At 61.2% G+C, this 115,343-nt stretch carries 97 protein-coding genes (2 of these 97 cut by a window edge); 44 read left to right on the top strand and 53 right to left on the bottom strand.

What is annotated here, in order from left to right; all coding sequences use genetic code 11:
* Positions 1-1,777: the beginning of an MG2 domain-containing protein gene (locus KUA23_RS30035; RefSeq protein ID WP_252993263.1), read on the bottom strand. 4,028 nt of this gene lie to the left of the window's left edge; the window shows 1,777 of its 5,805 coding nt (coding positions 1-1,777); its start codon is at positions 1,775-1,777; the stop codon falls past the left edge of the window.
* 77 nt (positions 1,778-1,854) lie between these two features.
* Positions 1,855-2,484, bottom strand: coding sequence for a LysE family translocator (locus KUA23_RS30030; protein ID WP_252993262.1), 630 nt, complete (start codon positions 2,482-2,484; stop codon positions 1,855-1,857).
* Positions 2,485-2,610: 126 nt separating this feature from the next.
* On the opposite strand from KUA23_RS30030, the gene KUA23_RS30025 reads away from it, so the two are divergent.
* Positions 2,611-3,093, top strand: coding sequence for an Lrp/AsnC family transcriptional regulator (locus tag KUA23_RS30025; RefSeq protein ID WP_016978705.1), 483 nt, complete (start codon positions 2,611-2,613; stop codon positions 3,091-3,093).
* A 95-nt stretch (positions 3,094-3,188) separates the two neighbouring features.
* Here KUA23_RS30025 and KUA23_RS30020 read toward each other — a convergent pair whose 3' ends face one another.
* From KUA23_RS30020 to KUA23_RS29995, 6 genes are read right to left on the bottom strand one after another with little or no spacing between them, the layout of a single operon-like run.
* Entirely contained in the window at positions 3,189-4,121 is a 933-nt protein-coding gene (locus KUA23_RS30020; protein WP_078050827.1) for a phosphatidate cytidylyltransferase, read from the bottom strand.
* Between the two features lies 1 nt (position 4,122).
* Positions 4,123-4,743 (bottom strand): lysophospholipid acyltransferase family protein, encoded by a 621-nt coding sequence (locus KUA23_RS30015; RefSeq protein WP_100491842.1) that lies wholly within the window; start codon positions 4,741-4,743, stop codon positions 4,123-4,125.
* A 9-nt stretch (positions 4,744-4,752) separates the two neighbouring features.
* The gene (locus tag KUA23_RS30010; protein WP_078050825.1) at positions 4,753-5,196 is read right to left on the bottom strand and encodes a hypothetical protein; all 444 of its coding nucleotides are present in this window, start codon (positions 5,194-5,196) and stop codon (positions 4,753-4,755) included.
* The gene (locus KUA23_RS30005; protein ID WP_252993261.1) at positions 5,186-6,484 is read right to left on the bottom strand and encodes a phosphatase PAP2/dual specificity phosphatase family protein; all 1,299 of its coding nucleotides are present in this window, start codon (positions 6,482-6,484) and stop codon (positions 5,186-5,188) included. Before KUA23_RS30005 ends, KUA23_RS30010 begins: the two co-directional genes overlap by 11 nt.
* A 2-nt stretch (positions 6,485-6,486) precedes the next feature.
* Positions 6,487-8,241, bottom strand: coding sequence for a bifunctional alpha/beta hydrolase/class I SAM-dependent methyltransferase (locus KUA23_RS30000; RefSeq protein WP_252993260.1), 1,755 nt, complete (start codon positions 8,239-8,241; stop codon positions 6,487-6,489).
* Positions 8,242-8,252: 11 nt separating this feature from the next.
* Positions 8,253-8,876 carry a CDP-alcohol phosphatidyltransferase family protein gene (locus KUA23_RS29995; RefSeq protein ID WP_252993259.1) on the bottom strand — a complete coding sequence of 208 codons (624 nt, stop codon included), beginning with the start codon at positions 8,874-8,876 and terminating at the stop codon, positions 8,253-8,255.
* A gap of 333 nt (positions 8,877-9,209) precedes the next feature.
* Here KUA23_RS29995 and hflK (KUA23_RS29990) point away from each other — a divergent pair, with 333 nt between their 5' ends.
* From hflK (KUA23_RS29990) to cfaB, 8 genes are all read left to right on the top strand, one after another.
* A complete protein-coding gene (hflK, locus tag KUA23_RS29990; RefSeq protein WP_252993258.1) occupies positions 9,210-11,114 on the top strand; it encodes a protease modulator HflK in 1,905 nt (634 codons plus the stop codon).
* Positions 11,115-11,123: 9 nt separating this feature from the next.
* On the top strand, positions 11,124-12,110 hold the full coding sequence (hflC, locus tag KUA23_RS29985; protein ID WP_177409534.1) for a protease modulator HflC: 987 nt from the start codon (positions 11,124-11,126) through the stop codon (positions 12,108-12,110).
* Positions 12,107-13,141: a protease modulator HflK gene (hflK, locus tag KUA23_RS29980; protein ID WP_100491848.1), complete on the top strand. Its 1,035-nt coding sequence runs from the start codon at positions 12,107-12,109 to the stop codon at positions 13,139-13,141. Before hflC ends, hflK (KUA23_RS29980) begins: the two co-directional genes overlap by 4 nt.
* Positions 13,138-15,024 (top strand): cation-translocating P-type ATPase, encoded by a 1,887-nt coding sequence (locus tag KUA23_RS29975; protein WP_252993257.1) that lies wholly within the window; start codon positions 13,138-13,140, stop codon positions 15,022-15,024. The genes hflK (KUA23_RS29980) and KUA23_RS29975 overlap by 4 nt, the downstream gene beginning before the upstream one ends.
* Before the next feature lie 117 nt (positions 15,025-15,141).
* Positions 15,142-15,393: a BufA2 family periplasmic bufferin-type metallophore gene (bufA2, locus tag KUA23_RS29970; RefSeq protein ID WP_078050818.1), complete on the top strand. Its 252-nt coding sequence runs from the start codon at positions 15,142-15,144 to the stop codon at positions 15,391-15,393.
* Positions 15,394-15,457: 64 nt separating this feature from the next.
* Positions 15,458-16,303 carry an MNIO family bufferin maturase gene (gene bufB / locus KUA23_RS29965; RefSeq protein ID WP_252993256.1) on the top strand — a complete coding sequence of 282 codons (846 nt, stop codon included), beginning with the start codon at positions 15,458-15,460 and terminating at the stop codon, positions 16,301-16,303.
* Positions 16,294-17,082, top strand: coding sequence for an HvfC/BufC N-terminal domain-containing protein (locus KUA23_RS29960; RefSeq protein ID WP_078050816.1), 789 nt, complete (start codon positions 16,294-16,296; stop codon positions 17,080-17,082). Before bufB ends, KUA23_RS29960 begins: the two co-directional genes overlap by 10 nt.
* Before the next feature lie 87 nt (positions 17,083-17,169).
* Positions 17,170-18,354, top strand: a complete 1,185-nt coding sequence (gene cfaB, locus KUA23_RS29955; protein WP_078050815.1) for a C17 cyclopropane fatty acid synthase CfaB — start codon at positions 17,170-17,172, stop codon at positions 18,352-18,354.
* Between the two features lie 58 nt (positions 18,355-18,412).
* Here the strand turns inward: cfaB and cls are convergent, their stop codons facing one another.
* Positions 18,413-19,852, bottom strand: a complete 1,440-nt coding sequence (gene cls / locus KUA23_RS29950) for a cardiolipin synthase (RefSeq protein ID WP_099493266.1) — start codon at positions 19,850-19,852, stop codon at positions 18,413-18,415.
* Positions 19,853-19,982: 130 nt separating this feature from the next.
* Here cls and KUA23_RS29945 point away from each other — a divergent pair, with 130 nt between their 5' ends.
* Entirely contained in the window at positions 19,983-20,504 is a 522-nt protein-coding gene (locus tag KUA23_RS29945) for a DUF3617 domain-containing protein (protein WP_252993255.1), read from the top strand.
* Here KUA23_RS29945 and KUA23_RS29940 read toward each other — a convergent pair.
* From KUA23_RS29940 to folE2, 7 genes are read right to left on the bottom strand one after another with little or no spacing between them, the layout of a single operon-like run.
* Positions 20,501-21,838: a dihydroorotase gene (locus KUA23_RS29940; protein ID WP_100491853.1), complete on the bottom strand. Its 1,338-nt coding sequence runs from the start codon at positions 21,836-21,838 to the stop codon at positions 20,501-20,503. The genes KUA23_RS29945 and KUA23_RS29940 overlap by 4 nt on opposite strands.
* 3 nt (positions 21,839-21,841) lie before the next feature.
* Positions 21,842-22,402 (bottom strand): gamma carbonic anhydrase family protein, encoded by a 561-nt coding sequence (locus KUA23_RS29935; RefSeq protein WP_005792581.1) that lies wholly within the window; start codon positions 22,400-22,402, stop codon positions 21,842-21,844.
* Complete coding sequence (gene hisI, locus KUA23_RS29930; protein WP_078050811.1) at positions 22,399-22,812, bottom strand: phosphoribosyl-AMP cyclohydrolase; 414 nt, start codon at positions 22,810-22,812, stop codon at positions 22,399-22,401. Before hisI ends, KUA23_RS29935 begins: the two co-directional genes overlap by 4 nt.
* Entirely contained in the window at positions 22,809-23,687 is an 879-nt protein-coding gene (locus KUA23_RS29925) for a metal ABC transporter substrate-binding protein (protein ID WP_078050810.1), read from the bottom strand. Before KUA23_RS29925 ends, hisI begins: the two co-directional genes overlap by 4 nt.
* Positions 23,688-23,698: 11 nt before the next feature.
* The gene (locus KUA23_RS29920; protein ID WP_078050809.1) at positions 23,699-24,565 is read right to left on the bottom strand and encodes a metal ABC transporter permease; all 867 of its coding nucleotides are present in this window, start codon (positions 24,563-24,565) and stop codon (positions 23,699-23,701) included.
* On the bottom strand, positions 24,565-25,233 hold the full coding sequence (locus KUA23_RS29915) for a metal ABC transporter ATP-binding protein (RefSeq protein WP_252993254.1): 669 nt from the start codon (positions 25,231-25,233) through the stop codon (positions 24,565-24,567). The genes KUA23_RS29920 and KUA23_RS29915 overlap by 1 nt, the downstream gene beginning before the upstream one ends.
* Positions 25,230-26,126 carry a GTP cyclohydrolase FolE2 gene (folE2, locus tag KUA23_RS29910; RefSeq protein ID WP_252993253.1) on the bottom strand — a complete coding sequence of 299 codons (897 nt, stop codon included), beginning with the start codon at positions 26,124-26,126 and terminating at the stop codon, positions 25,230-25,232. The genes KUA23_RS29915 and folE2 overlap by 4 nt, the downstream gene beginning before the upstream one ends.
* Positions 26,127-26,254: 128 nt before the next feature.
* Here folE2 and KUA23_RS29905 point away from each other — a divergent pair, with 128 nt between their 5' ends.
* The gene (locus tag KUA23_RS29905; protein ID WP_099493262.1) at positions 26,255-27,457 is read left to right on the top strand and encodes an N-acetylmuramoyl-L-alanine amidase; all 1,203 of its coding nucleotides are present in this window, start codon (positions 26,255-26,257) and stop codon (positions 27,455-27,457) included.
* Here the strand turns inward: KUA23_RS29905 and KUA23_RS29900 are convergent.
* Positions 27,454-27,822 carry a glutamine synthetase gene (locus KUA23_RS29900; RefSeq protein WP_078050805.1) on the bottom strand — a complete coding sequence of 123 codons (369 nt, stop codon included), beginning with the start codon at positions 27,820-27,822 and terminating at the stop codon, positions 27,454-27,456. The two genes, KUA23_RS29905 and KUA23_RS29900, sit on opposite strands and share 4 nt — an antisense overlap.
* Before the next feature lie 127 nt (positions 27,823-27,949).
* On the opposite strand from KUA23_RS29900, the gene dksA reads away from it, so the two are divergent.
* The 4 genes from dksA to KUA23_RS29880 are packed head-to-tail and all read left to right on the top strand — an operon-like array spanning position 27,950 to position 31,241.
* Positions 27,950-28,354 carry an RNA polymerase-binding protein DksA gene (dksA, locus tag KUA23_RS29895; protein WP_078050804.1) on the top strand — a complete coding sequence of 135 codons (405 nt, stop codon included), beginning with the start codon at positions 27,950-27,952 and terminating at the stop codon, positions 28,352-28,354.
* A gap of 27 nt (positions 28,355-28,381) precedes the next feature.
* On the top strand, positions 28,382-29,590 hold the full coding sequence (gene zigA, locus KUA23_RS29890; RefSeq protein WP_100491854.1) for a zinc metallochaperone GTPase ZigA: 1,209 nt from the start codon (positions 28,382-28,384) through the stop codon (positions 29,588-29,590).
* Positions 29,590-30,234 carry a DUF1826 domain-containing protein gene (locus KUA23_RS29885; RefSeq protein ID WP_099493260.1) on the top strand — a complete coding sequence of 215 codons (645 nt, stop codon included), beginning with the start codon at positions 29,590-29,592 and terminating at the stop codon, positions 30,232-30,234. Before zigA ends, KUA23_RS29885 begins: the two co-directional genes overlap by 1 nt.
* Positions 30,235-30,278: 44 nt before the next feature.
* Entirely contained in the window at positions 30,279-31,241 is a 963-nt protein-coding gene (locus KUA23_RS29880) for a CobW family GTP-binding protein (RefSeq protein ID WP_099493259.1), read from the top strand.
* Here the strand turns inward: KUA23_RS29880 and KUA23_RS29875 are convergent.
* A complete protein-coding gene (locus KUA23_RS29875; RefSeq protein ID WP_015886608.1) occupies positions 31,235-31,630 on the bottom strand; it encodes a DUF3301 domain-containing protein in 396 nt (131 codons plus the stop codon). The two genes, KUA23_RS29880 and KUA23_RS29875, sit on opposite strands and share 7 nt — an antisense overlap.
* A 117-nt stretch (positions 31,631-31,747) precedes the next feature.
* Here KUA23_RS29875 and pdxY point away from each other — a divergent pair, with 117 nt between their 5' ends.
* Positions 31,748-32,620, top strand: coding sequence for a pyridoxal kinase PdxY (pdxY, locus tag KUA23_RS29870; RefSeq protein WP_034110415.1), 873 nt, complete (start codon positions 31,748-31,750; stop codon positions 32,618-32,620).
* A gap of 81 nt (positions 32,621-32,701) precedes the next feature.
* Positions 32,702-33,730, top strand: coding sequence for a hypothetical protein (locus tag KUA23_RS29865; protein ID WP_252993252.1), 1,029 nt, complete (start codon positions 32,702-32,704; stop codon positions 33,728-33,730).
* A 36-nt stretch (positions 33,731-33,766) separates the two neighbouring features.
* Here KUA23_RS29865 and KUA23_RS29860 read toward each other — a convergent pair whose 3' ends face one another.
* Entirely contained in the window at positions 33,767-34,252 is a 486-nt protein-coding gene (locus tag KUA23_RS29860) for an acyl-CoA thioesterase (RefSeq protein WP_034110411.1), read from the bottom strand.
* A gap of 291 nt (positions 34,253-34,543) precedes the next feature.
* On the opposite strand from KUA23_RS29860, the gene KUA23_RS29855 reads away from it, so the two are divergent.
* Complete coding sequence (locus KUA23_RS29855) at positions 34,544-36,307, top strand: cation:proton antiporter (RefSeq protein WP_078050798.1); 1,764 nt, start codon at positions 34,544-34,546, stop codon at positions 36,305-36,307.
* A 197-nt stretch (positions 36,308-36,504) separates the two neighbouring features.
* Here the strand turns inward: KUA23_RS29855 and KUA23_RS29850 are convergent, their stop codons facing one another.
* From KUA23_RS29850 to uvrD, 3 genes are all read right to left on the bottom strand, one after another.
* Positions 36,505-36,912 (bottom strand): SMI1/KNR4 family protein, encoded by a 408-nt coding sequence (locus KUA23_RS29850; protein ID WP_010207624.1) that lies wholly within the window; start codon positions 36,910-36,912, stop codon positions 36,505-36,507.
* A gap of 135 nt (positions 36,913-37,047) precedes the next feature.
* Positions 37,048-37,917 (bottom strand): Tim44 domain-containing protein, encoded by an 870-nt coding sequence (locus KUA23_RS29845; RefSeq protein WP_078050797.1) that lies wholly within the window; start codon positions 37,915-37,917, stop codon positions 37,048-37,050.
* Positions 37,918-38,177: 260 nt separating this feature from the next.
* Positions 38,178-40,361 (bottom strand): DNA helicase II, encoded by a 2,184-nt coding sequence (gene uvrD / locus KUA23_RS29840; protein WP_015886602.1) that lies wholly within the window; start codon positions 40,359-40,361, stop codon positions 38,178-38,180.
* A 247-nt stretch (positions 40,362-40,608) separates the two neighbouring features.
* Between uvrD and KUA23_RS29835 the strand changes: the two genes are divergently transcribed.
* The 3 genes from KUA23_RS29835 (at position 40,609) to KUA23_RS29825 (ending at position 44,856) form a co-directional block, all read left to right on the top strand.
* Positions 40,609-43,485, top strand: coding sequence for an EAL domain-containing protein (locus KUA23_RS29835; RefSeq protein WP_252993251.1), 2,877 nt, complete (start codon positions 40,609-40,611; stop codon positions 43,483-43,485).
* Positions 43,486-43,643: 158 nt separating this feature from the next.
* Positions 43,644-44,510 (top strand): transcriptional regulator HexR, encoded by an 867-nt coding sequence (hexR, locus tag KUA23_RS29830; protein ID WP_003177007.1) that lies wholly within the window; start codon positions 43,644-43,646, stop codon positions 44,508-44,510.
* Between the two features lie 148 nt (positions 44,511-44,658).
* Positions 44,659-44,856 carry a PA3496 family putative envelope integrity protein gene (locus KUA23_RS29825; RefSeq protein ID WP_252993250.1) on the top strand — a complete coding sequence of 66 codons (198 nt, stop codon included), beginning with the start codon at positions 44,659-44,661 and terminating at the stop codon, positions 44,854-44,856.
* On the opposite strand, the gene KUA23_RS29820 is transcribed toward KUA23_RS29825, so the two are convergent.
* Positions 44,786-45,760 (bottom strand): LysR family transcriptional regulator, encoded by a 975-nt coding sequence (locus KUA23_RS29820; RefSeq protein ID WP_252993249.1) that lies wholly within the window; start codon positions 45,758-45,760, stop codon positions 44,786-44,788. The two genes, KUA23_RS29825 and KUA23_RS29820, sit on opposite strands and share 71 nt — an antisense overlap.
* Positions 45,761-45,956: 196 nt before the next feature.
* Between KUA23_RS29820 and KUA23_RS29815 the strand changes: the two genes are divergently transcribed.
* Both KUA23_RS29815 and oadA read left to right on the top strand, forming a co-directional pair.
* Positions 45,957-47,372, top strand: a complete 1,416-nt coding sequence (locus KUA23_RS29815; protein WP_003195732.1) for an acetyl-CoA carboxylase biotin carboxylase subunit — start codon at positions 45,957-45,959, stop codon at positions 47,370-47,372.
* An 11-nt stretch (positions 47,373-47,383) separates the two neighbouring features.
* Entirely contained in the window at positions 47,384-49,192 is a 1,809-nt protein-coding gene (gene oadA / locus KUA23_RS29810) for a sodium-extruding oxaloacetate decarboxylase subunit alpha (RefSeq protein ID WP_078050793.1), read from the top strand.
* Between the two features lie 89 nt (positions 49,193-49,281).
* Here the strand turns inward: oadA and KUA23_RS29805 are convergent, their stop codons facing one another.
* Positions 49,282-50,556, bottom strand: a complete 1,275-nt coding sequence (locus tag KUA23_RS29805; RefSeq protein WP_252993248.1) for an autotransporter outer membrane beta-barrel domain-containing protein — start codon at positions 50,554-50,556, stop codon at positions 49,282-49,284.
* Positions 50,557-50,907: 351 nt separating this feature from the next.
* Between KUA23_RS29805 and KUA23_RS29800 the strand changes: the two genes are divergently transcribed.
* Together KUA23_RS29800 and KUA23_RS29795 are read left to right on the top strand one after the other, a co-directional pair.
* On the top strand, positions 50,908-52,182 hold the full coding sequence (locus tag KUA23_RS29800) for a type II toxin-antitoxin system HipA family toxin (protein WP_099493337.1): 1,275 nt from the start codon (positions 50,908-50,910) through the stop codon (positions 52,180-52,182).
* Between the two features lie 8 nt (positions 52,183-52,190).
* On the top strand, positions 52,191-52,448 hold the full coding sequence (locus KUA23_RS29795) for a helix-turn-helix domain-containing protein (protein ID WP_371857045.1): 258 nt from the start codon (positions 52,191-52,193) through the stop codon (positions 52,446-52,448).
* A 212-nt stretch (positions 52,449-52,660) separates the two neighbouring features.
* Here KUA23_RS29795 and KUA23_RS29790 read toward each other — a convergent pair whose 3' ends face one another.
* From KUA23_RS29790 to KUA23_RS29780, 3 genes are read right to left on the bottom strand one after another with little or no spacing between them, the layout of a single operon-like run.
* Positions 52,661-53,332: a GNAT family N-acetyltransferase gene (locus KUA23_RS29790; protein WP_078050790.1), complete on the bottom strand. Its 672-nt coding sequence runs from the start codon at positions 53,330-53,332 to the stop codon at positions 52,661-52,663.
* 10 nt (positions 53,333-53,342) lie between these two features.
* Entirely contained in the window at positions 53,343-53,789 is a 447-nt protein-coding gene (locus KUA23_RS29785) for a GNAT family N-acetyltransferase (RefSeq protein WP_078050789.1), read from the bottom strand.
* Positions 53,786-54,424: an FMN-binding negative transcriptional regulator gene (locus KUA23_RS29780; protein ID WP_252993247.1), complete on the bottom strand. Its 639-nt coding sequence runs from the start codon at positions 54,422-54,424 to the stop codon at positions 53,786-53,788. The genes KUA23_RS29785 and KUA23_RS29780 overlap by 4 nt, the downstream gene beginning before the upstream one ends.
* A gap of 87 nt (positions 54,425-54,511) precedes the next feature.
* On the opposite strand from KUA23_RS29780, the gene pdxR reads away from it, so the two are divergent.
* Positions 54,512-56,059 (top strand): MocR-like pyridoxine biosynthesis transcription factor PdxR, encoded by a 1,548-nt coding sequence (gene pdxR / locus KUA23_RS29775; protein WP_252993246.1) that lies wholly within the window; start codon positions 54,512-54,514, stop codon positions 56,057-56,059.
* 59 nt (positions 56,060-56,118) lie between these two features.
* On the top strand, positions 56,119-58,395 hold the full coding sequence (locus KUA23_RS29770; protein WP_252993245.1) for a hypothetical protein: 2,277 nt from the start codon (positions 56,119-56,121) through the stop codon (positions 58,393-58,395).
* A 9-nt stretch (positions 58,396-58,404) separates the two neighbouring features.
* Here the strand turns inward: KUA23_RS29770 and KUA23_RS29765 are convergent, their stop codons facing one another.
* The 8 genes from KUA23_RS29765 to aspA all read right to left on the bottom strand — a co-directional run bounded on the left by KUA23_RS29765 (position 58,405) and on the right by aspA (position 71,136).
* Positions 58,405-59,496, bottom strand: a complete 1,092-nt coding sequence (locus tag KUA23_RS29765; RefSeq protein WP_214497141.1) for a polyamine ABC transporter substrate-binding protein — start codon at positions 59,494-59,496, stop codon at positions 58,405-58,407.
* Complete coding sequence (locus tag KUA23_RS29760) at positions 59,493-60,533, bottom strand: histone deacetylase family protein (RefSeq protein ID WP_078050784.1); 1,041 nt, start codon at positions 60,531-60,533, stop codon at positions 59,493-59,495. The genes KUA23_RS29765 and KUA23_RS29760 overlap by 4 nt, the downstream gene beginning before the upstream one ends.
* Before the next feature lie 189 nt (positions 60,534-60,722).
* Positions 60,723-61,715: an AraC family transcriptional regulator gene (locus KUA23_RS29755; protein ID WP_078050783.1), complete on the bottom strand. Its 993-nt coding sequence runs from the start codon at positions 61,713-61,715 to the stop codon at positions 60,723-60,725.
* A 72-nt stretch (positions 61,716-61,787) separates the two neighbouring features.
* Positions 61,788-61,970 carry a hypothetical protein gene (locus tag KUA23_RS29750; RefSeq protein ID WP_252993244.1) on the bottom strand — a complete coding sequence of 61 codons (183 nt, stop codon included), beginning with the start codon at positions 61,968-61,970 and terminating at the stop codon, positions 61,788-61,790.
* Between the two features lie 129 nt (positions 61,971-62,099).
* A complete protein-coding gene (locus tag KUA23_RS29745; protein WP_346356363.1) occupies positions 62,100-66,698 on the bottom strand; it encodes a dermonecrotic toxin domain-containing protein in 4,599 nt (1,532 codons plus the stop codon).
* 106 nt (positions 66,699-66,804) lie between these two features.
* On the bottom strand, positions 66,805-67,782 hold the full coding sequence (locus tag KUA23_RS29740; protein ID WP_252993242.1) for an asparaginase: 978 nt from the start codon (positions 67,780-67,782) through the stop codon (positions 66,805-66,807).
* An 85-nt stretch (positions 67,783-67,867) separates the two neighbouring features.
* Positions 67,868-69,319 (bottom strand): alanine/glycine:cation symporter family protein, encoded by a 1,452-nt coding sequence (locus tag KUA23_RS29735; RefSeq protein ID WP_078050779.1) that lies wholly within the window; start codon positions 69,317-69,319, stop codon positions 67,868-67,870.
* A gap of 392 nt (positions 69,320-69,711) precedes the next feature.
* Positions 69,712-71,136 carry an aspartate ammonia-lyase gene (aspA, locus tag KUA23_RS29730; RefSeq protein ID WP_017135792.1) on the bottom strand — a complete coding sequence of 475 codons (1,425 nt, stop codon included), beginning with the start codon at positions 71,134-71,136 and terminating at the stop codon, positions 69,712-69,714.
* Between the two features lie 182 nt (positions 71,137-71,318).
* Here aspA and KUA23_RS29725 point away from each other — a divergent pair, with 182 nt between their 5' ends.
* From KUA23_RS29725 to KUA23_RS29705, 5 genes are all read left to right on the top strand, one after another.
* Complete coding sequence (locus KUA23_RS29725) at positions 71,319-72,230, top strand: LysR substrate-binding domain-containing protein (protein ID WP_078050778.1); 912 nt, start codon at positions 71,319-71,321, stop codon at positions 72,228-72,230.
* A 256-nt stretch (positions 72,231-72,486) separates the two neighbouring features.
* Positions 72,487-72,978 (top strand): 5-(carboxyamino)imidazole ribonucleotide mutase, encoded by a 492-nt coding sequence (purE, locus tag KUA23_RS29720; protein WP_003176980.1) that lies wholly within the window; start codon positions 72,487-72,489, stop codon positions 72,976-72,978.
* Between the two features lie 11 nt (positions 72,979-72,989).
* Positions 72,990-74,075: a 5-(carboxyamino)imidazole ribonucleotide synthase gene (locus KUA23_RS29715; protein ID WP_252993241.1), complete on the top strand. Its 1,086-nt coding sequence runs from the start codon at positions 72,990-72,992 to the stop codon at positions 74,073-74,075.
* 106 nt (positions 74,076-74,181) lie between these two features.
* Positions 74,182-74,427, top strand: a complete 246-nt coding sequence (locus tag KUA23_RS29710; protein WP_015886585.1) for a GlsB/YeaQ/YmgE family stress response membrane protein — start codon at positions 74,182-74,184, stop codon at positions 74,425-74,427.
* A 78-nt stretch (positions 74,428-74,505) separates the two neighbouring features.
* Positions 74,506-75,042, top strand: a complete 537-nt coding sequence (locus tag KUA23_RS29705) for a DUF3299 domain-containing protein (protein ID WP_252994317.1) — start codon at positions 74,506-74,508, stop codon at positions 75,040-75,042.
* Between the two features lie 47 nt (positions 75,043-75,089).
* Here the strand turns inward: KUA23_RS29705 and KUA23_RS29700 are convergent, their stop codons facing one another.
* The 3 genes from KUA23_RS29700 to KUA23_RS29690 form a co-directional block, all read right to left on the bottom strand.
* Positions 75,090-80,750, bottom strand: a complete 5,661-nt coding sequence (locus tag KUA23_RS29700; protein WP_252993240.1) for a hypothetical protein — start codon at positions 80,748-80,750, stop codon at positions 75,090-75,092.
* A gap of 113 nt (positions 80,751-80,863) precedes the next feature.
* The gene (locus KUA23_RS29695; RefSeq protein WP_252993239.1) at positions 80,864-81,763 is read right to left on the bottom strand and encodes a D-hexose-6-phosphate mutarotase; all 900 of its coding nucleotides are present in this window, start codon (positions 81,761-81,763) and stop codon (positions 80,864-80,866) included.
* Positions 81,764-81,821: 58 nt separating this feature from the next.
* On the bottom strand, positions 81,822-82,226 hold the full coding sequence (locus KUA23_RS29690; protein WP_003176975.1) for an acyl-CoA thioesterase: 405 nt from the start codon (positions 82,224-82,226) through the stop codon (positions 81,822-81,824).
* Between the two features lie 454 nt (positions 82,227-82,680).
* On the opposite strand from KUA23_RS29690, the gene KUA23_RS29685 reads away from it, so the two are divergent.
* From KUA23_RS29685 to KUA23_RS29650, 8 genes are all read left to right on the top strand, one after another.
* Positions 82,681-83,970: an MFS transporter gene (locus tag KUA23_RS29685; protein WP_214497147.1), complete on the top strand. Its 1,290-nt coding sequence runs from the start codon at positions 82,681-82,683 to the stop codon at positions 83,968-83,970.
* A gap of 178 nt (positions 83,971-84,148) precedes the next feature.
* A complete protein-coding gene (locus tag KUA23_RS29680) occupies positions 84,149-85,135 on the top strand; it encodes a phosphate ABC transporter substrate-binding protein PstS (protein ID WP_032884460.1) in 987 nt (328 codons plus the stop codon).
* A 384-nt stretch (positions 85,136-85,519) separates the two neighbouring features.
* Positions 85,520-87,553 carry an ABC transporter permease subunit gene (locus tag KUA23_RS29675; RefSeq protein ID WP_177409535.1) on the top strand — a complete coding sequence of 678 codons (2,034 nt, stop codon included), beginning with the start codon at positions 85,520-85,522 and terminating at the stop codon, positions 87,551-87,553.
* A 15-nt stretch (positions 87,554-87,568) separates the two neighbouring features.
* Positions 87,569-89,239 (top strand): phosphate ABC transporter permease PstA, encoded by a 1,671-nt coding sequence (gene pstA, locus KUA23_RS29670; RefSeq protein ID WP_078050771.1) that lies wholly within the window; start codon positions 87,569-87,571, stop codon positions 89,237-89,239.
* A 187-nt stretch (positions 89,240-89,426) separates the two neighbouring features.
* Complete coding sequence (gene pstB, locus KUA23_RS29665; protein WP_078050770.1) at positions 89,427-90,260, top strand: phosphate ABC transporter ATP-binding protein PstB; 834 nt, start codon at positions 89,427-89,429, stop codon at positions 90,258-90,260.
* Positions 90,261-90,375: 115 nt separating this feature from the next.
* Positions 90,376-91,137 carry a phosphate signaling complex protein PhoU gene (gene phoU, locus KUA23_RS29660; RefSeq protein ID WP_010207581.1) on the top strand — a complete coding sequence of 254 codons (762 nt, stop codon included), beginning with the start codon at positions 90,376-90,378 and terminating at the stop codon, positions 91,135-91,137.
* 167 nt (positions 91,138-91,304) lie between these two features.
* On the top strand, positions 91,305-92,216 hold the full coding sequence (locus tag KUA23_RS29655) for a response regulator (protein ID WP_078050769.1): 912 nt from the start codon (positions 91,305-91,307) through the stop codon (positions 92,214-92,216).
* A 190-nt stretch (positions 92,217-92,406) separates the two neighbouring features.
* Positions 92,407-93,069 carry a M23 family metallopeptidase gene (locus KUA23_RS29650; protein WP_252993238.1) on the top strand — a complete coding sequence of 221 codons (663 nt, stop codon included), beginning with the start codon at positions 92,407-92,409 and terminating at the stop codon, positions 93,067-93,069.
* A 3-nt stretch (positions 93,070-93,072) separates the two neighbouring features.
* On the opposite strand, the gene KUA23_RS29645 is transcribed toward KUA23_RS29650, so the two are convergent.
* From KUA23_RS29645 to phoB, 3 genes are all read right to left on the bottom strand, one after another.
* Entirely contained in the window at positions 93,073-94,413 is a 1,341-nt protein-coding gene (locus KUA23_RS29645) for a hemolysin family protein (RefSeq protein WP_010207573.1), read from the bottom strand.
* 124 nt (positions 94,414-94,537) lie between these two features.
* Positions 94,538-95,824, bottom strand: a complete 1,287-nt coding sequence (gene phoR, locus KUA23_RS29640) for a phosphate regulon sensor histidine kinase PhoR (protein ID WP_218170090.1) — start codon at positions 95,822-95,824, stop codon at positions 94,538-94,540.
* A 136-nt stretch (positions 95,825-95,960) separates the two neighbouring features.
* Complete coding sequence (gene phoB, locus KUA23_RS29635; protein ID WP_003176964.1) at positions 95,961-96,650, bottom strand: phosphate regulon transcriptional regulator PhoB; 690 nt, start codon at positions 96,648-96,650, stop codon at positions 95,961-95,963.
* A 155-nt stretch (positions 96,651-96,805) separates the two neighbouring features.
* Here phoB and KUA23_RS29630 point away from each other — a divergent pair, with 155 nt between their 5' ends.
* Positions 96,806-97,183, top strand: a complete 378-nt coding sequence (locus KUA23_RS29630) for a COG4315 family predicted lipoprotein (protein WP_100491870.1) — start codon at positions 96,806-96,808, stop codon at positions 97,181-97,183.
* 128 nt (positions 97,184-97,311) lie between these two features.
* Here the strand turns inward: KUA23_RS29630 and ubiA are convergent, their stop codons facing one another.
* Together ubiA and KUA23_RS29620 are read right to left on the bottom strand one after the other, a co-directional pair.
* Positions 97,312-98,202, bottom strand: coding sequence for a 4-hydroxybenzoate octaprenyltransferase (ubiA, locus tag KUA23_RS29625; RefSeq protein ID WP_252993237.1), 891 nt, complete (start codon positions 98,200-98,202; stop codon positions 97,312-97,314).
* A complete protein-coding gene (locus KUA23_RS29620; protein ID WP_214497150.1) occupies positions 98,202-98,765 on the bottom strand; it encodes a chorismate--pyruvate lyase family protein in 564 nt (187 codons plus the stop codon). Before KUA23_RS29620 ends, ubiA begins: the two co-directional genes overlap by 1 nt.
* A gap of 194 nt (positions 98,766-98,959) precedes the next feature.
* On the opposite strand from KUA23_RS29620, the gene KUA23_RS29615 reads away from it, so the two are divergent.
* The 3 genes from KUA23_RS29615 to KUA23_RS29605 all read left to right on the top strand — a co-directional run bounded on the left by KUA23_RS29615 (position 98,960) and on the right by KUA23_RS29605 (position 100,780).
* On the top strand, positions 98,960-99,127 hold the full coding sequence (locus KUA23_RS29615) for a rubredoxin (protein ID WP_015886569.1): 168 nt from the start codon (positions 98,960-98,962) through the stop codon (positions 99,125-99,127).
* Positions 99,128-99,164: 37 nt separating this feature from the next.
* Entirely contained in the window at positions 99,165-100,313 is a 1,149-nt protein-coding gene (locus KUA23_RS29610) for an NAD(P)/FAD-dependent oxidoreductase (RefSeq protein ID WP_078050763.1), read from the top strand.
* A 191-nt stretch (positions 100,314-100,504) separates the two neighbouring features.
* Complete coding sequence (locus tag KUA23_RS29605) at positions 100,505-100,780, top strand: HU family DNA-binding protein (RefSeq protein ID WP_003176958.1); 276 nt, start codon at positions 100,505-100,507, stop codon at positions 100,778-100,780.
* 112 nt (positions 100,781-100,892) lie between these two features.
* On the opposite strand, the gene KUA23_RS29600 is transcribed toward KUA23_RS29605, so the two are convergent.
* The 10 genes from KUA23_RS29600 to tssC all read right to left on the bottom strand — a co-directional run.
* Positions 100,893-101,519: a hypothetical protein gene (locus KUA23_RS29600; protein WP_100491872.1), complete on the bottom strand. Its 627-nt coding sequence runs from the start codon at positions 101,517-101,519 to the stop codon at positions 100,893-100,895.
* On the bottom strand, positions 101,516-105,940 hold the full coding sequence (locus KUA23_RS29595) for an RHS repeat-associated core domain-containing protein (protein WP_252993236.1): 4,425 nt from the start codon (positions 105,938-105,940) through the stop codon (positions 101,516-101,518). Before KUA23_RS29595 ends, KUA23_RS29600 begins: the two co-directional genes overlap by 4 nt.
* 12 nt (positions 105,941-105,952) lie before the next feature.
* Positions 105,953-106,387, bottom strand: coding sequence for a DcrB-related protein (locus KUA23_RS29590; protein WP_021492582.1), 435 nt, complete (start codon positions 106,385-106,387; stop codon positions 105,953-105,955).
* Between the two features lie 14 nt (positions 106,388-106,401).
* The gene (locus KUA23_RS29585) at positions 106,402-108,342 is read right to left on the bottom strand and encodes a type VI secretion system Vgr family protein (RefSeq protein WP_099493233.1); all 1,941 of its coding nucleotides are present in this window, start codon (positions 108,340-108,342) and stop codon (positions 106,402-106,404) included.
* A 158-nt stretch (positions 108,343-108,500) separates the two neighbouring features.
* Positions 108,501-111,158, bottom strand: coding sequence for a type VI secretion system ATPase TssH (tssH, locus tag KUA23_RS29580; RefSeq protein WP_078050759.1), 2,658 nt, complete (start codon positions 111,156-111,158; stop codon positions 108,501-108,503).
* Positions 111,151-112,194: a type VI secretion system baseplate subunit TssG gene (gene tssG, locus KUA23_RS29575; RefSeq protein WP_078050758.1), complete on the bottom strand. Its 1,044-nt coding sequence runs from the start codon at positions 112,192-112,194 to the stop codon at positions 111,151-111,153. The genes tssH and tssG overlap by 8 nt, the downstream gene beginning before the upstream one ends.
* Complete coding sequence (gene tssF, locus KUA23_RS29570) at positions 112,158-114,017, bottom strand: type VI secretion system baseplate subunit TssF (RefSeq protein ID WP_078050757.1); 1,860 nt, start codon at positions 114,015-114,017, stop codon at positions 112,158-112,160. Before tssF ends, tssG begins: the two co-directional genes overlap by 37 nt.
* A complete protein-coding gene (tssE, locus tag KUA23_RS29565) occupies positions 114,014-114,529 on the bottom strand; it encodes a type VI secretion system baseplate subunit TssE (protein ID WP_005792513.1) in 516 nt (171 codons plus the stop codon). Before tssE ends, tssF begins: the two co-directional genes overlap by 4 nt.
* Positions 114,530-114,619: 90 nt before the next feature.
* Positions 114,620-115,108 carry an Hcp family type VI secretion system effector gene (locus KUA23_RS29560; RefSeq protein WP_005792512.1) on the bottom strand — a complete coding sequence of 163 codons (489 nt, stop codon included), beginning with the start codon at positions 115,106-115,108 and terminating at the stop codon, positions 114,620-114,622.
* Positions 115,109-115,278: 170 nt separating this feature from the next.
* Positions 115,279-115,343, bottom strand: partial view of a type VI secretion system contractile sheath large subunit gene (gene tssC / locus KUA23_RS29555; RefSeq protein ID WP_252993235.1) — the end only. Its footprint extends 1,435 nt past the window's final position; 65 of the gene's 1,500 nt are visible here — the last part of the coding sequence; the start codon falls outside the window, past its right edge; its stop codon occupies positions 115,279-115,281.

Raw genomic sequence — 115,343 nt, 5'->3', positions numbered from 1 at the left:
TGCCAATGGACTGCACGTACACATCGTGGCTGCCATCGCTGGAGCGCTTGGCAATGATGCCCAGGTCCGTCACCACGATGAAGCGCAGGTCGCTCGTGCTGCTGCGGTCGTACTCGAACGTGCGCGGGGCCGGGTCATCCTGGGGGCTGAGCTTGAGCACGAAAATGCCGCGCCGGCCGCCATTGGCGGTGAGGTAGTGGCTCAGGTCGACATTGTCATAGACGGTTTTTGCCGGGTCATTGGATGACAGCGGGATATCCAACGCCTGACGCTCGACCATGCGATCGAAATACTCATTGCCGAAATTCGGCCGGGCAAAGCTGCCGCTGCTCTGGTCCACCAAGTGTTGCAACTGGTTGGGCAGCAAGCGCGCGATTTCCACATGGGCGCCAGGTACACCACGGGCCATGAAGCCCAGGCGTTTTTCGCCGTTGAGGCTGAGCAAGGCGCCGTCGGACAGGAACTGCAAGGTGCGCGGGTACGCCGGCATGCTGATCAGCGACGCTGTAGGATTCTTCGCCAGATAGCCGCCGATGGCTTCCAGGTTGGCGGGCACGCGTACATACACCGCGCGACCGGCAGGGGCCTTGAATTTGAAGGCGTGCAGGGTATTCAGCGGTTCGACGCTGGGCACGTGGGTCAGGTTGACCTTGGTGCTGCGGGCGAGCAGGGCGTCATCGATGTCGTTGCTGCTGTAGGGACGCGTGTCGTCCTGGGCTTTTTCCGGCAACAGCCAGGCCTGGACCTTGCCGGCGATGGTTTCGTCGGCCACGGCGCTGGAGCTGCTGAACATCAGCACGGGCTCCGGCTCGCCACGTTCGTTGTCGACAAAGCTCACTTCGGCCCCGGTGAAGGTCAGGCGATAGCGACCGGGCACGGTGACTTCCGCCACCAGCGGCGCGGTGCTGGCGTTGCCGCCGTCGCGGGCCTTGATGCCTTCGTCGAGCTTGGCGCTGACCGGCGTGCTTTCCAACGGGGTCGCCAGGGCGGCGGAGCGTACGTAGGCGTTGAGTTTCTTCTCGTCGAAGGTGATTTCCGGGCGGTTGGGCAACTGGGCGTCGCGGTAGGCCAGGCCTTTGCCCAGGGTGACCGTGACGCGCTTGCGCAGGGTGTCTTCATCCACCGGGTGGGAAAAACGGAAGGTTGCCACCAGCTGTTTCAGCGTCGGGTTGGACGGGTCTTGGTACAGCTCGTTTTGTGCCAGGGTGGCGCGGAACGGTTGAGTGGAAAACTGCGTGCTGTATTGGTCCAGCAGCACGCCGTCGGCCAGTAGGTTTTTCTTTGCCAGTTCGACGGTGTAGTGGGCGTCGATGGGCCAGTCTTTTTCCGGTACGAACAACAGGCTGCGGTCATCCGCCCAGCGCCAGGTGCCCGCGACTGCAGGTTTGAGGGTGATGCCCTCGGTAACCGGTTTGCCGATGGCCGCCAGTGGGGCCACGGACTCGCCGAAACGCACCTGCAAGTTATCCACAACCGGCGTTTGCTGGGTGTAGTCGGTGAGGTTCGGCTTGTGCAGCGAATAGCTCGCGGTATGCGGCTTTGGCAGGTTGGAATACCAGTGCCAGCCGTAGAAACCGGCAGCGGCCAACAGGACCAGCCCTAATACGCCGGCACCGGTTTGACGTGGGTAAGCGCGGGCTTTGCTGCTCAGGTTCGCCAGCCCACGGCCGGTGGCGCGCAGCCAGACCGGTGGATGCCATTGGCCAAAGATGGCCCCCACCACAGTCAATATCGCACCGACAATACGGCGGCTGATCGCTTTGAACGAATCGAACATGGTGAGCATCCCTGGCTAAGTGCGGCGTATCTTACACGCGTCTTTGATACAAAAGATGACGCAGATACGCCGCCCCGCTAGGCGTGTTGCACAAAAGTGAGACGCACCGCAAAACCAATCAAAAGACTGCCGAATAACCACTGTTGCAGACGCTGCGCCGAGCGATTGCGTGCCAGCCACTGGCCGATGCGCGCGCCGGCCAGGGCGTAGCAACAGTCGAACGCGAAACCGACGGCCACCAGGATCACGCCCAGCAACGCAAACTGCGCCGCCACCGGGCCGGCCTGGGGGTTGATGAATTGCGGCAGCAGTACCGAGCAGAACAGCAGCGCCTTGGGGTTGAGCAGGTTGGTCAGCAAGCCGCGTTGGAATGCTGAACGCCAGGCATGGGCTGCCAGTGGGGGGTTTGCTGTCTCCAGGGATGGCAGCATAGTCGCGCGCAGGCATTGAATACCCAGGCATAACAGATAGGCCGCGCCACCCAGACGCACGACATCAAAGGTCCACGGCGCCACCTTGAACAAGGTCGCCAACCCCATGCCCGCCAACGCCACATGGCAGGCGCGAGCCAGTCCCAAGCCAATCGCCGTGGTCAGCGCCAACGCCTTGCCCTGGCGCGCTCCGGTCTGCAGCAGCAGGATCATGTCCGGCCCGGGCAACAGATACGCCACCGACAGTGCCACCAGGAATAACCAGAGTTCCGCCATGCCTCACCCCCTTGTGTGTTGGCCAATTCTAGGGCTGAAGGGTGGGGCAGGTGCTTGCGTAGTCAGCCACAAAGGCGTCTATTCTTGGCATAACCTGCCATTTACAACCTTATCGGCCATGCATTTATGCCAAACCTTAAACTCGATGCGTTTGACCGCAAGATTCTTGAAGCCCTGCAACGCGACGGCCGCCTGAGCAATGTGCAACTGGCGGACGAGATCGGGCTGTCTGCTTCACCCTGTCTGCGGCGCGTGCGTCTGCTGGAAGAAGCCGGTGTGATTCGCGGCTACCAGGCCACGCTGGACCGTGACGAAGTCGGCCTGGGGATGATGGTGTTCGTGGGCGTGAAGGTGGAGCGGCATAACGACACCGAGGCCAACGCCTTTCGCGAGGCAGTGACGGCGCTGCCGGAAGTGATCTCGGCGTTCCTGGTGTCGGGGGAGTCGGACTTTCTGTTGCAGGTGGTGGTGCCGGACTTGCGCGGGTACGAACGGTTTGTCACGGGCAGTCTGTTGAAACTGCCGGGGGTGAGGGACATCCGCAGCAACTTCGCGATCCAGACCGTAAAGACCCCAGGCGCATTGCCGCTGGGGCATTTGCCAGGCTAATGACTGTAGGAGCGGCTTGCCGGCGATGAGGCCCGTGAATTTCATGAACGTTCCGGGTCGCCATCGCCGGCAAGCCGGCTCCTACAGGGGCTTGTTCAGGTCCACCAGTAGCGCACGAGGTGGAAGAAGATGGGCGCGGCGAAGCACACCGAATCCAACCGATCCAGCATCCCGCCGTGCCCTTCGATCATATGGCCCCAGTCCTTCACGCCCCGGTCGCGCTTGATCGCAGACATCACGATGCCGCCAGCAAACCCCAGCAGGTTGATCAGCAGCGCAATCAAGAACGACTGCCACGGGTTGAACGGCGTGGTCCACCACAATGCCGCGCCGATCAGCGACGAGAGCAGAATCCCGCCGATAAACCCTTCCACCGTCTTCGAAGGGGACAGGTTGGGCGCGATCTTGTGTTTGCCGAACAGCTTGCCGCACACGTACTGCAGCACGTCGGACAACTGCACCACGATCACCAGGTAGGCAATCAGCAGCAGGTTGCGGCCTTCGTAGCCGGGGATGTCGAGGGTCAGCAGGGCGGGCACGAACGACACGCAGAACACCGCGATCATCAAGCCCCACTGCACCTTCGAGGCACGCTCCAGGAAGTGTGTGCTGTCGCCGCCGAGTGAGGCGAGGATCGGCAGCAGCAGGAACACGTACACCGGGATGAAGATCGAGAACAGGCCGTACCAGTCTGAATAGATCAGCAGGTATTGCAGCGGTAGCGCCAGGTAGAACGCGGCGACCAACGCTGGGTAGTCACTGCGGCGGGTGGGGGTGAGGGTGAGGAATTCGCGCAGGGCGTAGAACGACACCGCGTAGAACAGCAGGATCACCGCGCCGGTGCCGAGCCAGAAGGCGATGCCGATGACCACCACCATCACCCACCAGGCGTTGATGCGCGCGTTGAGGTTGTCGATGACGGCGTTTGGGCTGCCACGGGTGCGCAGTTTGAGGATCAGGCCGATCAGCGAGGCGAGCACCAGGATCGCGCCGATGCCGCCGAACAACATCAGGGTTTGGCTATCCATGTCAGACGTGCTCCGGGGCAAGGGCGAGCAGGGCATCGCGAGTGCGGGCGAGGAAGGCGGTTTTGTCTTCGCCTTCCTCCAATTGCAGCGGCGCGCCGAAGCTGGTGGTGCACAGCAGGGGCAGCGGCAGTACACGGCCCTTGGGCATGACCCGGTTGAGGTTGGCGATCCATACCGGGATCAATTCGGCCTGTGGGTAACTTTTGGCCAGGTGATACAGGCCGCTTTTGAATGGCAGCAGGCCGTCTTCGAGATTGCGCGTGCCTTCGGGGAAGATGATCAGCGAGTCGCCGCCTTCCAGGGCATTGAGCATGGGCTGCAATGGGTTATCCACAGGCTCTTTGCGTTCGCGATCGATCAATACGCCGTTGAATACACGGTTGATGATGTAGCGGCGCAGAGCGCTTTTATTCCAGTAATCGCTGCCGGCCACCGGACGCGTGAATTTACGCAAGTTCTGCGGCAGCGAGGCCCACAGCAACACAAAGTCGCCATGGCTGCTGTGGTTGGCGAAGTAAATGCGTTGCACCGGCACCGGTGCGCAACCCAGCCACAGGCTGCGCGCTCCGGTGACGGTGCGGGCCATGGAGGTAATCAACGTGGCGACCACGGGTTCGAACATGGGGATTCCTTATCCGGCGAAAGGCAGCCAAGGGCTGGCGAGGATCACGCCCAGGGTCAGCAGCGCTTGTGCGCCCAGCAGCCAGGCTTGTTTGCGCAACAGTTTGAGCGCGCCGCGACGGCGTTCGGGCCAAGGCCGGCCAACGCGCTTGGGCGATTGCAGGCCGAGGGTTTGCAGGGCCTGGTCAAGGTCCGGGGTGCGCTCGATATCACGCGCCAACAGAGCAAACAGGTCGGCGTCGAAGGCCACCCGCAGCGCCCAGTACTTCTGCAGCAAGCCGAGGATAATCATCCACAGGCTGAGCAACAGGCAGATCGTCGAGATGCTCGCCATCAACAACTGGGCCAAGCCGAACAACACACCCGCCACGGTCAGGCCTGTGGATAACTGATCGAGCGAGCGGCCACGGCGTAACAGGCTGGCAACCACTTGGAGTTCCATATCAGCTGGCATGGGGCAAACCCTCCAACGCTTCACGGTGTGCGGGGTGCAGGACCACATCGGCCCGCGCTGTACGAATGATAGTCAGCGCCTGCTCTACCGTCGCGGCACGCCCGGAGTGCAATAACCAGGCGGCAACGGCGGTAGCACTGCGTGAGTAGCCGAGGGCGCAACACACCAGCAATGGTCCGCTGGCGCGCAGGCGTTCGATGGCGTGGGCGGCCTGCAGGCATTCGTCGGGCGTTGGGGCGATCAGGTCCAGTACGGGGATGCATTGGTAAGCGCGGCCCTGTGGATTAATCGGCAATTCGGCACACAGATCGACGATGGCCTTGAAGGGCGCCTGCTCGTTTGTCGTAGGAATTCGACCGAGCCAGACATTATCCACAACGCGGTCGGGTTGGGGATGCTTGCGTGTCCACAGGCGCGAGTTTATCCACGCGGCTGCCAGGTACGGCGCATACAGCCACCGCGCGGCGGGCGTCAGTTGACCATCGGCGCGTTTCTGGAAACCCGAAGCGCCCAGTACGAAGTAATTGGCCTTGATCAAGGCGAGAGACACCGCCGGCCAAAGTATCCACAGCCAGCCGCCGCCGAGTACCCAGGCAAGAACCCCCAGTAACAAGGCACCCAGGCCATAACGCACGCCCAACCGCCAGCGCTTGGGGTCTCGTGTGAGCCGCGCATTCAACAGCGGGTTCGGATGCGCCACCGGCCACAGCCACACGCATATCCACCCCGCGAGGGCGCCTGTGGGTAAGTCGATAAAGTGATGTTGATAAGTGGTCAGCACCGAAATACCGATCAATGCGAACCAGCCGTGCACCAGCCAACGCCACACGCCTTGGCTATGGCGCTGGTACATGACCCACAGGATCACCAGCAGCGCGATGTGCAGCGACGGCGCCTGGTTGAACGGCTTGTCGAAGCCTGCCAGCACGGCAAACAGCCAGCCGAAAACGCCATCCAACGCTGGCCGCTCGAAGGTGAAGCGCAGCGGCCAGAGCAGGAAACAACTGACCGCGATGACCTGGGCCGACAGTAGCCGCAATGCATGCTGTTTCAACTCATGCCGAGTGCTGGGCAGCAGCAGGGAAAACCCGTAGAGCAGGTCGATGGACCAGTAGGGCACGATGGTCCATGCCCAGAACGGCATATGGGTTTCCCAGCCGAACACCAGCGTGCCGACGTCGCTGCGTTGGCTGGTCACCCACGTGGCAAAGCCGTAAGTACTGAAGAACAGCGGCGCCAACAGCAGCAGCCAGAGGACCGCTGGTTTCAACAAGCCGGGTTCGCGCATGTTCAGATCTTCTGTGCCAGGGACACGGTAAAGATGCCCCACTCATCCACACGTTGGGTGATCTTGCGAAAGCCGGCAGTTTCCACCAGTTGATCCATTTCCGCCTGGCTGCGACGACGCATCACCCAGGCTTGGCCCTGGCGATGGCTGGTCAGCGCCCGGGCGATCAGTTCCAGTTGCGGGTGCCACGGTTGGCCGGTGTAGACCAGGTAGCCTCCGGGCTCCACGGCCTCGGCCAGTCCGGCCAATGAGCCGCCGACCATGCTGTTGTCGGCAAACAGTTCATACAATCCGGACACCACCGCCAGCGTCGGTTTCGGGTCCAGCGCCGCCAGATCCAGGCGGTCGAACGCATCCCCTTTGACGAACTGCGCGATATCCCCAAGGCCTTTCTCGCGGATCAGCGCGCCACCGTCGCGCACGTTGATGTCGCTGTAGTCACGCAGCAGGATCGATTCCGGCAGCGGCGATACGCCCTGCAAGGCTTCAAGGATGTAGCGACCGTGGCCGGCAGCGATGTCGACGATGCGCACTTCACGCTGTTCATCCCGCAACTTGGTCATGGCCAGGCGCAGCAGTTCCTCGACGTTCAGCTTGCGTTGGCGAATGCCGCGCCAGCCAATGGAGTTGAGGTAATTGGTGTCGATCATCCGCCCCAGCCCGCCCTTGCCGGTGGGCGTGTTGCGGTACACATAGTCCAGGGTGCTGCCGGAGTCGAAACCGGTGTCGAAGCCCAGTTTCACGCCATCCGACAGGTTTTTGCCCAGGCCCATGCTGGCGCGGGTCAGGCGCCAGTACAGGTCGCGCAGGGAATTGCGCGGCAGCGGCGCGGCGAGGGCTTCGGATTCGGCGCAGGTGGTGCCCAGTTTGTCCGCATCCAACAGCGAGGCGCGGTCCAGCGGGTGTTCGAAGTTCTGCAGGATAAAGCGCCTGGCGCTGTTTACGGCGGTGGCGCGGTCACGTTCGCCGAGGGTGTCGTGGAAGAACCCGGGAAGGATATGCAGCTCTTTTTTCAGGCTGCCAAGGCGGTCAAAGAATTGCTGCTGGGGTTTGCGATGCACTACAAAGTCGGAGCCGGAGACCAGCAGTTGGGTCGGCACCTGGATCGCCTGGGCATCGGCGACTACCCGGTCGGCCGCCTCATACAGGCCGAGCAGCACGTTTACCGAGATTGCCTTGGTGATCAGCGGGTCAGTGTCGTAGGAGGCTACGCGTTCCGGGTCATGGCTGAGGAACTTGGCCTTGACGTAGCTGTTGACGAAAAAGTTGCCGCGAAACTTGCGCATCAGCGCCAGGCCCGGTCGCGCGAACGGCACGTAGAGCTTGACCTTGAACGCCGGGGAGGCGAGCACCAGGGCGCGGATTTTCGGCGCGTAATCGTGTACCCACGTGGCGGCAATGACTGCACCGACGCTTTGGGCGACGACGGCGAAGTTTTCTTCCTCGATGCCATAGGTGGCACCGATGTGGTTGCAAAAGGTCTGCACATCGCGGGCGCTGGTGGCGAAGCTGGGGCTGTCACCGCGCTCGCCAGGGGACTGGCCGTGACCACGGGCGTCCCAGGCGAAGAAGTCGAACTGCGCCAGGTTCAGCTCATCGACCAGGTGGGCGATACGCCCCGAATGCTCATGGCCGCGATGGAACAACACAATCGCTCTGCGCGGCTCGCCGTCTGCCTGGGCGGTGGCTGGCCAGTGCCGGTAGAAAAGCTCGACGCCATCATGGGTGCTGAAGCTGTGCTCTTGCTGTTCGCGCATCGCAAAAATCCTTATGCAATCGGTGAAGTTTCTTGTTGTTCTTTAAGGCCCTGACGCACCCGATTGACCAGGGTGTAGGCAAGCAGGGCCGCGACCAGCCACATCACCGTATCGACCCAACCGGCACTCAGCCAGCCCAGCGCCACGCCGGTGGCTAGCACGCCGAGTACGAAGGCGCGATCACTTTTGCCCATCGGCCCGTCGTAGCGGCGCGACGCACCGACCATGGGCCCCAGCACCCCGGCGTATTCGCTGAATACCGCCAGCAACGCCACCAGCAGCACCGGCGACAGGCTCACACCGGGGATCAGCGCAAACGGCAGGATCAGCGCACTGTCGGCGATTACATCGCACAGTTCATTGAGGTAAGCGCCCAGGCGCGACTGCTGGCCGAATTCGCGGGCGAGCATGCCGTCGATGGCGTTGAGGGCCATGCGCAGGATCATCCATAACGGGATCAGCGCGAACAGCCACAGGTGTTGGGCAAAGCTGGCGATCAGCAGCCCGACCAGCAGCGAAACCACCCCGGCCAGCACGGTGATCTGGTTGGCGGTGGTGCCATTGTCGTAAAGGCGCTGCACAAGCGGGCGCAGCACGTTCTGAAAACGCGGTTTGAGCTGATAGATCGAAATCATGGGGGGTGACGCTTCCTTGTCCGTGGACCCGCGAAAAACTGTTCTGGAGTGTGCCGATTAATCGCGGCCTGCACCAGTGATGGCGCGTGTTTCTGGGGGTTTAGTCACGGTCTTGAACACAACGATGTCCCTCTGTGGTGGCTGGCTTGCCTGCGATAGCGCCACCTCGGTTTTTCAGTTACACCGAGGTGGCGCTATCGCAGGCAAGCCAGCTCCCAAACAAGACCGCTTCCACAGGGGATTTGGGTGCATCTGAAACTGCTGTTTTTCGAACAAAAATTTCACGCTCCGTGTTATATCGTAACGAATTGTGTACAACTGGGCGTTGAGTGGATGCAAGTGGATCTGGAAGCTGACGGCGCTTCGGTGGAAGGCCTACCGCGTTTTCAACAGGGGCTGTTCCATGCCCGTCGATTGCGCCAGGCCGGTATCAGCCTGACGGTGCTGGCGGTGGCCGGCTGGGTGTTGGCGCTATTTGTCGCGTTGTTTACGCCGCTGTCGATCTGGCCTGTGGTGCTGATCAACTGCGCGTCGGCGTTATGGCTGCTGGTCGCCGCTTTGCAGTCAGCCTGGTGGGTGGCGGATTGGCGCGCCCAGGCACTGGAAGCCCCCGCGGTTGACCTGCCGGTTGAAGACGCGGGCCGCTACGCGCGCCTGGTCGAGCGCTTTGGCAAGCAGATCGGTGCGCCGGTTTTATGGCTGGGCGGCTGGTCGCTGCTGGCGTTGGTCAGCATTGTCGAATTCTGGAACCTGACATTACCCGCTGCCCCCGTCGGTCAATCGGCAAGCATCGGTGCTGCGCTGGCATTGGCCTTGGCGTTTGGCCTGCTGGTGTTCGAACGTCGCTTGGCTCAGGAAACCGTTGCGCAATGGCCGGAAGCCTCACAACTGGCGCAGTTGAGTCGGGTGGCGATTATCTGCCTGGTGGTCAGTGCGGTTTGCCTGCTATTTGCCGGTGCGCAGTCGGTGTGGCCGTTGCGCCTGGCGGTGCTGATCGGGTTGCTGCCGGCATTGGTCTCGCTGGAGTTTCTATTAAGAGCTGTACTGTCGTTGTTCAGCCCACGCCAGCCACGGCTCGAACCTCGGCTGATGGCGCACAGTTTTATCGCCGGGCTGCTTCGATGGCCGCCCCAACCCTTGCTCGCGTTGCAGCATGAGTTGCACAACCGTTTCGGCATCGACCTGCGCCAGATCTGGGCCTTTACCTACATGCGCAGGGCGTTCCTGCCGGTGTTGCTGGTGGTGCTTGCGGTAGGCTGGGCGCTTACCGGTGTGCACGAAGTGCCCCTGCAAGGCCGTGGGATTTATGAGCGCTTTGGTAAACCCGTTGAGGTGTTCGGCCCCGGTTTGCATGTGGGGTTACCGTGGCCGTTGGGCCGTGTCATCGGCGTCGAAAACGGCGTGGTGCATGAGCTGGCCACCAGTGTCAGCGAAGCTGCTGCCCCGGAACTGGCCGCTGCGGAAGGCCCGCCACCGTCGATTGCCAATCGGCTGTGGGACGCCAGCCATGTGAATGACAAATCCCAAGTGATCGCCAGCAGCAGCGGCGACAAGCAGAGCTTCCAGATCGTTAACATGGACGTGCGGTTTGTCTACCGCATCGGCCTTACCGATCAGGCCGCGCTGGCCGCCACCTACAACAGCGCCGATGTACCGACTCTCATCCGCAGCACCGCCAGTCGCATCCTGGTGCACGACTTTGCCTCGCGTACCCTGGATGAATTGCTCGGCGAACAACGCACCTCCCTGGCCGACGAGATCGGGCGCGCCGTGCAGGCGGACCTGCAAACACTCGACAGTGGCGTGGAAATCCTTGCCACCGTGGTCGAGGCGATCCACCCACCGGCCGGTGCCGCCAACGCTTATCACGGCGTGCAAGCTGCGCAGATTGGTGCCCAGGCCCTGATCTCCCGCGAGCGCGGTGCGGCCAGTGAGCAAACCAACCAGGCGTTGCTGCAAGCCAGCACCGCGCGCGATCAGGCCCAGGCCATAGCGCGGGAAGTGAACGCCGGCGCCCAGGCCGCCGACCTGCGTTTCGCCGCCGAACAAAAGGCCTACGCCACGGCCGGCCAGGCCTTCGTGCTGGAGCAATACCTTGGCCAACTCAGCCAGGGCCTGGCCCATGCCAAGTTGCTTATCCTGGATCACCGCCTGGGCGCCGATGGCGCGCCGACGATCGATCTGCGTTCTTTTACCTTGCCGGCCGATCCTTCGGTGCCGCGTAAAGCCGTTCAATAAGGAGTCTGTCTGTTGAGCGCTCATTCTCACGATCATCACCATGGCCATCACCATCACCACCATCATGGTGACGAGCACGCCGCTGGCCCGTTCCCCTGGCGCCGTATGGCCTGGGCGCTGTTGCTGGTATTGTTTGCGGTCGCCGCCGCCAGCCTGGTGCAAGTGCGCTCCGGCGAGGCCACGGTGATTACTCGTTTCGGCAACCCTTCGCGGGTGCTGCTGGAACCCGGCCTGGGCTGGCGTTGGCCGGCGCCGTTCGAAGCGGCGATCCCGGTAGATCTGCGCCTGCGCACCACCTCCAGCGGTTTGCAGGATGTGGGCACCCGCGATGGCCTGCGCATCATCGTGCAGGCCTACGTGGCGTGGCAGGTGCAAGGCGACGCAGACAACGTGCAGCGCTTCATGCGCGCGGTGCAGAACCAGCCGGATGAAGCGGCGCGGCAGATCCGCACCTTCGTGGGTTCGGCGTTGGAAACCACCGCGGCCAGCTTCGACCTGTCGAGCCTGATCAACACCGATGCCAGCCAGGTGCGCATCGCTGACTTCGAAGCGCAGTTGCGCCAGCAGATTGATCAACAATTGCTCACCACCTACGGCGTGCGCGTGGCCCAAGTCGGTATCGAACGGCTGACCTTGCCGTCAGTGACCCTCACCGCCACCGTCGACCGTATGCGCGCCGAGCGCGAAACCATCGCCACCGAGCGCACCGCCGTGGGCAAGCGCGAAGCGGCGCAGATCCGCTCCGCCGCCGAGCGTGATGCGCGCATTGTGCAGGCCGATGCCACGGTGAAAGCCGCCGACATCGAAGCGCAGTCGCGGGTCGAGGCCGCGCAGATCTATGGCCGCGCCTACGCCGGCAATCCGCAGCTGTACAACCTGCTGCGCTCCCTGGATACCTTGGGCACCGTGGTCACGCCAGGCACCAAGATCATCCTGCGCACCGACGCTGCGCCATTCCGCGCCTTGGTCGACGGGCCGAAGGATGTCCAGCCATGACCGAGCGTGACGGCCCGGACAGTCCGTGGATCCAGGCCGGGCGCCTGACGTTCCTGGCGTTGTACGCGGTGACCGTGTTGGCGGCGTTGGCCTGGGCATTTTCCAATGTGCGCCAGATCGACCCGCAGTACCGCGCGGTGGTTTTGCACTTCGGCGCCCTCGACCGTATCCAGAATGCCGGGCTCTTGCTGGCCTGGCCGCAGCCTTTTGAGCAGGTGGTGCTATTGCCGGCGGCTGACCGTGTGATCGAGCGGCGGGTGGAGAACCTGCTGCGTTCCGACGCGGCGATCCAGGCCGACCGCGTGGCCAGTTTCGCCACGCCGTTGAGTGATGCGCTGGCCGGCTCCGGTTATCTGCTGACCGGCGATGCCGGTGTGGTGCAGTTGGATGTGCGGGTGTTCTACAAAGTCATCGAACCCTATGCCTTTGTGTTGCAGGGCGAGCATGTGCTGCCGGCGCTGGATCGCCTGGTCACCCGCAGTGCCGTGGCGCTCACGGCGGCACGGGATCTGGACACGATCCTGGTGGCACGACCTGAATTGATCGGGTCCGATAACGGCGCTGCCGAACGTCGCGAGCGGCTGCGTGGCGACTTGGTGCAAGGCATCAACAAACGCCTGGTGGAGCTGACATCCACAGGGTTGGGATTGGGTATCCAAGTCACCCGCGTGGATGTGCAATCGAGCCTGCCAGGCCCGGCGGTAAACGCGTTCAATGCGGTGCTGACAGCCAGTCAGCAGGCCGATAAAGCCGTCGCCAACGCCCGCACCGCTGCGGAAAAACTCACCCAGACCGCGACCCAGCAGGCCGATCGCCTGGTGCAAGTCGCCCACGCACAGGCCAGCGAACGCCTGGCCAACGCCCAGGCGCAGACGGCCACGGTCGCCAGCCTGGCCCAAGTGAAAGACCCGGGCCTGATGTTGCGCCTCTACCGCGAGCGCCTGCCAAAGATTCTCGGCCAGGCCGGCTCGGTGACCACGGTCGATCCTAAAGACGACGCCCGCTTGATCATCCAGGGAGCCGAACAATGAGCGCACCCATGCTGACGTCCGCCGAGCAGCGCAGCGCTGCCCGGCAATTGACCCTGGCCATGCTCGCCTTGGGCTTGCTGGTGTTAGGCCTGGTATGGCGCTGGCTGGCGCCAGACCAGACCGGCGTGAGCCAGTTGCTGCTGGGCGTCGCGTCGCTGTTGGTGGCGGTGCCGGTGATGCGTTCGGCCTGGTACAGCCTGCGATTTCCCAGCCTGCATGGCATCACCGACCAACTGATCGCCTTGGCCATGCTCGGCGCCTGGGCCACGGGTGATCTGCTGACCGCCGCGCTGTTGCCGATCATCATGATCTTTGGGCATGTGCTGGAAGAGCGCAGCGTGATCGGCTCCCAGGAGGCGATTCATGCCCTGGGTAAACTCACGCGCAGTCATGCGCGGTTGGTGCAGGCTGACGGCAGCATCCATGAGGTGGACAACGGCACGCTGAACACCGGCGACATCGTCGAGGTGCGTGCGGGTGATCGGGTACCGGCTGATGGTGTGGTGCTGTCGGGCCAGGCGAGCCTGGACACGGCGCCGATTACCGGTGAGTCAGTGCCGTTGGAAGCCAGCGTGGGCGTGCAGGTGTTTGGTGGGGCGATCAACCTCGACGGCCTGCTGCGCCTGCAAGTGACCCGCACCGGTAACGAATCTACCTTGGGCAAGGTCATTGCGCTGATGCAGAACGCCGAGCGTTCCAAGCCGCCGATCACACGGCTGCTGGAGCGTTATGCCGGCAGCTATATGGTGCTGGTGTTGCTGCTGGCGGCGGTCACCTGGTTTGTGACCAATGACGCCCAGGCGATGCTCGCGGTGTTGGTGGCCGCGTGTCCATGCGCCTTGGTGCTGTCGGCGCCGGCCACCGCCATTGCCGGGATTGCCGTGGCGGCGCGGCATGGAATACTGATTCGCAGCTCGGCGTTCCTCGAAGAGCTGGCGGACCTGACCTCCCTGGTGGTCGACAAGACGGGCACCCTGACCTTCGGTACGTTGCGCCTGCACTCTATCGAAACCACCGAGCCGGACCGGCAGGTGTTGCTGAACCTGGCCGCCAGCTTGGGCTCGGCCAGCAGCCACCCGGTCAGCCGGGCGCTGGCGGGGTTGGCGACCCAGGGACAGCGGCTGGCGTTGACGGATATTCGCGAGCGCCAGGGCCTTGGTGTGGTGGCGCAGACCGATGGGGGCGAAGCGGCCTTGGGCCGGCCGGAGTTGTTCGAACACCTGGGCATCCTCACCACGGCTGTTCCCAATCACGATGGGCCCATCGCCGGGTTGGCGCTGAACGGGCAGTTTCTAGCCTGGCTGTTGCTGGCCGATAGCGTCAAGCCGGAAGCCCGCCAGGCCCTGCAAGAGCTGCGGGACCTTGGCCTCGGTCGCCAACTGCTGCTCACCGGCGACCGCCAGAGTGTGGCTGACAGCCTGGCACTGGACGTGGGCATCAGCGATGTCCAGGCCCAGGCCCTGCCGGAAGACAAGCTCAACCGCGTGCTGGGCGAGATCGGCAGCGGCTTCCGGCCAATGGTGGTGGGGGATGGCATCAACGATTCGCTGGCGCTCAAGGCCGGTGTGGTCGGCGTGGCCATGGGCGCGGGTGGGGCGGATATCGCATTGGCGTCGGCGGATGTGGTGCTGATCGGCAGCGACCTGCGGCGCCTGGGCACCTGTGTGCGTTTGAGCCGCCAGTGCCGGCAGACGTTGCAGGTCAACGTGATCATCGGCCTGGGTTGGACCCTGGCCATTGTCGTGTTTGCCGCGTTTGGCTGGTTGGGTGCCGCCGGCGCCATGATTGCGGCGGTGTTGCATAACCTCAGCACCTTGCTGGTACTGGGGAACGCCGGGCGTTTGCTGCGCTTTCAGGAGCCCCTGTCGAAGCTTGAGGAGTAATTTTCAGTTTTTTTTGCGGGTGCTGTAACGCCTGTGGGGGACCTCACTCTAGTGGTGTGTCGAGGCTGAACAATCCGTTCAGAACGGCACCCCTACTGATCGTTGAGGAATACAAAAATGAACATCAAAAAAGCCGTTTCCGGTGCTGCCCTGGCTATCGCTGCTGCCACTATGTTCGCCGGTGTTGCGACCCAGGCGCAGGCCGCCGACGCTAACGTTCATTGCTACGGCGTGACCTCCTGCAAAGGCATGAACGACTGCAAGACCGCTGAAAACGCCTGCAAAGGCCAGGCTGTCTGCAAGGGCCACGGCTTCAAGGCCATGACCAAGGCTGCCTGCGACGCTGCCGGCGGCAAAGTCGGCGAGTAATCGCAAGCCGAGTGCAACCGCAGCGGCTTTCACGCCGCTGCGGACACTTTTCCAGGAGTCCATGATGGCCACGTCTCTTCCCTTCCTGGGTTACGGCCTGGGTTTACGCAACGAATACTACGAACAGATCCTTGAACAATCGCCGCCTGTGGATTGGTTCGAAGTGATCTCCGAGAGTTATCTGGTCCAGGGCGGCAAAGCCTTGTACTACCTGGAGGCGATAGCCGAGCGTTATCCCCTGGTGATGCACGGCGTGTCCCTGTCCATCGGCGGGCCCCATGCCCTCGATACCGACTACCTGAAGCAAATCAAACAGCTCGCCGAGCGTATCCAGCCGGCGTGGGTGTCCGATCACCTGTGCTGGAGCCGCGGCAGCGCCCACCAGTTGCACGACCTGCTGCCGCTGCCTTACACCGAAGAAAGCCTTTACCACGTGGCGGCCCGCGTGCGCCAAGTGCAGGACGTATTGCAGCGTCCACTGGTGCTGGAAAACGTCTCCAGTTATGTGCGCTCGAAGGCGGACGAATTCACCGAGTGGGAATTCCTCAACGCCCTGGCGCACCTGTCGGGCTGCCAATTGTTGCTCGACGTCAACAATGTGTATGTCAGCTCGCGCAATCATGGCTTTGACGCCTGGACGTTTATCCGCAACCTGCCCCCTGAGAGCATCCGCCAACTGCACCTGGCGGGGCACATGGACTATGGCGACTACGTGGTCGACACCCATGACCATCCGGTGTGTGACCCGGTGTGGGCGCTCTATCAACAGACACTGGAGCACCTGGGCCCGGTGTCGACGCTACTGGAGCGGGACGACCATTTCCCCCCCTTTGAAGCGTTGCTCACAGAGCTGGGCAAGGCTCGCGAACTGGGGGCCATCGCCTTGGCCAGGAGATCGTTATGCGCCTGATCGATTGGCAACTGGCCTTTGAACAGCACCTTTTAGCCGAAACCTCAGTGGCCGACAGTGGTTTCGCCGCCACCCTGCTGGGCGGGCCGACGCTGGACGTGGACACGGGCCTGGCGATTTACCACAACGCCTACCTCGCACGGCTGCGGGAAGTCTTGCGGCATGATTTCAGTGCTGTCCTCTATTGGCTGGGTGATGATGAATTCGCCTCGCTGACCGACGCCTATGTGCGCCGTTACCCATCGGCTCATTACAGCCTGCGGTGGCTGGGCAAGCGTTTCCCGGCGTTCATTCTTGAACACCTGGTGGCGGAACAAAGCGCGCCGCTGGCGGAACTGGCGCGGTTGGAGTGGGCGTTTACACTGGCGTTTGATGCGCCCCAGGGTGAACCGCTGACCCTCCACGACATGGCACACCTGGCGCCTGAAGACTGGCCGGGTTTGCAGGTGACGCTGGCGCCCTCCGTGCAGCAGATACTCTGCCGCTTCAATACGGTGGCACTCTGGCAGGCCAGCAAGGCGAAGTCGCACTTCCCGCCCAGCCAGTCGCTGGACCCGGCGCAGATCTGCCTGGTGTGGCGGCACCAGAATGTGTGCCACTACCGGAGCCTGGAGCCTGCAGAAATCTGCGCCCTGGCGGGCATGGTGACTACCGGCTGGAGTTTTTCAGAACTGTGCGCCGAACTCGCAGTCACTTATGCAGAGGGTGCACCACTGCAAGCCGTCACCTGGCTGAAACAGTGGATCCAGGACGGTTTGCTCGAGCGCCGAGCCCCATAGAAGACCGCTATCAAATCGATAGCCTCCTACTTTGTCTTCGGATGGTCTACCCTCACAGCAGACGTCTGAAACAAGGGGGGATCACTCATGCTCGCGCAACTTCCACCGGCCTTACAGAATCTTCAGCTACCGCTGCGTCTTCGACTCTGGGACGGCCATGAATTCAACTTGGGCCCCGAGCCCAGTGTGACCATCGTGGTGAAGGACCCCACGGTAGTCTCCAAACTGACACATCCCACGCTCGATTCACTGGGCGAAGCCTTCGTCGAGGGCAAATTGGAGCTGGAAGGCTCCATCTCCGAGGTCATCCGGGTATGTGACGAATTGAGTCACGCCCTGATCGAAGACGACGAGGGGAGTCGTCCGGTGCGCTCGATCCACGACAAGGCCACTGACGCAGCGGCCATTTCCTACCATTACGACCTGTCCAACGAGTTCTACCAGCTGTGGCTGGACCAGGACATGGCGTACTCCTGCGGTTATTTCGAAACCGGCAGCGAATCCATCGACCAGGCTCAACAAGACAAATTTCGCCACCTGTGCCGCAAGCTGCGGCTGCAGCCGGGCGAGTATTTGCTCGATGTAGGCTGTGGTTGGGGCGGGCTGGCGCGGTTCGCCGCGCGGGAGTTCGGGGTGAAAGTGTTTGGCATCACCTTGAGCAAGGAGCAGTTGGCCCTGGCCCGGGAGCGGGTAAAAGCCGAAGGCCTGGAAGACCAGGTGGACCTGCAACTGCTCGATTACCGAGACCTGCCGCAGGACGGCCGTTTCGACAAAGTGGTGAGCGTGGGCATGTTCGAACACGTCGGCCACGCCAACCTGGCGGAATACTGCAAGACCTTGTTCGGCGCCGTGCGCGAAGGCGGCCTGGTGATGAACCACGGCATTACCGCCAAGCACACCGATGGCCGCCCGGTAGGCCGTGGTGCGGGGGATTTTATCGAACGCTATGTGTTCCCCAATGGCGAGCTGCCGCACCTGGCGATGATGACCGCCGAGATCAGTGAAGTCGGGCTGGAAGTGGTCGATGTCGAAAGCCTGCGCCTGCACTACGCGCGCACCCTGGACCATTGGAGCGAGCGCCTGGAAGACAATCTGGAAGCGGCGGCGAAGATGGTGCCGGAGCAAGCGTTGCGCATTTGGCGGCTGTACCTGGCCGGCTGCGCGTATGCGTTTGCGCGAGGCTGGATCAACCTGCACCAGATTCTGGCGGTGAAGCCCCATGCAGATGGCAGCCATGAACTGCCGTGGACGCGGGAAGATATCTACCGCTGATGGTTTGAAACCACGGTAGGAGCCGGTTTGCCGGCTCCTACCGTGGGTATGGGCTGTGTTAAAGAATCGGTGAAATAAGCCGCGCGACTCGCATGCCCAGTTGTTGAAGGCGGCGCGTTTCGCGGCTTTCTTCCTGGCTGACTTCGTGGGCGAGGGCGAAATCGTCGATCAGCATCTGCTCGACTTCCTTGGCGAAGGCTTCGTCGACTGTCAGTAACATCACCTCGAAATTCAGCCGGAATGATCGGTTGTCCATGTTCGCACTGCCAATGGCGCTGATTTCTCGGTCTACCAACACCACCTTCTGATGCAGAAACCCTGGCGTATAGCGGAACACCCGCACGCCGGCGCGTACGGCTTCGATCGCGTAAAGGCTGGAGGCGGCGTAGACGATGCGGTGGTCGGGCCGCGACGGCAGCAGCAGGCGTACGTCCACGCCACGCAACACTGCCAGGCGCAACGCGGCAAACACGGCTTCGTCGGGGACGAAATACGGGCTGGTGATCCACACGCGTTCGGTCGCCGCGTGGATGGCCTCGACGAAAAACAGCGAGCAGGTTTCATACGGGTCGGCCGGGCCGCTGGCGAGCAGTTGGCAGAGCACGCCGTCCTCGGGGTAGGCATCTGGCAGGATCAGCGGCGGCAACTCGCGCGCGGCCCAGAACCAGTCTTCGGCGAACGACTCCTGCAAGCACGCGACCACCGGTCCTGTGACCTGCACATGGGTATCGCGCCACGGTGCCAGCGGTGGCTTCTTGCCCAGGTATTCATCGCCGACGTTATGCCCGCCGACAAACCCGGTGATGCCGTCCACCACCACGATCTTGCGGTGGTTGCGGAAGTTGACCTGGAAGCGATTGAGCCAGCCGCTGCGGGTGGCGAAGGCTTTGACTTTCACACCGGCGTCGCGCAGCGATTGCACATACCGGTGGGGCAGGGCGTGGCTGCCGATACGGTCGTAGAGCACGTGGATGTCCACGCCCTCCGCAGCTTTTTCCTTCAGTAAGGCGTGCAGTTGGCGGCCGAGTTCGTCGTCATGAATGATAAAAAACTGGAACAGCACCGCGGTCTTGGCGTTGCGAATCGCCTCGAAGATCGCGCTGAAGGTGGCTTCGCCATTGATCAACAAGTGCACTTCATTATTGGCCAGGCACGGCATGCGGCCCAGCTTGGGCATGGCTCGCAGCGAGGCGTAGGCGCTGGAGTTACGCGCGGCCAGGGCTTCTTCGACCCAGGGGCGCCAGTTCAGCGCGGCAATGGCGGTGTGCATTTCCTGGTTGGCTTGGCGACGTGCCTGGATGTAGGCGTCAAAGGTGCTGCGGCCAAAGATCAGGTAGGGGATCAGCGTGAGATAGGGCATGAACATCAGCGACAAGGCCCAGGCGATCGAGCCCTGTGCGGTCCTGACGGTCAGCACCGCGTGGATCGCGGCGAGGGTCCCGAGAAAATGCAGCGTGGCAATGAAGTAGGCGAGCAGGTGCGGGCCAAAAAAATCCATGGACGACGGTACTCCAGGCAATCCAGTGCCTAACAGACCATGTTCGGTCGCGAATGTCGCTATTTTATTTGCCGTGCAACACTGGCCGCTTTGCGGCGTCTAACGCCAACAATTGCCCAGGAGTTACCCGATGAATGCTCGCTTGCTCTGTTTAGCCATGGTTACTGGTTTGGCGCTGCCTATTGCCGCACAGGCGCAGATGCTGGCGCCGGGCTTGTGGGAATTGACCACCAGCAATATGAAAGTCGATAACCAGGACCTGCCGGACCTGTCGCTGATCCTTGGTCAACTCAAGCAACAGATGACCCCCGAACAGCGCGCCATGCTGGAGAAGCAGGGCATTACCATGGCCGGTAAAGGCGTGCAGGTGTGCCTGACACCGGCACAGGTCGCCTCCGACTCGATCCCCCTGACAGACCCGCAGTCGGGCTGTAAGCAGGAAGTGACCGACAAGACCGGCAACCAGTGGAAATTCCGCTTCAGTTGCCCGAAAGCCCAGGGCACGGGCGTCGCCACGTTCCAGAGCCAGAAAGAGTTCACCACCACCGTCAACGGCACCTTTAATGCCACCGGCATTCAGCAAAAGGGCAGCCTCGACAGTCACGCCCAGTGGCTGGGCAGCGATTGCGGTACGGTCAAGCCGCGCGCTTAACGCAAGAAATGCAGGGGCAAGCCCTGGCAGCTGTCGACCACCTGGCCGTTGTGCCAAGCCAGGTGGCCGGAGACCAGCGTGGTGCTGACGCTGTGGCGCAAACTGCGCTCGGCGAAGGGTGTCCAGCCGCAACGGGCCAGGACCGGTTGGCTGCTGACCGGTTTGCCGGCAGGCTCCGGTTTGATCACCACCAGGTCTGCCCAATAACCCTCGCGTAGATAACCCCGATCCGGGATGGCGAACAGGTCGGCCACGCGGTGACTGGTTTTCGCCACCAGGGTGGTCAGCGGCAGCAGCCCATCGGCCACCAACTCCAACAACGCCGGCAGCGCGTGCTGCACCAGGGGCAAACCCGACGGCGCTTCACGATAGCTCAACTGTTTTTGTGCCCAGGTATGCGGTGCATGGTCAGTGCCAATCACATCCAGACGGTCACTCAATAAGGCCTGGCGTAGCGCGTCGCGGTCGGCGCGGGTCTTGATCGCCGGGTTGCATTTGATCTGGTGACCGAGGCGGTGATAGTCGCGGTCATCAAATAGCAGGTGATGCACGCAAACTTCCGCTGTGATGCGTTTTTCCGCCAGCGGCTTGTCTTCGAATAGGCTCAATTCGCGAGCGCTGGTCAGGTGCAGCACATGCAGGCGCGTGCCGAAGCGCTGCGCCAATTCCACGGCGAAGGACGACGAGCGATAACACGCTTCGGCATCCCGGATCAGCGGGTGGGCCACGGGTGGAATCATGTCGCCGAAGCGCTCGCGCAGGCGCTGTTCGTTGGCCAGGATGCTCGGCGTGTGTTCGCAGTGGGCCAGCAGGATAGTCGGTACTTCGGCAAATAGCCGCTCGAGGATCCGTGGGTCATCCACCAACATGTTGCCGGTGGATGCGCCCATGAACACTTTGACCCCGGCCACTGCGCGCGGATCGAGCGCTGCGACCGTGTCGAGGTTGTCGTTGCTCACGCCAAAGTGAAAGCCATAGTTGGCTACTGAGTGCAGGGCCGCCCGGCGCTTTTTATCCGCCAGGGCCTCCAGGGTCAGGGTGGCGGGGCTGGTATTGGGCATGTCCATGAAACTGGTGATACCGCCGGCCACCGCCGCGCGTGATTCACTGTAGAAGCTGCCTTTGTCCGGTGCGCCGGGGTCGCGAAAGTGCACCTGGTCATCGATCATCCCCGGCAGCAGCCATTGGCCCTGGGCGTCGATGGCCACGGGGGCGTTGCAGCCTTCGATGCTACTGGCGATCTTCTCGATCCGGCCGTTGGCGACCAGCACATCAGCGTCGAACTCCTGGCCTTCGTTCACCAGGCGGGCATTGCGAATCAGCAGGCGGCTCATGGTTCAGAACTCGTTTTGCAAGGCTTTGTAGCCGCGTACCAGATCGACATTGGTACGTGCCACGTCTTCGGAAAACTCCGAGGCGCTCACACTCACCGGCGGGAATTGCGACAGGTCGGTGTTGGGCCCGATGCGGGTGGTGGAGGGCACATAGAAGGCAGCAGGCAAGTCGCGACCGTCGACCACCGAGTTGTGGCGCACCACACAGCCGTCGCCCACGGCGCAATTGAACAGCACGCTGTTGAAGCCAATGAACACGCGGTCACCGACCGTGCAGGGGCCGTGCACGATGGAGCGGTGCGCAATGGAGGTGAATTCGCCGATAGTCACCGCCGCACCAGACTTGGAGTGGATGACCACGCCGTCCTGGATATTGGAATTGGCGCCGATGGTGATCGGGTCCATGGCGCCGCTGGCGTCGACTTCGTCGGCACGGATCACGGCGTAGGGGCCGACGAAGACGTTTTCGCCGATGATCACTTTGCCGCAGATGATCGCGGTCTTGTCGACGTAGGCCGATTCGGCAATCACTGGCAGGTCGCCGGAAGGGTTCTTGCGGATCATGCGCGGGGCTCCGTGAGGATGTGAATGTAGTCGCCATCAATAGCGTTGTAGAAACAGGTGGGCCGACCGGTGTGGCAAGCCGGGCCTTGCTGGTCGACGATCAGCAATACGGCGTCGCCGTCGCAATCGAGGCGTGCCTCGATCAGTTGCTGCCAGTGGCCCGAGCTTTCACCCTTGCGCCATAATTGCTGGCGCGAGCGCGACCAGTAGCAGACTTGCCCGGTGGCCAGGGTTTCCTTGAGGGCCTGGCGGTTCATCCAGGCCAGCATCAGGACTTCGCCGCTGCGGTGTTGCTGGGCGATGGCGGCGATCAGGCCATCGCTGTTCCATGGCAGCGCATCGAAGACAGGTTGAAGTGGAAAGCGGCTGCCGGCGGCAGCCCCTTCCAGGTCGAGCATGCTTACGCTCATGGCTTGCTCAGGGCCGCGCACAACGTATTGAGGTTGTATTCGAACAGCCCGGTGAAGGTGCTGGCCGGGCCTTGTGCAGCGAGGGCATCGGAATACAGCGTGCCGCCGATCTGCGCGCCGCTTTCGTCAGCGATCTGCTGGAGCAGGCGCGAGTCCTTGATGTTTTCCATGAACACGGCTTTGACTTTGTCTTTGCGGATCTGGGTGATCAGCGCGGCGACTTCGGCGGCGGACGGTTCGCGTTCGGTGGACAGGCCCTGTGGCGCAAGGAACTCGATGCCGTAGGCCTGACCCAGGTAACCGAAGGCGTCGTGGGAGGTGACGATGCGGCGGTTGCCGGCGGGTAGAGCGCCGAACTTGGTCTTGGCTTCGGCCAGCAGCCGGTAGATTTCTTTCAGGTAGGCCTGACTGTTGCGCAGGTAGTCGGCCTTGTTGGCCGGGTCGGCGGCCACCAGCGCCTTGGTGATGTTGTTCACGTAGATTTCGGCGTTGGCCAGGTTATGCCAGGCGTGCGGGTCGGGGATGGTTTCGCCGTCCTCTTCCATGGTGTGGGAGATCACGCCTTTGCTCGCGGTGACCACGGTGGCCTTAGTTTCGGTGCTGGTCACCAGGCGGTCCAGCCACGGCTCGAAGCCCAGGCCATTCTTGATGATGACCTTGGCTTTGAGCAGCGCCTTGGCATCGTCGGGTGTTGGCTCGTAGGTATGGGCATCGGCGTCGGGGCCGACCATGTTGCTGATCTGGATGTGATCGCCACCGATCTGGTGGGTGATGTCATCCAGGATGCTGAAGCTGGTAACCACCTGGAGTTTGTCTGCGGCCTGAGCCGTCGATAACGACAGGACGAGACTGAATAGCACGAGTAGAGCGCGCATCGGGAAACACCTCATTGGGATGACAGCAAGGGCGGGCGGCGCAGCAAACCGTGCACCGGACCGAAGACCACGGACAGCAGGTACCCGGCGCCCGCCACCAGCACGATGGCCGGTCCGCTGGGCAGCGAGTAGTAGAACGACAGCAACAGGCCCAGCCATACCGACAGGCATCCCAGCACCGCCGATACCGCGATCAGCACCGGCAGGCGCCGGCTCCAGAAACGTGAAGCGATGGCGGGCAGCATCATCAATCCCACCACCATCAATGCACCGATTGCCTGAAAGCCGATCACCAGGTTCAGCACCACCAGGGTCAGGAACAAACCGTGGGCCAACGGGCCAAGGCGGCTGACGGTCTGCAGGAACAGAGGGTCGAGGGTGTCCAGCAGTAGCGGTTTGTAGATTGCGGCCATGGCGATCAGGCTGAAGCTGGAGACCCAGAGCATGCCGGTGAGGGTGGTTTCATCCACGGCCAGGGCGGAGCCGAACAGCAGGTGGAGCAGGTCCAGGCGTTTGCCGGCGAGGCCGAGGATCAGCACGCCGGCGGCGAGGGAGATGGGGTAGATGGCCGCGAGGCTGGCATCTTCGCGTAGGCCGGTACGACGGGTGATCCAGGCGGACAGGCCGGCCATGCTCAGGCCGGCACCAAGGCCGCCGATGGTCAGGGCGGGCAGGCTGAGGCCGGCGAACCAGAAGCCGAGGGCCGCGCCAGGCAGGATGCCATGGGCCACCGCGTCACCGATCAGGCTCATGCGCCGCAGGATCAAGAACACCCCCAGCGGCGCGGTGCTGCAGGCGAGCACCAGGCCGCCGATTAATGCGCGACGCATGAAGATGAAGTCGAAGAAGGGCATCCACAGGTGGGAGGTGAAGTGCATCAGGCCACCTGCATCTGGTGCTGTGGGCGGATGAGCTCTTTGCTCGGGCCGAAGAGGCAGCCGGTGTGTTTGATCTGCACCACTTGCTGGGTGTGATGGCGCACGGACGCGAGGTCATGGCAGACGACGATCAGCGTGCGGCCTGCGTCGTGCCAGGCATGGATGTGTTTCCAGCACAGCGCCTGGCCTTCTTCATCGAGGGCAGCGTGAGGCTCGTCGAGCAACAGCACCGGCGCTTCGGCCAGGCTCATGCGGGCGAGCAGGGCGCGTTGCAACTCGCCACCGGACAAGGCCATCAACGGGCGGTGCTCCAGGCCGCTGAGGCTCCAGTCCTCCAAAACCGCTGCAAGGCGCTGGCTGCGTTGCTGCGAGGAGAGTTGGGTGCCCCAGAAACCGGCGGCGACCAGTTCCTGCAGGCTGATCGGGAACTGGCGGTCCAGATGCTGTTGCTGCGGCAGGAACGACAGGCCGCCACGGCGTGGAACGTCCACCGTTACGTTGCCCACCAAGGGCTTTTGCAGACCGGCGATGACTTTGAGCAGGCTGCTTTTACCGGTGCCGTTGGCGCCAATGATGCCGGTGAGGCTGCCTCTTTCCAGTGTGAGATCTAAGGCTGGCGTCAGCGGTTGGCCTGGGGCGCCCCAACGCAATGCGGTGCAGGTGATCATGCAGGGTTTCTCGTCCAGCGGCTTTCAGCCACGGCATCGTGCGCGTGCAGGCTTTCGGCGTGGATCACTTTCAGGTGGAAGGCTTTGACGGCATCCGAGCATTTCAAGGCGAGGTTCAGGCGGCGGGCGGCGTCTTCGCAGAACATCAGGTTCTGCCCGTTGGCCAGGGCGAAGGCTTGTTCGTCCGCACGTTTCACGGCTGTTTGTACGGCGGTGCCGAGGGCGGCTTCGACGTCATTGATCAGGTCGGTGATGGGCAGGCTGGGTTGGTCGCCGTCCAATGTGATCAGCAGTTGCGCGCTGCTGCGCTGACTGTGGGGCGTAGCAACAATGCCATTGGCGCTGCCAAGCCAGGTCAATACGTCTTCATGCTGCAACGGTGTATTGGCGAAGTCCTCGAGAAATTGCTGCTGAATCAATTGCCTGGCGAGGGCAGCGGAGCAAGGGCAAGTCGAGGAATAAGTAACGTCAATTTTTAGTTCCACGTGGAACATCTGGTTTTCCAGGCGCGCTTCGATGCTCACCGGGTAACCCTTCCAACCAGCCAGCGGGCTGACCAGTGCCGGGCGTTTGAGCAGTAAATCGGTGTGAATCCGCAGGTAGGCGTTATTAGCTAAACCTTCATGACTGTCGAGAAAACGCTGCAGTACATTACGCAGAAGTGCAGGCGTAAGAGGCTGCTGGTCCAGCATCTCCAGCGCCAGGTATAGGCGTGACATATGAATGCCACGGGCGGCGCCGTCGTCCAGGCTCACACCGGCATCGGCGGTGGCGGTCAGTTGCTGCCCGTTGATGAGAATCGGCAGGGCGATGCCGCACATGCCCACCCAGTCGAGCGGCAAGGCTTGGCGTGAAGCCTGCGCGGCGATATCCGGCAGAGTCAGCGCATTCATGAGCAGGTCCATCGTTGGAAATAAAAAGACATGTTATATTATAACTATTAAGTCGACGATGATTTTTCTGCTCCAGCCTTTTTTCAGTCATGTCGAGCAGGGACGCTCCTTTATTTGCGGTATTTGTAATGCACAGACGTCAGCTCCTGAACCTGCTTCTGGCCAGCCCTCTTTTCACCTTGCCGTTTGCGGCCCACGCCACGCAGATACGCAACGCCCGCCTGTGGCGCTCGGACGACAAGCTGCGGCTGGTGTTCGACCTCAGCGGCCCGGTGCAGTACAAGACCTTTACCCTGAGCGCGCCGGAACGCTTGATCATTGACTTGAGCGGCGCCGGGCTCAGTGGTGATTTCTCTCAACTGGCGCTGACGAACAGCGGGATCACGTCGATTCGCTCGGGGCATTTCGGCAAAGGCGACACGCGCATCGTGCTCGACCTCGCCGCGCCGATGCAGCTCAACAGCTTTCTGTTGCCGCCCCAGGAGGGTCAGGGTCATCGCCTGGTTCTGGACCTGACCAGCGCGACGCAGGCGCCTCGTCAAATTGCGGCAGAACCCAAGCCCCTGGTGGATAAGGCGCACCCCAAGCGCGACATCATCGTGGTGGTCGATCCCGGCCACGGCGGCAAGGACCCCGGCGCTGTAGGCTCCAAGGGCCAGCGCGAAAAAGACGTGGTGTTGTCCATCGCCCAACTGTTGGCCAAACGCTTGAAACGCGAGAAGGGTTTTGACGTGAAGTTGGTGCGCAACGACGACTTCTTCGTGCCGCTGCGTAAACGGGTGGAGATCGCCCACAAGCATAATGCCGACATGTTTATCTCCGTGCATGCGGATGCGGCGCCGAGGGTCACTGCGTCGGGCGCTTCGGTGTATGCCTTGTCCGAAGGCGGCGCGACTTCAGCCACCGCACGCTTCATGGCGCAGCGGGAAAACGGCGCCGACCTGCTCGGCGCCACCAGCCTGCTCAATCTGAAGGACAAGGACCCGATGCTGGCCGGGGTGATTCTGGATATGTCGATGAACGCCACGATTGCCTCCAGCCTGCAACTGGGCAATTCGATCCTGGGCAGCCTGGAAGGCATTACCAGCCTGCATCAGAAGCGCGTGGAGCAGGCGGGATTCGCGGTGCTCAAGTCACCGGACGTGCCGTCGATCCTGGTGGAGACCGGGTTTATCTCCAATGCGCGTGACAGTGCGCGCCTGGTTACCGCGCGGCATCAACAGGCGGTTGCCGACGGCCTGTTCGAAGGCCTGAAAAAGTACTTCCAGAAGAACCCACCCATGAACAGCTACATGGCGTGGGTGCAGGAACAGAAGGACAGTCAGGTCTAACAACCCGTTATACGGCTGCAGGTGAATTTGGCGCTGGCGCCACCCGAACTGGAAAACCGGTTGAGGGTGGTCCAGCCCACACGCCGCGTATAGCCCACCCACGCCTCACCGTCCGACGCCAACCCGGTAAAGAACGTCAGTTGCCCGTAGCGGCTGTTGGTCTGTGCCCAGTAGCGTTTGCCGATCACCTCGTACCCGCGCAAATACGTGGTGCTGCCGACCGTCGCCACGCTGTAGGCATTGCCCAGGGGATCGACGCAGGCCAGCAGATTGGCGCTGCGCGTGCAGTTGGCCAACAGGTTGGGTGCCTGGGCGCAAGCCGTTCCGGCCGTTGCCAACAACAGGGCGCACACCAGGTATTTCATCGGGTTTCTCACAGCAGGGAAGTGGTCAAGCATTGCGCCCTTCGTCGAGGTGAGCAAGAGGGGATTGGCTTATTTGCATTGTTATACTATAACATTAAAACACAGCCTGACCCGTGAACTGCTCCCCATGACCGAACAAGACCTGCTGGCCCAGCCACCCGCCGACTACATGAACGAAGCCCAGCAAGGCTTCTTCCGCGAGTTGCTGCTGATCCAGCGCAATGAGCTGCAAGTCCGTATAGACGCCGAGTTCATGGCGCTGCGTGAACAGGAAACCAACAGCGACCCGGCCGATGTGGGCAGCGCCGAAGAACAGCGGCAATGGCAACTGCGCCTGCTCGAACGGGAAAAAAAGCTGTTGGACAAGATCGACGACGCTCTCGAGTTGTTGGTCCGTGGGGAATACGGCTGGTGCCGCGAGACCGGTGAGCCCATCGGCCTGCAACGCCTGCTGCTACGTCCCACCGCCACGCTGTGTATCGAAGCCAAAGAACGTGAAGAGCTGCGCGAACGCCATAAACGGGCGATTTGACCGGCCAACCCTGATGAGGAATACCTGATGCCCAATCGTCTCCCCGTGACCGTGTTGTCCGGCTTTCTCGGCGCCGGTAAAAGCACGCTGCTCAATTACGTCCTGCGCAACCGCGAAAACCTGCGGGTGGCGGTGATCGTCAACGACATGAGCGAAATCAACATCGACGGCAGCGAAGTCCAGCGTGACGTCACCCTCAACCGCGCCGAAGAAAAGCTGGTGGAGATGAGCAACGGCTGCATCTGCTGCACTTTGCGTGAAGACTTGCTGGAAGAAGTCGGAAAACTCGCCAGGGAAGGTCGGTTCGATTACCTGCTGATCGAGTCCACCGGCATCTCCGAGCCCTTGCCGGTGGCCGAAACCTTCACCTTTCGCGATGAAAACGAGCAAAGCCTGGCCGATATCGCACGCCTGGACACCATGGTCACGGTGGTCGACGGCATGAACTTCCTGCTCGATTACCAGGCCGCCGAAAGCCTGGCCTCGCGCGGGGAAACCCTCGGTGAAGAAGACGAGCGCTCCATCACCGACCTGCTGATCGAGCAGATCGAATTTGCCGACGTGATCCTTATCAGCAAGATCGACCTGATCAGCAGCCGCGAGCGCGAAGAGTTGATGGCGATCCTTGAGCGCCTCAACGCCCAGGCGGAAATCATCCCGATGGTCATGGGTGAAGTGCCGCTGGACAAGATTCTCAACACTGGCCGTTTCGACTTCGAACGCGCCGCGCAAGCGCCGGGCTGGTTGCAGGAATTGCGTGGTGAACATGTACCGGAAACCGAGGAATACGGTATTGCCTCCACCGCTTACCGTGCGCGCCGTCCCTTTCATCCGCAGCGTTTTTTCGACTTTATCGACCGCCCGTGGGTCAACGGCAAACTGCTGCGCTCCAAAGGCTTTTTCTGGCTGGCCAGCAAGCACCAGGATGCGGGCAGTTGGTCCCAGGCAGGCGGCTTGATGCGCCATGGGTTTGCCGGTCGCTGGTGGCGCTTTGTGCCGAAAAGCCAGTGGCCTCAGGACGAAGAAAGTGTCGCGGCGATCATGGGCAACTGGCAACTGAGCACCGGTGACTGCCGCCAGGAACTGGTGTTTATCGGTCAGAACATCGACTTCACCCAACTGCGCGCGGAGCTGGACGCCTGCTTGCTCAACGATGAAGAAATGGCCCAGGGCGTCGAAGGTTGGCGCTTGCTGGCCGATCCCTTTGGCCCCTGGTATGAGGAGGCAGCCGCCTGATGCTGGCCCCGGTTATTCCCCTGCGTCCCGTGATTCGCCAGACCTCTGGTGAAACCCCGCTGGCGCTGTCCGACATCCTTGAAGAGGGCGTCAACCTGGCGGTGTGGCAGCGCCAGTTGCCCCTGCATATCGCCGAGTTCGGCGCCTTGCTGGTGGCGCTCAACGAGCCGTTGGCGGATTCCATGGTGGTAGAACTCAATGACGAAGACGCCGTGCCCAACGTGCAGGGGCTGGCGTCCAGTTGCCGCGATCTGGAAGGCTATGAAGGCTTTATCGCCGATGTGTCTTGGCTGGTCAGCGCGTTCGCCTGTTTGCTGGGCGCCAAGCGTATCGGCGTGCGCTTGCGCCTGTTGGATAAAGCCATGTGCCCGCGTTTTCATGTCGACCATGTACCGGTGCGGCTGATCACCACCTATGCCGGGGTCGGCAGCCAGTGGTTGCGTGAAGGCGTGATGGACCGTCGTAGACTGAGCCAGCCGGACGCCGAACCCAGCGACAGGATCGAACAGCTCCACTGTGGCGAAGTCGCCCTGCTCAAGGGCACCAAATGGCATGGCAACGAAGGTCACGGCCTGATTCACCGTTCACCCGCACTCAAGGCTGACGAGCGTCGATTGATCCTGACACTGGATTGGCTCGCATAACCGCGTAGGATCAAACGCTCTACACGGTCCGAACGATGCCCCTCATGCTGCAGAACATTCCCACCCACGTGATTGCCGGGCCCTTGGGGGCCGGCAAGACCAGCCTTATCAAGCACCTGCTCGCCCAGCGCCCGGCCAACGAGCGCTGGGCCGTGCTGATCAACGAGTTCGGGCAGATCGGCCTGGACGCTGCCTTGCTCACTCAGGACAGCGACGGCATAGCCCTGGGCGAAGTCGCTGGCGGCTGCCTTTGCTGCGTAAATGGCGCTCCATTTCAGGTAGGACTGGGTCGGTTGTTGCGTAGGGCCAAGCCGGATCGGCTGTTTATCGAACCCTCGGGCCTTGGCCATCCGGCACAATTGCTCAAACAACTGCGGGAGGCGCCGTGGCAGGACGTGCTGGCGCTGCAGCCCTGTGTGCTGGTGCTGGATGCCCAGGCGCTGGCGGCGGGCAAGCCCTTGCCGCCAGCGCAGCAGGAAGCCCTGGCGAGTGCCGGGCTACTGGTATTGAACAAGGATGAAGCGCTGGACGCTGCGCAGCGCCAGGCAATTGAACAGCAGTTACCTGACTGCCCGTTGTACTGGACCCGCCAGGCGCATTTGCCGCTGGCGCAGTTACCGGGCCTGAATGCGCAGGCCGCAGCGGCTGTGGATAACTTCGAAGTGCCCAAGGGGTTGGCGCAAATACCGGCAATCTGGAGTGACCCTGCGCAACCGATCTGCCTGAGCCAAGCCCAAGAGGGCGGCTGGAGCATCGGCTGGCGCTGGCACCCGAGCCAGCAATTCGATGCCCAACGCCTGCATCGGTGGCTCGCAAGCCTTGAGTGGCGCCGCGCCAAGTTGGTTATCCACGGCGCCGAAGGCTGGGTTTCAACCAATGCTGTGGACAACAGCCCGCTCGCCTGGCAAACCAGCGAATGGCGGCGTGACTCACGTATCGAATTGATTTTCAGCGAACCACAGGACGTAGCCGCGTTGCAGGCCGCCTTGGCGGCCTGCCGTTACTGACGGTTCTTGGTGCCGTGGTCCTGGCGCCATTGGCTCAGTTCGATCACCTCGGCGCTGGGCAGCGGTGTCTTGATCTCGAACGGGTAGGGCGCCAGTTCGATCTGCGCACTGTGGGCGCCGAATTGGGTGATAGTCCCCGGGTGGCGGGTTTCGCCGGTCACGGTGAATTCAAAGTTGTAGATGCGTGCCAGGCGCCGCCGACCGTTGGCATCCTTCACAAAACCGATGCGCTTGAGCGCCACGGCACCGTCGAGCAGTTCGATGTCGAGTTTGGCGCAATGCTGCTTGACCCGCTCCAACGCGCGTTCGCGCAGGCCGTGGTTGTGCCACACCCAGGCGGCACCGGTCGCCAGCAGCATCAACACGAAGATGTTTCCCAGGGTCAGCATGCGAAAGACTCCAACAAAGTGAGAGCAGCTTAACTGTGTCGCCGGCCTGTCGTACAGGCTGCGTTTAGTCGCATACTGCGCGGCCAGAATTTCAATGGCTTTACGGAAATCCCCTGCATGAAACGCACACCTCATCTGCTTGCGATCCAGTCTCATGTGGTCTTTGGCCACGCCGGAAACAGCGCCGCCGTGTTCCCCATGCAGCGGGTCGGGGTGAACGTCTGGCCGCTGAACACGGTGCAGTTCTCCAATCACACCCAGTATGGCCAGTGGGCGGGCGAAGTGTTGGCGCCGCAGCAGATTCCGGCGCTGGTGGAAGGCATTGCCGCCATCGGTGAGTTGGGCAACTGCGATGCGATTCTGTCCGGTTACCTGGGCAGTGCGGATCAGGGCCGTGCGATCCTGACCGGTGTGGCGCGCATCAAGGCCATCAACCCCAAGGCCCTGTATCTGTGCGACCCGGTGATGGGCCATCCGGAAAAGGGCTGCATCGTGCCCCAGGAAGTCAGCGATTTCCTGCTGGACGAAGCTGCGGCCATGGCCGACTTCCTGTGCCCCAACCAGCTTGAGCTGGACAGCTTCGCCGGGCGCAAGCCGCAATCGCTGTTCGATTGCCTGGCCATGGCCAAGGCGCTGCTGGCACGCGGACCGAAAGCGGTATTGGTTAAACATCTGGATTACCCTGGCAAGCTGCCGGACGGTTTCGAGATGCTGCTGGTGACCGCCGAAGGCAGCTGGCACTTGCGTCGGCCGCTGCTGGCGTTTCCACGTCAGCCAGTGGGCGTCGGCGATTTGACCTCGGGCCTGTTCCTGGCGCGGGTGCTGTTGGGCGACAGCCTGCTGGCCGCCTTTGAGTTCACCGCTGCCGCGGTCCATGAAGTGCTGTTGGAAACCCAGGCCTGCGCCAGTTACGAGCTTGAGCTGGTACGCGCCCAGGATCGCATTGCCCATCCTCGCGTGCGTTTCGAAGCCACACCCATTGAGTTGTAGGAATATTCTTCATTGAGCCAGGGCAAAGGCGTCCGGTAGTATCGGGCGCCTCCTAGTCCCCTGTGCTTTCAAGGAAGATCCATGTCCCTCGTATTCCCTTCGCCGCGGGCGCTGACCGCCCTGGTGCTGACGTCGTTGCTGGCCGGTTGCAGTGTGAACGGCACTTACCCTGACGCCACCGAGCCTGATGCCGCCAAGCTGCGCTTCATCTCTAATACGTCCAATACCACCATCGACGTCTACGACGCTGAGCACTGCATGGGCCAGACCACTGGCATGCTCAACAATATTTTCCTGGTCGATACCCGCCGACGTGTCGGCATGTCCGTGCCCCCGCCGGCCAAGGCCAGGGGCTTGCTGGAGTTCAAGCTGGCACCCGGCAAAGAAACCATGCTGATGATCAACACCAATGGCGGAAGCTATGTCTGCGGCAAATCCATGAGCATCACGCCAAAGGCCGGGGAAGAATATGAAGTGACCTTCGATATGGAGCGGGGCATGTGCATGACCTCGTTGCAGCGCCTGACGCGTGCTGGGGGCAAGGATGTGCGCATTCCCCAGCCGATATTCGAGAACGGCATGCCGTCGTGCGCGGGCAAGAGCCCGATATTCGGTAAGGTAATCCCGGCGACGCCTCACCGTACCGCGTTGATCAACGCGATCGTTGAAACCCATATGCAGCTCATCACGTTGATGGAGCCCGACACCGCGCAACGCCCGCAAGCCACCGAAGAAGCGATCGCCGAGCGCAAGGCGAAATTAGGCACCTTCACCCCACCTGAGGCCTATTGGGTTCAGTTCCGTCAGAACTACGCACTGGTGAATCAGGAAATGGCTGGCCGCAAGGCGCGTACGCTGGAGCTTTATGAGCGGGTTTACCGCATGCGCCTGAGCGGGACCGAAGATGCGATTCTGGAACAATGGCAGAACCCGACGGACGCCGCCGTGGTCGAGCGCGTCAAGGCCAACGACAAGTTGATGGCGCAGTACTACAAGAACACCAGCAAAGCCGTGATGGTGGACATCGTGAACCATCACATGGAGCGCATGAGCCAGTTGGATCAGCGCTTTGATGTGTGTGCCCACTACGATGGGTGCTGGCAGTTGTAGGAGCGGGCTTGTCCGCTCCTAAACGGAAAAAATGGCTTACGGCGCGTCTGCCTTGATTTCCTGGTAGCGCTTTTCCAGTTCCTGGCGGATCTGCCGGCGCTGCTGGGCCTGCACGAACCGGCGCTTGTCTTCGCTGTTGTGCGGTTGCAGCGGTGGCACGGCGGCCGGTTTGCGCTGGTCGTCCACGGCCACCATGGTGAAGAAGCAGCTGTTGGTATGGCGCACCGAGCGCTCGCGGATATTCTCGGTCACCACCTTGATGCCCACCTCCATGGAGGTGTTGCCGGTGTAGTTGACCGATGCAAGGAACGTCACCAGCTCGCCGACATGGATGGGTTCGCGAAAAATCACCTGGTCCACCGACAGCGTCACGACATAGCGACCGGCATAACGGCTCGCGCAGGCGTAGGCCACTTCGTCGAGGTACTTGAGCAGGGTGCCGCCGTGGACATTGCCTGAGAAGTTGGCCATATCAGGGGTCATCAATACCGTCATCGACAGCTGGGCGTTTCCGGGTTCCATAGCACACTCACGGGTTGTAGGCATTGGTTGGGGGGCACCTCTGCGGGTGCTGGAATCTTTGCAGCGCCATCCATAACGGGACGCCGGTAGGCGGCTTGCCGTCACGCGTGCACCGATCTGTTTCCATATATTGCACCGGCTTTCTGCCGGAAGTCGCGGTGTTAACCTTCAAAAGCCCGTCTCAGGGCATTTCTTACGATCAAGGCAGACTTTTCCTTCCGCTCTTTGCGACTGATCAAAGGCGCGCGCGGAAGTGGGAAAAGCGCCAGTACCCTCAAGGAGCCCCTCGCCATGCACGCCATCAGCTTTATCCAGGACCTGGCCGTGATCATGTTGGTGGCCGGGGTTGTCACCATCCTGTTTCACCGCCTCAAGCAGCCGGTGGTGCTGGGTTACATCGTCGCCGGCTTCATCATCGGCCCTCACACCCCACCCTTCGGCCTGATCCACGACGAAGACACCATCAAGACCCTCGCCGAACTGGGCGTGATCTTCCTGATGTTCTGCCTGGGCCTGGAGTTCAGCCTGCGCAAGCTGTTCAAAGTCGGCGCCACCGCGTTTATCGCAGCCTTCCTGGAAATCATCCTGATGATCTGGATCGGCTACGAGATCGGCCGCTGGTTTGACTGGAACACCATGGACTCGCTGTTCCTCGGCGCGATCCTGGCGATTTCCTCCACCACCATCATCGTCAAGGCACTCAACGACTTGAAGATGAAGAACCAGCGCTTCGCCCAATTGATTTTTGGCGTGCTGATCGTCGAGGACATCCTCGGCATCGGCATCATCGCCTTGCTGTCGAGCATTGCCGTCAGCGGTACGGTCAGCTCCGGCGAGGTGTTCTCCACGGTCGGCAAGCTCTCGCTGTTCATGATCGTAGCGCTGGTCATTGGCATTTTGCTGGTGCCGCGTTTGCTGGCCTACGTGGCCAAATTCGAAAGCAACGAGATGTTGCTGATTACCGTACTGGGCCTGTGTTTCGGCTTCTGCCTGCTGGTGGTCAAGCTGGAATACAGCATGGTGCTGGGCGCGTTCCTGATTGGCGCGATCATGGCTGAATCCCGTCAGTTAATTAAGATCGAGCGCCTGATCGAGCCCGTTCGCGACATGTTCAGCGCCATCTTCTTTGTGGCGATTGGCTTGATGATCGACCCACAGATCCTGCTGCAATATGCCTGGCCGATCGCGGTAATCACCGTGGCTGTGGTACTGGGCAAGATGCTGTCCTGTGGCCTGGGCGCGTTTATCGCCGGCAATGATGGCCGTACCTCACTGCGCGTGGGCATGGGGCTGTCACAAATTGGTGAGTTTTCCTTCATCATCGCGGCGTTAGGGATGACGTTGCAGGTGACCAGTGATTTCCTCTACCCCGTTGCAGTGGCGGTCTCGGCGATTACCACATTGCTCACGCCGTACCTGATTCGCGGCGCCGACCCGTTGTCATTGAAGATCGCGGCGGTCATGCCCAAGCGCATGAGCCGAGTGTTCGGCATGTACGGTGAATGGCTGCGCAGCATTCAACCTCAGGGCGAGGGTGCGATGCTGGCGTCGATGATCCGCAAGATCATCTTGCAGGTGGGGGTGAACCTGGCGCTGGTGGTGGCGATCTTCTTTGCCGGCAGCTTTTTTGCGGTGCGCATCGGCGGCTATCTGGAAGGCTGGATCAGTGACCCGAGCTGGCAGAAGGCGTTGATCTGGGGTGGGGCGTTGCTGTTGTCGCTGCCATTCCTGATCGCGGCGTACCGCAAGCTCAAGGCGCTGTCGATGTTGCTGGCGGAGATGAGCGTGAAGCCGGAGATGGCCGGGCGGCATACCCAGCGCGTAAGGCGGGTGATCGCAGAGTTGATCCCGATTCTTTCGCTGCTGGTGATCTTCCTGCTGTTGGCAGCCTTGTCGGCCAGTATTCTGCCGACCAACAAGTTGCTGGTGCTGATCGCCGTGGTCACGGCTGCAGTGGCGGCTGTGCTCTGGCGGTGGTTCATCCGCGTGCATACGCGGATGCAGGTCGCCTTGCTGGAGACGCTGGATAACCACAAGGATACGCCCGAACACTGAGTGAGCGGGCCACTTAGCTTTTTGTGGTGAGCGAGCTTGCTCGCGCTGGGCTGCGTAGCAGCCCCAGTCCAGGCGACGCGCTCTTTCAGGTTTTGCAATGTGAGGCATGGGGCCGCTACGCAGCCCAGCGCGGGGCAAGCCCGCTCACCACGCTAAGCCCGATCACCACAGCAAGCCGGTCACCCTTGGTGCAGGGCTCAGCTTTCCAGCCAGACGTCCCGCGCCCAGTGCCACACCGATTCCCAGGTTTCTTCGGTGACGATTTCTTCTTCGCCGGACCACAGCACCACAGTGCCGTCTTCCTCAACGCAGTAGTAGTCGTCGCCATCCTGGCAGATCGGGATCAGGCTGCGATCAACACCGGCGTCCCAGGCGTTGGCGGCCACGTCCGGCAGGTAGGTGTGGGACTGCGGGTCGGTGACGGTCACCGGCTCCAAGCTGCCGTACACCACGTCGCTGACGGTCAGCAGGAATTCACGGAAGACAAACGGGATGTCGATGAACAATTGTTCCTCGATCTCCACCAGCAAGTCTTCGTCAGGCAGCTCCAGAGGAACCGGGACCGGTTCATTGGCTTCACGCAATTGTTCGATGATTTCTTCCACGGCCGGGATCCTCGTGCTAGATGGCGCGGTTTATAGGGGCGTTTTATACAGTAGCTCGCTATAAGTGCAACCGTGAAATAGAAAACCCCGGACAGGTCCGGGGTTTTTTGTATCTGCTTGCAAGGCGTGCAGGGATCAGCCGTTCTGGCGGATACCGGCGACCAGCCAAGGCTGGTTGTCGCCTTGGGCGCGCTCCATGTTCCAGCTCTCGCTGAACACTTCGCCCTGGTCGAAGCGCGACGTCTTCGACACACCGCTGAAGGTCAGGGTGGCGATAGTCTTGTCGGCGCGATCATCCACACCGTCCAGCTGTACGCGCAGGTCGTCGATGTAGGTCGACTGGAAAGCGTCGCCCAGATCGGCGCGTTCGCGCTTGAGGAACTCCAGCAGTTGCGGGGTCACGAACTCGGCGATCTTGTCCATTTCGTTGGCGTCCCAGTGCTGCTGCAGGGACTGGAAGTGGCTGCGGGCCGCTTCGACGAAACGCTCTTCGTTGAACCAGGCCGGTGCGTTGATCACCGGGCGGGCCGCGGCAGGCGCTGGCGAACCACCGAAGATCGAACCCATGGCTGGCTTCTGCTCGAACACTTCACGCTGCATCGGCGCGCCGGCTGGAGCCAGGTGCTCCTGCTGCTTGCGGCGACGGGCGGCGATAAAGCGGAAGACCAAGAAGGCGATGACCGCCATGATCAGGATGTCGAAGATCTGCATGCCCTCGAAGCCGCCGCCCATGAACATGGAAGCGAGCAGGCCACCAGCGGCGATACCGGCCAGAGGGCCCAACCAGCGCGAAGCACCGCCAGCCTTGGCAGCAGCGCCTGCAGCACCGGCTGCGCCTGCGGTGGCCGCAGCACCGCCGGCACCGGCGGATGGGGCCATTTGGCTGGTCTGGTGAGTCGGTGCCGAGCCCATGCTTTTGCCGCCACCAAAGCGTTTGGCGTTGGCGTCGATGCTCATCGTCAGGCCGATGCACAACGCCATGGCGATGCTAAGAAAACGTTTCATAAAGGGAATTCCCATTTGTGGATTGCACGCGCGCCATGTTGCACAGGTGTAGTGACAGTGGCTAGCGGCATAATGTTTCGGGCTTTTGCGTAAGACCGATTCCGAAGGGTCTGTAGGACTAATTACAGATATTGGCCCGAGCGGGTGAAAAACAAGGGAGGGGCGCGATTCTTCACCTGTAGGAGCCCGGCTTGCGGGCGATAGCAATCTTAAGGCCGCTATCGCCGGCGAGCCGGCTCCTACAATAAGGGTGCAGTGTTTCAGATGGCTTCGAGCTTCGCGTAGCCCATCATCAGCCACTTGCTGCCTTCGGCGAAATTCACCTGCACCCGCGCCTGGGCACCGGCACCTTCGAAGTTGAGGATCACACCTTCGCCGAACACCGAATGCCTGACCTGCTGGCCAAGACTGAACTGGGTTTCCGGAATCTCGGAACCGGCAAACATACTGCTGGAGTTCTGTTGCTGGCCCCCGCCGAACGGGCGGCTGACGCTGTTGGACAGGCGCACTTCCTGAATCAACCCCTTCGGCACCTCACGTACGAAGCGAGACACCTTGTTGTAGGTCTCGCTGCCGTACAGGCGTCGGGTCTCGGCGTAGGTCATCACCAGGTTCTGCATGGCGCGGGTGATGCCCACGTAGGCCAGCCGGCGCTCTTCCTCAAGACGGCCAGGCTCTTCCAGGCTCATCTTGTGCGGGAACAGGCCTTCTTCCATGCCCACCAGGAACACGTAGGGAAACTCCAGGCCCTTGGCGCTGTGCAAGGTCATTAACTGGATGCTGTCTTCATGCTCATCGGCCTGGGTGTCGCCGGCTTCCAACGACGCATGGCCGAGGAAAGCGGCGAGCGGGGTCAGCTCTTCATCTTCTTCGGTGTTTTCGAACGCGCGCGCTGCGCTGACCAGTTCCTCAAGGTTTTCTACCCGGGCCTGGCCTTTCTCGCCTTTTTCCGCTTCGTGGTAGGCGATCAGCCCTGACTGTTCGATCACCGTCTGGGTCATCAAGTGCAGGGGCATTTCCGCGCACTTGGCGGCGAGGTTCTCGATCAGCTCGACAAACACGCCCAGCGCCCCGGCAGCCCGGCCGGTCAGGCCTTTATTGGCGATCAGCAAGCGCATGGCTTCCCACATCGACACATCGGCATGGCGCGCGTGGTCACGAATGGCTTCGACTGTCTTTTCGCCGATGCCACGGGCCGGGATGTTGATCACCCGCTCCAGCGCAGCATCGTTGCCACGGCCTTCCAGCAAGCGCAGGTAGGCCATGGCGTTCTTGATCTCGGCGCGCTCGAAGAAGCGCTGGCCGCCATAGATGCGGTATGGGATACGTTCGCGCAGCAAAGCTTCTTCCAATACCCGCGATTGGGCGTTGGAGCGGTACAAAATAGCGATGTCGCTGCGCGCCAGGCCGGTTTTCAGTGCGCTTTCGATGGTTTCCACCACGTAGCGCGCTTCATCGTGCTCGTTGAACGCTGCGTACAGGTTGATCGCTTCGCCTTCGCCGCCGTCGGTCCACAGCTCTTTGCCCAGGCGCCCGGTGTTATTGGCGATCAGGGCGTTGGCCGCCTTGAGAATCCCGGCGGTCGAGCGGTAGTTCTGCTCCAGGCGGATGGTGACCGCGTCCGGGAAGTCTTCGGAATACTGGTAGATGTTCTCGATTTTCGCGCCACGCCAGCCGTAGATCGACTGGTCGTCGTCGCCCACCACCATCAGGCTGTCGCCGCCTTTGGCCAGCAGGCGCAACCAGGCGTATTGCACGGCGTTGGTGTCTTGGAACTCGTCCACCAGGATATGCCGGAAGCGCTTCTGGTAATGGGCCAGCAAGCCAGGGTTGTCACGCCACAGGTCGAGGGCGCGCAGCAGCAGTTCGGAGAAGTCGATGACCCCGGCGCGCACGCAGGCCGCCTCGTAGGCTTCATAAATGCTGCGCATGGTGGCCAGGAACAAATCGCCGCTGGCCTGGATATGTTGCGGGCGCAGGCCTTCGTCTTTCTGGCCATTGATGAACCATTGCGCCTGGCGCGCCGGCCAGCGCTGTTCGTCGAGACCCAGCTCGCGGATCACCCGCTTGACCAGGCGTTGCTGGTCGTCGCTGTCGAGAATCTGGAAGGTCTGGCTCAGGCCTGCTTCCTGCCAGTGCGCCCGCAACAGGCGGTGCGCCAGGCCGTGGAAGGTGCCTACCCACATGCCGGCCGGGCTAATGCCCATCAACTGCTCGATGCGGTGGCGCATCTCGGCAGCGGCCTTGTTGGTGAAGGTCACCGACAGGATGGAATGCGGGGACGCGTTTTCGACCTGGATCAACCAGGCGATACGGTGCACCAGCACTCGGGTTTTACCGGAGCCAGCACCGGCCAGGACCAACTGACGGCCAACGGGGGCCGCTACGGCCTGGCGTTGGGCATCGTTGAGGGAGTTCAGCAAAAGGGAGAGATCATCGCGCATCGGCGCATTCTAGGGTGCCCGGGTGAGTGGGGCAAATACCAATGCCGGGTGGTCGACGGAAAACCTTCAGGGTGATGACCGGTCGGTCAATGGCCACAGCCCGCGCGGCGTCTCGCTCAAGCCGTCTGGCCCCGGAGATTGCGACGCATGAGCGTGCAGTTTTTATGACGCAGAGCAGTTTGGCCCAGGCGCTTGCTTGTGTATGCTCCGTCGACGTTTCGGGCTCACCATTATAAGAACACTGCCTATGACCCTCAGCACCGATCTGCTCGGCCCCTCGGCGGCGCCCGCGCAGGTTCTTCGCAAACACTACGCCACGGAGATGGCGGTCGAGCGCACGCGCCTTTTGTATCAAGGTTCGCTGTTGCCGACCCTGTTGATGTTGGTCAATGGCCTGGTCTGCGCCTGGCTGCTCTGGAACCCCAAGCAATACCTGCTGGACAGCATTTGGTTGGTCTGGCTGCTGGCCTTGGTGGCAATGCGCGTGATCCAGGTGGCGGCGTTTGACTCCGCCATGCCCAGCCGCCAGGCCCAGCCCGTTTGGCGACGCATGTTTATGCTCGGCTCGGCGGTCAGCGGCCTCACCCTGGCCACCGCCGCCATCGCCCTGGTGCCCGTGGACAGTTTTATGCAGCAGGCCTGGGTGTTCGGCCTGATCGGCGCGGCGACTCTGTCGGCCAGCGTGGCGTACGCCGTGAGCCTGCCAGCGTTTTTGTCGTTCGCCTTGCCATGCCTGGTGCCCGCCATCATTTACCTGTTCTGGAGCGGCGACCCACAGCAACGTGGCTGGGGCGTACTCGGCCTGATCCTGCTGGCGTCCTTGAGCCTGGTGGCGTGGCAGGTCAATCGCCTGATCCAGCGCGGGCTGCTGAGGCGCTTCCAGAACCAGGCGCTGATCGAGCACCTGCAACAGGCGCAGCAGCGCAGCGAGCAACTCAATCAGGAGTTGGTGCGCGAAGTCGAACAACGTCGTCAGGTCGAGCAAGAACTGCGCGAAGCCCAGATCGGCCTGCAAGACCGCGTGGCCCAACGCAGCCAGGAGCTAGATGCCGCCAGCCTGGCCCTGAATAAAAGCGAAGCGCGCCTGGCCATGGCGCTACAAGCCAGTGAGTTGGGCCTGTGGGACTGGAACCTGCAAACCGACGAAGTCCACCACACCCAGCTCAAGGAACTGTTCGGCCTGGAGCCGGAATACGTCACGGCGATGCTCAGCCATCTCAAGCCGCGCCTGCATCCCGAAGACCTGCCGCTGCTCAAGCGTGCCTTGGTGGAACACCTTAAGGGTCGCAGCGAGGACTACTTAGTGGAATACCGCGTGCGCCACGGCGATGGGCACTGGGTGTGGATCGAAGACCGTGGCCGCGCCGTAGAGCGCGCGCCCAGTGGGCGGGTGACGCGCATGCTCGGTACACGCCGCGATATCACTGCCGGCAAGGCCCTGGAAGAACAGCAGCGTTTGGCATCGACGGTATTCGAGGCCGCCAGCGAAGGGATTGTGATCCTTGACCCCGACTACAAGCTGATCGCCGTGAACCAGGCGTTCAGCCGTGTCACAGGCTTTGAAACCGACGACATGATCGGTCGCAATGTGGTCGAACTGCCCAGCAGCCGCGATGCACGTCGCCACTTCCCGGTGATCCGCCAGGCGTTGCTCAGCCACGGCACTTGGCAGGGTGAGCTGGTGGAAACGCGCAAGAACGGCGAGCTGTACCCGCAGTGGCTGCAATTGAATGTGGTGCGCGATATCCGGGGCAACGTCAGCCATATCGTGGGCTTCTTCGCCGATCTCTCGGCGCGGCGTGAGTCCGAAGAGCGCATGCGCTACCTCACTCATTACGATGAATTGACCGGCCTGGCCAACCGCTCGCTGTTCCGCGAACGGCTGCGCGAGGCCCACCAGCGTGTGCGCCAGGGCGGGCGCAGTTTGGCGTTGCTGCACATCAACCTGGACCGTTTCAAGCTGCTCAATGACAGCCTTGGCCATGAAGTCGCCGACCAGTTGCTACAGAAAATGGCGCGCCGCTTGATCAACGCCTTGCCCGAGGCCGACACCATTGCCCGCCTGTCAGGGGACGAGTTTGCCGTGTTGTTCGACGCCTACGGCAACCTGTCGAGCCTGGCGCGCGTCGCTACGCGGCTGTTGGCCAAGCTGCGGGTGCCGGTGACGGTGGAAGGGCATGAACTGGTGGTCAGTGCTTCGATGGGCGTCAGCCTGTTGCCGGACAATGCGCGGGAAATTTCCGCGCTGGTCAGCCAATCGAACATGGCCATGCAGCACGCCAAACACCTGGGCGGTAACAACTTCCAGTTCTACACCGACAGCCTGCAAGCCAGCACCTTGGAGCGCTTGCAGCTGGAAAACCACCTGCGCAAGGCCATCGAAGAACGCCAGCTTTCAGTGTTCTATCAACCCAAGCTGTGCCTGGCCACCGGCAAGCTGAATGCGGCCGAGGCGTTGATCCGCTGGGAGCATCCGCAGTGGGGCATGGTGCCGCCGGGAGACTTTATCGGCCTGGCCGAAGAGACCGGCCTGATCGTGCCGCTGGGCGAGTTCGTGCTGCGCGAGGCCTGCTGGCAGGCGTGTGAATGGCAGCGCCAGGGCCTGGCGCCGATCCGGGTGTCGGTGAACCTGTCGGTGCATCAACTGCGCCAGGGCAAGCTGGTCAGCCTGGTGCGCCAGGTGCTCGAAGAAACCGGCCTGGACCCTCAATACCTCGAATTGGAGCTGACTGAAAGCCAATTGCTCGACAGCGTCGAACATATCATCGCCACCTTCCAGCAACTGCGCGACCTGGGGGTGAAGCTGGCGATCGACGATTTCGGCACCGGTTATTCGTCCCTCAGCTACCTCAAGCGCATTCCTGTGGATTACGTGAAGATCGACCAGACCTTCATCCGTGGGCTGGGCCAGGGGCGTGAAGACGCTGCCATCACCCGCGCGATCATCGCCATGGCCCACGGGTTGGCGCTCAAGGTGGTGGCCGAAGGCGTGGAAGACCAGCAGCAGTTGGATTTCCTGCGCGGGGAGCGTTGTGACGAAGTGCAGGGCTATTTGATCAGCCGACCGATGCAGGCTGAAGGGCTGGCGGATTTGTTACGGGAAAATGCAGATTTTCCTGCGTGACACCAAGGCCGCCCCTGTGGCTACAACTGCGCCGCCCTTAGATTCAAAGGCGGGCAGGGCGATTTAGTGATGCGTCGGACGGGCAAAACGGCAATTCTTGTAGTATAACTACAAGCTTGCTACATCCTTGGCCCTGCCCATAACAAGAGTCCTGCCCTTTGAACCTGTTGCAACATATCGCCCAGTCGCGCCACCTGTTACGCAAATCGGAACTCAAGGTTGCCGATCACGTGCTGCTTGACCCTGCGGCTGTGATGCACAGTTCCATGGCCGACCTGGCCCACAGCGTGGGCATCAGCGAGCCGACCATCGTGCGCTTCTGCCGCGCCATCGGTTGCTCCGGGTTCCAGGACTTGAAACTCAAGCTGGCTCAAAGCCTGGCGGCCGGTGCGAGCTTTGGGCAATTCGCGATCCATGAAGACGATTCTGTCGCTGACTACAGCCTGAAGATCTTTGACACCACCCTGCACACCCTGATGGAAGTGCGTGAGAAGCTCGACCCGGTGGAATTGCAAAAGGCCGTGACGGCCATGTCCCAGGCCCAACGCGTCGAGTTCTATGGCTTTGGTGCCTCCGGCGCGGTGGCTGCCGATGCCCAGCACAAATTCTTCCGCTTGCTGCTCACCGCAGCGGCCTACAGTGATCCGCACATGCAGGCCATGTCGGCGGTCACCTTGAAGCCCACCGACGTCGCCATCTGCATTTCCCAATCGGGGCGTTCCAAAGACCTGCTGATCACCGCCAACCTGGTGCGTGAAAGTGGCGCTTCGCTGATCACCTTGTGCCCGAGCCAGACGCCGTTGGCTGAACTGTCCACGGTCAACCTGGCCATCGATGTGCACGAAGACACCGAGATCTACACGCCGCTGACCTCACGCATTGCCCACCTGGTGGTGATCGACGTGTTGGCGATGGGTGTGGCCATGGCGCGCGGGCCGAGCCTGGTCAACCACCTCAAGAGCGTGAAGCGCAGTCTGCGCAGCCTTCGCCTGTCACCCAAGTCCGTCAAAGCCCTGGATGACTAAAACGGTACACAGAGCAAAATGTAGGAGGGGGCAAGCCCCCTCCTACATTTGGGTCTCCTGCGAACCCAGAATCTTCATCAGGCTGTCATCGCTGCGTCATCGCCCAGGGCCATCCTGAACTCCCCGTACTCGCATTGGGAGACTCCAAATGGCCCGGCACTACGAAGAAAGCAGCAGCTCCGTCAAAACCCGTCGTCAGCAGGAAGACCAGCGCCGCATGGCGTTCCGTCGCGCAATCGAAGACCGTTGCGAGGAGCGCCAGTTGCTCCAAAGCATCACGGATTACCCGGAACTCTACTGGCAGGCACCCGCGGCTGCCCAGCGAAACGTTCAGCCAGCGCGCTGATCTGCACCCGCTCGCTGCGGATAAAGCCCAGGAACGCATGGGCCACCGGTGACAGGCGCTTGGCCTTGGCCTGCACCAGGCACCAACTGCGGTACAGCGGCAGCTCTTCCACCGGCAGCTCCTTGAGCCCGCCGGTGGCCAGCTCCATGTTGACCGCGTGACGCGTCAGCAGGGCCACGCCCAACCCCGCGCATACACATTCACGCTGCGCCTCGGCCGAGGCCACTTCCACCGTCTGGGTGAAGTGCACGCGTTTCTCCTTGAAATACTCCTCACAAGCCAGGCGCGTGCCGGAGCCCGGTTCGCGCAGCAGCAGCGTGTAGGGTTCCAGGTCCTGCAGGCGCAGCGGGCCTTGCAAGCTCAGCGGGTGATCGGGTGGCGCCACGGCGACAATCGGGTTGTTGAGGAACGGCAGGAATTCCAGGCCCATGTCCTGGGGCACCATGGACATGATCACCAGGTCGTCACGGTTGTCCGACAGCCGTCGGATTACTTGGGCGCGGTTCACCACGGTGAGGTGCAACTGCACCTCCGGATGCTGGCGCTTGAAGGCCGCAAACAGGTGCGGCACGAAGTATTTGGCGCTGGATTCAATCGCCAGTTTCAGCTGGCCTTGCAACGAGCCCTGCATGTCCGAGAGCTGCATGTCGAGGTTTTCCAGGCGCCCGAAAATATCGCGACTGGCGCGCTGCAAGGCCTCGGCGGCCTCGGTCATGTAGAGCTTTTTGCCGACGTAATCGAACAGCGGCTGGCCAATCAGCTCTTCCAGCTGGCGAATTTGTAGGCTCACGGCAGGTTGTGTGAGGGACATTTCCTCGGCAGCGCGGCTGTAGGAGCGCAAGTCACACACTTCATTGAAGATCTGCAGTTGACGCAATGTCATACGCATCAATGACTTACGCATTATTTCAATCCTTTTGCCAGCGGCTGTCGAGCCAACTATAAGTCTTTACTTATGCACGACCCAATAATTATTGATTTTTGTTAATCCCTCTGCAGGCTTAGTGTGTGTCTCGCGACTGTCATGAAACATTTGGTCACGCGCCGACCCAGGTCTAGTGGGTCGAAGAACGCAGCAATCGGCTCAAGGGAATTTCCAAGTGATAAAAAAGATCCTGATCGCCAACCGTGGTGAAATTGCCGTACGAATCGTGCGTGCCTGCGCCGAGATGGGCATTCGCTCGGTCGCGGTCTACTCCGACGCCGACCGCCACGCGTTGCACGTCAAACGTGCCGACGAAGCCCACAGCATTGGTGCCGAGCCCCTGGCCGGCTACCTGAACCCGCGCAAGCTGGTGAACCTGGCGGTGGAAACCGGTTGTGATGCGCTGCATCCCGGCTACGGTTTCCTGTCGGAAAACGCCGAGCTGGCGGACATCTGTGCCGAACGTGGTATCAAATTCATTGGTCCGTCGGCCGAAGTGATTCGCCGCATGGGCGACAAGACCGAAGCGCGCCGCAGCATGATCAAGGCCGGTGTGCCGGTCACGCCGGGCACCGAAGGCAACGTCGCGGATATCCACGAAGCCCTGACCGAAGGCGACCGCATTGGTTACCCGGTGATGCTCAAGGCCACTTCCGGTGGCGGTGGTCGCGGTATCCGTCGCTGCAACAGCCGTGAAGAACTCGAACAAGCCTTCCCCCGTGTGATTTCCGAGGCCACCAAGGCTTTTGGTTCGGCGGAAGTGTTCCTGGAAAAATGCATCGTCAATCCCAAGCACATCGAAGCGCAGATCCTCGGTGACAGCTTTGGCAATGTGGTGCACCTGTTCGAGCGCGATTGCTCGATCCAGCGCCGCAACCAAAAGCTCATCGAAATCGCCCCAAGCCCGCAATTGACCCCTGAGCAGCGTGCCTACATCGGCGACCTGTCGGTGCGTGCCGCCAAGGCCGTGGGGTACGAGAACGCCGGCACCGTGGAGTTCCTGCTCGCCGAGGGCGAGGTGTACTTCATGGAGATGAACACCCGGGTGCAGGTGGAACACACCATCACCGAAGAAATCACCGGGATCGACATCGTCCGCGAGCAGATCCGCATCGCCTCCGGCCTGCCGCTGTCGGTGAAACAGGAAGACATCCAGCACCGTGGTTTCGCGTTGCAGTTCCGTATCAACGCCGAAGATCCGAAGAACAACTTCCTGCCCAGCTTCGGCAAGATCACCCGTTACTACGCACCTGGCGGCCCCGGCGTGCGCACCGACACGGCGATCTACACCGGCTACACCATCCCGCCGTTCTACGACTCCATGTGCCTGAAGCTGGTGGTGTGGGCGTTGACCTGGGAAGAAGCCATGGACCGCGGCCTGCGTGCGCTGGACGACATGCGCCTGCAAGGCGTGAAGACCACCGCCGCCTACTACCAGGAAATCCTGCGCAATCCGGAATTCCGCAGCGGCCAGTTCAACACCAGTTTCGTGGAAAGCCACCCTGAGCTGACCAACTACTCGATCAAGCGCAAACCCGAAGAGCTGGCCCTGGCCATCGCCGCCGCCATCGCCGCCCACGCAGGCCTGTGAGGAATACAACAATGACTAAGAAGATTTTCGTAACCGACACCATCCTGCGCGACGCCCACCAATCGCTGCTCGCCACTCGCATGCGCACCGAGGACATGCTGCCGATCTGCGACAAGCTCGACAAAGTCGGCTACTGGTCCCTGGAAGTCTGGGGCGGCGCGACCTTTGACGCCTGCGTCCGCTTCCTGAAAGAAGACCCGTGGGAGCGCCTGCGCAAACTGCGTGCCGCGTTGCCCAACACGCGCTTGCAGATGCTGCTGCGTGGCCAGAACCTGCTGGGCTACCGCCACTACAGCGACGACGTGGTCAAGGCGTTCGTGGCCAAGGCGGCCGTGAATGGTATCGACGTATTCCGCATCTTCGACGCCATGAACGACGTGCGTAACCTGCGCGTGGCCATCGAAGCGGTGAAAGCCGCCGGCAAACATGCCCAAGGCACCATCGCCTACACCACCAGCCCGGTGCACACCGTCGAGGCCTTCGTGGCCCAGGCCAAGCAGTTGGAAGCCATGGGGTGCGACTCGATCGCGATCAAGGACATGGCTGGCCTGCTGACCCCGTACGCCACCGGTGAATTGGTCAAGGCACTGAAAGCCGAGCAGACCCTGCCGATCTTTATCCACTCCCACGACACGGCCGGCCTGGCCGCGATGTGCCAACTCAAGGCCATCGAAAACGGTGCCGACCATATCGACACGGCCATCTCCAGCTTCGCCTGGGGCACCAGCCACCCAGGTACCGAGTCGATGGTCGCGGCCCTCAAAGGCAGCGAATTCGATACCGGCCTGAGCCTGGAACTGCTGCAAGAGATCGGCCTGTACTTCTACGCCGTGCGCAAGAAGTACCACCAGTTCGAAAGCGAATTCACCGCCGTCGACACCCGTGTGCAAGTCAATCAGGTGCCGGGCGGGATGATTTCCAACCTGGCCAACCAACTGAAAGAGCAGGGCGCCCTCAACCGCATGGGTGAAGTGCTGGCCGAGATTCCGCGTGTGCGTGAAGACCTGGGTTTCCCGCCGCTGGTGACCCCAACGTCGCAGATCGTTGGCACCCAGGCGTTTTTCAACGTACTGGCCGGCGAGCGCTACAAGACCATCACCAACGAAGTGAAGCTCTACCTGCAAGGCGGCTACGGCAAGGCGCCGGGCACTGTGAACGAGAAACTGCGTCGCCAGGCCATCGGCAGCGAAGAGGTGATCGACGTACGTCCGGCCGACCTGCTCAAGCCGGAAATGACCAAGCTGCGCGGCGAAATCGGCGCGTTGGCCAAGTCCGAAGAAGACGTGCTGACCTACGCCATGTTCCCGGACATCGGGCGCAAGTTCCTCGAAGAACGCGACGCCGGCACCCTGGCGCCGGAAGTGCTGCTGCCGATTCCTGAAGCCGGCGGTGTGGCGCGTGCCGGTGGCGAAGGCGTGCCGACCGAGTTTGTCATCGACGTGCACGGTGAAAGCTACCGCGTGGACATCACCGGTGTGGGCGTGAAGGCCGAAGGCAAACGCCACTTCTACCTGTCTATCGATGGCATGCCGGAAGAAGTGGTGTTCGAACCGCTCAACGAATTTGTCAGCAGCGGCGGCAGCAAGCGCAAGCACGCCACCGAGCCGGGCCATGTGAGCACCGCGATGCCGGGCAATATCGTTGATGTGCTGGTCAAGGAAGGCGACGTGGTCAAGGCCGGCCAGGCTGTATTGATTACCGAAGCCATGAAGATGGAAACCGAAGTGCAGGCAGCGATTGCCGGCAAGGTGACCGCCGTTCACGTGGCCAAGGGCGACCGGGTCAACCCTGGCGAAATCCTGATTGAAATCGAAGGCTGATCAAGCCTTCGACACTACCGCTTAATCCTCGGGGGGGCAGGTGCCCCCCTTTTTTTTCGCCTGGGGTTTATCGGCCGCCGAGGTCGGGTTCAGAACATCACGCGCCATCGCCCCATCAGCCCATGGTTGCGGCTGTGTGTGCCGCTTTCACCGGTGTAGGCCAGGCCGACCGTGTGTTCGTTCGACAATGCCAGATCCAGCCCCGCCTGCAAGTTGAGGCTGTTGCGGTCCAGGGCGGTGCCGTTGATGGTGAAGTCTGTACCGAAGCCCGCCGCAGTGCGAAAGGACTGGCTGACCTGGCTGTCGACGTTGCCATAGAGGTGTTTCCAGTGAGTGCTCACGTAAGGCGTGAGGCTCATCCGGTTATCGAAACGGTACACCGTGGCCAGGCGCAGGCCGAGGGTGCTGTTCAGGTTTTGCTGAGTTTGCGGGCCAACGTTCAGTGCGGTCAGGCCACCCTGTTCCTTGAAACGTTCGCGGTAGTAGCGCTGGTAACCGAGGCCGGCGAAGGGTTCGACGCTGATGTCCCCGTTGCCCAGTTGGTAGCCCCATTCGGAAAACACATTTTGGCTCTGCGCGTCATAGCTGCCTTTGAGCGATTCCTTGTAGTCCACAAGCTGAACAGCGCGGGTGTTCTGCCCGGCGTGGCTGCTATAGATCGCCCCCAGGCGCATGGACAACGGGCCATCCTGGCGAACGGCGTAACCGCCCAGGTGCCAGCTATCCAAGTCGGCGGAAAAGCGTTGGGCATCCAAGTCGCTGGTGGATTTAGCGCCCATGACGCCGACACGCCAGGCATGGTCGAGCGCCCAATCGGCCCCCAGCATCAAGCCCTGGGTGCCGTAGTTTAGGCCGGCACTGCCACCCTGTTTGTCCAGGCTGCCTTCGTCGGACAGGCCCTGCACCCAGAAGTGGCCATCCTCGTCCGTGGGCCGTGTGCGCAGCACCGATAGCAACTGGCCGCTGATCTGCTCGGTGGTGGCTTGGGTAGCCGCCGCGAGGTTGGCGTTCTGGCTGCCGGCCAACTGTTCCAGGGCCATGCCGAACTCGCCAGGTCGTTTGGCAAACGCAGCGTCAAGCTTCTCCAACGCCTTGATCTGCTGGGAGCTCAACTGGCCGGATTCCAACAAGCGCTTCAGTGCGGACTCGAGCATCCTGGCAACCTGGCGACCGTTGTCAGTGGTTGCGCGACGCGTGAGGTGGTTGTCCAGAGAAGAGGTTTCAGTGGCGGGTGCGTAAAACCAGTAGTCGTAGGGCAGATCCAGTGGGAACTGAAAGGGCATGACGGCATGGGACAGTTGCGCACTGACGACGCCTAGTGCGAGCGTGATAGCGCGTGTGAGTTTCTTGACTGAAAAGGACATGAATTCCCGGCCTCTGATGAATGAGGCCAGGAATTTAGCGAGATGGCGGGGTGATAACTGTCAGGCCAGCGACCCTTGGTTTGCGGGAGTTGTCTTTAGTGCGGTGCGATTAAAAACTCCGGATCAATAGGCATTGGCTGAAAGCATGGATACGCATTTTGATGCGGATTGGGTTCGAGAGTTGTAATGAAACTGCATTAAATTGCAATTTTTTGGCGGTCACAACGCAATTTATGCACTATATTGCGTTTGTGGCGCTTATATATTATCTGAAGGTGCATTAAATTGCGTATTGACGATGCGTACAGGCTTACTCTGCAGATATTCAATGCCGATCGTTGGCAGGACGCAATGACGCTTGAGTTTTCAGAGCCGGATAAAGGTTTCGCAAGCCCCTGCCGTTTCGGCTACGAGTCTGATTACCTGGTTGATCATTTGGACCATATTGACACTGTGTTTGCCAAGGCCGTGAGTGTAAGGGTGCCCTTGAACTGGGCGCAGGAGGCTCCCCGGAACGCCCCGGCCTTTCTTCATGACATCGCACCTGCGGGTGCAGCGAAGCGGTTCCTGGCTAGCCGCTTTGAGATGCTGAGCACTGATAACGTCAGTTCGGATTTGTTTTTGTTAGCGCGAAGCACTCCTGCCCCTATCGGACACATGCGAATCAAGGAGTCACTTCAGGCCCTCAACGACCGTCCACCTATGGGCTTTGAACGACAGGAGGTGATTGATCGCGATAACCGATTTCTGGAGTACGCCTACGAGCAGGGGGCTGCTATTGGGGGAGCGACCGGCGCAGGTGGAGAGGCCCCAAAGCTGTTGTTGACGCAAAGCCACGAAGGCTTGCTTTATCCAGATGCGGTGTTGGGTGATGATCAAGCCAGCCAGCACTGGTTTATAAAGTTTGCTCGTAATCAAGGCCTGCAGATTGATCAAGACATTCTGAGAAGCGAATTTCACTACTACAAAGCGCTGCAGTCATTAGGGATCGAGACCGTTGCAGTCGAGGGCCTGGCGTTGGAGATGGCGACAAAGCCAAGTCTTTGGATGCACCGTTTTGATCGTCATGTCAGTGATCAAGGAGTGGAGCGCTTTGCGGTGGAGTCCATTTATTCTCTGGCAGGTGTAACAAAACCGGGCAGCGCGATGAGCCATCTGGATGTGTTGTTGCAACTGGCAGGTTTGTGGCAGCAGGCAGGTCAAGGTGAACAATTGACCGACTTGGTCGCGGATTATCTTCGTCGCGACTTGCTCAATAAAGTGTTGGGGAATTCCGACAACCATGGGCGGAACACATCGATTATTCGTGGCCCCGATAGCTTGCGTCTGGCCCCCATCTACGACCTCGCACCGATGGTCATGGACCCTGAAGGTGTTACTCGCACGACTAAGTGGCCGCGGCCCCTGGAAGTCGCGGGTGATATTGATTGGCGCGGTGTATGTAATGCGCTCGCACCGGTTATTAACCCCACGGATGCCTTTGAGCGCTTACGCACAGATGCTCAGCGTCTCAGGGCGCTGCCGGATATATTGGTCGACAGCGGTTTACCGAAGGTCACCTTGAATCATCCGAGTATTGCCTTACGAAACCTTGATCAGCGTCTGAGAAGTTGGGGCCTCCAATGAGCCTCTCAATGAGTCAGCGCGCGCAAGTGATTGAAAGCATCGAGCAGGGCTTGTCAGACGGTTCTCTCGAAATAGGCGACGCTGTGCGCCGTCTACGCACCGAAGTCACTGGCCTGCACCAAGCCCAGTTCGCCAAGATGTGCAAAATCTCTGTGCGCACGTTGGTGCATATTGAACATGGCGAAGGGAATCAGACGCTTAAGTCACTGAATGCCGTGTTCAGGCCGTTTGGACTGAAGATGGGCGTGGTCAAGGTCCGCCGCTGAGGATCCATGCAGGCGCCGGGCTTGCCCGCGATGGCCGTAGGTATTTACTCAACTCTGGGTACGGCGCTGGACCTGTGGCGAGGGAGCTTGCTCACAGCTATCTACCTGTTGCACCGCGATCCAAATGTGGGAGCTGGCTTGCCGGCGATGCAGATAAATTCGCTATCGCGGGCAAGCCCGGCTCCCCCATTGATCAGGGCTGGCTTGCCGGCTCAGCCCCGGCACTGCGCCAGTGATTTCACCTGACCGTCACCCCGTTGGTTGCCCTCTGACAACCATTCCTCAAACCCGGCGCCTACCTTCGGCCATTCCGAGTCGATGATCGAATACCACGCGGTGTCGCGGTTCTTGCCCTTGACCACGGTGTGTTGGCGGAACACGCCTTCAAAACTGAAACCCAATCGCTCGGCCGCGTATTTGGAGCGGTCGTTGGCGTTGTTGCACTTCCATTCCAGGCGGCGGTAGCCCTGTTCGAACGCGTGCTTGGCGAGCAGGTAGACGGCCTCGGTGCTTTTCGGTGAGCGCTGCATGGGGGCGCCGAAGGTGACGTGGCCGATTTCGATTCGGCCGTGATCCGGGACGATCGACATCAGGCTGAGGATGCCCTGTACCTGGCCGGTCGCGCGGTCGATCACGCTGAAAAAGTAGGGATCGCTGTGGGCTGCGTGGTTGTTCAGCCAATCGTTGAAGACGCTGCGCTCAGGGAAGGGACCATAAGGCAGGTAGTCCCACAGCTTCGGATCGGCACCGGGGCCTTGCAGGGCTTTGAACAGGTCGTCGCCATGGCGGGCCGGGTCGAGTTTTTCCAGGCGGATAAAACGCCCTTCGAGCAGTTGCACCGTGGGGGCCGGGACGCCTTTCCAGTCGGCGAGAGAAGTAGTCATGCTGCGCTCCTTAAAGACCTTTGCGAAATTGGATGAAACCGGGGCGTTCGGCGATGCGTTCGTAAAGTTGGATCGCCGTGGCATTGGTTTCGTGGGTCAGCCAGTGGACCTTGCAGCAGCCGTCGGCCTTGGCGGTAGCGTAGACAAATTCGATCAGCTTGCGGCCGACGCCGGTGCCGCGTTGGGTCGGAACCACCAGTAGGTCCTGCAAGTAGCAGGAGTTCTCGATGCTCCAGTTGGAGCGGTGATAAATGAAGTTGACCATGCCCACAGCCTTGCCATCCTGCCAGGCCAGGGCCGAGTGGGTTGGCTCTTTGGCGTCGATCAGGCGTTGCCAGGTGTTCTGGCTGACGGCGTCCGGCAGCTCGGTGTTGTAGAACGTCAAATACGCTTGCCACAGCGGGAGCCAGGCGGCGTGGTCGGCGGCAGTGACCGGGCGGATGTCGATCTGGCTCATTCTGAAGCTCCTTGGGGAATAAAGCGGGCGAGGGTCTGGTCGCGGACGTCGACGCTGGCGGCGAGGCCATCGCGAACGCCGGCGATGTCCGCCGCGCTGCGGTTCTGGCTGAGTTTGCGTTTGCCGACCAGGCGCTCGATCGGCAAGGCAAAGCCGACGATGGCCTTGAGCATGCCGTCAATGTAGTCGGCCGGGGCATCACTGACCTTCCACGGTTGGGCGCGGCCGCCTTCGTGACGATCGGTCAGCGCGGTGACCACGCCGAGCAAGCGTTCGGCGTCGCTGAACACGTCAGCCTTGCCGTAGGCATGCACGGCGATGTAATTCCAGGTGGGTACCACTTTGCCGTGCTCGGCCTTGGCCGGGTAAAAGGCCGGGCTGATGTAGGCCTCGGCGCCAGCGAAGATCACCAGGGCTTCGCTGCCATTTTGCAGGTCGCGCCACTGCGGGTTGGCCTTGGCGAGGTGCCCATAGAGCGTGCCGTTCGGGCCTTCATCGGGATTGAGCAGCAACGGCAGGTGGCTGGCTTGCAGGCCTTGCTCGCCAACGGTCACCAACTGCGCCAGGCGCGTGTGCTGGATCAGTTGCTGCAGTTCGGGCAAATCGTCTAGGGCAAAGGCGCGGGGTGTGTACATGGAAATATTCCTTGGCGAATGCCTGCATCCTAGGCAGGCTAATGGTTCGTTGAAAGAGCCATCTGGCCCCCATTTCGTAGGTCCAATATGTCGCCCACTTCGCCGCCACTGTCATTCAACCCTGCTGGCATTGAGCTTGATCGCCGTCAGGGCCTGACTCGTCAACTGTACGATGCTTTGCGCCAGCGGGTGCTGGACGGGCGGCTGGTCAGTGGCACACGGTTACCGGCCACCCGTGACTTGGCGGCGGCGTTGTCGATCTCCCGCAACAGTGTGGTGCGTGCCTACGATCAGCTGTATGCGGAGGGGTTTATCGAAAGCCGGGTGGGTGATGGCACTTACGTCGCCCAATTGCCCAGCGCAAAAAAACTATCCACAAAAGTATCCACAGGGTTTTCAACAGGCTTATCCCCAGCCTTATCCACAAAATTGGTAAATTTACCGGAGGACCTCGACAACGAAGTTATCCACAGCGCGGGCTTGGCGAGGGTAAAAAACAATCATCTGGCCCTGCCTCCTTCGGGGCCGCCTCGGGCATTTCGCGTGGGCGTACCGGCCTTCGACCTGTTCCCGTTTGAGGTGTGGGCCAAGCTGAACGGGGCGTTCTGGCGCAAGCCGGACCTGGAGCTGCTGTGCTATGGCGACCCGGCGGGTGACGGCCGCCTGCGCGGTTTGATTGCCGCCTACCTGCGCAGCTCGCGGGGCATGCAATGCGCGGCTGAGCAAATAGTGATCACCAGTGGCGCGCAACAGGCCATTAGCCTTTGTGCACAGTTGCTGGTGGAGCCGGGCGATGGGGTCGCGGTGGAAAACCCTGGCTATCGCGCGGCGGGTCATGCGTTTGCCTTGGCGGGTGGACGGTTGCACGGTGTCCCGGTGGACAGCGAGGGTATCGATTGCCAAGCATTGAACCGCCTCGACGATTGCCGTGTCGCCTATGTGACACCGTCCCATCAGTACCCCTTGGGCGTGGTGATGAGCCTGGCGCGGCGCCTGGAATTGCTTGCCTGGGCGGAGCGCAAGGGCGGATGGATCATTGAAGATGATTACGACGGCGAGTACCGCTACAGCGGCGCGCCGTTGTCGCCACTCGCGGCGTTGGATCGCAACGGGCGTGTGTTGTACGTCGGCACCTTCGGCAAGGTGGCCTTTCCCGCGTTGCGCCTGGGCTACCTGGTGCTGCCGCCGGGCTTGGTGGATGCCTTCGCCCGGCGTCGGGCCGTCGACATGCGTCATTCCGAAGTCAGCACCCAGGCGGTGATGGCCGAGTTCATGGCCGCCGGGCATTTCCAGCGGCATATCCGGCGCATGCGGCGCGCGGCCTTGAGTCGACGCAATGCCTTGCTGGCCGGATGGCCCGGTGGGATTGAAGGGGTTGGCGAGCTACCGAGCGTCGCAGCAGGCCTGCACATGACCGTACGTGTCGATAGCCTGGCGCGCGAGCAGCAATTGCTCGCGCAGGCCCATGCCGTGGGTATCGAAATCAACGGCCTGAGCAGCTACTGGCTGGCGCAATCGACCCCGCCGGCGGATCAGCGTGCCGGCCTGGTCATGGGCTTCGCCGCCGTGCCAGAAGCCGACATCGCCCAGGCGCTGGCGCGGTTACGACAGGCCTGGGGCGCCAGCGTTAACTAACTACCGTTTGAGTGCCGGGCAGGCTCATTACCTTTGATCTTTTGCAGAGGTGATGCACCGTGCCTGTCGATACCGTTTCACCCCACGACCCGTTGCTGCTGAGCGTCAGTCAACAGCTCGCTTTGCGGCCCACGCTGCAATCGCTCGGCGTGACCCAAGCCCAACTCGATCAACAGCCCGAGCACGTCATCGATTACTACTGCGATGCCTTGGTTGATTTCTTCTGCGAGCCGGATGCCGATGAGATCAGCCCGTGGTTGCGCATTACACAGTATCTGACGCAGGCCGTGGCCGATGAGAAGGACGCCGATGGCCTGATTGACGCGGTACTGACCCAGCCCGATGGCGCAGAGCGCGGCACCCCGCTGGCGTATGTGATTTGGCATCACGGTAGTCTGGCCCTGGCGTTGACCCGTGGCGCCGGCCGGGTGTGGGTTTACTCCTTGCCCCGGGGCCTCGAAATGCTTGAAACCTGGCCTTTGGCGAATGCCGAGCGGCTCGACCATGACGCCTTCGAAGGCTGGGTATTGAGCGCATTGGACGTCGCCGTGCAGCGTATCCACCTGATCGACCTGCAAAGCGTTGCGACGATTGAGCCACTCGATCGGCAGTTAGCCTGGGCTACGCGGCTCGGTGATTTATTCCGGCAGGACACCGAGCAAGACGCGCTGCGCGACGAGTTGGCGCACCAATTGCCCGCCTGGTTACGCAATGCGCCACCGTCTGGGCGGTTGGCCTATAGCAAATGGGTGTTGGCGATGGCCAGGGCTTGCAGGAAATATCGGGGGCAACGTCTGGTCGATCAAGTGCCAGGCGATGGGCCCAGCCCGCTATTTGCACGGTTGTTGGCGCTGCAATTGCGGCGTGTTGCGCTTGAGTACAGCCTGCAAGGCCGCGAGGGTATGACTGAACGCGGCTATCGCAGGGTTCGCGCAGCCGTGCGCACCTATGCCAGCCAACGCCTGGAGCAGGGAGAGCCAATGCTGTTCAGGCCGTTGTCGGATGGGCAGGGCTTTGTGATCGGGCCTACGGAGGGCGGCCCCTGGGTGCTGCTGCGGCCTTGGACCATGCCCCTGTTGCAGCAAGTGGATACACCGGTGGCCGCGGGATCACCGTTGGCTGATCCCTTTGCCCGGCTGTACCAGGATTTTGTGGTGCAGCGCGCGGACGCCGCGTTGTTCGAGGAACCTTTGCACACCTTGGCTCGGCTCAAGCAAGTGGGCGGCAATTTATTGCAGGCGGCGGAGCCGGACAATCCCGAATCGTGGCGCAGGGACGTCAACCTACTGCGCAACCTGGCGTTGCTGCTGATTTACCCCGGTGCCCGTCATAGCAGCCCATCGCTCGCCGCACACCCTCGAATCAAGCGCCTGGATACTGCCTGGGCAGGTGCGCGCCAGCAACTTTCGCGGCTACAGCTCCAGCGCCTGCGGGCACTGCGTCGGCCAGTATCTTCTGCCCAGGTCGAAGCAGGACTGCATCGTGTGGACGGCGGGCTGATCTACAACAAGGACGAAAACCACTTCAACGTCCTGTCGAATATCCGCCTCGGTCCGTTGCTCAACGTCGACGTGGTGGAATATCAGGTGGTGGATGACCCGCAACGGCCGGTCAACCGAGGGCCGTACCTCACCCGTGATGCGCACGGTGAATGGGAGATCGAGCGCCGCCCCAGGCTGCGGCGCGATCTTGAGGGCCTGAGCGTCACGGCGCGCAAAGCAATGAACACCGGTACTGCGCTTGCCGCGACACAGTCGGCGATCCTGGCACACGCGAACCGGGACGCCCAAGCCACGGGCATGCTGCCTGTGCTCGTCGAAGAGAGCCTGGAGCGAAGTGCGCAGCAATTCGAGGAGGCAGCGGCGACGCTTGAGCGCTACACCCAAACTCGTCATACCGAAGCGTCCATTGCGTTGGTGCGCCAATTGCGCGAAGAGGCGAGCCAACTGCGCGTCAGGGGCCAGGCATTGCGCATCGAGATGATCCGTCTCACGTGCACACCGAACATGGGCGATTTGACCTACCTGCTGGGGCAGAACCTCATCCGTATCCGCCGCCTCAATGGTCGTGTGGAAGAGACCATTGACGCAGCGCGTGACTACCTCCAGGAGTTTGAGGTGCTGGACCTGAGCAACGGCGAAACACCGCTGTGGTATGCCCACTTTCACTACCCGGCCTTGGACACCGGCGACGACTACCCCAGCGCCGCGCATCTGAAAACCGTGGCCCAGCGCCGACTGGGCCGTGAGTATGAACGCCAGGCAGGCATCAAGGTACATCGCGGCCCGATCAGCAATGCTGCGGCGCGCCAGCCCTTTCTGAGCGCCCCCCGGTGATGGGCCGGTTCAGGTCCCCGACTTGATCTTGGTCCACGCCCGCGTCCTGGCACGTTCCGCATCGCGGCCCAGTGGCTTCAGGGTGTACAGCGTGGCCATCGCCGCGTCGGTCGGGTACAGGTTGGGGTTGTTACGAATCGCTGGGTCGACTTGCAGGGTGGCATCCTTGTTCGGGTTGGGGTAGCCGACAAAGTCGCTTATCGGCGCAATCACCTGCGGTTGCAGCAGGTAGTTGATGAAGGTGTAGGCGTCCTGCGGGTTCTGTGCGCCCTTGGGGATGGCGAGCATGTCAAACCAGATTGGCGCGCCTTCTTTGGGCAGGCGCATGTCCACCGTCACACCGTTCTTGGCTTCCTTGGCACGGTTGGCCGCCTGGGAAAAGCTGCCCGAGTAACCGACGGCCACGCAGATGTCGCCATTGGCGATATCGGCCATGTACTTGGACGAGTGGAAGTAGGTGATGTACGGGCGGATTTTCATCAACAGCGCTTCGGCCTTGACGTAATCCTTGGGGTTGCTGCTGTTGGGGTCCAGGCCCAGGTGCTGCAACGCCAGGGGCAGGATTTCCGACGGCGAATCGAGCAACGCCACGCCGCACTGCTTGAGCTTGCTGATGTTCTCTTCCTTGAAGATCAGGTCCCAGCTGTCTACCGGTGCGTTGGGCCCCAGCACTGCCTTGACCTTGTCCGGGTTGAAGCCGATCAAGATGGTGCCGTACATATAGGGCACCGCGAATTTATTGCCGGGGTCGTTGGCTTCGATCAGCTTCATCAGCTTGGGGTCGAGGTGGTTCCAGTTAGGCAACTGGCTGCGGTCCAGGGGCTGGAATACCCCGGCTTCGATCTGCTTGGCCAGGAACACGTTGGACGGCACCACCACGTCATAGCCAGAGTTGCCGGTGAGCAGCTTGGCTTCCAGGGCTTCGTTGGTGTCGAAGATGTCGTAGACCAACTTGATGCTCGGGTTCTGCGCCTTGAAATCTTCCAGCGCCTTGGGGGTGATGTAGTCGAACCAGTTGTAGACCTTGAGGGTTTTCTCGTCGGCCTGTACCGCGCTGCTCAACATAGCGGCGCACAAGGCGAGGGAGGTGAGCATCTTCATCGGGTGGCTCCTTCTAATTCGAAACCTTCGAGAACGTTGACGGCGTTGATGCCGATTTCTTCCACTGCGTAGCCGCCTTCCATCACGAACAGGGTCGGCTTGCCGAGGCGCGCGATACGTCGGCCCATGGCCAGGTAATCCGGGCTCTCGAGCTTGAATTGGGAGATCGGGTCGTCCTTGAAGGTGTCCACGCCAAGGGAGATCACAATGACGTCGGCGCCGTAACGTTCGGTTTGCGCGCACGCCGCTTCGAGTGCTGCGCTCCATTGCGCCCAGCCCGAGCCGGCTGGCAGTGGGTAGTTGAAGTTGAAACCTTCGCCGGCGCCTTCGCCCAGCTCATCGGCGTAACCGAGGAAGAACGGAAACTCGGCCTCCGGGTGGCCATGAATCGAGGTGAACAGCACATCGCTGCGGTCATAGAAGATCGATTGCGTGCCGTTGCCGTGGTGGTAGTCCACGTCGATGATCGCGACCTTTTCATGGCCTTGGTCGAGAAAGGCCTGGGCGGCGATGGCGGCGTTGTTGAGGTAGCAATAACCGCCCATCAAGTCGCCGGCAGCGTGATGCCCCGGTGGGCGGCACAGGGCAAATGCGCTGTGGGCGCCTTGCTGGATCGCCTGTTGCGCGGTGAGCGCCACTTGCGCCGCACTGTATGCCGCTTGCCAGGTGCCAGCGGTGATCGGCGCGCCGCCGTCGAAACTGTAGTAGCCCAATTGCCCATGCAAGCTGGTCGGCAACACCCGGCGCAGGGTGCGGGCCGGCCACGTGTAGGGCAACAGGTCGCCGTCCTGGCCGAATTCGGTCCAGCGGTCCCAGGCGCCTTTGAAAAAGTCGAGGTAGTCGCGGCTGTGAATGCGTTGCAGCGGCGCCAGGCCGAAATCCTGTGGCGCCTCTACCGGGCCCAGCTCACGGTCCCTGACCCGTTGCAACACATGGTCGGCACGGGACGGCATTTCGAAGCAGGGCATCAGTTGCCCGTCCATCAATTCGCAGCGTCCGTGGTGCAGGTGGTGATCGTCCGAGTAGATCGTCAGCATGTGTGGTTCCCCGCAGGCTCTTTGTTGTGCCTTGCAGTGTTGCGGGGTGCGCCCTTCAAGAGAACGGCGGGAGCGGCCAAAAGGGGATAGATATGGCCAAAGGCTGTGACCGCAATTCGCCCCCTCAAGGCACGCGAAGGCATCAGCGTGGTGCAGCCCTGTTCCAACGGCGCTTTATCGCCAAGGTACTCAGGCGCGAAACCGCTTCGGCGCCACCCCGCTCCAGCGCACGAACGCGTGGCGAAAACTCGCGGTTTCGCTGAACCCCAGCCGTTCGGCGATGCGATAAATCGGCAACTGGTCTTCCGCCAGCCACTGCTTGGCCTGCTCGAAGCGTAGCTCGTCGAGCATTTGCTGGTAGCTGCAACCCAGTGCCTGCAGGTGCCGACGTAGGGTGCGGGGCGAGCAGTTCATCTGTGCGGCCAGGCCGTCGAGGCCTGGCGCGGCGTGCAGTTGTTCGGCCAACAACTGGCGTACGCGGCTGAGCCAGGCTTGGCGCCCGGTGAACTCGGAGTTCTGTTTGCGGCAGCGTTCGGCCATGGCGCGGTGGGTGATGGGGTCGGCCAGGAGGAGCGGCTGTTGCAGCCACTCCAGGTCGAAGGCAAACCCGTTGAAGACGGCCTCGAATTGCACCGGGCAGTCAAAACGCTCGGCATAGCGGGCGTGATAATCCGGCGCCGCGTAGTCAAAGCGTGCCTCACGCAAAGGCAGGGCGCGGCCGAGCAGGTCATCGCAGATGACTTTCATCGACACCAGGCAAAACTCCACATTGAACGCCGCCAGCGCCGGGTTTTCCCGATAGTCGCCGGCAGTCAGCCAGACCTGCTGGCCGTCCTCCACCAGCTTGAGCTCAAAAAGTGTTCCCAACAGCGCCGGGTAGCGCAACGCCAGGCGCAAAGCGTCACCTAAGGTGGCACTGGTGAGCAGGGCATAGCCGAGCAATCCGTAGCAAGACACGTGCATGCGCTGGCCCAGGTCCAGGCCGATATCCTCGCGCAAGGCCACGGCGTTGGCGCATACGCGCATTTCCTGGCAGGTGGTGATGCGCGTGTCGGCGTGGCGTAGATCGGCCAGGCCAATGCCGCTGCCGGCCAACAAGACATCGTTCGCCAGGCCCTGGTCCTGGAAGGTCGCCAGCACCAGTGACACGGCATTGAGGGTGGTCAGGTGTGAATGCAGCATAAGCACGTCGCCAGAGTGTGGGACTGGACGAGCAAGTTGCATGCCGTTCACAGGGTACCGACTGCTGCAAAATCAACCGGCGAAGGTGAAGACCGTCGCCAGGTCCGGGTCGATCTCCAGTGTGGGGTATTGCTCCCTGAGCGCCTTGCGCAGCGTGCTGGTCGCGACTTCCTGCAGGGTGGGCCCGGTGGTGAGCTGAGTGAGCAGTTCAGACGCGCTGGTGGGATGAGAATCAGTGGGCACGTTGTTTGACATTGGCAATTCCTTGGCAAGTGTCTGGCCTTTGAAGGGTAGGCATCGAAAGCGTCAAGGTAGTCAGCGTGGTGTTGGCGGGGACGGTAGATAGATAGCGGGCCGGCGTTCCGCTCAACCGCCGGCAGGTGCTCAGGTGAAAAACAGTAGCCGAGCCGACTCCTGGCTGACCTCGCTGCGGTAGTAGGCGATTTTCTGCGTGTCGCTCAAGCCTTTGGGCGTATCAGCTGCAGCGCCCAGGGCATGCTCCGCCACGGTTTTGAGGCGACCATACTGGTAGGCCCGGGGATGGGTCCAAGTGGCGCTGTAGTGAAAGTGGGCGTACCAGAGCACCTCATGCGTCTCGCTCTGGCTGATGGTGTATTCATCGAGGTACGTCGGCATGGCGCTTTTGAGGCGGCGCCGTGAGACGGTTTTCTTAATCTTGACCGCGTTGTGTTTTTTCAGCCAATCGAGCGCCTGTACGGTGGGTGGGCGTTGTTTGAGCATGAGCAACACTTGGTTGTTGCTACGCTGGTAAAGGTCTGTCACGGCGTCACCGAGGGCTTTATTGACCTTGCTGGCCGAAAAAGGATGGCTTTCGGTTTCGTTGCTCTGAGTGAGGCCCTCCTCGATCTTTGCGCCAATCACTTCCAGCTGGGCAATGTGCTGGTGAAACAAGTATTCGATGCCGATCGGGGTTCGCTCCACCTGGCTGGCCAGTTTGGTCATGCGTTCGAGAAAGGTGGGCAACCCATCGAGCAGCACCTGGCCCTGATTGACGCTGGCCTGCATATCCACTGGCGTCGGTGTGGGCGTGGACGTCGGCGTTCGCAGCCTTTCCACCCAGCTTCCCGGTGATTTTTCGTGATAAGTGGCGACGATCTTGTGGGTCAAGGGCGAGCGGATATCCACCAGCCCGGTGTCGTCGCCTGTGGCAGATAGGCGCGGCTCGCCAATGAGCATGCCGTTGTAGCGGGTCCTGATGAATTTTTTTTGCGGCTTGGGCGGCGTGGGTGGCGGAGAGGGACGCGAGCGCGCCCTATCCCGCTCCGCGCTGAGCAACCCAAGGTTGCTCAAGGCCCGTGTGCCGAACTCGGCAAGGTGGCGGCGCAAGGCCTGGATTTGGTCGGTGATGACATGCTCGGAGAAGTCATCGGGGAAGTCCTGCAGGCGCTCATCGAGAATCTGGAACTGTTCGATCAGGCTACTCAGGGTATCGATGCGTTCGTCGAGGCGCAGTCCACCGCTTTCATTCAGGGTATCGCGCAGGCATTGGATGGACACGTCGGCGGTGTCGACCAGTTGATCGATGCCGGCCCAGGCTGCGGGTTCCGTGGTCTGGGTGGTTTCCGTCAGGCAGAGGTTGCGCGCCAGGGTTACTTGCAGGGCCTTGAGATCGTCGCGTTGATAGGCTGGCAGCGAGCCTTTGGTCGTGCTGATCAGGCGTGTGCCGTCCTTGGACAATTTGTGCAGCTCACCGAAGCGAGTGTGCATATATTCCAGGCGTTGGATCATGTCGCGGTTTAACGCGCTCATCTGCCGGGCGTCTTCGATGTTGCGCTCATGGGCAGAGGCGGCCTGTTGTTCGATTTGCACCAGCACCGTGCGCAGTTTCGGCGTGAACCGGGTCAAGGCTTCACGGATCCCCGCACTGGTCAGTTCGACTTGAGCCTTGAGGTAACTGAGGGCCTTTTGCGGGTAGTCCGGCAGTGGCGCATGCACGTTCAATTCCTTGAGCTGTTGCAACGCGGTCTCGTATTGGTCGCGATGTGCCTCCAACGCCTGCAGGTAGGCCGTCCGGTTAGCATCCAGCGAGCTGGAAGGGCCGGTATCCATGGCCTCTCGGGCAAGGCGCAGGCTGGTCTGGCCGGTTTTTTTGGCTTCTTCGAATTCGCTCAACTGCTTGCGCAATTGTTCCGCGCGTTTCTTGGCCAGGCCTTCGGCCCTGCGGATCAGGTGTTTTGGCCCGCCACCGCGCAGACGCAGGCGGGTATCGACAAACCACTCGCCGCGACGGTTGCTGATCAGCAGGGGGCCAATACGATCAGGCTGAGTGGGGTCGACAATCATCACAGTGCCGTTTTCATCTACCCGCACCTTGAACCAGCGTGGCCCGACCGGTGCGTAGTAGTGCTCGCCCTGCGTGTAAAGATGCAGGTGCAGGCCCTCGGTGCTGATGGCGTCGCCCAGATCGGCGGGCTTGGCCACTTTGAACCGGTCGAGCACCGTGCCCAGGCGGGGTGCTGTGCGATTGATCGCGCCACTGGCGTACAAAGGGCTGGCGGCGCTTGCCGGCAATTCGTCGGTGGTGAGGTCGGTGAGTTTCTCGACCGTCAGGGCGACAGGCGCGGAGGGCTTAACGGAGGGAAGCTGGGGCTTGAGACGGGCGCCTTGTAGAGCCTGGCGCTGCGCCGCGCTGCGTGTCACTGCGTGAAGTGCGACCGCCATACCCAGGTTGAGCAGCAGGTCGGCGATTGCGGTGCCGGGAGACTGTTGCTCGGGATGCTCGACTGATTCGACCACCTGCTGCAATTGATCCATGACTTGCCATATCCAGGCGGCAGTGGAGAGGCCACGACCGAGAAAGGGCAGCGCTGCGTTGAGGATGAGCCAGCCAGCGTGCTTGAACGTGGCCCAGCGGGCTTCGGCATTCGAGACCGATTGCCGATCCGCCAACGTCACCAGCGCCGTAGCGTTGGCCTTGAACAGCGTGGCAAAAATGTCGTCATTCACCACCTGCTCGCCCAACGCGATAGGGCCGCTCATGACCCACAGTTTGTCCGGGTCGACCAGGAACTCGGCAACCGTCCAGGGCGAGGGCAGTGCGCCGGGGAACACGTACTGGTTGTAGTCGTTGCGCACGGTGTCGGGAAGCCAGGCCAGCACCGAGTCGCGCAGGCTGGCGGATTGTGCGATGGCGTAGAGCAGGTTGGTGGGCGTGGGGTATTGGGTCAATGGCTGGTCGAGCAGCGGGCGATAGAGCAGGCACGGTCCGGCGTGCCGATCCTGGGGGCCGATGACGAACATATTGTCTACCGGGTCCTGGGTCGCCTCGGTGCGGCGCTTGGGGACGAATGCCAGTTGGCGCAGGACAATCGGTTGGCCTTCCACTTGGCGCTTGCTGCTGTCGGTTTCCATCAGCGCCGATAGGTAGCGATAACCGCGCTCGTCAATCCCGGCCTCGCGGCGGATCTTGCATTGCAGGGCCAGCAACGGCAACTGAACCCGAAGGTGGGCAGTGTAGAGCTGCTGGCGGCGCGTCGACTCCTCAGCGTCGTCCAGCAAGGTGCGCTTGATCAGTGCCGGGTAGGTGCTGCCGATATTGACGCGCGTGATCAGGCTTTCGAGGTAGGTGACAGTCAACCAGGCGGGCAGCGCGCGGCCGTTCTTTTCGCGCAGGGTCTTGGTGCCCAGAGGCAGCGCGATCAGGTTCTGCAGGGCCAGGTCAGCGAGGTCGAAGACGCTGGTTTCGACTTGGCCCGGGACGGTGAAGGTACCCCAGACCACCAGGCTCTGGACCACGATCTCCAGCTTGTCCAGCATCAGGTTGGCGGCGTCGGGATGGGCCTTGAGCATTTCAGCTTTCAAGGCGTCGAGGGCGTACTGGCGAATGGGCGCGATACCGTCTTGGTACAACTTACCGGCATTCTGGTTGTGCAGGGCCGCCAGGTCCTTCAAGTGGCGTGAGTAAGCATTCAGGTCCGAGGTGGAGGCCTGGCTTAGCCAATCAGGGAGTTGCTGCTCGAACCATTCGAGGTTGGCGTCTGTCTCCTGGCCGTCGCTGGGTGGGGCGGCCAGGGCGGCATGGTCATTGCTGACGGTCACGCCGTTGGAAAAGTCGATACTGCCGATAGCCTTGATCTGCAGGGCAATCAGGGCACAGGCCAACTGGTCGAAGAAATTGCCCTCAGGCTCCAACAACCGCCATTGGATTTTCTTGCCGTGCATCGGGCTGCCCAGCTTCGCTGGCAAGGCCTGGCCCAACTGCTCGAGGGAGGCGTATTTATCGTACATCGGTGGCAGCGAATGGGTCAGGATGACATCGCGTCCGGCCTCCTTGCCAATCAATACGGCGACCAGGTCCCCGTCGTAATGGCTGAGGCTGCCGTCGTCCTGCACCCAGTCAATGTCGACCACGCAGGCGCGCAGGCTGGGGCGACTGGCCGGGTCCGGGGCGTGGAACAGCTGGCGCGCCAGGCGGCAATCCTCTGCGCTCCAGCCGGGCACCTGCTGCACATTCCAGAATTCGCGCAACACGCTCGACAGCTTGTGCCAGTGGGGGCCGTTACCTGCGGCACTGGACTGGTTCCAGAACACCAGCTGTTGTGCCTGGTAACCCCGCAGCATCACCGGCGCCAGGAGATTGAGCATGTAGGCGATGTCGCCGATACGCACGGGCAAGTGGGCGGGGGGCACGGTGAGCGGCTGTTGGGTCAGGAAATGCTCGCCTTCAATAAACAGGCAGGGTTCTTTCGTGATGGCCTGCCGGGCCAGGATGCCGGTCAGGGAGTGGTAGCGGGGCTCGGCGGCGAGCACCTGGTCCTCGACAACCTGCCAGACCGGGTAGACCACCATAGCGGTGTCGGGGTCGATATCCAGGTTGGGGTAGCGTTCGCGCAGCTGCTGGCGCAACAACACGGTGGCGACTTCGCGAAAGTCAGGGCCGATGGCCAGTTGCGTGAGCAGGGCGACAGTAGGGTTGGGGCTGTCGCCGTTTTGCGGTGTTGGCGTTGTAGGGGGGGTGGTCATACAGAGTCCTGGCGAGCATTAGGATGGAAACGCCCCGAGGCAAAGCCTCGGGGGGGTCCATGCTAGAAAGCGCTCAGCCAGGCAGGCGGTGCTTATGTCTCGGCGTTCAATCCAGCTCGCCGCACAAGTTGGCCTCGAGCAATGGCCCGATACGCTCGAAGGGCAGACCCGCACCGATCAAGGCCTGGAGTTTGCCGAACGCGGTTTCCCGGGTCATCCCGCCGCCCGACACCACACCTGCTTCGCGCAGGCGGCTGCCGGCTTCATAGACATCCAGCTCCACCCCGCCCTCATGGCATTGAGTGATGGCGACGACCACAATGCCGTGATCCCGTGCTTGGCGCAGGCTGGCAAGGAATTCGGGGTTGTCGCTGGGGCCGGTGCCGCTGCCGTAGCATTCCAGCACCAGCGCCTGAATGCCGCTGCCGATCAGGCTGTCCAACTGTGCCGCGCCGATACCCGGTACCAAGGGCAATACGCCGACTGTCGCCAGGGCCTTGGGTTGGCGGTAATCCAGCGCGCCCGGCAGGGATTCGGTACGCGGCACATCGCCCTGACGCTGCAAGGCGGCGAACGGATTGCGGCCGAAGCTACGGATCTTCGCGCAGCGGGTCGGCGCCATCAGCACGCCGTGGAAGAACAGGTGCACGCCTGGCGCCAAGCCTTCCCCCAAGGCTGCCAGCGCGCCACTGACGTTTTCCCAGGCATCGCTATCGGGTACGCCGGCAGGCAGCATGGAGCCGGTGAACACCACCGGCGCCGGCAGGCCCAGCAATTGAAAGCTCATGGCGGCGGCGCTGTACGCCAGGGTGTCGGTACCGTGCAGAACGAGTACGGCGTCGCAGCCCTCATCAATGGCCTCGACCACGGCAGTGCGCAGCTGCTGCCAGTAGGCGGGAGTCATGTTGGCGCTGTCGATCAGCGGCGACATTTCGCGAAAGCGCCAGGCGGGCACAGGCTGGCTGGCCAGTTGCTCGCGCATGCGCGCTTCGAATCCGGATGCGGGTGCCAGGCCATTGGCGCTGGCCTGCATGCCGATGGTGCCGCCGGTGTAGAGCACCATCACGTTGTTAGCTGGTTGCATAAAATCTCCTGAACGAAAAACGCCGCCGGGCCCAGAGCATGCCCAAGGCCGGGCGGCGTGTCATCTCTCTCTAGGCTGAGTGCGCTTAGCGTTGCGCTTGGGCGTTCAGTTCTGCCGATGCTTGAGCCGTTGGCTCAGGCTTCACCGGGTTCGCCGGCCAGGCCTTGCGATCCAGGTCCAGGTCAGGGAACTGGCTGGAGTCGAATACCGGGGTCTTGATACCCGCTGCGCGCTGGTTGTCGTAGTCGTTCAGGATGCGCATGGCGATCTTGAACAGGAACGCCAGGGCGAACAGGTTGACGAACGCCAGCATGGTCATGGTGATGTCGGCGAAGGCGAACACGGTGCTCAGGTTCTCGATGGAACCCCAGAAAATCAGCACCAGCACCAGTGCGCGGTAGCCCATCAGCACTTTGCGGTTGTTGCCCACCAGGAAGCGCAGGTTGCTCTCGCCCAGGTAGTAGTTGTACATGATCGAGGTGAACACGAACAACGCCAGGGCCACCGAGATGAACATGCGGCCCCAGTCGCCGACCACCGCCGCCAGGGAGTTCTGGGTCAGGGCAATGCCGTCGCCTTCGAAGCCTGGGGTGTAGAAGCCGGATAGCAGGATCAGCAACGCGGTGCAGGTGCAGATCACAAAGGTGTCGAGGAACACGCTGAACGCCTGCACCACGCCCTGGGCGATCGGGTGTTCTACCGAAGCCACCGCCGCCACGTTAGGCGCACTGCCCAAACCCGCTTCGTTGGCGAACACGCCGCGCTTCACGCCCATGATGATTGCGCTGCCTACCAGGCCGCCGAAGGCTTGGTCGAGGCCAAAAGCGCTCTTGACGATGGTCGCGAGCATGGCCGGTACGTGGTCGAATTGCAGCACGATCACGTACAGGGTCACGGCGATGTAGACCAGGGTCTTGACCGGCACCAGCAAGTCGGCGATCGAGGCGATGCGCTTGATCCCGCCGATGAATACCAGGCCCAGCAGTACCGCCAGGGCCAGGCCGGTGTAGGTGGTGTCCAGGCCGAAGGCGTTGTTCAGCGAGTGCGTCACAGCGTGGGCTTGCAGGCCGTTGAAGGCGAAGCCGAAGGTCACCAGCAGCAGGAACGCCATGACCATACCCAGCCAGCGCTTCTGCAGGCCGTGCTGGATGTAGTAGGCCGGGCCGCCACGGTAAGTGCCTTCCGCGTCGGTGCGCTTGTACAGCTGGCCGAGGGAGCATTCGATAAAGCTTGAGGACATGCCCACCAGCGCAGTGACCCACATCCAGAACACGGCACCGGGGCCGCCCAGGGTCACGGCGATACCGACACCGGCGATGTTGCCGGCACCGACGCGGCCGGCCAGGCTGAGCATCAGCGCCTGGAACGAACTGAGTTGGCCGGAACTGCTCTTCAGGCTGTCTTTGAACACCGAGAACATGTGGAAAAAGTGGCGCAACTGAACGAAACGCGAGCGAATCGTGAAATAACCGCCGAGCCCGACAATGAGCACGATCAGTACTTTCCCTGAGAGGAAGTCGTTGATGACTTCGAGCATGGAGTGTTCCTCGCTGATTTTTCTAATGGCAAACGCAGGACGGTCCGACACGTCGTATGGCACCAGGCAGTGCACGACGCTTCGACCCCAATCCTTTTGCGGGTGTTGTTATTCATGCGGTTTCGCGCTGTCCAGGACCTCGTTACCGACGATCTCTGACGCGAAGAGGGGCGGCACTATACCTAGGAGCGCGTGATCCGTCTGCACAGGCCGATTAAAGGTTTCAGCACGCTGGCTTCGGGCAAGGAGGGTTTGCGGGGCGATATTGGATTTTTTATGGGCGTCATTTCACAACCTTGAGGCAAAAAAAAGGGCCTGAAGAACGAGCCTTCAGGCCCTCAAAAGGTGAGAGGTGTCTAGTCCCTCAGCCTGGTGAGCGGTGCAACAAACGCTTAGGCCTTCAACGGGACCAAGCGTGGGGCAATCATGTTCTCGGGGCGCAGGATGTCGTCGAGCATGGCGTCGTCGAGCAAGCCTTCTTCGCGCACCAGTTCCAGCACGCCGCGGCCGCTTTCGAGGGCGATACGCGCGATGCGGGTGGCGTTTTCATAGCCGATGTAGGGGTTCAGCGCGGTGACCAGGCCGATGGAGTGCTCCACCAGTTCGCGGCAGCGCGCTTCGTTGGCGGTGATGCCGACGATGCAGTGCTCGCGCAGCATGTCCATGGCGCGTTGCAGCAAGCGGATCGAGTCGAAGATCTTGAAAGCGATCAGTGGCTCCATCACGTTCAACTGCAGTTGGCCGCCTTCGGCTGCCATGGTCAGGGCCAGGTCGTTACCGATGACCTGGAACGCCACTTGGTTCACGGCTTCCGGGATCACCGGGTTGACCTTGCCGGGCATGATCGAGCTGCCTGGCTGGCGGGCCGGCAGGTTGATCTCGTTGATGCCGGTACGCGGGCCGCTGGACAGCAGGCGCAGGTCGTTGCAGATCTTCGACAGCTTCACGGCGGTGCGCTTGAGCATGCCGGAGAACAGGACGAAGGCGCCCATGTCGGAAGTGGCTTCGATCAGGTCGGCCGCAGGGACGAGTGGCTGGCCGCTGATCAGGGCCAAGCGCTGTACGGCGAGGGCCTGGTAACGCGGATCGGCGTTGATGCCGGTACCGATGGCGGTGCCGCCCAGGTTCACTTCGGTCAGCAGCTCTGGCGCCAGGGTTTTCAGGCGGGCCAGGTCTTCACCGAGGGTGGTGGCGAAGGCGCGGAATTCCTGGCCGAGGGTCATCGGCACAGCGTCTTGCAGTTGGGTGCGGCCCATTTTCAGCACGTGGCCGAACTCGACGCCCTTGGCGGCGAACGCCTGGATCAGGCTGTCGAGGCTGGCCAGCAGCGCGTCATGGCCCAGCAGCAGACCCAGGCGGATCGCGGTTGGGTAGGCGTCGTTGGTCGACTGCGCCATGTTCACGTCGTTGTTGGGGTGCAGGTACTGGTATTCGCCCTTGTTGTGGCCCATGGCCTCCAACGCGATGTTGGCGATGACTTCGTTGGCATTCATATTGGTTGAAGTGCCAGCGCCGCCTTGAATCATGTCCACCACGAACTCTTCGTGGAAATCGCCGCGGATCAGACGGGCACAGGCTTCGCTGATGGCAGCGTGCTTGGCTTCGCTGAGCTGGCCCAGCTCGCGGTTGGCGTCAGCCGCCGCTTGCTTGACCATTGCCAGGCCGACCACCAATTTCGGGTAATGCGAAATCGGTACGCCCGAGAGGCGGAAGTTATTCACCGCTCGCAGGGTCTGGATGCCGTAATACGCTTGGGCGGGTACTTCGAGTACGCCAAGCAGGTCTTTTTCTGTGCGGAAAGATGCAGCGGAGGACATGACGGAAATCATCTCGATATGGACCCGGAACTGGCCGGAACGCTGCGAATGCTAGGCTTGTAGAACTTTTTGGGCCAATGCTGTTAAACACTGGCCTATGCACAAACGGCATAATGTCGGTGTGACCCGGTTATCATGGCGGGCGTGTGTGCCAAAATGGTGCGTACCCACGGGAGGCAGCAATGAACCTTGAAAGCAAATGGCTGGAAGACTTCAGCGCCCTGGCGGCAACCCGCAGCTTTTCCCAGGCGGCAGAGCGGCGCTTTGTCACCCAGCCGGCGTTCAGCCGCCGTATCCGCAGCCTGGAAGCCGCGTTGGGCCTGACCCTGGTCAACCGTTCGCGCACACCGGTTGAGCTGACGGCAGCGGGACAGTTGTTCCTGGTGACTGCGCGTACGGTGGTCGAACAGCTCGGCGAAGTGCTGCGCCATTTGCATCACCTGGAAGGCGGGCAGGGCGAGGTCATGCAAGTGGCGGCGGCCCACTCCCTGGCCCTGGGCTTCTTCCCGCGTTGGATCGCGCAATTGCGCAACGAAGGCTTGAACATTGCCACGCGGCTGGTAGCGACCAACGTCGGCGACGCGGTGCACGCGCTGCGCGAAGGGGGGTGCGACCTCATGCTGGCGTTCTACGACCCGGATGCCGCGATGCAGATGGACGCGGAAATCTTCCCATCGCTGCACCTGGGCAACACCGAAATGCTCCCGGTGTGCGCGGCTGATGCTGACGGCAAGCCGCTGTTCGACCTGGAAGGCGAAGGCAGCGTGCCGTTGCTGGCCTACAGCGCCGGTGCGTTTCTGGGGCGTTCGGTGCATTTGCTGCTGCGCCAGCGTGCGTTGCGCTTCACCACCGTGTACGAAACCGCCATGGCCGACAGCCTCAAGAGTATGGCCTTGGAAGGCCTGGGCATTGCTTGGGTGCCGCAACTGAGCGTGCGGGCGGAATTGGCCCGCGGCGAGTTGGTGGTGTGTGGCGGGCCGCAGTGGCATGTGCCGCTGGAGATTCGCCTGTACCGCTGTGCGTTGGTGCGCAAGGCGAATGTGCGGTTGTTGTGGCGCAAGTTGGAAGGTGGGGCCGCTGCCGAACGCGCCTGACTGTAGGAGCCGGCAAGCCGGCTCCTACAAGGAATGGGGGGGGCTTTCACTGACCTGAAAGTCAATAAAACCGCCGCTTTGCGCCACTGGACAGATGGTCATTCAAGGGGCTGTTTATCTGCATTATTACGGTATACTGCGCGGCCTTCGGCCGGTCCAACCGGCCTTAATTCGTACACCAAGCCACGCCGGATTTCCCGCGTGGCTTGTTGTTTTTTGACGCGCCTGCGGGCGCCCAGAGAGAAGAGGCACGACGATGAGTGCATTGGTTGGCGTGATCATGGGCTCCAAGTCCGATTGGTCCACCCTTAGCCACACCGCCGATATGCTGGAAAAACTCGGCATTCCCTACGAAGTGAAAGTGGTCTCCGCCCACCGCACTCCGGATTTGCTGTTCCAGTATGCCGATGAAGCAGAATCCCGTGGCATCGAGGTGATCATCGCCGGTGCCGGCGGTGCAGCGCACCTGCCAGGCATGTGCGCGGCCAAGACCCACCTGCCCGTGCTCGGTGTGCCGGTGCAGTCGGCGATGCTCTCGGGCGTGGACTCGCTGTTGTCCATCGTGCAGATGCCGGCCGGTATCCCGGTGGCCACCCTGGCGATCGGCAAAGCGGGCGCGATCAACGCCGCGTTGCTGTCCGCCAGCATCCTGGGCGCCAAGCACCCGCAGTTCCATGCGGTGCTGAAAAAATTCCGTGCTGAGCAGACAGACAGCGTGCTGGACAATCCAGACCCACGCATCGCCTGAGGTTGTTGACGATGAAAATCGGTGTAATCGGTGGCGGCCAACTGGGCCGCATGCTGGCCCTGGCGGGAACCCCGCTGGGGATGAACTTCGCTTTCCTGGACCCGGCGCCGGACGCCTGTGCGGCTGCCCTGGGTGAACACCTGCGCGCTGACTACAGCGACCCGGACCACCTGCGCCAACTGGCCGACGAAGTCGATTTGGTGACCTTCGAGTTCGAAAGTGTCCCGGCTGAAACCGTCGCCTTCCTGTCGCAGTTCGTGCCGGTGTACCCGAGCGCCGAAGCCCTGCGCATCGCCCGCGACCGCTGGTTCGAGAAGAGCATGTTCAAGGACCTGGGCATCCCGACCCCGGCCTTCGCCGATATCCAGTCCCAGGCAGACCTGGACGCTGCAGTCGCCAGCATCGGCCTGCCAGCCGTGCTGAAAACCCGCACCCTGGGTTACGACGGCAAGGGCCAGAAAGTCCTGCGCACGGCTGCCGACGTGGTCGGCACCTTCGCCGACCTGGGCAGCGTAGCCTGCCTGCTCGAAGGCTTCGTACCGTTCACCGGCGAAGTCTCGCTGATCGCCGTGCGTGCCCGCGATGGCGAAACCCGCTTCTACCCGTTGGTGCACAACACCCACGACAGCGGGATCCTCAAGCTGTCCGTGGCCAGCACCGATCACCCGCTGCAAGCCCTGGCCGAAGACTATTCCAGCCGTGTGCTCAAGCAACTGGATTACGTCGGCGTGATGGCGTTCGAGTTCTTTGAAGTCGACGGTGGCCTCAAGGCCAATGAAATCGCCCCACGTGTGCACAATTCCGGGCACTGGACCACCGAAGGCGCCGAGTGCAGCCAGTTCGAGAACCACCTGCGGGCGGTCGCGGGCTTGCCGCTGGGTTCCACCGCCAAGGTCGGTGAGAGCGCCATGCTCAATTTCATCGGTGTGGTTCCGCCGGTGGAAAAAGTCATCGCCATCGACGACTGCCATCTGCATCACTACGGCAAGGCCTTCAAGGCCGGGCGCAAGGTCGGCCACGCCAACCTGCGTTGCAATGACCGTGCGACCCTCGAGGCGCAGATCCTCAAGGTCGAGGCGCTGATCGCCGAGCAATAACCCAAGGATCGGCGGGAACCATTGGTTGCCGCCGTCTCTCTGATTGCAGGATGGCAAAGCCTGACTAGGCTTTGCCATGACTCACATTCAATCAGAGGGAAATGCCATGGGTATCATCGGAACCATCTTCATCGGCTTGATCGTCGGTCTGCTCGCGCGTTTCCTCAAGCCTGGCGACGACAGCATGGGCTGGATCATGACCATCCTGCTGGGTATCGCAGGTTCCCTGGTCGCCACCTACGGTGGTCAGGCCCTGGGCATCTACCAGGCAGGCCAGGGCGCCGGCTTCCTTGGCGCGCTGATCGGCGCCATCGTGCTGCTGGTGATCTACGGTCTGCTGCGAAAAAAATGATTTAGCGTCACGGCCCTCTGCGCTGCGCAGGCGCAGAGGGCTAGAATGCCGACACTGTTAACCTTGTCGAGCCTCTCCATGCGCCGTCTTCTGTTTACCCTCCTGCTACTGGGCTCTGGCCTGGTCCACGCCGGCGAACTGCCGGAAACCGACTGGCTCGACCTGATGCCGCTGTCGGATCAAAAAGCCCTCGAAGCCATGCCCGAGATCGATCACAACTCTCCCGAAGCCCAAGGCACGTTCACCGACAAAGGTGGCCTGAAACAGAGCAAAGGCTTGCCGACGGTGATGTATTCCACCAAGACCGTGGCCGCCATGAATGGCAAGAACATCCGTATCGGCGGTTATCCCGTGCCACTGGAAACCGACGCCAAGGGGCGCAGCACGCTGTTTTTCCTGGTGCCGTACCCAGGCGCCTGCATCCACGTGCCGCCACCGCCGCCTAACCAGTTGGTGCTGGTGCGTTATCCCAAGGGGCTGAAGCTGGATGATATCTACACGCCGCTGTGGGTCACCGGCACCCTCAAGGTCGAGAAGGTCAACAACGACTTGGCCGATGCTGCCTATGCCCTGGATGCCGGGAAAGTGCGGGTGGTCAAAGAGTCGGATCTTTAACCGGTTGTCGCCCCACGTAGTCCCATGCGGATGACGAGCGCGTCGATTCATTCTGGCAACGCTGGGTAAAATATCCTCCTGGCCTGTGGCCAATCCATTTCTGCGCGGTAAAGGTCCAAGCGCGAGCTTTCGCGAGCAGCAAGGGCTTGAGCGCCCGCCCCCTGCGATTGCTGTGCCGGTGTTCTAAGCTGGCATTTGGCGGGGACGGTGTGCGCGGCCTGTTCAAAGTGCATGTGAGCATAGGCCCACGGTTTGCCTTTGACCTTAATCTCGAACTCGTCCAGGAAGTTTGGGACTTTTGTCACTTTTTGGCTGCCAGGCGTTTGGATTTCGCGGGTACCTGCAGCTCGGTTCTGAGTTTTGCGGATATCCAGAACACCCCGCTGGCCGTGCAAAAACTCGAGAGCATTGGCATTGGGGGCTTGCTTGGAAATCAGATCCACGCGCAAGAGTTTCGCCATAAGATTCAAACGGGCTGCGTGCTCCCTGAAGTGGGCCACTTGCGCCAGCAGACCTTGTTTGGTTGCCTCATCGGTGATGTCAATGCAGGCTGCCTGAAGGTCATCGGCTCCCTGATTGAGCTTGGTCGCGCCGGACCTGATCAGGGCTTCGGCACCCGCTGGTTCGGCTGACCCTTTGGTTCTGAAAAAAACGATGAGGTCATCATGCTCCTCAATCAGGTTTTGCATTTTCCTGGCAGCACCTTCCAGCTGCAGGGTAATAGTCGCCTGGCTGGAAGAGGCTAACCCACTCGGTTCTTCGATTTGGATGGTCGATCTGATCCAGAGATTGTCTTCGCCGACCCTGATATAGGCGAAGATGCGTTTGCCATCGGGGTCGAGGACGTCTGCGACATCGTCATACCCGGCTCTGGGCTTGGCGAATACGGTGACAGGGGTGCGGGGCTGATGGCCGGCGATCATTATTGATACTTGATCTTTCGGCACAGGGTTTAGGTGCGGCTCTAGCAGGGGGGCGGAGGGCAGTGGTTTCGCTGTGCCAAACGGTGCGGAGGGCGCGCGTGAGGGCCCGGCTTTATTCACTGGGAGCTTTTCCAGGGTATCCAGCATGTGTTCCAAGTCTTCGTCCAGTAACGACTTAAACACCGTGGTCTGTTCGATTATGGTGTTAACGGCCTTACGTTTATTGGCAAAATAAACGGTGAACATTTCAGAATTTGCGTCTTGTTGACTTATGCGGCCGGTCTGCTCCAGCCGTTGAATGTGGTTTTGCTGAGCCTGCAAGTAGCCTTCCAGCCTATCAACGACTGCCGCATAGCGCGGGCTGAGGTTGTCAGCCGTTTCAATGGTACTGAGCAGTCGCGCCCTGCCGAGGTCAGGTGTGGAAACGAAATTTTTCGGTTCGAATATGGGTAAGGCGTTGTTCTTCGTGTGTAGCGTGAACAGTTCTTGAGTGGCATCCCAGTGCAACAGAGATCTATCAAGCAGCTGGTTTGTCGTTTCGAATACGGTCGATTTGGCCGCCTCTTCCAGCCGGGCTGTAGCGATATCCATCTTATCGCGCGCTTTCTGGTAGTAGGCGGCTTTTTCAGCATTCGCTTTTTTAATCTTGTCTATCCTTTTCATCCCGGCATACCCACTCTCGTCGACCGGCAGCCAACTCCCGTCCTTATTGACGACGCGGTAAGTTGGGCGAGTTTTATTGTGCGGGTGAACAATATGGAACTCAGCGTCACCTGTGAGGCTGTAGCGAGTGTTGACGACGTACCATTGGCCGCGTGCGCGAACATAGCTCTGCTGATTTTTTCCATCATAGACACCGTTGGCCCGACGGCTCAATTCCGCAGTTTGTTCATACGAGAGGGGCGCGATGTAGTCGTCAAGATCCGGAATTCGTTGCAGGCCCTCTGCCCCCATTGGAATGTACCGGGGGCCGAACACGGTATTGGTCAGTGGGTCGATCAGACGATACTCGGGCAACAGGTCGGTGCCGACACTGCGTAGGGGAACACGGTCCACGCCGGCCACGGTGAACAGGCTGTCCTGCGGTTCAAGGGGTTTCCAGACTCGCGGGTCTACCGACTGTAGCGTTCGGCCAGTGGATGCGATCGTTGGTTTGCCCAGCGCTTTTCTGAACAACGCCAGGCCTGCATCTACCTGACGCCCAACTGCAGCGCTGAGCCGCAACACACCTAAGCCTGCGAGTTTGAGCAGAGCTGGCACCGCTTCCAGCGGGTTTAGCTCTCTGATGGCGCCCAGTAAAAACGTTTTGGTGAGGGTTGCGAATTTCGGTAGCGCCGCCTGAAAACTGATTCTTCCGGCTTGTGTAATCAAGCGTGCCGAACCGCCGACGTATTTACCAATGGGAGCCGCGAAGGAGATCAAGTCGGTGAACAATGACAACGCCCCTCTCTCCACGCGTTGCGGATCGCCCGAGGCGATGTCCTCGACGCCGCCCCAGAAGGGCACCAGCATCTTGGTGTAGTAGAGAAAGTCGTCGACGGTTTGTTGCGCGGTATCAAGCACGTCAACGTTACGCTTGGCGGTCAATTTGAGCTGAGATTCGTCAGTGTGAAATAGATCATTGGCAACGATGGCTGCCAGTGCTCGACTGCGCACTGAAGACAATGATTGTGCTTCCCTCATAGTTTCCGAAGGGGCGGGTGCGGTGGCGGGTAACACCTGGCCGATTTGCTCGGCGATCACCAGGCTGGACACACCGTCTCGGGGACGACGGCCGTGTTGGTAGGCTTCCCAGTCGAACGGCATGGAGGTCGCGCGCCGAAAGGTTCCTTTGCTCGAACGGCTTGAGCCGCCTGTTGTTTCCACGACAACATTGCCATTGATTGTCAGCGTTTTAATCTTCGGGCGTGCGCGGATGATTGCCGCCCGAGGGAACACCTCATAATAAGTGGTACGGTGAGTGGTGCCGTGCTTCACTTGGGCCCGGATGATGAAGCCGTGGCGGCCTCTGGCGGCAGCGATGTTCTGCGCGTTTTCTTGCCCAACCTGCAGGCCGCGAATCTCTTGGCGCAGGGCATACAACGTTACCTCGCCGTTTTCGATCGCGGTGCGATCAAGCAATGGCAGGTTGGGCAGCAAGGCCCTGATCAAGGTTTGATAGGCTGCTTTGACACCGCTCAGGTAATCTCTAAACCCCACTTCGAAAGCGTCATCCGAGGTGAAGCTCCAGCGGCCAGGTGGTGCTTGAGAAATCGTTTCGGTTGCCTGAATCATTTCCTGTTCGTGTTGCTCCAAGGCTTCTACAGCCAATTGGATTTGTTCAGGAGTGAAATCAGTTTTTGCCGACGTTAATACGCCATTGGCTTGGGCCCATTCCAGCGTTGGCCCCAATCTCGCTATCGAGATGACCATTTTTTGCTCGGGCGTCGCATCCCGGCTTGCTGTCGCGAGTAACTCGAGCAATTGTTGGAAGGTCATGTGTTGCGCAGCGTCGGGTGCAATGGCTTGCGCAAGCATCACGCCAGCCTTGAAATTCACCCAGGCGATGGAGCTGGCGTAACGCAAATCGTCGGGAATGCCTCTCACCCAGATTTCTGCAGCAGAACCCCGTTGCAGCAGGCGCAGGGCCAGATGTACACCGCCGGGCGTGAGTTTGTGGTTGCGGATCAGGGACCGCTCAATTTGTTCACGAATATAGTCATAGCTGTGGCCCCAGTGGCGTGGCGTTGCTATTTCTTCTCCGGCGACGGTCACTCGCGCGGGGTCTGCAGGGCGTTCAAAATGCAGCCAAAGTGCCCGCCAGACCAAGCCGCGCAGCACTTTTACCGGTGGTGTTTCATCTTGGGCTGTATACCAGTCCAGTGCCTTTACCAGTTGTTTTCCCAGCTCAAGGCATTGCGGGGTATTGAGCAACTGTTCGAGTACCACCGTTGGTGTCTTCAGTGCCTGTGCTTCGCGTTGTGGCGTCAGGAACGCTTCGATCAGTTGTTTGAATATCAGTTTTTCACCTGTCGTTTGACGATGAATAAGCAGCTGTTGCAGGCTGGCATCTCCTTGCTCGTCAATGAGTTCATCAAACGGCAGCCTGTCGTCATCTATCTCTAGCGATAGCGTGGCGGCGCGCTCCTGCAGTCGCTCAATCACCAGTTGGAGCGGGCTATCGGTGGCGATGTGGACACCGTAGAACTTGAGTGCAAGATCAAACTGGACAGTACCGTCCTCTCGAATACCATCACCAATGTCGCGCCGCGCCGCTATCAGAGTGTGAACATCATTTCTCCAGTACGTGGGCACTTCGCTCAGGGGCAGCAGCTTGCCCTGAATGGTAAAGCGAGTCAGCGGCGAATCCACAATAGCTGGCTGGTTACTGATGAGCTTTGCGAGTATGGTCCAGGCGCCCAAACCGGCCTCGGTCTTGCTCGGCCATGTGCTTAGCCAGGTTGTAAAGTCGGTGTCATTCTTAAGCTTCTGCAAGACGGTCACGGCCTGCGCGCAGGCTTTGTACAGCGGAGATTGGCGATGAGGTGTAAAGAACTGATGTGCCAATGGCTGCGGTGCAGTCTGTGCCTGGAGGCTTTTCAACTGTGCGATCAAGCCAGTGAAATCAATTGATCGTTCGGTTTGTTGCTGTATCAGCCGTTGCTGAGCGGCGCGCGTCGCCTCCCTGCGTTGTGCGCTGAGGGCTAAGAGTGGGCGGGCGTGTCGTTCGATCGCCTCGCTGAAATCCAGCAACGGTGCAAGGTTCGCCGACTGGTTGATCCGTTCAGCTACGCTGCCCTGGGCGCTGCGGCTGACGGACCAGTGATGTTCGATATCCTGGCGTTGCTTGGTGATGAGCAGGCTGATCTGATGCTCGAAAAAATCCTCGACGGCAGTGACAGGAAGCAGGTTGACGCTCCCATCCTGGCTGGCTCTTTGCGTCAGGCCTTCGAATGCCGAATGTTGACGATGAGCAACGCTGATCAGCAGTTGCTGACGCCCATTTACGTTTTTAAGCCGCTCCCTTAGATGCGTTTTCAGCGCCGTCGGGCTGGAAAATTCAGCCAGACGTTGGCCTGGCAGGTAGAGCACCGTGGGGTTGACGGTTGAGTGTTCGACCGGTGGCCATGTGCTGATGGCGAATGCCCCGACCAGCGGAATGCCGTCGGTCTGCGTTGTATCTTGCAAGCTGAGGTGAAAGATATTTAGAGTTTCGGGCGAGGTGGCTGTATTCAGTTGCCGTACCAGTGCAACGCTTGCGGGCTCAAGTGAGGCTGTTTCAAATCTCAATGATGCCTCGCACTGAATCAGCCGCGCGACGGTTTTAGCGATGAAGCTTTGATTGGTTTGCTCGGTTGCGCTGCGAGTGGCGTTCCAGTATCGATTGAGGCTATTCAGATAATAGTCAGGTTCCAGCAAGGTATTTATCAGGGTTCTGATGGTTAGCTGGCTTGTGTCGTCGAGCCGAGTGAATGTGTTTTTTTTATAGATATAGAAGTCATGACGCGGGCTGTAATAATCCGGAGTTCGACATTGATGCAAGGCGTCATTTACTAGGGTTATCAATGCCCTGTCGTGCTCAGTGGGCGGGTCAGTCAAGGTGTCTTCTGGGGATTTCAGGTAGATGTGTTGGGTTGAGTAACGATCAAACAATCCGTTGATCTCTTCCAATACCTGCTTGTTTGCGCAAAAGGTCAGTGAGGGCTGAGCGTTAAGTGTCGCGATAAGTGTGTTATTGCACGTGGCCATGAGTTCGGCCACGTCGGCGGGGGGCTGTTGCAGTACTTCCTGGGGAGAGGGGGCCATCGTGTTGCCTCTGCTATAAGATGCGGTTTTCGCACTTTAGCGAGGCTGTTCTGGCATACGGACCTACATAGTAATGTCATCGTACCCCGTGTCCCGGACGTCAGCCGTGACGTTTACGAGGGTTTGGCAGTGATGCTTACCTGCAGTGTGTGCCTTTCACTTGGCGCCAACACCACCACATCGTCGAGTACATTCGCCGTTTCGATGCACAACATGCCTGTCCACCCATCATCGGCCATGTCATCAAACGCCTTGGCGCGTTCGGTCCATGGGTTCCAGATCACTGTCGATTTCGAACCCTCGGCAGTGAGCTGAATGCAACGGCGCCAGTCTTTGTCGACAATATTCAGCTGGGACGGCGTATCGAGGTAGATGCGATCAGTCTCGGCGGTGAAATGCAGCAGGCCGGATTGTGTCTTTTCGGTCCAACCATCGGCGGTGTCGATATAGGCATGCCCGTCCAGTCCTTCGACCTGCACATTGCGCACATCGCTTACAGCGAAGTAGGTGTGCAGCGCCTGGCTGAGGGTGACGGTGTCGGTGCCACGGTTGTGGCTGGTCAGGCGGATATGCAGTTGCTCATCCAGCAGCAGGCTCAGTGTCAGGTCAACGTGATGGGGCCAGCCAGGAAAGCCGCCTGCCGGCACCGGCAGTACCAGGTCCACGCGTAGCGCTTCACCTTCAAGCTCGGTCGCGGCCAATTCCCACAACGCGGTGCGCACAAAGCCGTGGGCGCCGGCTGGTTGCTCGCTCTGGCGCATCGCCTTCACGCTCTGCGGGTTACGGTCAAACACGCCAAACCACGGCCAGCACACCGGTACGCCGGTACGAATGCCCTTGCCCTGTTTGAACACCGCTTGAGGATTCGGCCAGATCAGCGGCTGCTCGCCGGCGCGCTGGTAACTGAAGATATGCGCGCCCTGTTGGGCCACCATCAGCTCGGCGCCGTTGTGGCGGATGCGCCAGCAATCCAGCTCGTCGATTTTCACGGTTTCAACGTGGGGCGTCGGCATAACAAAGCACTCTTTATGGCAGGCAATGGGGCAATTGACCGTTAAAACCCGGTGAGGTTTAACGTGCGCGCGACGGCACCGAACGCGTGCGACCGCTGCCATCGATGGCGACGAACACGAATACCGCCTCGGTGACCTTGCGCCATTCGCTGGACAGCGGGTCATCGCTCCACACCTCGACCATCATCTGGATCGAGCTACGGCCGATCTCCAGGGCCTGGGTATAGAAGGACAGCTGCGCGCCCACGGCAACCGGCACCAGGAACGCCATGCGATCGATGGCCACGGTGGCCACGCGGCCGCCTGCGACCTTGCTGGCCATTGCGGTGCCAGCCAGGTCCATCTGCGCGACCAGCCAGCCGCCGAAGATGTCGCCGAAACCGTTGGTTTCACGCGGGAGTGCGGTGATTTGCAGGGCGAGATCGCCTTGCGGGATAGGATCTTCTTGTTCGAGTTCGATCATGCCGAGGGCCTCTGACCCGTAACGCTTCATGGGTATTTCAAGTGGATAGCCGTCTTCGAAAAAAACGTTTCAGCACCAACATACACCGCGTGATGCGTTTCTCGTAAGGCGTACTAAAGGGAAACTCTGCCAAATCGGCTGGATGGCACCCAACGACGTTTTGGCACAGCAGCCCCTCAAGACTGCGGTTCTTGCGCTTGCAAGGGCCGAGTATATCGAGACCCTGGCGCCACGACGACCTCTGGGCGCTCATTTGGTCGGCAAATGGCGGCTGTATCGCGGCTTTTTCCGGCAACTGTGCTTCTGCGTGCAGATAAAGAGCAGGAATGTGGAATATTTCACGGGCTGGAACTGTTATCCGCTCGACGCTGTGCTTTTTCTAGCGATTTGCTATCTTGCCAAACCTGCCGCAAGTCCCGCTTGCCGTCCTGATTACTATAAGAGAAGCCTTGCCATGTCCTCCGTGCCCGCAAGCAGTGCGCAACCTTCGCGCCCGCTGACCCGCAACGACTACAAAACCCTGTCGCTGTCTGCCTTGGGCGGGGCGCTGGAGTTTTATGACTTCATCATTTTCGTGTTTTTCGCCACCGTGGTCGGGAAACTGTTCTTCCCCGTGGACATGCCCGAATGGCTGCGCATGATGCAGACCTTTGGCATCTTCGCCGCCGGCTACCTGGCACGTCCCCTGGGCGGCATCATCATGGCGCACTTCGGTGACCTGCTGGGCCGCAAGAAGATGTTCACCTTGAGCATCTTCATGATGGCCGTGCCGACCCTGATCATGGGCCTGCTGCCAACTTACGCGCAGATCGGCCTGTGGGCGCCGGTCCTGCTGCTGCTGATGCGTATTATCCAGGGCGCGGCAATCGGCGGCGAAGTACCCGGCGCCTGGGTGTTTGTCTCCGAGCACGTTCCGCCACGCCATATCGGCTATGCCTGCGGCACCCTCACCAGCGGCCTGACGGCCGGGATCCTGCTGGGCTCGCTGGTGGCCACGGCGATCAACACTATTTATAGCCCGGAGCAGGTCTCGGATTACGCCTGGCGTATCCCGTTCCTGCTCGGCGGCGTATTCGGCCTGTTGTCGGTGTACCTGCGCCGCTGGCTGCATGAAACACCGATCTTCGCCGAGATGCAGCAACGCAAGACCCTGGCCGCCGAGCTGCCATTGCGTGCGGTACTGCGTGATCACCGGGGTGCGATCGTGCTGTCGATGCTGCTGACCTGGCTGCTGTCGGCCGGTATCGTCGTTGTCATCCTGATGACCCCGACCGTGCTGCAAACGGTCTATCACTTCAGCGCCACCGTTGCGCTGCAGGCCAACAGCCTGGCCATCGTCGCCTTGAGCCTGGGCTGCATAGCCTCGGGTGCCCTGGCGGACCGCTTCGGTGCTGGCCGCGTGCTGATCGTCGGTTGCGCGCTGTTGCTGGCAACCTCCTGGACCCTCTATCACAGCCTCATCGCTCACCCGGACTGGCTGTTCCCGCTGTACACGCTGACCGGTCTGTTTGTAGGCACCATTGGCGTAGTGCCGTACGTCATGGTCAAGGCCTTCCCGCCGGTGGTGCGTTTCAGCGGGTTGTCGTTCTCCTACAACGTGGCCTACGCCATTTTCGGCGGCCTGACGCCGTTGGCAGTGTCGCTGCTGATGAAGGAAAGCCCGATGGGCCCGGCCTACTACGTTGCCGTCTTGTGTGTGATGGGCATGTTGGTGGGCGGGTATCTGTGGAAGCGTTCGCGCTGATTCCTTGACATGCTCGCTCCCGCGCCCTGCGTGGGAGCGATTGCAACTCCTCGCTGCGCCCCTTCACCTTGCCAATAGTGGCCTTTCATCTAACTGTCACATTGCAGACATAGAGTGTTCACACGGCCTCCCGATACTTGGCCCCGATCCAACTATCCCTATCTGCTAGGAGCAAGGCATGAAACTGAAACGTTTGATGGCGGCAATGACTTTTGTCGCTGCTGGCGTTGCGACCGCCAACGCGGTGGCCGCTGGTGTTGATCCGGCAATTCCGGCTTACGTTAAGACCACTGGTGTGTCGGGCAACTTGTCCAGCGTCGGTTCCGATACCCTGGCTAACCTGATGACCTTGTGGGCCGAGGGTTACAAAAAGGAATACCCGAACGTCAACATCCAGATTCAAGCTGCTGGCTCCGCTACCGCACCACCTGCGCTGACTGAAGGCACCTCCAACCTGGGCCCGATGAGCCGCAAGATGAAGGACACCGAACTGGCGGCCTTCGAGCAGAAGTACGGCTACAAGCCCACCGCTATCCCGGTTGCCGTGGATGCCCTGGCCGTGTTCGTGCACAAGGACAACCCGATCCAGCACCTGACCATGGAGCAAGTCGACGCGATCTTCTCCTCGACGCGTCTGTGCGGCGGCAAAGCTGACGTGAAAACCTGGGGCGACCTGGGTGTGACCGGCGACCTGGCCAACAAGCCGGTGCAACTGTTCGGTCGTAACTCGGTATCCGGCACCTACGGCTACTTCAAAGAAGAAGCCCTGTGCAAAGGCGACTACAAGCCAAACGTGAACGAACAACCGGGCTCGGCTTCGGTCGTGCAGTCGATCAGCTCGTCGCTGAACGGCATCGGTTACTCGGGCATTGGCTACAAGACCGCCAGCGTGAAAACCGTGGCCCTGGCCAAGAAAGGCAGCACTGACTTCATCGAAGACACCGAAGAAAACGCCCTGAACGGCAAATACCCGCTGTCGCGTTTCCTCTACGTGTACGTCAACAAAGCCCCGAACAAGCCTCTGGCCCCGCTGGAAGCTGAGTTCGTGAAGCTGGTGCTGTCCAAGCAGGGCCAGGAAGTTGTGGTGAAAGACGGCTACATCCCACTGCCAGCCAAAGTCGCCGCCAAGGCCCTGGCTGACCTGGGTCTGAAAGAAGGCAACTGATTGCCTCTGCGGGGCCGGCCTGCCGGCTCCGCATCCGAATTTTCTAGTCCGCTGCCAGCCTAGCTTCGCGGCGGATTTGTTGCGTCACTGCACTGTCATCTTTCTGTCATACAGGATCGCTAGGGTGTGCGCATGAATGATCTGGCCAATTCCACCATGACGACGACTTCTCCCCCCAAGCGCATTGACTTCAATACGCCTGAGTTGCAACGCAAGCGCCGCATTCGCGCGCTCAAGGATCGCCTGACCCGTTGGTACGTGCTGGTCGGCGGCCTCGCCGTCCTCGGCGCGATCACCCTGATTTTCTTCTTCCTGGCTTACGTCGTCGCGCCGCTGTTCCAAGGTGCCTCATTGACCAAGGAAGACGCCCTGACCCCGGCCTGGATCCAAGACGCCGGCAAGCCGCTGATGATCTCCCTCGAAGAACAAAACCAAGTCGCCATGCGGGTTTCCGACAAGGGCCAGGCGCTGTTCTTCAATGTGGAAACCGGCGCTGAACTCAAGCGTGTCGACCTGCCACTGCCCGCCGGCACCAGCGTTGCGTCTATCGGTGAAGACCAGCCCGGTAGCCCGCTGGTGATCCTCGGCCTGTCCAATGGCCAGTCCCTGGTATTCCGCCACACCTATAAGGTGTCCTACCCGGACGGCAAGAAAACCATTACCCCCGCGATCGAATACCCCTACGGTGAAACGCCGATCGTGCTGGATGACGCCGGCCGCCCGCTGGAGCATGTGGCCCTCAACGCCACGGACTCGTCCTTGGTGATTGCAGGTTCCGCTGGTTCGCACTTGAACGTGCTGTCCCTGAGCCGCGAAGAAAACATGATGACCGGTGAAGTCACCAGCGAGCAGAAGCGCATCGAGTTGCCGCAGATGACTGAGCCTGTGAAGGCGATCTTCATCGACCCGCGCCAGCAATGGCTGTATGTGATCAACGGCCGTGCCCTCGCCGATGTGTTCAGCCTGCGCGACAAGAGCCTCAATGGTCGCTACAAATTGCTGGAAGACGGCAATGCTGAAGTCACCGCCAGCACGCAACTGGTGGGCGGCATCTCGCTGATCATTGGTAACTCCAAGGGCGGCCTGGCCCAGTGGTTCATGGCCCGCGACCCGGATGGCGAGCAGCGCTTCAAGCAGATCCGTACCTTCCAGATGGGCGCTGCGCCTATCGTAGAAATCTCCGCCGAAGAGCGCCGCAAAGGCTTCACGGCCCTAGACGCTTCCGGCAAATTCGGCGTGTTCCACAGCACCGCGCACCGCACACTGCTGGTGGACCCGGTGGTCGATGGCCAAGGCATGTACGGCATGTCGCCACGCGCCAACCGCGTGATCGTCGAAGCTGGCGGCAAGCTGCAACCGCTGCTGCTCGACAACCCGCACCCGGAAGTGTCCTGGAGTGCACTGTGGAGCAAGGTCTGGTACGAAAACTACGACGAGCCCAAGTACGTCTGGCAATCGACCGCTGCCAACACCGATTTCGAACCCAAGATGAGCCTGGCCCCGCTGACCTTCGGCACCTTGAAGGCGGCGTTCTACGCCATGCTGCTGGCTGCGCCACTGGCTGTTGCGGCAGCGATCTACACCGCCTACTTCATGGCCCCGAGCCTGCGCCGCAAGGTCAAGCCGGTGATCGAATTGATGGAAGCGATGCCGACGGTGATCCTCGGTTTCTTCGCCGGCCTGTTCCTGGCACCGTATGTGGAAGGGCATCTGCCGGGCATTTTCAGTCTGCTGATGCTGCTGCCGATTGGCATTCTGGTGGCCGGTTTCGTCTTCAGTCGCCTGCCTGAATCCTTGCGCCTGCGGGTTCCCGATGGCTGGGAAAGCGCGATCCTGATTCCGGTGATCCTGTTCGTGGGCTGGCTCTCGCTGTACATGAGCCCGTACCTGGAAACCTGGTTCTTCGGCGGCGACATGCGCATGTGGATCTCTCACGACCTGGGCATCACCTACGACCAGCGCAACGCTCTGGTAGTGGGTTTGGCCATGGGCTTCGCAGTGATCCCGAACATCTATTCCATCGCCGAAGATGCCGTGTTCAGCGTGCCACGCGGCCTGACCCTGGGCTCGCTGGCCCTGGGTGCCACGCCGTGGCAGACCATGACCCGCGTGGTGATCCTCACCGCCAGCCCGGGCATCTTCTCGGCGCTGATGATCGGCATGGGCCGTGCTGTCGGCGAGACCATGATCGTGTTGATGGCCACCGGTAACACCCCGGTGATGGAGATGAACCTGTTCGAAGGCCTGCGAACGCTCGCGGCCAACGTTGCGGTGGAAATGCCGGAGTCGGAAGTGGGCGGCAGTCACTACCGCGTGCTGTTCCTCTCGGCGCTGGTGCTGCTGTTGTTCACCTTCATCATGAACACCCTCGCCGAGCTGATCCGTCAGCGTCTGCGCAAGAAATACTCGTCGCTTTAAGAAAGGTAGAAGTCTGTGAAACAGAACTCCCTGAATGGATGGTTCAAGAGCGGCGCCCCTGGCGTCTGGATCAGCGGTGGCGCGGTGTCCATTGCGGTCATCATGACCATTGGTTTGCTGGCCGTGATTGCAGTGCGTGGCCTGGGTCACTTCTGGCCGGCCGACCTGATCCAGGCCAACTACAACGTGCCGGGCCAGGCAAACCATGTCGTCATCGGCGAAGTGGTGCAGAAGGAAGAAGTCCCCCGCGAGCGCCTGAAAAGCGCTGGCCTGCCGGTGCCGGACCAAGGCCCGGAGTTCATGACCCGCGAGCTGATCAAGGTCGGTAACCGCGACCTGAACGGCAATGACTTCACCTGGATCGTCGGCGAGTGGCTCAAGGACCAGACCACGCCGGCGAACCTGATGACCATCGAGCGTCGTGAGTGGGGTAATTTCTACGGCACCCTGGTCAACGTTAAACAGGACGGTAAAGTCATCGCCGAAGGCGAGGCCGCATGGCCGGAGCTGCAGGCCCGTGTGGATCGCGTCAACAAGCTGGCCGCTCAACTCAAAACCCTGGAAAAATCCGACATCGGCGCGATCAACGCCGGGCTGGAGCGCATCCGCCTGCACGGTCGCAAGCTGGAGCTGGAAGGCAAGCTTGACGCCGCCGCCCAGGCCGACATGGACGCCGACCGCGCCGAGCTCAATGCCCGCTACCAGGACATCGAGGCACGCCTGGCCGACCTGCATGCCCAATTCAACCGCGACGCCCTGACCGCCCGCGACGGCAACGGCAAGGAAGTCGAAATCGGCATCGGCAAAGTGGTGCACGCCTACCAGCCGAATGCCATGGGCACGATCACCAAGGTCGGCTTCTACTTCAGCAAGGTCTGGGAATTCCTCAGCGATGACCCACGGGAAGCCAACACCGAAGGCGGGATCTTCCCGGCTATCTTCGGCACCGTGATGATGACCCTGATCATGGCGATGATCGTCACTCCGTTTGGCGTGCTGGCGGCGGTGTACCTGCGTGAATACGCCAAGCAGAACACCCTGACGCGGATTATCCGCATCGCCGTGAACAACCTGGCGGGCGTACCGGCCATCGTCTACGGCGTGTTCGGCCTGGGCTTCTTCGTGTATGTATTGGGTGGCTCGGTAGACCGGCTGTTCTTTGCCGAAGCCTTGCCGGCGCCGACGTTCGGCACGCCGGGTTTGCTCTGGGCCTCGCTGACCCTGGCGCTGCTGGCGGTGCCGGTGGTGATCGTGGCCACCGAAGAAGGCCTGGCGCGGATTCCTCGCACCGTCCGTGAAGGCTCCCTGGCACTCGGCGCGACCAAGGCGGAAACGCTGTGGAAGATCGTGCTGCCGATGGCCAGCCCGGCGATGATGACGGGCATGATCCTCGCCGTGGCCCGCGCCGCCGGTGAAGTGGCGCCGCTGATGCTGGTCGGCGTGGTGAAACTGGCACCGTCGCTGCCGTTGGACGGCAACTACCCGTACCTGCACCTGGACCAGAAGATCATGCACCTGGGCTTCCATATCTATGACGTCGGCTTCCAGAGCCCCAACGTCGAAGCCGCCCGGCCGCTGGTGTACGCCACCGCCTTGCTGCTGGTACTGGTGATCGCCACGCTTAACTTGTCGGCAGTGTGGATCCGTAACCACCTGCGCGAAAAATACAAAGCGCTAGACAGCTAAGCGGGCCGGACACGGTCAATGTGGGAGCTGGCTTGTCTGCGATGCAGGCGACTCGGTTTAGCAGGTACACCGCGGTGATGCCATCGCAGGCAAGCCAGCTCCCACAGGGGTCAGCGCCAGACACAGATTTTTGAGTAAACCGCCCCGGCGGTTCAACGAAACGAATTGGTAGCACAGGGAGCATCCCATGCAACAAGACACCCACACCCACGGCATCAACATGTCTGCCCTGGGTCGCGACAAGCAGAGCCTGAGCCTGGCCCAGGAAACCGTGGCCATCGAAGTGCCGGGCCTGAGCCTGTACTACGGTGAAAAACAGGCGCTGTTTGACGTCAGCATGAACATCCCCAAGCAGCGCGTGACCGCCTTCATCGGCCCGTCGGGCTGCGGCAAGTCCACGCTGCTGCGTACCTTCAACCGCATGAACGATCTGGTGGACGGTTGCCGAGTGGAGGGCGCGATCAACCTCTACGGCACCAACATCTACCGCAAGGGCGAAGACGTGGCCGAGCTGCGTCGCCGCGTGGGCATGGTGTTCCAGAAGCCCAACCCGTTCCCCAAGACCATCTACGAAAACGTGGTCTACGGCCTGCGCATCCAGGGCATCAACAAGAAGCGCATCCTTGACGAAGCCGTTGAGTGGGCCCTCAAGGGCGCGGCGCTGTGGGACGAAGTGAAAGACCGCCTGCACGACTCGGCCCTCGGCCTGTCCGGCGGCCAGCAGCAGCGTCTGGTGATCGCGCGGACCATCGCCGTGGAGCCGGAAGTGTTGCTGCTCGACGAACCTTGCTCGGCTCTCGACCCGATCTCGACGCTGAAAGTCGAAGAGCTGATCTACGAGCTCAAGTCCAAGTTCACCATCGTTATCGTGACCCACAACATGCAACAGGCGGCGCGGGTTTCCGACTACACCGCGTTCATGTACATGGGCAAGCTGGTGGAATTCGGCGACACCGATACCCTGTTCACCAATCCGGCGAAGAAGCAGACCGAAGACTACATCACTGGTCGCTACGGCTAGTTGGGGCAGCTGCAAGCCGCCAGTTTCAAGCGGTAAGTAAAAGCAGTTCAACGGAACGACACACATCAGCTTGCAGCTTGTAGCTTGCGGCTTACAGCTTTTGCGGAGCAAACGCATGATTAGCAAAGAAGGCCTTACCCATCACATCTCCGCGCAGTTCAACGCCGAGCTCGAGGAAGTGCGCAGCCACCTCCTGGCGATGGGCGGGCTGGTGGAGAAGCAAGTCAACGATGCGGTCACCGCGCTGATCGAGGCCGACTCAGGCCTGGCCCAGCAAGTGCGTGAGATCGACGACCAGATCAACCAGATGGAACGCAACATCGACGAAGAATGCCTGCGCATCCTCGCTCGTCGCCAGCCGGCGGCGTCCGACCTGCGGTTGATCATCAGCATCTCCAAGTCGGTGATCGATCTGGAGCGCATCGGCGATGAAGCCACCAAGATCGCCCGTCGTGCCATCCAGCTGTGCGAAGAAGGCGAAGCGCCGCGTGGTTACGTGGAAGTGCGCCATATCGGTGACCAAGTGCGCAACATGGTGCGCGATGCACTCGACGCCTTTGCGCGCTTCGACGCCGAGTTGGCGTTGTCGGTGGCCCAGTACGACAAGATCATCGACCGCGAATACAAGACCGCGCTGCGTGAGCTGGCGACTTACATGATGGAAGATCCGCGCTCTATCTCGCGGGTCTTGAGCATTATCTGGGTGCTGCGTTCCCTGGAGCGTATCGGCGACCACGCGCGCAATATCTCGGAACTGGTGATTTACCTGGTGCGCGGGACCGACGTACGGCACATGGGCCTCAAGCGCATGAAGGCCGAAGTTGAAGGTTCGGCCGATCTAATCCCTAATGTTCCGGGCGAATCTGACGATAAGTAAGATTGCCCGAGAAATAAACGCCCGGCCTTTGGTCGGGCGTTTTTGTTTGTGGCCGCTGAATTTTTTGCGGATCGGATGAAAAAAGTCCGAACGTGACTACAGGGTTTTGGCAAAATGCCATCAGTCAGGCGTCTTGCGTGCCGAAGTTTTTATAGGATGAAGGGTCGATGAGTAAAGTCAGTGTATTGGTGGTGGATGACGCCTCGTTTATCCGCGACCTGGTGAAGAAGTGCCTGCGCAACTACTTCCCCGGGATCAAGCTTGAAGACGCGGTGAACGGCAAAAAGGCCCAGGCCATCCTGATGCGCGAGACCTTCGACCTGGTGCTGTGCGACTGGGAAATGCCGGAGATGTCTGGCCTTGAACTGTTGACCTGGTGCCGTGAGCAACCTCACCTCAAAGCCATGCCGTTCGTGATGGTCACCAGCCGTGGCGACAAGGAAAACGTGGTCCAGGCCATCCAGGCCGGGGTTTCCGGCTACGTCAGCAAGCCGTTCACCAACGAGCAGCTGCTGAACAAGGTCAAGCAGGCCCTGCACAAGATCGGCCGTCTCGACGCCCTGGTCGCCAGCGCGCCGACCAAAATGAACTCGGCTTTCGGCAACGATTCCTTGAGCGCCCTGACCGGCGGCAAACCCGAAGTGGCGCGTGCGGCTCCTGTTGCGGCTGCTGCTCCTGCGCCTAACAAAGGTTTGCTCAACAGCCCTCCGGTGCAGGCCCCGGTAGCGGCTGCGCCGGCTGGCGGTCGTGGCCAGGGCCAATTGCGTCTGTCCAGTGGCACCCAGCAATGCGTGATCAAGGCGCTGAGCATCAAGGAAGCGCTGCTGGTAGTACGTCGCAGCGAAGTCCTGCCCCAGGTACTGGAAAGCGCTGTGCTCGACCTGGAACAAGGCGACAACGCCGAAGTGGCCCGTCTCAACGGCTACTTGCACGCTATCGTCGCCTTCGAACCCAAGCCTGACAGCGATTGGCTGCAACTGACCTTCCGGTTCATCGACCAGGACGCGCAGAAGCTCGATTACATCTCCCGTCTGATCGCACGGGGTACGGCGCAGAAGCATTTTGTGCCGGGTGCGTGATCCTGAGGGGCACCGTACAACTGTGGGAGGGGGCTTGCCCCCGATGGCGGCGGTTCAGCTAAGCAGCCGGTGGCTGACATCCCGCAATCGGGGGCAAGCCCCCTCCCACATTGGGATCTCCAGTGTGGCGCATAGAGTTGTCATGATTCCTTGGTAACCTGCCGGTCAGTCATCCCGGCAGTTTCACGCTATGCTCATGCGCTTACTACTGTGCTGCGGGCTGGCAGCGGTCGTCACTTCGACCCAGGCCATGACCCTCTACAAATCCGTCGATGCCAATGGCCTGGTGTTTATCAGCGACCGGTATACGCCGGGTGCCCTGGCGTTCGTGATCCAGGAGCGCAAGGTTGAGCGACCGATGCTTGTCGTGCCCAAGCCCAATCGTCCACAACAAGCCTACCGCTATCCCTTGCCCTGGCGTGGCGGCCCATTTCGCCTGACCCAAGGTCCCAACGGCACTTTCAGCCATACCGATAGTAAGAGCCGCTACGCCATGGATATCGCCATGCCCGAAGGCACGCCAATCATCGCGGCGCGTAGCGGGGTGGTGGTGAAAACCGAGAACGGGCAGACCGGGCGTGGCAGTGATGCGTCGGGGAATTTCGTGAGGGTGCGCCACGATGACGGTACCGAGGGCGTGTACCTGCACCTCAAGCAAGGCTCGGTCAGTGTCAGGGTTGGGCAGCGTGTGGCGGTAGGAAACCCGCTGGCGTTGTCGGGCAATACCGGCAACAGCAGCGGGCCACATCTGCATTTTGTGGTGCAGCGCGCCACCGAGGCGGGGCTGGTGTCGATCCCGTATGAGTTCAACCAGCCGGTCGGCGCATTGCCCAATTTTGCATTGGGCAATTGACGATCAATCCAGCAACAGCACCTTGGCCAGTACGATCTTCGGCCCTTTCATCTTCTTGATGATGATGCGCAAGCCTTCGACCTCCAGCACTTCTTCCTCTTCCGGCACGCGCTTGAGGGTGTCGTAGATCAGACCGGCCAGGGTTTCGGCTTCGATGTGGTCCAGGTCGACACCCAGCAGGCGCTCGACCTTGAACAGCGGCGTGTCGCCACGCACCAGCAGCTTGCCCGGCTGGTAGGCCAGGATGCCGCGCTCGGCCTTGCGGTGTTCATCCTGGATATCGCCCACCAGCACTTCCAGCACGTCTTCCATGGTGAGGTAGCCGATGATCTTGCCGTCGGCTTCTTCCACCAGGGCGAAGTGCGCGCCGCCTTTGCGGAACTGTTCCAGCAGTTGCGACAGCGGCATGTGCCGCGACACGCGCTCGAGCGGGCGGGTCAGCTCGGCCAGGTTGAACGACTCGGGAATGTGGTCCAGGGCCGCCAGTTCCAGCAGCAGGTCCTTGATGTGCAGCAGGCCCACGAATTCGTTGCGCACCGCGTCATATACCGGGTAGCGGCTGAATTTGTGGCGGCGGAACAGCGCGAGGATTTCCTTGAGCGGGGCGTTGAAGTCCAGGGTGACCAGGTCTTCTCGGGAGTTGGCCCAGTCCACCACTTCCAGCTCGCCCATTTCCACGGCGGAGGCCAGCACGCGCATGCCTTGGTCGCTCGGGTCCTGGCCACGGCTGGAGTGCAGGATCAGCTTGAGTTCTTCACGGCTGTAATGGTGTTCGTGGTGCGGGCCGGGCTCGCCTTGGCCGGCGATGCGCAGGATGGCGTTGGCGCTGGCGTTGAGCAGGTAGATCGCCGGGTACATGGCCCAGTAGAACAGGTACAGCGGCACCGCCGTCCACAACGACAGCAGTTCGGGTTTGCGAATCGCCCAGGACTTGGGCGCCAGCTCACCGACCACAATGTGCAGGTAGGAAATCACGAAGAAGGCGGCAAAGAACGACACGCCCTTGATCACTTCCGGCGACTCGACGCCCACGGCGCCCAGCAGCGGCTCAAGGATGTGCGCGAAGGCCGGCTCACCGACCCAGCCCAAGCCCAGGGAGGCGAGGGTGATGCCCAGCTGGCAGGCCGACAGGTAGGCGTCGAGCTGGCTGTGCACGGTGCGCAGGATCTGCCCGCGCCAGCCGTTCTTGTGGGCGATGGCCTCGACCCGGGTGGCGCGCAGTTTGACCATGGCAAATTCGGCCGCAACGAAGAAACCGTTGAGCAGTACCAGGATCAGTGCAAAAAGAATCATACCGAAGTCGGCGAAGAGTGTAGCGAGGGTGATACCAGGGGAAGGGTCCATGATGGGGTTTTGCAGGTTCCGTGTGTTCAATAAGGGGTGTCAGGCGGGCCTGGAAGGCAGGCGCAAGTCTGCCAATGTAGCGGCTGACGGGGCGCTTGCCTAGTGCCCACTGCCGGGCGGGCCGTCAGGTGTCCTGATCAATTGCCTTCGATCGTGTCATCTGTGCTGGCGGAAAATGGCAGGTAAACGTGCTGCCATGGCCCAACACGCTGCTGATCTCCAGGCGTGCGCGGTGACGCAGCAGCACGTGCTTGACGATCGCCAGGCCAAGCCCGGTGCCGCCAGTGTTGGAGTTGCGGCTGGAGTCGACGCGGTAGAAGCGCTCGGTCAGGCGCGGCAAGTGCTTGGCGTCGATGCCGATGCCGGAGTCCTGCACACTCAGGTGCGCGCCCTGTTCGTCGGCCCACCAGCGGATGCGGATGTTGCCTTTATCCTGGGTGTACTTCACGGCGTTGAACACCAGGTTGGAAAACGCGCTGCGCAACTCGCCTTCGCTGCCTTTGAGCAGCACGGCGGGGTCGGCTTCCAGGGTGATCTGCTGGCCGCGTTGGCCGGACAGGGCCTGGGCGTCGTTCTTGATGGTCTGCAGCAGGCTTTGCACGGCGACAGGATGGTTATCCGACGGGTAATCGGTCGCCTCCAACTTGGCCAGCAACAGCAGGTCGTTGAGCAGTGTCTGCATGCGTGAACCTTGCTGCTGCATCTGTTGCAGGGCACGGCTCCAGCGCGGGTTGATCTCGTCGACGTTGTCCAGCAGCGTCTCCAGGTAGCCGCAGATCACCGTCAGCGGTGTGCGCAACTCGTGTGAGACGTTGGCGACGAAGTCTTTGCGCATCTGTTCCAGCTGGTGGATGCGGGTGACGTCACGCACCAGCATCAGGTGCTCGTTGTTGCCATAGCGCGTCAGGTACAGCTGGATGCGCACGCGGTCATTGGTGGGCGAGGGGATTTCCAGGGCTTCTTCGTAGTTCTCCTGTTCGAAGTACTCCTTGAAGCGCGGGTGGCGCACCAGGTTGGTCACCGGCTGGCCGCTGTCCTGGGGGGTCTTGAGGCCCAGCAGGGTCTCGGCGGCGCGGTTCCACCACTCCAGGTTGCCGTCGCTGTCGAGCATGATCACCGCGTCTTTCAACGCGGCGGTGGACTCCTGCACCCGGTCGATCACGGCTTGCAGGCGCCCGCGCACCCGTTGGTCGCGGCGCTGCAAGTGATAGATGCTGTCGAACACTTCGCCCCACAGGCCGTAGCCATCGGGCGGTGCTTCATCGGGTTTGTGCTGGCGCAGCCATTCATGCAGGCGCAGCAGTTGCTTGAGGGTCCAGCCCAGGTACAAGGCGATGCCGGCTGCCAGGCTCCAGCCGTAGTAACCGCTGACCAGACCCACCAACAGGCAGCCGGTGATCAGCAAAAGCATGTGGCGGATCAGGGTGCCATGCCAGTTTTGGTTCACGATCGGTCCTTCGGACAGTGAAAAGTTTCAAGCTGCAAGCTTCAAGTCAGAGCAGATCAGCTTCTACTTGCCGCTTGTAGCTGAGAGCTTGCAGCTGATTTCAACCTTTGGTTGAAAAGCGGTAGCCCGTGCCGCGCACGGTTTGTACCAGATTCTCGTAGGCATCGCCCAAGGCTTTGCGCAGGCGCCGGATATGCACGTCCACGGTGCGCTCTTCCACATACACATTGCCGCCCCACACCTGGTCCAGCAATTGGCCACGGGTGTAGGCGCGTTCCTGGTGGGTCATGAAGAATTGCAGCAGGCGGTATTCGGTCGGCCCCATCTCGGCCGGCTTGCCGTCGATGGTCACGCGGTGGCTGATCGGATCCAGCAGCAGGCCGCCGACTTCGATAGGCGCCTCGCCATCGGTTGGGCCGGCGCGGCGCAATACGGCTTTCAGACGAGCGACCAACTCGCGTGGGGAAAACGGCTTGGTGATGTAGTCGTCGGCACCGACTTCCAGGCCCTGGATCTTGTTGTCCTCTTCGCCCTTGGCGGTGAGCATGATGATCGGGATGTCCCCGGTCAGTTCGTCACGCTTGAGGCGGCGGGCCAGTTCGATACCGGAGGTGCCGGGCAGCATCCAGTCCAGCAGGATCAGGTCCGGCTTGCGGTCGACGATAATGGCATGGGCCTGCTGAGAGTTCTCCGCCTCCAGGCAGTCGTAGCCGGCCATTTCCAACGCAACGGCGATCATCTCGCGGATGGGCGCTTCGTCGTCAACAATCAGAATGCTCCTGCCAACCATGCTCAAAAATCCTCTTGTCATTTAACTGTCTTGCGCCGCATTAGATAACGGAATTATTGCAGTCGTGTGACAGTAATTTAGTCGCTCGGGCAATTCCCGCCTCACTGGGCTACGCTTTGGGTCCGAATCCTGACAACCGAAAAAGGAAGGTTCCGATGACTTACAGCACGATTTCCTGGAAAGCCCTGCTGGTAACGGCCGCGTTGACGCTGCCGACCCTGGCATTTGCGGCGGAGCCGGCGATGACTAAAGACGGAATGCTGGTCGACCACAAGGGCATGACCCTCTACACCTTCGACAAGGATGCCGACGGCAAGTCAGTGTGCAAGGACCAATGTGCGACCAATTGGCCGCCGCTGAAGGCGGAGTCCACCGACACGTCGATGGGCAAATGGACCGTCATCACTCGCGACGACCAGACCAGCCAGTGGGCCTATGAGGGTAAGCCGGTCTACACCTACAAGGATGACCACAAGGCGGGCGATAAGACCGGTGATGGCAAGGGTGGGGCGTGGCACATCATCAAACCCTGATCACAGGGTACCGTTGAAAACATCGCGGGCAAGCCCGCTCTTACAGTGGAACGCATTCCAAATGTGGGAGCGGCGGTGCGACGATTCGACTTGCCCGCGAAGGCGTAAGCCCGGCCGCCACAAAGACCTCAGCGCAACGCGTAATCCAGCACAATCCCGATAAATATCGCCAGCCCCGCCCAGTGGTTGTGCAGGAACGCCTTGAAGCACTTCATCCGATCCTTGTCCCGGGTGTACCAGAATTCCCAGGCAAAACAGCCGGCCGCTGCCAGCAGCCCCAGGTGAAACCAGCCGCCCAGCTCAAACCGGGCTCCGGCCAGCAACAGGCACGCCAGCGACAGCCCTTGCAGGGTCAGGATGATCACGCGATCAGCTTCGCCGAACAGAATGGCCGTGGATTTCACGCCGATCTTCAAGTCGTCATCGCGGTCGGTCATCGCGTAATACGTGTCGTAGCCCACCGTCCACAGCAGGTTGGCGATATACAACAGCCACGCGGCGGCAGGCAGGCTGCCAGTCTCGGCGGTGAACGCCATCGGCATGCCCCAGGAAAACGCCGCCCCCAGCACCACTTGTGGGTAATAGGTGTAGCGCTTCATGAACGGATAGCTCGCCGCCAGGGCCAGGCCACCCAGGGACAGCAGGATGGTGGTGGCGTTGGTCAGCAGCACCAGCAGGAAACTGATGCCCATCAACACCGCGAAAAACACCAGCGCCTCTTTCGAACTGATCTTGCCGCTCACCAGCGGGCGCTGCTCGGTGCGCTTTACATGGCCGTCGACCTTGCGGTCCGCCCAGTCGTTGATCACGCAGCCACCGGCGCGGGTCAGCACCACGCCCAAAACGAAAATCACGATATTGATCAAAGAGGGCGAGCCTTTGCCGGCGATCCACAGCGCCCACAGCGTCGGCCACAGCAGCAGGTAGATGCCGATGGGCTTGTCCATACGGGTCAGTTGGATGAAATCCCAGGCCCTGGGGTTCAGGTGATTCAGGGACTTGAGCAGACCTTGGTACATCAGCAGTTCTCCGGATGGGCGTGCAACGCGTGCCAGAAGCTGGGCAGAAAGATCTCCGCGACCAACACGCTCAAGGGGCCGCGATCAAAGCGTGAACGGCGTGCCCACAGACCGTCGACCTGATCCGCCACAGGCAGCCATTGTTGTGGGTAATGGCACACCTCGATTGCCTGGCGAGTGAATGCCTGGTCGCAGAACAGCAATTCGCCCAGCGAGCGACTGCCCAATTCATCCATATGCAAGCCGTCACCCTGTAAAGCGCTGCGTGCCGCCACACTGCGCGCGAACACCCAAGGCTGGCCGTGGCCACGCAAATACACCTCGCGCACCCAGCCGATACTGGCCGGTGGCAGTGCCAGGGCGGCGCATTCATCGTCGCGCAGCGGCTGCCAGCCCTCGAACAGCGGCGTCACGCTGAAACCATCGTTGGACAGCCACGTCAGCCGCCGCGTCAGCGAGTCTTCGTTGAACAGCCAATTGAGGGTCAGGGGCGCGGGCGCAGGGAGCAGACGGCTCTGGATCAGCCATTGGCAAGCATCGGGAGGGTCGATTGAGTGCGGCACGGTGAGTCAGTATTGGCAGCAAAAGAGGCGGCGAGCTTACCATGGCGTCCCGGGTTTTTGCCGGTCTGAACCGGCTGTTTGCGTCGATCGTGCTTGCATCTGCCGGCCCTGATCAGTACAAAACGCCCTGAGCCGCACGGCAACGTGGGTCTATCGACCGTCGGCCAAGATGCCTGACCCTGAGGAAGCAAGTGATGAAGAAGTGGCAATGTGTAGTCTGTGGCCTGATCTATGACGAGAAAGACGGCTGGCCGGATGACGGAATTCTGCCTGGCACCCGTTGGGAAGACGTCCCGGAAGACTGGCTGTGCCCGGACTGCGGCGTGGGCAAAATGGATTTCGAAATGATCGAAATCGGCTGATTTTTGGTTTTCAGATACGTACTACAAGGAGAAGGGAATGAACGCACCTGTCGTGATCATCGGCACAGGATTGGCCGGTTACAACGTGGCCCGGGAGTTTCGCAAGCTCGACAGCGAGACCCCCTTGCTGCTGATCACCGCGGATGACGGGCGCTCCTACTCCAAGCCCATGCTCTCCACCGGCTTTGGCAAGAACAAGGAAGCCGATGGCCTGAGCATGGCTGAACCCGGCGCCATGGCTGAGCAACTCAAGGCCGAAGTGCGCACTCACACCCGCGTCAGCGGCATCGACCCCGGCCACAAGCGCCTGTGGATCGGCGAGGAAGCGGTGGCTTACCGCGACCTGATCCTGGCCTGGGGCGCAGAAACCGTGCGTGTGCCGGTTGAGGGCGATGCGGCTGAACTGATTTTCCCGATCAACGACCTCGAAGACTACGCACGCTTTCGTGCCGCTGCTGCCGGCAAGCGCCGCGTACTGCTGCTCGGCGCCGGCCTGATCGGCTGCGAGTTCGCCAACGACCTGATCCTTGGCGGCTATGAGATCGACCTGGTAGCGCCGTGCGAGCAGGTCATGCCAACCTTGCTGCACCCGGCCGCCGCCGCAGCGGTACAGGCTGGCCTTGAAGGCCTCGGCGCGCGCTTCCACCTGGGCCCGGTGCTCAATCGGCTGCAGCGCACTGCTGACGGCCTGGAAGCCCATCTTTCGGACGGTGAAGTGATCGCCTGCGACCTGGTGGTCTCCGCCATCGGGCTGCGCCCGCGTGTCGACCTGGCCGCCGCCGCCGGCCTGCAGACCAACCGCGGGATCATGGTGGACCGCCACCTCAAGACCTCCCACGCCAATATCTACGCCCTGGGCGACTGCGCCGAGGTTGACGGCCTTAATCTGCTGTACGTAATGCCACTGATGAGCTGCGCCCGCGCCCTGGCCCAGACTCTGGCAGGCAACGCCACCGCCGTCAGCTACGGCCCGATGCCGGTGACCGTCAAGACGCCGGTCTGCCCGCTGGTGGTCTCGCCACCGCCACGCGGAACCGAAGGCGTCTGGAGCGTGGAAGGCGAGGGCGCCGACATCAAGGCCCTGTGCCGCGATGCCAGTGGCCGTCTGCTGGGTTACGCACTGACCGGCACTGCGGTGATGGAAAAACTGGCCCTCAATAAAGAACTTCCGCCGTTGCTGGCGTAAATACCGGTCGTTCTGTCGGATTAAGCACGTTTTTCCCACTAGAAAGGTCGCCGCTAGACTGGCGCGGCGTCCGATGGCATGCCATCCTCACTCCCGTCTGCCGCAGAGTAGAGCCTGCGGCGCTTTGGGCGCTGCTCCAGAAGAGAGCAGCACGGACATAACAACAAAAAACCGTCAAAGAGGCTTCACTTATGCGTAAACCAGAACTCGCAGCCGCCATCGCTGAAAAAGCCGATCTCACCAAAGAACAGGCCAACCGCGTCCTCAACGCCGTTCTCGAAGAAATCACCGGCGCCCTGCACCGCAAGGACAGCGTCACCCTGGTTGGCTTCGGCACCTTCCTGCAACGCCACCGCGGCGCCCGCACTGGCAAAAACCCTCAAACCGGTGAGCCGGTGAAAATCAAGGCCAGCAACACGGTTGCGTTCAAGCCAGGCAAATCGCTGAAAGACACTGTTAACGCGTAAGAGCGTTACCGTCTCGAAGGGGGCGGGGTGGTAGGAGAGATGGGCACGCCGACTGGGTCGGGTGCCCATTTTTTGTAGGCTGGAGAATGTCTGGCCAGTAGTAACCTCCCGGTTACAACTCACCCCAAGGATCAAATTTATAAGTGGCATCCAACGGTGTGAACGCTAGCCCAAAGAGCGCCTTGGATTCGAACATCGCCTTGAATTCAGCCGAACAGACCGTTTCGTTAATATCCGTGCATAGAAACAGGTGTTGATGAATACCCGGTTTTATCTTGAATGATTCGATGGACTCAAAAACGATAGCGGGTACATCACTTTCTTCTGGTGTCTTGAGTTTGCCGGTGTATTTGTCGCGGTCGATGGTGAATACCGAATGCTCAAGATCAAGCAGGCTGAGTCGGGCGGTCGGAACGAAAAGGTTGTAGCGTTTTTCAGGTGTTTTTTTTCCTTTTAACTCTATCTCGACCTGACGCGTGATATGAGGAATTTCGAGCGTTGCGCAGATGTTCAAGACGGCATCTGTCGCCAGCAACTCCTCAATCATGAGGTCCGCTTTCAACTCCTTGATCTTGGCCTTGACTTTATAAGCGCTAGCAAACTGACTCTCATCCGGTGTTTCTGAAGGGTAATGAAACTCCGGGACGCCAGGAGTCCAGTCCGACTCAAAGAAGCTGGGCGCATCCGTCCCGTTGGTGTGGTAGTTCACGATGAAGAAATCAGCGCTGGCGCCGGTCATAAAAGTCGTCCTGTAACTGCATCAGTTTTGAAGAGGCCATTCTGCAGCCCGCCGCTCGCCCATTTTTGGATGTTCGAGACTTCCAGTGCGAGGTCCATATCAGATAACCCGGCTTGTTGTTTGTTCAAGCTCCTGAGCCTGTCCCTGACAGCATCGGTGTACTTGTTATGGTTCGACCAATGTCCAGGAAGCTGCGTTTTAGCGGCAAGGTCCTTTGATCCTGGCAGGAAAGCACCGTTGGAGGCGCCATCCGGGTCCCAACCTATCTTTTTCAGCCTGGAGAACATTTTGCCGAACTCTTTGTGTTTGATCAGCTCCTCGGGTATCAGGTGATGGTTGGCCATACCGTCACCTTTGCGAGCCCCCATGTTCTTGCCTAGCTTCGTCGAGCACCAGCCCAGTGGGTCACTCCAGCCCAGAGGGTTGGTGGCGTACTGATAGAGGTTAATGCCGCCCAGCAATCCAACCGGGTCTTCTGTAGTGAATCTGCCGATATCGGGGTCATAAAAGCGGAACGTGTTGTAGTGCAGTCCGGTTTCTCGGTCCAGATACTGGCCTTGGAAGCGAATATTCTGATCTTCCAGATAGTAGGGTTCCCGTTCTTCACTAACGGTATTACCCCACACCTGATAGATCGCTTTCCAGACGATGTTTCCATCGCTCTCGGTCAATTGCTCGGGCAAGCCATTGAGGTCGTTGTGGTAATAACGGGTCTTCTTGTGCACGCCCAATCCATCGACTCGCGCCAAGGGCTCGTGTCCTTGATTGAGATAGACATAGAGGCTGCTGCGTTCATTTTGCGTCTCTGAGAGCAGTCGCAGACCGTCCCAAATGAAGCTGACTTGGCTCAAGGTATAACCATTGCGATCCTGTTCGGTCTTTTTGATACGCCGATCCAGCGCGTCGTAGACCATCCGAACCACATGGCCCTTTTCATTGCGTACTTCTACCAGGCGGCTTTCGGCGTCATAGCTAAACCGTTGTACACCGTATCGCCCGCTGCGCTTTTCGATTACTCGGCCGAAGCCGTCATAGCGATAACGCTTGTCTTGAAAGCTGACCAACCTGTTGTGGAGCACCTTCCCCTGGCTGGGGTTGACGCTGTCAAGCAAGTTGGCTGCTGCGTCATATGCAAAGGTCTCACGAGCGCCGTACAAAGAGTCTTGGCTCGCGATAAGGCGGTCTGTTGCGTCGTAATGAAACAGTTGTTGATGGCGCGCAGAGGGCCGCTGATCGAGCTTTCCGATCAAATTGTCAGCCGGGTCGTACTCGAACTGTCTTTGCATATCGGGTGACAGCAAGGCGGGCTGGCTGTCATGACGGCGTATGCGAGCACGTAGGCGGCCGACGGGGTCGTAGTCGCTGCGCGTACTAAGCTGGCCCTGAGTGCGCAAGACTTCACGATGGAGTCGGTCACGCTCGAAGTCACTGATCACGTCGCCGTCAAGATTGATCTGGTGCAAATGACCGCTCCCGTAGTAGAGGCGGTTGAGCCAGCGGCCATCAGGCACCTGGGTTTGTATCAGGTTGCCGAGTTCATCATAGCGATGGTGAAGGCTGCCAGAGGCACTGTGTTCCTCAAGCAATTGGCCGAGCGCGTTGTAGGCAAAGCCAAGGCTCTGCTCAGCGCCCGACGCATCCTTGAACGTGACGGCGCTGAGTTGGTTCAGTGGATCGTACTGGTATTCGGTGCGACCATCATCCGTGACTTTTGCGATCAGTCGTCCAACGGCGTCGCGTTCCAATTGATGAATGATCGGTGCTTCAGGTGCTTGGGAGACAATTGCGAGCCCGGTGCCATAAGGCGCTGGAGTGGACGTCACGCGGATCAGGTTGTCCAGCCCATCGTAGGCGTAGGATTTTGTACCCCCGTCGAGGCCTTGTTGCTGGATCATCCGATCACAGGCATCCCAGGTGAACCGATAGCGCTCACCATTTTCGTTGCTCAACGACTGTAGCCGGCCGAACGTGTCATAGCCCAGGCTAACCTGGCGACCCTGTGCATCCGTACGTTGGCAGACCTGGCCCCTGCGATTGTGCTGGTAAAGAGTCGTGTGCCCCGCAGGGTCTGTATGACCCAGCAGTAGGCCGGCACTGTCGCGCTGGAAATATTCGGTTCGACCGTCCGGAAATTGCTTGCTGATCAGCCGACCCTGGCGGTCATGCTGGAACTGCGTGCGTTCGCCCATTGCATTGGTAATCACCTGCAAGTACCCGTGAGGGTCATAGCCAAAGCGAGTCGGGAATCCCGAGCAATCCAAGTGGTCGGTCAGTTGCCCGAGCGTGTTCCATTTCAACTGTTTGCTTTTGCCGGTTGCATCTATGACCTCCACCACCAGGCCTTGTGCGTTATAGCGATAACGGGTCATATGGCCCAGCGGGTCGGTCTCGGCGACACAATTACCGCGTTGATCATAGCGATACTGCCAAGTGTTACCGGCGGCGTCGGTTTGTGTGCGTGGCAGCGACCAATGCTCCAGCCAAAGCGTGGATACGCTACGCCCGAGTGGATCCGTCTCAGCCGTCAGGTTGCCGGACTCATCGTAGCTGTATTCGTAGCGCCCCCCTTGAGGGTCCGTAGCGCTCAGTAACTGACGCTCGTCGTTCCACTCGAATAGCCAGGTTTTATCCAGATTGTCGGTGAATGCGATTATCTGATGCTGGGCATTCCACTGACGAGTACTGACACGTTGCAGGCTGTCTGTGACGCGTGTGATGCCCTTTTGCAAGTCATACTCGAATTGGTAGGCGTCGCCCTCGTCGGTCCAGTGTCGTACTACTCGCCATTCAGTGTTGTCGATGTGCCCCCACTCATAAAAGCAGCGCAGACCGGTAGGGAGTTGGTGTTCAATCATCCTGCGACCGGCGTCGTAGGCAAAGCGTCGCTGAACCTCGCCGGACGCGTTGCTTACTTGCGCCAATTCACCTATCGCGTTGTAGCGGTAGCTGACGAGAACCTCACGCGGCTGGTCGGCGTACAGGCGTTCGATTCGCTCCAGGCGATCCTGGTCGTAAACCAGCTCAACCTGGACCTGGTTCGATGTGTCCCGCAGGCGCGCAATGCGGCCGTTCTCGTGGTAACCGACGAAAATCCGATTGTCATTGCGATCCCCCAACTGACTCAACCGAAGGTGCGTGGTCGAACCTGGTGTGAGATCGAAGAGGCGATACAACCCATCATCGCTCTCGATCAATAACTGACCGTTGTGATGGCGCCTGAAGCTCAGTACTTCTGCAGGGCTGAACATTGCGCTGCCTGGCACAAGCGAGCCCAGGTTGATACGCCGCCCTTGCTCATCTGTATAGATCAGCTCCTCGCCGCCTTCAGGATGCATCAGGATTTCGACACTCACCTCATAGGCAACGCTCCAGCCCGCGCCGAAGAGCCCTGCTGTGCGTATATCGTGGCTGTTATAGACGCGCTGCCAGGCCATGGGCAACGCACCTGGCAGTACAAAATCCAACTCATTCGTGCCGCCCAGTATTTTGGCGCCTGTCGCGGTATGCACGGGGTTAAGTGAAGACATGGCGGCGTTTGTCATGGCGCCGATGGCCTGGCTCACGGCAAAGGAGCTGACACCGCCCAACAACATGCACGGCAAATTACTCAGCGTCTTGCCCTTGGCTCCTTTAAGCATCATCAATGCTTCAATCGCCAAGCCAACGCCGGGGGTCTTCCCACTGCGAATTTCCTGCACCACCACTGTCCCACCACCAATGGTGACGTTTGGCGAGATCAGCCCCGACGACACCACCGTCGCCTCGCACATGCTGCGATCACCGCTGCGCACGGCGGGCTGGCCGTTGATGGTGACTTTGTCAGACCCTTCGGCCAGAAGCTGTGGCGGCATGGGCGGATGGCGGGCGCACAGGACCATGTCGGTGAGGGCCGGCACCACACCCGGTGCAGGCGTGGCGACGGTGGGCCGCCATAGCTGGGAGAAGAAACCCTCGGCCATGTCCAGGAAGCCAGGCTCGGGTTTTGGCTCGGGGTCGGGCTCCGGCGGCGCTTGCTCAAGCTCCGTACCAGCGGGCGCCACGTGCGAAGGAATGGAGCCCGCGGCCCGCGCAGCCGGAATGCTGTTGACGAACGTGTCGGTCGAACCCACCGCAATCGTGGCTTCCACCACCGGTGGAAACAGCGCATTGGCGAAACTCTCGCACATCTTACTGAGGCCCTTGTCGGCCCCCGTCTTGCTCATGGCCATGCCGACGACAATGCCCACCACAGCGCCGAGGATGCAGCCGCCGATACCGGCGGTAGCAATCGTCACCCCCACGGCGGCCGCGACTGCGGCAGTCGCCAGTGCCGTGATCGCCACGTTGGCCGCCACCTCCAGCACGCCGCCGAGGATATCCGCCATCATCGAGGTGTGGGTCAGTGCATCGCCCATCCGGGCCGCCCATAACGCGTCAGACATGCAGGCAGCTCATCAGGAAACAGCGTCGAACGACAGCGAATTTTTGATCAACGCCCAGTGCGCTGCCTCGGCATCCCCAAGCTTGTCGGCCTTCACGTAACTCAAGGCGAGCATCTTGCGCGTACCCGGTAGCACCAGCGCCAGCTGATACTGGAACACCTTGTCATTGCCCTTGTTGAATTGGCTGCGCAGCTCGATGCCTTCCACCTCTTGGGCCGCGCCCAAACGCACGTCGACACCGGGTTGATAGCGTAAATCCTGCACCTGTTTTTCCAGGCGCTGGAGTTGGTCATTAAAATTGCTGTGCAGGGTTTCACCCTCGGCGAGCAAGCTGCGACTGACGATCAGTGAAGTCCCCAGTTCCGGGAACTTGAGGATATTGATCGTCGCGTCCTGCAGCTCGCTGGCCGGCAGTTGGAACTGGAATTCGTTAATTCGATACGTCATGAAAACAGGTCTCGTCAGGAGCTTTTAGGCGCGGGGAACGCGGCTTTGATATTGGCGTCGATGGCGCCTTTCTGGCCCTGGCCATCGGGCGTGGCGCCGGGGCCGCCGCCGTTGTTCAGGTGCAGTACGCCGCCGGTGTTGAACTCGGCATCGCCGCTGGCATAGAAGCTGATCTGCACGCCGGTGAGGTTGATCTGCCCGCTGGCGTTCAACTCCAGGATGCTTTCACCGCAGACCAGGCGCAGGTTTTCGCCCACCTCGATCACATAGCTCTGGCTGATGCTGTCGGTCTTGCGCTGGCCCACCGAGAGGATGTCTTCCTGCTTGACGATGCGCAGGCGGTTGTTGCCGATGGTCACCGTCTCGTTGTGGCCGATGCTCTTGTTGCGGTCATGTCCCACCGAATGGCTCTCATCGACCTCGACCACGATGTCCTGATTACGCTCGGCATGGATATACAACTGCTCCAACCCCTTCTTGTCCTCCATACGGATTTCATTGAAGTTGGCCGGCGTGCCGCCCTTGCTCGAACGGCTTTTCATGCCGCTCTGGGTGGCGTTTTCCGGCAGGTCGTAAGGCACGGTCTGCTCGGCGTTGTAGACCCGTCCGGTGATGATCGGCCGGTCGGGGTCGCCCTCAAGGAAGCTCACAATCACTTCCTGGCCAATCCGTGGAATCTGCATCGAGCCCCAGTTCTTGCCTGCCCAGGATTGCGACACACGAATCCAGCACGAGCTGTTTTCGTTGGACTGGTCGTGGCGGTCCCAATAGAAATGCACCTTCACCCGGCCGTACTGGTCGGTCCAGATTTCCTCGCCTTTGGGGCCGACCACCAGCGCGGTCTGCGGGCCTTTGACGATAGGGCGGTGGGTGCTGGCCAACGGGCGGAAGCTCTGCTGGGCGTCGATGCAGGTGAGGCTGCTTTCGAACTGTGCCGAGCCCGAACCGCCGCCGCTTTCCAGGCTTTCCTGGACGATGTAGTAGCGGCAGCCGACGATCAGGTATTCGCGGTTCTGGTCCTGGCGGCTGAAGCCGGTGAGGCTGAACAAATGGCCCGAACCCAGGCCACGGGCATTGCCGCTGAACTCGATCTGTTCATGCAGGGTCTGCAGGGCTTCGATGCGGGTGCGGGCATAGTGTTCGCCGTCCTCGCTCTGCACGTAGGTGCCGGGGTAGTCGTACAGCGGGTAGTCGCCGGCGGTGTGTGGGCGCGGCATGGCCGAGCGTACGTCGATGCTGGCGCTGGGGCGCTGGAAATCGTAGTCGTTGAGCTCCAGCGAGCCGGGCTGCACCTCCTGCGCCAGGTGCCAGTTGTGCATATGGTCGCGTTCGCGTTGCTGCTCGTCCTTGGGGTAGTACGGGATCGACGCGTAGCCCGGCACCGTGGTGTGGGCGCCGTAGGCATCGGCCAGCACCAGTACATGGCGGTCCTGCTCATGGCGGAAGAAGTAGTAAATACCTTCCTGCTCCATCAAGCGGCTGACGAAATCGAAGCTGGTCTCGCGGTACTGCACGCAGTATTCCCACTCGCGGTATGGCCGGCTCAGGGCGTCTTCGAAATCGGAAAAACCCAGGTCACGGAACACCTGCTTGATGATCTGCGGGATGCTCAGGTTCTGGAAAATCCGGCAATCGGAGGTACGGCTGAGCAACCACAGCCAAGGGCGCAGCGTCACCTGATAACTGGCGAACTGGCCCTGATCGATGTTCTGGCTGCACCGTGCGACGATGCCGTGGAAGTGCCGCTCGCCACCGTCCGCCAGTTGCAGGCCCACGCTCATGGGTTTGCCGAGCAACTGGTTGAGATCGATGTTGGCGTCCAGGGACGTCAGTTGCAGCTCGTAGTTGAACAGCCTGCCCAGCTCTTCACCGCCACCCATTTCATTGAGCAACAGCACATCCGGCCCGAGGGGGCTGGTGATTTTGGCCAGGCGTGAGGCTTGGTTGAATAGCATCGGTTAACCCGTAAATGTCGTTGTACCTGACGAAACCGCATCAAAATGTGGGAGCGGGCTTGCTCGCGAAGGCGGTGAATCAGTCGCCGGATGTGTCAACTGACACATCGCCTTCGCGAGCAAGCCCGCTCCCACAGTTTTTACCGCATTTCTTCAGGTCAATCGTTGAACTGGTAGTGCAATTCATTATCCCGGCTGCTGATACGTACACCCGCCAGCGCCTTGCCTTCGAGCATGCGCGTGAGGAATTCACGGCTCATGTCCGGCAGCAGGCTGTTGGTGAGGATGGTGTCGATCATGCGCCCGCCACTTTCGGTCTCGGTGCAGCGCGAGACGATCAGGTCGACCACCGCGTCGTCGTAATCGAAAGCCACCTTGTGGGTGCTCTCTACGCGCTTCTTGATGCGGTTGAGTTGCAGGCGGGTGATCGCCTTGAGCATCTCGTCGCTCAGCGGGTAGTACGGGATGGTCACCAGGCGGCCGAGCAACGCGGGCGGGAAGATTTCCAGCAGCGGCTGGCGCAAAGCCTTGGCGATTTCTTCCGGCTCCGGCACGTTCGCCGGGTCTTTGCACACATGGGAGATCAGCTCGGTGCCGGCGTTGGTGGTCAGCAGGATCAGGGTGTTCTTGAAGTCGATCACCCGGCCTTCGCCATCTTCCATCACGCCCTTGTCGAACACCTGGAAGAAGATCTCGTGCACGTCCGGGTGGGCTTTTTCCACCTCGTCCAGCAGCACCACGCTGTAGGGTTTGCGCCGCACCGCTTCGGTCAGCACGCCGCCCTCGCCGTAGCCGATATAGCCCGGTGGCGCGCCCTTGAGGGTCGACACCGTGTGGGCTTCCTGGAATTCGCTCATGTTGATGGTGATGACGTTCTGCTCGCCGCCGTACATGGCTTCGGCCAGGGCCAGGGCAGTTTCGGTCTTGCCCACGCCGGAGGTGCCGGCCAGCATGAACACGCCAATCGGCTTGCTCGGGTTGTCGAGGCCGGCGCGGGAGGTCTGGATGCGCTTGGCGATCATCTGCAGGGCATGGTCCTGGCCGATGATGCGTTTTTTCAGGTGCTGGTCGAGGTTGAGCACCGTCTCCAATTCATTGCGCGCCATGCGGCCCACCGGGATGCCGGTCCAGTCGGCGACCACCGAGGCCACGGCCTGGTAATCCACGGTGGGCAGGATCAGCGGGGTTTCGCCTTGCAGGGCGGTGAGGCGCTGTTGCAGGTCGACCAGTTGGGCGCGCAGCTCATCGTTGCCACTGTCCACCACGCCCGCCTTTTCACGCAGCGTTGCACGGGTGGCTAGCAACTCGTCCACCAAGGTTTTCTCTTCAGCCCAGCGGCTTTCCAAGGTCGCCAGACGCTCACGCTCAGCGCTCAACAGCGCCTCGGTGTTGGTTTGGCGCGCACCAATCGCAATACCGATGGCATGCTCACGGGCGATGATTTGCAACTCGGTTTCCAGCGCTTCGATGCGGCGCCGGCTGTCGTCCACTTCGGCCGGCACCGCGTGCAGGCTGATGGCGACGCGAGCGCAGGCGGTGTCCAGCAGGCTCACGGATTTGTCCGGCAGCTGGCGCGCCGGGATGTAGCGGTGGGACAGCTTCACCGAGGCTTCCAGGGCTTCGTCTAGGATCTGCACCTGGTGGTGCTTTTCCATGGTCGACGCCACACCGCGCATCATTAGCAGCGCCTTGTCTTCCGACGGCTCGGCGACTTGCACCACCTGGAAGCGACGGGTCAGGGCCGGGTCTTTCTCGATGTGTTTCTTGTACTCGGCCCAGGTGGTCGCGGCCACGGTACGCAAGGTGCCACGTGCCAAGGCCGGCTTGAGCAGGTTGGCTGCGTCACCGGTGCCGGCGGCGCCACCGGCACCCACCAGTGTGTGGGCTTCGTCGATAAACAAAATGATCGGCTTGGGCGAGGCCTGCACGTCTTCGATGACCTGGCGCAGGCGCTGTTCGAACTCGCCTTTCATGCTCGCGCCAGCTTGCAGCAGGCCCACGTCGAGGCTGCGCAGTTCCACGTCTTTCAAAGCTGGCGGCACGTCGCCGGCGACGATACGCAGGGCGAAACCTTCGACCACGGCGGTCTTGCCCACCCCGGCTTCACCGGTGAGGATCGGGTTGTTCTGGCGACGACGCATAAGAATGTCGACCAGTTGGCGGATCTCTTCATCACGGCCAACAATCGGGTCGAGTTTGCCGCTGCGGGCCTGTTCGGTCAGGTCCACGGTGAAACGCTTGAGCGCTTCCTGCTTGCCCATCGCACTCGGCGCCATGGCACCGCTGGCTTCACCTGGCACGGCGCCGGCGTTGAAACCATCGCTGGCGCTCAATGCGTTTTCCGGCGAGTCCCCAACGTATTCGTCAAAGCGTTCGCTCAGGGCCTCGGCCTTGATCTTGTCGAACTCGGCAGACAAACCCAGCAGCGCATGGCGCAGGCTCGGGGTCTTGAGAATGCCGAGCACCAGATAGCCGGTACGCACCTGGCTTTCACCAAACATCAGGCTGCCGTAGACCCAACCGCGTTCCACGGCTTCTTCCACATGGGAGGACAGGTCGGTGATCGACGTCGAGCCACGCGGCAAACGGTCCAGCGCTTCGGTCAAGTCACGGGCCAGGCGCGCCGGCTCCACGTTGAACTGACGGATGATGCGGTGCAGGTCCGAGTCCTGCAATTGCAGCAACTGGTGGAACCAGTGGGCCAGTTCCACATACGGGTTGCCCCGCAGTTTGCAGAACACGGTGGCGGCTTCGATGGCCTTGTAGGCCACGCTGTTGAGTTTGCCGAACAGTGCGGCGCGACTGATTTCACCCATGCTCTGGATTCCTTGAGGTGGTGGCGTGATCGGCGTAATGCCGGGCCAGGATTAGGTCGTTGGCGTCATGCTCGGGCTTGCCGAGCCAAGTATTGAAGCCCAGGCGGAACTGACCATTGAGTTGCAGCGCCGGGACTTCGGGTTGTTGCAGGACCAGGTTAAGGTCCCAGTCCAGTTCGTGGCCCAGGTACTCCGCCACCCAGGCCACCAGCTCGTTGAACGGCTGGTGGCCGGGCAGCATGCCCATGTAGTCATCCAGCGTGAGCGGGCCCAGGCGAATGCGGAATTTGTGTTGGCGGTCCCACACAAAGCTGCCCAGGCAAAAGTCCACGCCCAGGCGGTTGGCACTTACGCTCACGCGGCTGCGCTCGGGCAGCTCCAGCCATTGGCCGACGTACTCTTCGATCTCCACCGGCAGGCCGAAGTACTCGCCGAGAATGGCTTTCAAGCCGTCCGGGTAGCGGGTTTGCGCCGAGAGGTGGCCGCTGTAGTGCAGCTTCGCGGTATCCGGGATTAGCCCCTGATTCAGCAGGCTTGGCATGCCACGGCCACTCAGTGCGGCGAGGCGTGCAGACCAGTAGTCATCGTCCGGGCGGTCGTGGCTGACCGTCGGCCTCGCTTCAGCCCAGGCCCGGTAGAACAGGCTCAGCAGGCGATGGTGGAACACATCCAGGAACTGTTTGCTGGTGCTGTCGGCATTGTTGCGCTGACGCTCGCGCACGTACTCGGTGATGTGCAGCGGCAGCGGGCCATTGGGGCCGCCAAGGCCAAAGAAGAATTGCTCCAGCCGCGCCGGTTTGCCGTCGCCACCGGGATCGACCGAGGCCAGTGTGGCCGGCGCAAAGGTGCAATCGGCCTGTTGCCCCAGGCGCAGCGGGTCATCCGCCAGGCGCAGGGAATGGCCCAGCCGCGGCAGGTCTGGCGATTCGCACTCGATACGGCGCAGCGCCTGGAAGAAATCGTATTCCCAGGGCTCCTGATGCATCGCATCCAGGGTACTCACAGGGTCGGACGACGTCCGGGCTTGGCTTTCCATCGCATGATCTCGCCGCGTTCGGTGGTACGGATCACCGTCTCGGTAAAACTGTTGATCGACACGTAGCGTGCCAGGAAGCGTTCCAGCACCGCACCGAGCAGGAACACGCCGGTGCCGCGAAACGCGTTTTCATCGAATTCCAGGGTGATCTCCAACCCGCGCCCAAACACGATCGGGCCGGGCATCGGCAGGCGGCGGGTCACCGCTTTGCTGCTGACGTCGCGCAGGCCTTCGATCTGCAATTGCAGCGCTGCATCGTTGCTGTCGCCATACAGGCGCAGCAGTTCGCGCAAGGCCGCAGCGCCCTGGCCCTGTTCGCTCAAAGACAGATAATTGAGCGACAACTGGCTGATCAAGCGCCAGGCCTTGGCGTCATGGGCGTGGCTGGCGCGGGGACGGCTCGGGCCTGCGACACAGCGCACGGCCAATACCGGGGCGCTGTCGGCCAGGGTGAAGTCGGTCTTGCCGTTGCCAACACTCATGAACAGCGGCAGGTCGCGGTTGGTGCACAGCGCCGTCACGCCGAGTTGGCGCAGGTCGTGGCGGTAGGGCGCTTGCCCGCTGTCCACCAGGCTGACAAAGGTTTCACTGCCCACGTACGTGGAGCGTGGGCCGTTGCGACGCTGGTCGCTGGACAGCACGCGCGGCTCGCGGCGCACGGTGTAATAGGCCTGGTCGCGGCCATAGCGCGACGGGTCGCGCACCGCATAGAACGGCAAGAACGGCTGCTCCGGCCCGGTGCCATGGCCGGTGATGCCACTCAGCGAATGAATCTCGAAGTCCATCGGCCGCGTGCGGTCGGCGATCACATGGTGTTCGTTGACCCGGTCGGACAAGTGGATGCGGTCTACGCGCTTCGGGAACAGGTTGATCGCCGGGGTGCAGAACGGCAGGAACTGCGCCGCGCCAACGCTGCCTTCCAGGCTCGGTTCGTGGCGATCGAACAGCACGATCAGTTCCAGCTCCTGGCCGTCGCAGCGTTTGACTGCGCGACTCAGCTCGGCGAACTCGACGAACAGGTAGCGGTGGGGCAGGGCGAAGTATTCCTGCAGCAGGCGATAGCCCTGGAAGGCACGCGCGACCACCGGCATGGCGGCGTCAGCGTCGTCAAAACCCCGGGAACGCAACGCATCCTGCGGCAGGCGCTCGACCCAATCGCCACCCGGCTTGCGTGCAAACACCGCACAGGCATTGCCCAGCAGTTGCTCGTAAAGGCGGAAGGGTTGCTCGTCGGCCCCGCTGAGGTACAGCGGCAGGTTATCCAGGTCGAGGCTGTTGAAGGGCAATTCGGCGCCGGTACGCAGGGTCAGGCGCAGGCCAGCCTTGGCTTTCGGCTCACTGGCGGCCAGGCGTCCCAACACGGCGGCGGGGTTGCCGAAGTATTCGGCACTGCTGACCTGCAGCGGCCACAACGTCACCGGGTGTGCAGTGCGGTACTCGCAGCACGTCTGGGTTTCACGGCCCAGGGCGGCACGCAATACCGTGTCGCGGGGCAGTGGGAAACCGCTGGTCAGGGAGCCCTCATCGGGATCGGTCTGCAATTGCACCACGGTCATCGACGGCGTCGGCGCCAGGTAGTGCGGGTAGGCGATTTCCAGCAGGTTATGGGTGAAGGTCGGGTACTCGGCGTCGAGCTTGAGTTGCACGCGGGCGGAGAGGTAGGCAAAGCCTTCGAGCAAGCGTTCGACGTACGGGTCGGCGCAGTCCATACCGGACAGGGTCAGCCGACTGGCGATCTTCGGGTATTCCTTGGCAAACTCCGCGGCGCTTTCGCGCACGTGGTGCAGTTCCTGGTTGTACAGCTCCAGCAGGCGCGGGTTCATGGGCGTCTCCGCTGGTCGGCGTTGACCACACGCACATGGCCGGATTCCAGGTCGAGGTCGGTCTGCAGCAACAGGCGCAGCGGCACCGGCTGGGCCCACAGGTCGCCTTCGATTTCGAAACTCAGGGCGTTGTGATTCATCTCGCCATGGCCGACACGGGCTTTGACCCGCAAGGTATGGCGCAGGATGCGCGGTTCAAAGGTGGCGATGGCCTGGTAGATCAGGGCTTCCAGGGCCTTGATATCCACGCTTGAAACACTGTTGCCTGCCAGCGCCGGCAGGCCGTAATTGACCACCGAAGTGCCGGCCGGGGTGTGCAGCGTGGCATCGGCATCGAGCAACGACGTGGTGTTGAGCAGCCACGCCAGGTCGCGCAGCACCGAGGCTTTCAATTGGGTCAGGGACAGCACGCGTTTGTCGGCGCTTTCCTTGGGGTTGGTCGGGTCGTCGTCAGTCAGCCGGTCCAGCAGGGACGGTTGCAGACGGTCGCGGGAAGCGATTTCAGTTACCACCAAAGCAGCTCCACGGACGGGGTGTGAGGGGGACGGTTGTTGAGCGGGGAGGCCTGGGGCCGTGGCGGGGAGCCACGGCCGCCAGGGCTATCAGCGCTTGGTGTTGGAACGGATGTTCCAGCCAAACTTGATCGCGCCGCCGTCTTTGGTGCCGTCGGCTTTCTGTGGCTGGTAGTCGACCATCACTTGGGCAAAGTTCAGGGTGACGTTCTCGGTCAGACGGTCATCGGTGCCCGAACCGCCCGTGCTCAGCGAGGTGACCAGCACTTCTTCCAGGTTGATCACCATGTACTCGACCTGGCTTTCGCCACCGGCCTTGCGCACGGTCAGCTTGACCTTGTCGATGTGCTTGCCGCTGGCACAGTGCATCATCAGGTTCGGCGAGGCCTTGTCGACGTACTTGGTCAGCGACAGGTCTTGGATATTCACCTTGCCCGCGCCGCCGCCACCGCCCACGTGCATGTTGCCGGACTGGGCCATGCCCCAGCTCCAGTTCAGCACGTCGATTTCGTCCTTGTGGGCCTTGTCCATGGACTCGCCCTTGATGTCGCCGATCTTGATGAAAATATCAACAGCCATGTTTTCTCCCTGTGTGGACTCAGCCACGATATTTGTTTAAGCCCAATGGGCAATGCTGTTCTGTGGGAGCTGGCTTGCCTACGATTGCTTCGCCGCGGTCTGACTGGCAGACCGCGTCGTGTGCATCGCGGGCAAGCCCGGCTCCCACAGAAGAGCCGGCTCATTCGTGGTTATGCGCTTTTCGCCGAAGGCAGCTTCGATACCAGGCGCAGCGACACGGTCAGCCCTTCGAGCT

The organism is Pseudomonas pergaminensis (assembly GCF_024112395.2).
Classification (GTDB): Bacteria; Pseudomonadota; Gammaproteobacteria; order Pseudomonadales; family Pseudomonadaceae; genus Aquipseudomonas; species Aquipseudomonas pergaminensis.
Note: the sequence above shows the minus strand (reverse complement) of the source record. Positions and strands in the feature narration are given on the sequence as shown.

Coding starts and splice junctions, on each gene's coding strand:
- KUA23_RS30025 (WP_016978705.1), top strand. CDS start 2,611: ATGCCAAACCTTAAACTCGATGCGTTTGACCGCAAGATTCTTGAAGCC.
- KUA23_RS29695 (WP_252993239.1), bottom strand. CDS start 81,763: ATGCCGACGCCCCACGTTGAAACCGTGAAAATCGACGAGCTGGATTGC.
- KUA23_RS29705 (WP_252994317.1), top strand. CDS start 74,506: ATGCGCCGTCTTCTGTTTACCCTCCTGCTACTGGGCTCTGGCCTGGTC.
- pstB (WP_078050770.1), top strand. CDS start 89,427: ATGCAACAAGACACCCACACCCACGGCATCAACATGTCTGCCCTGGGT.
- KUA23_RS29735 (WP_078050779.1), bottom strand. CDS start 69,319: ATGCTCGAAGTCATCAACGACTTCCTCTCAGGGAAAGTACTGATCGTG.
- KUA23_RS29765 (WP_214497141.1), bottom strand. CDS start 59,496: ATGAAGATGCTCACCTCCCTCGCCTTGTGCGCCGCTATGTTGAGCAGC.
- tssH (WP_078050759.1), bottom strand. CDS start 111,158: ATGGGTGAAATCAGTCGCGCCGCACTGTTCGGCAAACTCAACAGCGTG.
- hflK (WP_252993258.1), top strand. CDS start 9,210: ATGCAAGTGGATCTGGAAGCTGACGGCGCTTCGGTGGAAGGCCTACCG.
- KUA23_RS29740 (WP_252993242.1), bottom strand. CDS start 67,782: ATGCAACCAGCTAACAACGTGATGGTGCTCTACACCGGCGGCACCATC.
- purE (WP_003176980.1), top strand. CDS start 72,487: ATGAGTGCATTGGTTGGCGTGATCATGGGCTCCAAGTCCGATTGGTCC.
- KUA23_RS29560 (WP_005792512.1), bottom strand. CDS start 115,108: ATGGCTGTTGATATTTTCATCAAGATCGGCGACATCAAGGGCGAGTCC.
- pdxR (WP_252993246.1), top strand. CDS start 54,512: ATGTCGCCCACTTCGCCGCCACTGTCATTCAACCCTGCTGGCATTGAG.
- KUA23_RS29975 (WP_252993257.1), top strand. CDS start 13,138: ATGAGCGCACCCATGCTGACGTCCGCCGAGCAGCGCAGCGCTGCCCGG.
- KUA23_RS30000 (WP_252993260.1), bottom strand. CDS start 8,241: ATGCGCGAACAGCAAGAGCACAGCTTCAGCACCCATGATGGCGTCGAG.
- KUA23_RS29590 (WP_021492582.1), bottom strand. CDS start 106,387: ATGACGTATCGAATTAACGAATTCCAGTTCCAACTGCCGGCCAGCGAG.
- tssG (WP_078050758.1), bottom strand. CDS start 112,194: ATGGAAAGCCAAGCCCGGACGTCGTCCGACCCTGTGAGTACCCTGGAT.
- KUA23_RS29860 (WP_034110411.1), bottom strand. CDS start 34,252: ATGGAACCCGGAAACGCCCAGCTGTCGATGACGGTATTGATGACCCCT.
- KUA23_RS29925 (WP_078050810.1), bottom strand. CDS start 23,687: ATGCGCGCTCTACTCGTGCTATTCAGTCTCGTCCTGTCGTTATCGACG.
- KUA23_RS29610 (WP_078050763.1), top strand. CDS start 99,165: ATGAACGCACCTGTCGTGATCATCGGCACAGGATTGGCCGGTTACAAC.
- KUA23_RS29785 (WP_078050789.1), bottom strand. CDS start 53,789: ATGAGCCAGATCGACATCCGCCCGGTCACTGCCGCCGACCACGCCGCC.
- KUA23_RS29905 (WP_099493262.1), top strand. CDS start 26,255: ATGCACAGACGTCAGCTCCTGAACCTGCTTCTGGCCAGCCCTCTTTTC.
- KUA23_RS30010 (WP_078050825.1), bottom strand. CDS start 5,196: ATGCCAGCTGATATGGAACTCCAAGTGGTTGCCAGCCTGTTACGCCGT.
- phoB (WP_003176964.1), bottom strand. CDS start 96,650: ATGGTTGGCAGGAGCATTCTGATTGTTGACGACGAAGCGCCCATCCGC.
- KUA23_RS29880 (WP_099493259.1), top strand. CDS start 30,279: ATGCTGCAGAACATTCCCACCCACGTGATTGCCGGGCCCTTGGGGGCC.
- KUA23_RS29715 (WP_252993241.1), top strand. CDS start 72,990: ATGAAAATCGGTGTAATCGGTGGCGGCCAACTGGGCCGCATGCTGGCC.
- KUA23_RS29960 (WP_078050816.1), top strand. CDS start 16,294: ATGCGCCTGATCGATTGGCAACTGGCCTTTGAACAGCACCTTTTAGCC.
- KUA23_RS29685 (WP_214497147.1), top strand. CDS start 82,681: ATGTCCTCCGTGCCCGCAAGCAGTGCGCAACCTTCGCGCCCGCTGACC.
- hflK (WP_100491848.1), top strand. CDS start 12,107: ATGACCGAGCGTGACGGCCCGGACAGTCCGTGGATCCAGGCCGGGCGC.
- KUA23_RS29805 (WP_252993248.1), bottom strand. CDS start 50,556: ATGTCCTTTTCAGTCAAGAAACTCACACGCGCTATCACGCTCGCACTA.
- KUA23_RS29615 (WP_015886569.1), top strand. CDS start 98,960: ATGAAGAAGTGGCAATGTGTAGTCTGTGGCCTGATCTATGACGAGAAA.
- KUA23_RS29825 (WP_252993250.1), top strand. CDS start 44,659: ATGGCCCGGCACTACGAAGAAAGCAGCAGCTCCGTCAAAACCCGTCGT.
- KUA23_RS29995 (WP_252993259.1), bottom strand. CDS start 8,876: ATGATTTCGATCTATCAGCTCAAACCGCGTTTTCAGAACGTGCTGCGC.
- KUA23_RS29790 (WP_078050790.1), bottom strand. CDS start 53,332: ATGACTACTTCTCTCGCCGACTGGAAAGGCGTCCCGGCCCCCACGGTG.
- KUA23_RS29680 (WP_032884460.1), top strand. CDS start 84,149: ATGAAACTGAAACGTTTGATGGCGGCAATGACTTTTGTCGCTGCTGGC.
- KUA23_RS29855 (WP_078050798.1), top strand. CDS start 34,544: ATGCACGCCATCAGCTTTATCCAGGACCTGGCCGTGATCATGTTGGTG.
- KUA23_RS29820 (WP_252993249.1), bottom strand. CDS start 45,760: ATGCGTAAGTCATTGATGCGTATGACATTGCGTCAACTGCAGATCTTC.
- KUA23_RS30015 (WP_100491842.1), bottom strand. CDS start 4,743: ATGTTCGAACCCGTGGTCGCCACGTTGATTACCTCCATGGCCCGCACC.
- KUA23_RS29865 (WP_252993252.1), top strand. CDS start 32,702: ATGTCCCTCGTATTCCCTTCGCCGCGGGCGCTGACCGCCCTGGTGCTG.
- KUA23_RS29600 (WP_100491872.1), bottom strand. CDS start 101,519: ATGACCGGCGCCAGCGCTGATTTCTTCATCGTGAACTACCACACCAAC.
- KUA23_RS29900 (WP_078050805.1), bottom strand. CDS start 27,822: ATGAAATACCTGGTGTGCGCCCTGTTGTTGGCAACGGCCGGAACGGCT.
- KUA23_RS29940 (WP_100491853.1), bottom strand. CDS start 21,838: ATGAGCCGCCTGCTGATTCGCAATGCCCGCCTGGTGAACGAAGGCCAG.
- KUA23_RS29885 (WP_099493260.1), top strand. CDS start 29,590: ATGCTGGCCCCGGTTATTCCCCTGCGTCCCGTGATTCGCCAGACCTCT.
- tssF (WP_078050757.1), bottom strand. CDS start 114,017: ATGAACCCGCGCCTGCTGGAGCTGTACAACCAGGAACTGCACCACGTG.
- folE2 (WP_252993253.1), bottom strand. CDS start 26,126: ATGAATGCGCTGACTCTGCCGGATATCGCCGCGCAGGCTTCACGCCAA.
- pdxY (WP_034110415.1), top strand. CDS start 31,748: ATGAAACGCACACCTCATCTGCTTGCGATCCAGTCTCATGTGGTCTTT.
- KUA23_RS29935 (WP_005792581.1), bottom strand. CDS start 22,402: ATGATCCGCAAGAACCCTTCCGGCGACCTGCCAGTGATTGCCGAATCG.
- KUA23_RS29655 (WP_078050769.1), top strand. CDS start 91,305: ATGAGTAAAGTCAGTGTATTGGTGGTGGATGACGCCTCGTTTATCCGC.
- KUA23_RS29650 (WP_252993238.1), top strand. CDS start 92,407: ATGCTCATGCGCTTACTACTGTGCTGCGGGCTGGCAGCGGTCGTCACT.
- cfaB (WP_078050815.1), top strand. CDS start 17,170: ATGCTCGCGCAACTTCCACCGGCCTTACAGAATCTTCAGCTACCGCTG.
- KUA23_RS30005 (WP_252993261.1), bottom strand. CDS start 6,484: ATGCGCGAACCCGGCTTGTTGAAACCAGCGGTCCTCTGGCTGCTGCTG.
- KUA23_RS29795 (WP_371857045.1), top strand. CDS start 52,191: ATGAGTCAGCGCGCGCAAGTGATTGAAAGCATCGAGCAGGGCTTGTCA.
- KUA23_RS29915 (WP_252993254.1), bottom strand. CDS start 25,233: ATGATCACCTGCACCGCATTGCGTTGGGGCGCCCCAGGCCAACCGCTG.
- phoR (WP_218170090.1), bottom strand. CDS start 95,824: ATGCTTTTGCTGATCACCGGCTGCCTGTTGGTGGGTCTGGTCAGCGGT.
- cls (WP_099493266.1), bottom strand. CDS start 19,852: ATGGATTTTTTTGGCCCGCACCTGCTCGCCTACTTCATTGCCACGCTG.
- KUA23_RS29585 (WP_099493233.1), bottom strand. CDS start 108,342: ATGCTATTCAACCAAGCCTCACGCCTGGCCAAAATCACCAGCCCCCTC.
- KUA23_RS29745 (WP_346356363.1), bottom strand. CDS start 66,698: ATGACCACCCCCCCTACAACGCCAACACCGCAAAACGGCGACAGCCCC.
- KUA23_RS29750 (WP_252993244.1), bottom strand. CDS start 61,970: ATGTCAAACAACGTGCCCACTGATTCTCATCCCACCAGCGCGTCTGAA.
- KUA23_RS29690 (WP_003176975.1), bottom strand. CDS start 82,226: ATGATCGAACTCGAACAAGAAGATCCTATCCCGCAAGGCGATCTCGCC.
- dksA (WP_078050804.1), top strand. CDS start 27,950: ATGACCGAACAAGACCTGCTGGCCCAGCCACCCGCCGACTACATGAAC.
- bufA2 (WP_078050818.1), top strand. CDS start 15,142: ATGAACATCAAAAAAGCCGTTTCCGGTGCTGCCCTGGCTATCGCTGCT.
- aspA (WP_017135792.1), bottom strand. CDS start 71,136: ATGTCCTCCGCTGCATCTTTCCGCACAGAAAAAGACCTGCTTGGCGTA.
- oadA (WP_078050793.1), top strand. CDS start 47,384: ATGACTAAGAAGATTTTCGTAACCGACACCATCCTGCGCGACGCCCAC.
- uvrD (WP_015886602.1), bottom strand. CDS start 40,361: ATGCGCGATGATCTCTCCCTTTTGCTGAACTCCCTCAACGATGCCCAA.
- KUA23_RS29700 (WP_252993240.1), bottom strand. CDS start 80,750: ATGGCCCCCTCTCCCCAGGAAGTACTGCAACAGCCCCCCGCCGACGTG.
- KUA23_RS29780 (WP_252993247.1), bottom strand. CDS start 54,424: ATGTACACACCCCGCGCCTTTGCCCTAGACGATTTGCCCGAACTGCAG.
- KUA23_RS29645 (WP_010207573.1), bottom strand. CDS start 94,413: ATGGACCCTTCCCCTGGTATCACCCTCGCTACACTCTTCGCCGACTTC.
- KUA23_RS29845 (WP_078050797.1), bottom strand. CDS start 37,917: ATGAAACGTTTTCTTAGCATCGCCATGGCGTTGTGCATCGGCCTGACG.
- KUA23_RS30020 (WP_078050827.1), bottom strand. CDS start 4,121: ATGGATAGCCAAACCCTGATGTTGTTCGGCGGCATCGGCGCGATCCTG.
- KUA23_RS29605 (WP_003176958.1), top strand. CDS start 100,505: ATGCGTAAACCAGAACTCGCAGCCGCCATCGCTGAAAAAGCCGATCTC.
- KUA23_RS29755 (WP_078050783.1), bottom strand. CDS start 61,715: ATGCTGCATTCACACCTGACCACCCTCAATGCCGTGTCACTGGTGCTG.
- KUA23_RS29595 (WP_252993236.1), bottom strand. CDS start 105,940: ATGTCTGACGCGTTATGGGCGGCCCGGATGGGCGATGCACTGACCCAC.
- hisI (WP_078050811.1), bottom strand. CDS start 22,812: ATGAGCGTAAGCATGCTCGACCTGGAAGGGGCTGCCGCCGGCAGCCGC.
- KUA23_RS29875 (WP_015886608.1), bottom strand. CDS start 31,630: ATGCTGACCCTGGGAAACATCTTCGTGTTGATGCTGCTGGCGACCGGT.
- zigA (WP_100491854.1), top strand. CDS start 28,382: ATGCCCAATCGTCTCCCCGTGACCGTGTTGTCCGGCTTTCTCGGCGCC.
- bufB (WP_252993256.1), top strand. CDS start 15,458: ATGGCCACGTCTCTTCCCTTCCTGGGTTACGGCCTGGGTTTACGCAAC.
- KUA23_RS29760 (WP_078050784.1), bottom strand. CDS start 60,533: ATGCTGACGATCTACTCGGACGATCACCACCTGCACCACGGACGCTGC.
- phoU (WP_010207581.1), top strand. CDS start 90,376: ATGATTAGCAAAGAAGGCCTTACCCATCACATCTCCGCGCAGTTCAAC.
- KUA23_RS29725 (WP_078050778.1), top strand. CDS start 71,319: ATGAACCTTGAAAGCAAATGGCTGGAAGACTTCAGCGCCCTGGCGGCA.
- KUA23_RS29630 (WP_100491870.1), top strand. CDS start 96,806: ATGACTTACAGCACGATTTCCTGGAAAGCCCTGCTGGTAACGGCCGCG.
- KUA23_RS29710 (WP_015886585.1), top strand. CDS start 74,182: ATGGGTATCATCGGAACCATCTTCATCGGCTTGATCGTCGGTCTGCTC.
- KUA23_RS29945 (WP_252993255.1), top strand. CDS start 19,983: ATGAATGCTCGCTTGCTCTGTTTAGCCATGGTTACTGGTTTGGCGCTG.
- KUA23_RS29920 (WP_078050809.1), bottom strand. CDS start 24,565: ATGCACTTCACCTCCCACCTGTGGATGCCCTTCTTCGACTTCATCTTC.
- KUA23_RS29800 (WP_099493337.1), top strand. CDS start 50,908: ATGACGCTTGAGTTTTCAGAGCCGGATAAAGGTTTCGCAAGCCCCTGC.
- KUA23_RS29835 (WP_252993251.1), top strand. CDS start 40,609: ATGACCCTCAGCACCGATCTGCTCGGCCCCTCGGCGGCGCCCGCGCAG.
- KUA23_RS30030 (WP_252993262.1), bottom strand. CDS start 2,484: ATGGCGGAACTCTGGTTATTCCTGGTGGCACTGTCGGTGGCGTATCTG.
- ubiA (WP_252993237.1), bottom strand. CDS start 98,202: ATGTACCAAGGTCTGCTCAAGTCCCTGAATCACCTGAACCCCAGGGCC.